The organism is Methylophaga sp. SB9B, assembly GCF_004832235.1.
GTDB lineage: Bacteria > Pseudomonadota > Gammaproteobacteria > Nitrosococcales > Methylophagaceae > Methylophaga > Methylophaga muralis.
In genome coordinates, this window is sequence record NZ_SSXS01000009.1 from 1 (window position 1) to 92,761 (window position 92,761).

95 protein-coding genes, 3 tRNA genes and 1 pseudogene are annotated in these 92,761 nt (G+C 44.0%); 20 read left to right on the forward strand and 79 right to left on the reverse strand.

The features are described 5' to 3' along the window. From E8Q33_RS10335 to E8Q33_RS10350, 4 genes are all read right to left on the reverse strand, one after another. On the reverse strand, positions 1-707 hold a 707-nt coding region (locus E8Q33_RS10335), incomplete at its 3' end, for a GTP-binding protein (protein WP_136554619.1). A 78-nt stretch (positions 708-785) separates the two neighbouring features. Then, positions 786-861 (reverse strand) — tRNA-Thr (locus E8Q33_RS10340). Between the two features lie 20 nt (positions 862-881). Next, a tRNA-Gly gene (locus E8Q33_RS10345) sits at positions 882-955 on the reverse strand. Positions 956-979: 24 nt separating this feature from the next. Further along, a tRNA-Tyr gene (locus E8Q33_RS10350) sits at positions 980-1,064 on the reverse strand. A gap of 167 nt (positions 1,065-1,231) precedes the next feature. On the opposite strand from E8Q33_RS10350, the gene hslV reads away from it, so the two are divergent. The 6 genes from hslV to ubiB are packed head-to-tail and all read left to right on the forward strand — an operon-like array spanning position 1,232 to position 6,504. After that, positions 1,232-1,777, forward strand: coding sequence for an ATP-dependent protease subunit HslV (gene hslV, locus E8Q33_RS10355; protein WP_069296979.1), 546 nt, complete (start codon positions 1,232-1,234; stop codon positions 1,775-1,777). A 2-nt stretch (positions 1,778-1,779) separates the two neighbouring features. After that, positions 1,780-3,105: an ATP-dependent protease ATPase subunit HslU gene (hslU, locus tag E8Q33_RS10360; RefSeq protein ID WP_069296980.1), complete on the forward strand. Its 1,326-nt coding sequence runs from the start codon at positions 1,780-1,782 to the stop codon at positions 3,103-3,105. A 9-nt stretch (positions 3,106-3,114) separates the two neighbouring features. Then, positions 3,115-3,480 carry a gamma-butyrobetaine hydroxylase-like domain-containing protein gene (locus tag E8Q33_RS10365; protein WP_136554621.1) on the forward strand — a complete coding sequence of 122 codons (366 nt, stop codon included), beginning with the start codon at positions 3,115-3,117 and terminating at the stop codon, positions 3,478-3,480. Between the two features lie 7 nt (positions 3,481-3,487). Continuing rightward, positions 3,488-4,234, forward strand: a complete 747-nt coding sequence (ubiE, locus tag E8Q33_RS10370; RefSeq protein WP_069296982.1) for a bifunctional demethylmenaquinone methyltransferase/2-methoxy-6-polyprenyl-1,4-benzoquinol methylase UbiE — start codon at positions 3,488-3,490, stop codon at positions 4,232-4,234. Positions 4,235-4,237: 3 nt separating this feature from the next. Beyond that, complete coding sequence (locus E8Q33_RS10375; protein WP_136554623.1) at positions 4,238-4,840, forward strand: SCP2 domain-containing protein; 603 nt, start codon at positions 4,238-4,240, stop codon at positions 4,838-4,840. Continuing rightward, positions 4,837-6,504: a ubiquinone biosynthesis regulatory protein kinase UbiB gene (gene ubiB / locus E8Q33_RS10380; RefSeq protein WP_136554625.1), complete on the forward strand. Its 1,668-nt coding sequence runs from the start codon at positions 4,837-4,839 to the stop codon at positions 6,502-6,504. Before E8Q33_RS10375 ends, ubiB begins: the two co-directional genes overlap by 4 nt. On the opposite strand, the gene E8Q33_RS10385 is transcribed toward ubiB, so the two are convergent. The 6 genes from E8Q33_RS10385 to E8Q33_RS10410 form a co-directional block, all read right to left on the reverse strand. Beyond that, positions 6,505-8,172, reverse strand: a complete 1,668-nt coding sequence (locus tag E8Q33_RS10385; RefSeq protein WP_136554627.1) for a formate--tetrahydrofolate ligase — start codon at positions 8,170-8,172, stop codon at positions 6,505-6,507. 72 nt (positions 8,173-8,244) lie between these two features. Continuing rightward, the gene (locus E8Q33_RS10390; protein WP_069296985.1) at positions 8,245-8,853 is read right to left on the reverse strand and encodes a UbiX family flavin prenyltransferase; all 609 of its coding nucleotides are present in this window, start codon (positions 8,851-8,853) and stop codon (positions 8,245-8,247) included. Then, complete coding sequence (mpl, locus tag E8Q33_RS10395) at positions 8,846-10,201, reverse strand: UDP-N-acetylmuramate:L-alanyl-gamma-D-glutamyl-meso-diaminopimelate ligase (RefSeq protein ID WP_136554629.1); 1,356 nt, start codon at positions 10,199-10,201, stop codon at positions 8,846-8,848. Before mpl ends, E8Q33_RS10390 begins: the two co-directional genes overlap by 8 nt. Beyond that, entirely contained in the window at positions 10,202-10,714 is a 513-nt protein-coding gene (locus tag E8Q33_RS10400; RefSeq protein ID WP_136554630.1) for a hypothetical protein, read from the reverse strand. 125 nt (positions 10,715-10,839) lie between these two features. After that, positions 10,840-11,796, reverse strand: a complete 957-nt coding sequence (locus E8Q33_RS10405) for a PQQ-dependent catabolism-associated beta-propeller protein (RefSeq protein ID WP_136554632.1) — start codon at positions 11,794-11,796, stop codon at positions 10,840-10,842. 27 nt (positions 11,797-11,823) lie between these two features. Next, positions 11,824-12,621, reverse strand: coding sequence for an ABC transporter substrate-binding protein (locus E8Q33_RS10410; RefSeq protein ID WP_069296989.1), 798 nt, complete (start codon positions 12,619-12,621; stop codon positions 11,824-11,826). 283 nt (positions 12,622-12,904) lie between these two features. Here E8Q33_RS10410 and E8Q33_RS10415 point away from each other — a divergent pair, with 283 nt between their 5' ends. Next, the gene (locus E8Q33_RS10415; RefSeq protein ID WP_069296632.1) at positions 12,905-13,132 is read left to right on the forward strand and encodes a hypothetical protein; all 228 of its coding nucleotides are present in this window, start codon (positions 12,905-12,907) and stop codon (positions 13,130-13,132) included. A 31-nt stretch (positions 13,133-13,163) separates the two neighbouring features. On the opposite strand, the gene secF is transcribed toward E8Q33_RS10415, so the two are convergent. The 4 genes from secF to tgt form a co-directional block, all read right to left on the reverse strand. Next, positions 13,164-14,114 (reverse strand): protein translocase subunit SecF, encoded by a 951-nt coding sequence (secF, locus tag E8Q33_RS10420; protein ID WP_069296631.1) that lies wholly within the window; start codon positions 14,112-14,114, stop codon positions 13,164-13,166. A gap of 14 nt (positions 14,115-14,128) precedes the next feature. Next, the gene (gene secD / locus E8Q33_RS10425; RefSeq protein ID WP_069296630.1) at positions 14,129-15,985 is read right to left on the reverse strand and encodes a protein translocase subunit SecD; all 1,857 of its coding nucleotides are present in this window, start codon (positions 15,983-15,985) and stop codon (positions 14,129-14,131) included. 48 nt (positions 15,986-16,033) lie between these two features. Beyond that, the gene (gene yajC / locus E8Q33_RS10430; RefSeq protein WP_069296629.1) at positions 16,034-16,366 is read right to left on the reverse strand and encodes a preprotein translocase subunit YajC; all 333 of its coding nucleotides are present in this window, start codon (positions 16,364-16,366) and stop codon (positions 16,034-16,036) included. Between the two features lie 74 nt (positions 16,367-16,440). Beyond that, complete coding sequence (gene tgt / locus E8Q33_RS10435; protein WP_069296628.1) at positions 16,441-17,547, reverse strand: tRNA guanosine(34) transglycosylase Tgt; 1,107 nt, start codon at positions 17,545-17,547, stop codon at positions 16,441-16,443. A gap of 123 nt (positions 17,548-17,670) precedes the next feature. Between tgt and pyrF the strand changes: the two genes are divergently transcribed. Beyond that, a complete protein-coding gene (gene pyrF, locus E8Q33_RS10440) occupies positions 17,671-18,363 on the forward strand; it encodes an orotidine-5'-phosphate decarboxylase (RefSeq protein ID WP_136554634.1) in 693 nt (230 codons plus the stop codon). Between the two features lie 74 nt (positions 18,364-18,437). On the opposite strand, the gene E8Q33_RS10445 is transcribed toward pyrF, so the two are convergent. From E8Q33_RS10445 to flgB, 52 genes are all read right to left on the reverse strand, one after another. Continuing rightward, positions 18,438-19,631, reverse strand: coding sequence for a methyl-accepting chemotaxis protein (locus tag E8Q33_RS10445; RefSeq protein WP_247870046.1), 1,194 nt, complete (start codon positions 19,629-19,631; stop codon positions 18,438-18,440). 39 nt (positions 19,632-19,670) lie between these two features. Then, the gene (locus E8Q33_RS10450; RefSeq protein WP_136554639.1) at positions 19,671-20,876 is read right to left on the reverse strand and encodes a flagellar hook-length control protein FliK; all 1,206 of its coding nucleotides are present in this window, start codon (positions 20,874-20,876) and stop codon (positions 19,671-19,673) included. Between the two features lie 83 nt (positions 20,877-20,959). Beyond that, positions 20,960-22,309, reverse strand: coding sequence for a globin domain-containing protein (locus E8Q33_RS10455; RefSeq protein ID WP_136554641.1), 1,350 nt, complete (start codon positions 22,307-22,309; stop codon positions 20,960-20,962). Beyond that, entirely contained in the window at positions 22,309-23,019 is a 711-nt protein-coding gene (locus E8Q33_RS10460; RefSeq protein ID WP_168800192.1) for a ParA family protein, read from the reverse strand. Before E8Q33_RS10460 ends, E8Q33_RS10455 begins: the two co-directional genes overlap by 1 nt. A gap of 9 nt (positions 23,020-23,028) precedes the next feature. Beyond that, positions 23,029-23,487, reverse strand: a complete 459-nt coding sequence (locus tag E8Q33_RS10465) for a chemotaxis protein CheW (protein ID WP_069296622.1) — start codon at positions 23,485-23,487, stop codon at positions 23,029-23,031. A 2-nt stretch (positions 23,488-23,489) separates the two neighbouring features. Then, positions 23,490-25,379: a chemotaxis protein CheA gene (locus E8Q33_RS10470; RefSeq protein ID WP_136554642.1), complete on the reverse strand. Its 1,890-nt coding sequence runs from the start codon at positions 25,377-25,379 to the stop codon at positions 23,490-23,492. An 11-nt stretch (positions 25,380-25,390) separates the two neighbouring features. Further along, complete coding sequence (locus E8Q33_RS10475; RefSeq protein WP_069296620.1) at positions 25,391-25,753, reverse strand: response regulator; 363 nt, start codon at positions 25,751-25,753, stop codon at positions 25,391-25,393. A gap of 1 nt (position 25,754) precedes the next feature. Beyond that, entirely contained in the window at positions 25,755-26,060 is a 306-nt protein-coding gene (locus E8Q33_RS10480) for a lipid asymmetry maintenance protein MlaB (protein WP_168800193.1), read from the reverse strand. A gap of 151 nt (positions 26,061-26,211) precedes the next feature. Further along, positions 26,212-26,655, reverse strand: coding sequence for a flagellar export protein FliJ (fliJ, locus tag E8Q33_RS10485; protein WP_136554646.1), 444 nt, complete (start codon positions 26,653-26,655; stop codon positions 26,212-26,214). 38 nt (positions 26,656-26,693) lie between these two features. Further along, positions 26,694-28,112, reverse strand: coding sequence for a flagellar protein export ATPase FliI (gene fliI, locus E8Q33_RS10490; RefSeq protein WP_136554648.1), 1,419 nt, complete (start codon positions 28,110-28,112; stop codon positions 26,694-26,696). Continuing rightward, complete coding sequence (locus E8Q33_RS10495; protein ID WP_136554650.1) at positions 28,099-28,785, reverse strand: flagellar assembly protein FliH; 687 nt, start codon at positions 28,783-28,785, stop codon at positions 28,099-28,101. The genes fliI and E8Q33_RS10495 overlap by 14 nt, the downstream gene beginning before the upstream one ends. After that, the gene (fliG, locus tag E8Q33_RS10500; RefSeq protein ID WP_069296615.1) at positions 28,772-29,785 is read right to left on the reverse strand and encodes a flagellar motor switch protein FliG; all 1,014 of its coding nucleotides are present in this window, start codon (positions 29,783-29,785) and stop codon (positions 28,772-28,774) included. The genes E8Q33_RS10495 and fliG overlap by 14 nt, the downstream gene beginning before the upstream one ends. Further along, complete coding sequence (gene fliF / locus E8Q33_RS10505) at positions 29,785-31,473, reverse strand: flagellar basal-body MS-ring/collar protein FliF (protein WP_136554652.1); 1,689 nt, start codon at positions 31,471-31,473, stop codon at positions 29,785-29,787. The genes fliG and fliF overlap by 1 nt, the downstream gene beginning before the upstream one ends. A gap of 29 nt (positions 31,474-31,502) precedes the next feature. Next, entirely contained in the window at positions 31,503-31,835 is a 333-nt protein-coding gene (gene fliE / locus E8Q33_RS10510) for a flagellar hook-basal body complex protein FliE (RefSeq protein ID WP_069296613.1), read from the reverse strand. A gap of 44 nt (positions 31,836-31,879) precedes the next feature. After that, on the reverse strand, positions 31,880-33,265 hold the full coding sequence (locus tag E8Q33_RS10515) for a sigma-54 dependent transcriptional regulator (protein WP_136554654.1): 1,386 nt from the start codon (positions 33,263-33,265) through the stop codon (positions 31,880-31,882). Beyond that, a complete protein-coding gene (locus tag E8Q33_RS10520) occupies positions 33,262-34,440 on the reverse strand; it encodes a PAS domain-containing sensor histidine kinase (RefSeq protein WP_136554656.1) in 1,179 nt (392 codons plus the stop codon). The genes E8Q33_RS10515 and E8Q33_RS10520 overlap by 4 nt, the downstream gene beginning before the upstream one ends. A gap of 129 nt (positions 34,441-34,569) precedes the next feature. After that, positions 34,570-36,057, reverse strand: coding sequence for a sigma-54 dependent transcriptional regulator (locus E8Q33_RS10525; RefSeq protein WP_069296610.1), 1,488 nt, complete (start codon positions 36,055-36,057; stop codon positions 34,570-34,572). A 139-nt stretch (positions 36,058-36,196) separates the two neighbouring features. After that, positions 36,197-36,514 carry a flagellar protein FliT gene (locus E8Q33_RS10530; RefSeq protein ID WP_069296609.1) on the reverse strand — a complete coding sequence of 106 codons (318 nt, stop codon included), beginning with the start codon at positions 36,512-36,514 and terminating at the stop codon, positions 36,197-36,199. Between the two features lie 6 nt (positions 36,515-36,520). After that, complete coding sequence (gene fliS, locus E8Q33_RS10535; RefSeq protein WP_084003048.1) at positions 36,521-36,910, reverse strand: flagellar export chaperone FliS; 390 nt, start codon at positions 36,908-36,910, stop codon at positions 36,521-36,523. Positions 36,911-36,940: 30 nt separating this feature from the next. Then, positions 36,941-38,305 (reverse strand): flagellar filament capping protein FliD, encoded by a 1,365-nt coding sequence (gene fliD / locus E8Q33_RS10540; RefSeq protein ID WP_136554658.1) that lies wholly within the window; start codon positions 38,303-38,305, stop codon positions 36,941-36,943. Positions 38,306-38,352: 47 nt separating this feature from the next. Further along, positions 38,353-38,754 carry a flagellar protein FlaG gene (locus E8Q33_RS10545; RefSeq protein WP_136554660.1) on the reverse strand — a complete coding sequence of 134 codons (402 nt, stop codon included), beginning with the start codon at positions 38,752-38,754 and terminating at the stop codon, positions 38,353-38,355. Positions 38,755-38,821: 67 nt separating this feature from the next. Next, the gene (locus tag E8Q33_RS10550) at positions 38,822-39,655 is read right to left on the reverse strand and encodes a flagellin (protein WP_014707545.1); all 834 of its coding nucleotides are present in this window, start codon (positions 39,653-39,655) and stop codon (positions 38,822-38,824) included. A 185-nt stretch (positions 39,656-39,840) separates the two neighbouring features. Continuing rightward, on the reverse strand, positions 39,841-40,677 hold the full coding sequence (locus tag E8Q33_RS10555) for a flagellin (protein WP_136554661.1): 837 nt from the start codon (positions 40,675-40,677) through the stop codon (positions 39,841-39,843). Between the two features lie 161 nt (positions 40,678-40,838). After that, the gene (locus E8Q33_RS10560) at positions 40,839-43,472 is read right to left on the reverse strand and encodes a glycosyltransferase (protein WP_136554663.1); all 2,634 of its coding nucleotides are present in this window, start codon (positions 43,470-43,472) and stop codon (positions 40,839-40,841) included. 71 nt (positions 43,473-43,543) lie between these two features. Continuing rightward, entirely contained in the window at positions 43,544-44,197 is a 654-nt protein-coding gene (locus E8Q33_RS10565; RefSeq protein ID WP_168800194.1) for a hypothetical protein, read from the reverse strand. Continuing rightward, a complete protein-coding gene (locus E8Q33_RS10570; protein WP_136554667.1) occupies positions 44,194-45,012 on the reverse strand; it encodes a glycosyltransferase family A protein in 819 nt (272 codons plus the stop codon). The genes E8Q33_RS10565 and E8Q33_RS10570 overlap by 4 nt, the downstream gene beginning before the upstream one ends. Positions 45,013-45,051: 39 nt before the next feature. After that, complete coding sequence (locus E8Q33_RS10575; protein WP_136554669.1) at positions 45,052-45,846, reverse strand: cephalosporin hydroxylase family protein; 795 nt, start codon at positions 45,844-45,846, stop codon at positions 45,052-45,054. Positions 45,847-45,880: 34 nt separating this feature from the next. Beyond that, positions 45,881-46,984 carry an FkbM family methyltransferase gene (locus E8Q33_RS10580; RefSeq protein WP_168800195.1) on the reverse strand — a complete coding sequence of 368 codons (1,104 nt, stop codon included), beginning with the start codon at positions 46,982-46,984 and terminating at the stop codon, positions 45,881-45,883. A gap of 18 nt (positions 46,985-47,002) precedes the next feature. Next, the gene (locus E8Q33_RS10585; RefSeq protein ID WP_136554673.1) at positions 47,003-47,956 is read right to left on the reverse strand and encodes a class I SAM-dependent methyltransferase; all 954 of its coding nucleotides are present in this window, start codon (positions 47,954-47,956) and stop codon (positions 47,003-47,005) included. Then, positions 47,935-48,171 carry a hypothetical protein gene (locus E8Q33_RS10590; RefSeq protein ID WP_136554676.1) on the reverse strand — a complete coding sequence of 79 codons (237 nt, stop codon included), beginning with the start codon at positions 48,169-48,171 and terminating at the stop codon, positions 47,935-47,937. The genes E8Q33_RS10585 and E8Q33_RS10590 overlap by 22 nt, the downstream gene beginning before the upstream one ends. A 4-nt stretch (positions 48,172-48,175) precedes the next feature. Further along, on the reverse strand, positions 48,176-49,195 hold the full coding sequence (locus E8Q33_RS10595) for a radical SAM/SPASM domain-containing protein (RefSeq protein ID WP_069296679.1): 1,020 nt from the start codon (positions 49,193-49,195) through the stop codon (positions 48,176-48,178). Beyond that, entirely contained in the window at positions 49,185-50,390 is a 1,206-nt protein-coding gene (locus tag E8Q33_RS10600; RefSeq protein ID WP_168800197.1) for an FkbM family methyltransferase, read from the reverse strand. The genes E8Q33_RS10595 and E8Q33_RS10600 overlap by 11 nt, the downstream gene beginning before the upstream one ends. Then, positions 50,384-51,664 carry a glycosyltransferase family 4 protein gene (locus tag E8Q33_RS10605; protein ID WP_136554679.1) on the reverse strand — a complete coding sequence of 427 codons (1,281 nt, stop codon included), beginning with the start codon at positions 51,662-51,664 and terminating at the stop codon, positions 50,384-50,386. Before E8Q33_RS10605 ends, E8Q33_RS10600 begins: the two co-directional genes overlap by 7 nt. Further along, on the reverse strand, positions 51,664-52,686 hold the full coding sequence (locus tag E8Q33_RS10610) for a radical SAM protein (protein ID WP_069296676.1): 1,023 nt from the start codon (positions 52,684-52,686) through the stop codon (positions 51,664-51,666). Before E8Q33_RS10610 ends, E8Q33_RS10605 begins: the two co-directional genes overlap by 1 nt. Positions 52,687-52,710: 24 nt before the next feature. Further along, positions 52,711-53,556, reverse strand: coding sequence for an NAD(P)-dependent oxidoreductase (locus tag E8Q33_RS10615; protein ID WP_136554681.1), 846 nt, complete (start codon positions 53,554-53,556; stop codon positions 52,711-52,713). Continuing rightward, on the reverse strand, positions 53,553-54,779 hold the full coding sequence (locus E8Q33_RS10620) for a class I SAM-dependent methyltransferase (protein ID WP_136554683.1): 1,227 nt from the start codon (positions 54,777-54,779) through the stop codon (positions 53,553-53,555). The genes E8Q33_RS10615 and E8Q33_RS10620 overlap by 4 nt, the downstream gene beginning before the upstream one ends. Positions 54,780-54,784: 5 nt before the next feature. Then, positions 54,785-55,333, reverse strand: a complete 549-nt coding sequence (locus E8Q33_RS10625; protein ID WP_136554685.1) for a dTDP-4-dehydrorhamnose 3,5-epimerase family protein — start codon at positions 55,331-55,333, stop codon at positions 54,785-54,787. Beyond that, positions 55,330-56,430 (reverse strand): CDP-glucose 4,6-dehydratase, encoded by a 1,101-nt coding sequence (rfbG, locus tag E8Q33_RS10630; protein WP_136554687.1) that lies wholly within the window; start codon positions 56,428-56,430, stop codon positions 55,330-55,332. Before rfbG ends, E8Q33_RS10625 begins: the two co-directional genes overlap by 4 nt. Positions 56,431-56,437: 7 nt before the next feature. After that, positions 56,438-57,160, reverse strand: a complete 723-nt coding sequence (gene rfbF, locus E8Q33_RS10635) for a glucose-1-phosphate cytidylyltransferase (RefSeq protein WP_371413288.1) — start codon at positions 57,158-57,160, stop codon at positions 56,438-56,440. 37 nt (positions 57,161-57,197) lie between these two features. Further along, positions 57,198-58,103, reverse strand: coding sequence for a flagellar hook-associated protein FlgL (flgL, locus tag E8Q33_RS10640; protein ID WP_069296672.1), 906 nt, complete (start codon positions 58,101-58,103; stop codon positions 57,198-57,200). 11 nt (positions 58,104-58,114) lie between these two features. After that, positions 58,115-59,506 carry a flagellar hook-associated protein FlgK gene (gene flgK, locus E8Q33_RS10645; protein ID WP_136554689.1) on the reverse strand — a complete coding sequence of 464 codons (1,392 nt, stop codon included), beginning with the start codon at positions 59,504-59,506 and terminating at the stop codon, positions 58,115-58,117. Positions 59,507-59,536: 30 nt separating this feature from the next. Further along, a complete protein-coding gene (locus E8Q33_RS16095) occupies positions 59,537-59,971 on the reverse strand; it encodes a glucosaminidase domain-containing protein (RefSeq protein ID WP_247870047.1) in 435 nt (144 codons plus the stop codon). A gap of 20 nt (positions 59,972-59,991) precedes the next feature. Then, complete coding sequence (locus E8Q33_RS16100; RefSeq protein WP_247870048.1) at positions 59,992-60,510, reverse strand: rod-binding protein; 519 nt, start codon at positions 60,508-60,510, stop codon at positions 59,992-59,994. A 16-nt stretch (positions 60,511-60,526) separates the two neighbouring features. Then, complete coding sequence (locus E8Q33_RS10655) at positions 60,527-61,627, reverse strand: flagellar basal body P-ring protein FlgI (protein WP_069296669.1); 1,101 nt, start codon at positions 61,625-61,627, stop codon at positions 60,527-60,529. A 12-nt stretch (positions 61,628-61,639) separates the two neighbouring features. Beyond that, positions 61,640-62,347: a flagellar basal body L-ring protein FlgH gene (flgH, locus tag E8Q33_RS10660; RefSeq protein WP_069296668.1), complete on the reverse strand. Its 708-nt coding sequence runs from the start codon at positions 62,345-62,347 to the stop codon at positions 61,640-61,642. 149 nt (positions 62,348-62,496) lie between these two features. Beyond that, the gene (gene flgG, locus E8Q33_RS10665) at positions 62,497-63,282 is read right to left on the reverse strand and encodes a flagellar basal-body rod protein FlgG (RefSeq protein WP_069296667.1); all 786 of its coding nucleotides are present in this window, start codon (positions 63,280-63,282) and stop codon (positions 62,497-62,499) included. 33 nt (positions 63,283-63,315) lie between these two features. Next, positions 63,316-64,059, reverse strand: a complete 744-nt coding sequence (gene flgF / locus E8Q33_RS10670; protein ID WP_069296666.1) for a flagellar basal-body rod protein FlgF — start codon at positions 64,057-64,059, stop codon at positions 63,316-63,318. A 45-nt stretch (positions 64,060-64,104) separates the two neighbouring features. Then, a complete protein-coding gene (gene flgE / locus E8Q33_RS10675; protein ID WP_069296665.1) occupies positions 64,105-65,388 on the reverse strand; it encodes a flagellar hook protein FlgE in 1,284 nt (427 codons plus the stop codon). An 11-nt stretch (positions 65,389-65,399) separates the two neighbouring features. Beyond that, positions 65,400-65,810: a FlgD immunoglobulin-like domain containing protein gene (locus E8Q33_RS16105; RefSeq protein WP_247870049.1), complete on the reverse strand. Its 411-nt coding sequence runs from the start codon at positions 65,808-65,810 to the stop codon at positions 65,400-65,402. Further along, positions 65,777-66,082 carry a flagellar hook assembly protein FlgD gene (locus E8Q33_RS16110; protein ID WP_247870050.1) on the reverse strand — a complete coding sequence of 102 codons (306 nt, stop codon included), beginning with the start codon at positions 66,080-66,082 and terminating at the stop codon, positions 65,777-65,779. Before E8Q33_RS16110 ends, E8Q33_RS16105 begins: the two co-directional genes overlap by 34 nt. Positions 66,083-66,100: 18 nt before the next feature. Further along, positions 66,101-66,514 (reverse strand): flagellar basal body rod protein FlgC, encoded by a 414-nt coding sequence (gene flgC, locus E8Q33_RS10685; RefSeq protein ID WP_136554691.1) that lies wholly within the window; start codon positions 66,512-66,514, stop codon positions 66,101-66,103. A gap of 6 nt (positions 66,515-66,520) precedes the next feature. Continuing rightward, positions 66,521-66,922 (reverse strand): flagellar basal body rod protein FlgB, encoded by a 402-nt coding sequence (gene flgB / locus E8Q33_RS10690; protein ID WP_136554693.1) that lies wholly within the window; start codon positions 66,920-66,922, stop codon positions 66,521-66,523. 331 nt (positions 66,923-67,253) lie between these two features. Here flgB and E8Q33_RS10695 point away from each other — a divergent pair, with 331 nt between their 5' ends. From E8Q33_RS10695 to E8Q33_RS10725, 7 genes are all read left to right on the forward strand, one after another. Continuing rightward, on the forward strand, positions 67,254-67,808 hold the full coding sequence (locus E8Q33_RS10695) for a GspH/FimT family pseudopilin (RefSeq protein ID WP_136554695.1): 555 nt from the start codon (positions 67,254-67,256) through the stop codon (positions 67,806-67,808). Beyond that, positions 67,799-68,254 carry a type IV pilus modification protein PilV gene (gene pilV / locus E8Q33_RS10700; protein WP_136554697.1) on the forward strand — a complete coding sequence of 152 codons (456 nt, stop codon included), beginning with the start codon at positions 67,799-67,801 and terminating at the stop codon, positions 68,252-68,254. The genes E8Q33_RS10695 and pilV overlap by 10 nt, the downstream gene beginning before the upstream one ends. After that, positions 68,254-69,276, forward strand: a complete 1,023-nt coding sequence (locus E8Q33_RS10705; protein WP_136554775.1) for a PilW family protein — start codon at positions 68,254-68,256, stop codon at positions 69,274-69,276. The genes pilV and E8Q33_RS10705 overlap by 1 nt, the downstream gene beginning before the upstream one ends. A 13-nt stretch (positions 69,277-69,289) precedes the next feature. Next, complete coding sequence (locus E8Q33_RS10710) at positions 69,290-69,838, forward strand: PilX N-terminal domain-containing pilus assembly protein (RefSeq protein ID WP_136554700.1); 549 nt, start codon at positions 69,290-69,292, stop codon at positions 69,836-69,838. Between the two features lie 184 nt (positions 69,839-70,022). Then, positions 70,023-73,595 carry a pilus assembly protein gene (locus E8Q33_RS16115; RefSeq protein ID WP_371413289.1) on the forward strand — a complete coding sequence of 1,191 codons (3,573 nt, stop codon included), beginning with the start codon at positions 70,023-70,025 and terminating at the stop codon, positions 73,593-73,595. Beyond that, positions 73,565-73,894 (forward strand): hypothetical protein, encoded by a 330-nt coding sequence (locus tag E8Q33_RS10720; protein ID WP_136554702.1) that lies wholly within the window; start codon positions 73,565-73,567, stop codon positions 73,892-73,894. Before E8Q33_RS16115 ends, E8Q33_RS10720 begins: the two co-directional genes overlap by 31 nt. Positions 73,895-73,909: 15 nt before the next feature. Beyond that, complete coding sequence (locus E8Q33_RS10725) at positions 73,910-74,302, forward strand: type IV pilin protein (RefSeq protein ID WP_136554704.1); 393 nt, start codon at positions 73,910-73,912, stop codon at positions 74,300-74,302. A 69-nt stretch (positions 74,303-74,371) separates the two neighbouring features. Here E8Q33_RS10725 and E8Q33_RS10730 read toward each other — a convergent pair whose 3' ends face one another. From E8Q33_RS10730 to E8Q33_RS10775, 10 genes are all read right to left on the reverse strand, one after another. After that, positions 74,372-75,616, reverse strand: a complete 1,245-nt coding sequence (locus E8Q33_RS10730) for a type I secretion C-terminal target domain-containing protein (protein WP_168800198.1) — start codon at positions 75,614-75,616, stop codon at positions 74,372-74,374. Continuing rightward, complete coding sequence (locus E8Q33_RS10735; protein WP_136554708.1) at positions 75,604-76,251, reverse strand: retention module-containing protein; 648 nt, start codon at positions 76,249-76,251, stop codon at positions 75,604-75,606. The genes E8Q33_RS10730 and E8Q33_RS10735 overlap by 13 nt, the downstream gene beginning before the upstream one ends. Positions 76,252-76,444: 193 nt before the next feature. Next, positions 76,445-76,864, reverse strand: a complete 420-nt coding sequence (locus E8Q33_RS10740) for a response regulator transcription factor (protein WP_168800199.1) — start codon at positions 76,862-76,864, stop codon at positions 76,445-76,447. Next, complete coding sequence (gene slmA / locus E8Q33_RS10745) at positions 76,861-77,475, reverse strand: nucleoid occlusion factor SlmA (protein WP_069296445.1); 615 nt, start codon at positions 77,473-77,475, stop codon at positions 76,861-76,863. The genes E8Q33_RS10740 and slmA overlap by 4 nt, the downstream gene beginning before the upstream one ends. Next, a complete protein-coding gene (argB, locus tag E8Q33_RS10750) occupies positions 77,472-78,377 on the reverse strand; it encodes an acetylglutamate kinase (RefSeq protein WP_069296446.1) in 906 nt (301 codons plus the stop codon). The genes slmA and argB overlap by 4 nt, the downstream gene beginning before the upstream one ends. A 110-nt stretch (positions 78,378-78,487) precedes the next feature. Next, entirely contained in the window at positions 78,488-80,797 is a 2,310-nt protein-coding gene (locus E8Q33_RS10755; RefSeq protein ID WP_136554712.1) for a phosphomannomutase/phosphoglucomutase, read from the reverse strand. A gap of 8 nt (positions 80,798-80,805) precedes the next feature. Then, complete coding sequence (dut, locus tag E8Q33_RS10760; RefSeq protein WP_069296447.1) at positions 80,806-81,261, reverse strand: dUTP diphosphatase; 456 nt, start codon at positions 81,259-81,261, stop codon at positions 80,806-80,808. After that, entirely contained in the window at positions 81,242-82,462 is a 1,221-nt protein-coding gene (gene coaBC / locus E8Q33_RS10765; protein ID WP_136554714.1) for a bifunctional phosphopantothenoylcysteine decarboxylase/phosphopantothenate--cysteine ligase CoaBC, read from the reverse strand. Before coaBC ends, dut begins: the two co-directional genes overlap by 20 nt. Continuing rightward, positions 82,459-83,805, reverse strand: a complete 1,347-nt coding sequence (locus tag E8Q33_RS10770; RefSeq protein ID WP_069296449.1) for a YhjD/YihY/BrkB family envelope integrity protein — start codon at positions 83,803-83,805, stop codon at positions 82,459-82,461. Before E8Q33_RS10770 ends, coaBC begins: the two co-directional genes overlap by 4 nt. 23 nt (positions 83,806-83,828) lie before the next feature. After that, the gene (locus E8Q33_RS10775) at positions 83,829-84,587 is read right to left on the reverse strand and encodes a Nif3-like dinuclear metal center hexameric protein (RefSeq protein ID WP_069296450.1); all 759 of its coding nucleotides are present in this window, start codon (positions 84,585-84,587) and stop codon (positions 83,829-83,831) included. A gap of 71 nt (positions 84,588-84,658) precedes the next feature. Here E8Q33_RS10775 and E8Q33_RS10780 point away from each other — a divergent pair, with 71 nt between their 5' ends. Then, on the forward strand, positions 84,659-85,342 hold the full coding sequence (locus E8Q33_RS10780) for a DUF4126 domain-containing protein (protein WP_136554716.1): 684 nt from the start codon (positions 84,659-84,661) through the stop codon (positions 85,340-85,342). On the opposite strand, the gene E8Q33_RS10785 is transcribed toward E8Q33_RS10780, so the two are convergent. Beyond that, complete coding sequence (locus E8Q33_RS10785; RefSeq protein WP_069296452.1) at positions 85,339-86,172, reverse strand: protein-glutamate O-methyltransferase CheR; 834 nt, start codon at positions 86,170-86,172, stop codon at positions 85,339-85,341. The two genes, E8Q33_RS10780 and E8Q33_RS10785, sit on opposite strands and share 4 nt — an antisense overlap. Positions 86,173-86,275: 103 nt before the next feature. Between E8Q33_RS10785 and E8Q33_RS10790 the strand changes: the two genes are divergently transcribed. The 4 genes from E8Q33_RS10790 (at position 86,276) to cynS (ending at position 90,876) form a co-directional block, all read left to right on the forward strand. Further along, the gene (locus E8Q33_RS10790) at positions 86,276-87,142 is read left to right on the forward strand and encodes an SDR family NAD(P)-dependent oxidoreductase (RefSeq protein ID WP_136554718.1); all 867 of its coding nucleotides are present in this window, start codon (positions 86,276-86,278) and stop codon (positions 87,140-87,142) included. A 237-nt stretch (positions 87,143-87,379) separates the two neighbouring features. After that, complete coding sequence (locus E8Q33_RS10795) at positions 87,380-89,344, forward strand: bifunctional diguanylate cyclase/phosphodiesterase (RefSeq protein ID WP_247870051.1); 1,965 nt, start codon at positions 87,380-87,382, stop codon at positions 89,342-89,344. A gap of 188 nt (positions 89,345-89,532) precedes the next feature. Further along, positions 89,533-90,360, forward strand: a complete 828-nt coding sequence (locus E8Q33_RS10800; RefSeq protein WP_069296455.1) for a formate/nitrite transporter family protein — start codon at positions 89,533-89,535, stop codon at positions 90,358-90,360. A gap of 75 nt (positions 90,361-90,435) precedes the next feature. Continuing rightward, a complete protein-coding gene (cynS, locus tag E8Q33_RS10805; protein ID WP_136554720.1) occupies positions 90,436-90,876 on the forward strand; it encodes a cyanase in 441 nt (146 codons plus the stop codon). Between the two features lie 45 nt (positions 90,877-90,921). On the opposite strand, the gene E8Q33_RS10810 is transcribed toward cynS, so the two are convergent. Next, positions 90,922-91,770 (reverse strand): formate/nitrite transporter family protein, encoded by an 849-nt coding sequence (locus E8Q33_RS10810; RefSeq protein WP_069296457.1) that lies wholly within the window; start codon positions 91,768-91,770, stop codon positions 90,922-90,924. Between the two features lie 222 nt (positions 91,771-91,992). Then, positions 91,993-92,761: pseudogene (locus E8Q33_RS10815) on the reverse strand (AAA family ATPase); the annotation flags it as partial.

Below are 92,761 nucleotides of genomic sequence, written 5' to 3' on the forward strand. Positions count from 1 at the left end.
CGCTCTACACGACCGGTTACAACGGTACCACGACCAGAGATAGAGAAGACGTCTTCGATAGGCATTAAGAATGCACCATCAATGGCACGTTTCGGCTCTGGGAAGTAGGTATCCATTGCTTCTGCTAAGCGGTGAATTGAAGGTGCACCAATTTCGCTGGTGTCGCCTTCTAATGCTTTCAACGCTGAGCCAACAATGATCGGGGTGTCATCACCTGGGAAATCATATTTGTCCAATAACTCACGGACTTCCATTTCAACCAGTTCAATCAATTCAGCATCATCAACCATGTCTGCTTTGTTCAAGTAAACAATGATGTATGGTACGCCAACCTGACGTGATAACAGAATGTGTTCACGGGTTTGGGGCATCGGACCGTCAGCAGCGTTAACCACCAAAATCGCGCCGTCCATTTGTGCTGCACCTGTGATCATGTTTTTAACATAGTCAGCATGGCCTGGGCAGTCTACGTGAGCGTAGTGACGATTAGGTGTTTCGTACTCAACGTGCGCTGTCGCAATGGTGATGCCGCGCTCTCTTTCTTCCGGTGCGTTATCAATATCCGCGTAATCTTTGAATTCACCACCTGATGCTTCAGCCATTACTTTCGTAATTGCTGCCGTCAGGGTAGTTTTACCGTGGTCTACGTGACCAATGGTGCCCACGTTTACGTGGGGTTTTGTACGTTCAAATTTTGCCTTAGACATGCCAGTCTCCCCGCCAAACTTTTTAATTGTTAAAATCAAAAACAGGCAAGGTAGTCCCTGCCCAATCAAAATAAAAAATGGAGCCCGCAATCAGAATCGAACTGATGACCTCATCCTTACCATGGATGCGCTCTACCGACTGAGCTATGCGGGCCAAATCTTCCAAAACTAAAATGGAGCGGGTGATGGGAATCGAACCCACATAGTCAGCTTGGAAGGCTGGAGTTCTACCATTGAACTACACCCGCAAAATAGTAAACTCTCAAATAAAATGGTGGAGGGGGGAGGATTCGAACCTCCGAAGGTAGAACCGTCAGATTTACAGTCTGATCCCTTTGGCCGCTCGGGAACCCCTCCACTAAAGAGGTCGCATTTTCCGGAAATACCCGCTCGCTGTCAACCACTATCTCACTTTTAAATGGCAAAAGTCTCTTAAGTCCCAGTAAAACGGATTACCAACTGCATCAGAACCGACGGCATAGTATACTGCTGGGCTATTTTTATCTTTCGCATTGGAGTTTTTTATGGAGCAATACCGTGGCACCACGATCCTTTCATATCGTCGTGACGGCCAGGTAGTCATTGGTGGTGACGGTCAGGTCAGTCTTGGCAATACCATCATGAAAGGCAATGCCCGCAAGGTCAGACGTTTATACCATAATCAAGTCATTGCTGGATTTGCCGGTGGTACTGCCGATGCATTTACCTTGTTTGAACGTTTTGAAGCTAAACTGGAAAAACACCAAGGTAACTTGACCAGAAGCGCACTCGAGCTGGCAAAAGATTGGCGTACTGACAGAATGATGCGCCGGCTTGAAGCCTTACTTGCTGTTGCAGACGCCGAAGCATCATTAATTATTTCTGGTAACGGCGATGTTATCGAACCTGAAAATGGCCTGATTGCAATTGGTTCTGGCGGACCATTCGCCCAGGCAGCTGCTACTGCATTACTACAGAACACCGATTTATCGGCCCGTGAGATTGTTGAAAAAGGCTTGAATATCGCTGCTGATATCTGCATTTACACCAATCATAACCTCACCATTGAAACATTGGATTACAACAAATAATCATGAATCAATCATTAACGCCCAAACAAATTGTTCACGAATTAGATAAACACATCATCGGACAACACGAAGCTAAAAAAGCTGTTGCTATAGCATTACGTAATCGTTGGCGTCGTCAGCAATTGGATGCCACCTTACAACATGAAGTGACTCCTAAAAACATTCTGATGATCGGTCCAACAGGTGTAGGTAAAACAGAAATTGCCCGACGACTTGCTTCTCTAGTTAATGCTCCTTTTATTAAAGTAGAAGCCACTAAATTCACTGAAGTGGGTTATGTGGGCCGTGATGTCGAATCCATTATTCGTGACCTCGCAGAAAGCGCGATGAAAATGCTGCGAGAGAATGCTATCAGCGAAGCTAAGCCTCGCGCTTTGGATGCTGCAGAAGAGCGTGTTCTTGACGTATTGCTTACTCCGGCTCGTGGCACCTTAACCGAAGAAGAATCTAATACCCGGCAGAAATTCCGCAAGATGTTGCGCGAAGGCAAACTGGATGACAGAGAAATCGAATTGGAGTTAGCTCAGCATCAAATGGGGGTCGAGATCATGACACCGCCAGGTATGGAAGAGCTTACTAGCCAGTTACAAGACATGTTTCAAAGCATGGGTAATCAGCGCAAATCTACTCGCAAACTTACGGTAGCTAAAGCCATGCGGCTATTGAGCGAGGAAGAAGCGGCTAAACTGATTAATGAGGAAGATTTAAAAGCCGAAGTTATCAATCGAGTTGAACAAACCGGTATTGTGTTTTTAGACGAAATCGACAAAATAACCCACCGTGGAGAAGGCGGCGGAAGTGGTGCAGATGTCTCGCGTGCCGGTGTGCAACGTGATTTACTACCGTTGGTCGAAGGCAGTACGGTTTCCACCAAATACGGCATGCTGAAAACCGACCATATTCTGTTTATTGCTTCTGGAGCTTTTCATCTGAGTAAACCCTCTGATTTGATTCCGGAACTACAGGGCCGATTACCCATAAGAGTAGAACTTAATGCTTTGACAACTGATGATTTTGTCAGAATTCTAACCGAACCGGATGCATCGCTGACAGAACAATATTCAGCATTACTGGGTACTGAATCGGTTGATTTAAGCTTTACCCCAGATGGCATCAAACGAATTGCTGAGCTTGCCTGGCAAGTCAATGAAAAGACCGAAAACATCGGTGCACGTCGTTTACATACATTGCTTGAAAGGCTACTTGAAGATATTTCCTATGAGGCTGGTGAAGAATCAGGACAAAAATTTGTCATTGATGAAAATTATGTCAGTCAGCAGCTGTCAGAGCTGGTGCAGGATGAAGACCTGTCACGCTATATTCTTTAAAGGACTTTTATGAGCCAGGCTCCACTGCCAAGTGAAATTCAACTGCATAAACAATCCCGTAAACTGGAGTTAGTTTACGGTGATCAGCACTATTTGCTATCTGCCGAGTTTCTGCGGGTCCACTCGCCTTCCGCCGAGGTTCAGGGACATGGACCGGGGCAGGAAGTATTGCAGGTGCAAAAGGAAAAGGTTGGCATCAGCAATATTGAGCCAGTTGGCCATTACGCCATTAAAATTTATTTCGATGATGGTCATGACAGTGGGTTGTTCAGCTGGGATTATCTTTATGAGCTTTCCATGCATCAGGATGAGTACTGGCAAACCTACCTGGAAAAGTTGATGGCTGAAGGTTATGAACGTCAGCAAGACGCCTGAGGGACTTATGGAAGACAATAACACTACACATTTTGGCTTTAAGCAGGTTCCGACCAATGAAAAAGCCAAACATGTCGCCGAAGTATTTCATTCTGTCGCTGGTCGCTATGACTTAATGAATGATTTGATGTCAATGGGCATTCACAGGCTTTGGAAACGATTTACCTTGCATAACAGCAATGTGCGGCGAGGCGCTAAAGTGCTGGATATTGCCGGTGGTACCGGTGATTTGACTGCCAAGTTCGCCGAAATGGTTGGACCAACCGGTAAAGTAGTGTTGGCTGATATTAATGCTTCCATGCTCAATGTTGGTCGTGATCGTCTGACTGACCTTGGTAAAGCCGGCAATATTGAATATGTTCAGGCCAATGCTGAAGCATTGCCGTTTCCTGATAACACCTTTGATTGCATCACCATCGCCTTTGGCCTGCGTAATGTCACCGATAAAGATAAAGCACTCGCCTCAATGTTAAGAGTACTCAAACCAGGTGGAAAATTAATGGTACTGGAATTCTCCCAACCTGCCAGCTGGTTAACCCCACTTTACGATACCTACTCATTCAAAGTGCTACCGGCACTTGGCAAACTGTTTACCAATGATGCCGAAAGTTATCGCTATCTGGCCGAATCAATTCGCATGCACCCTGATCAACCTAGTCTGAAAAAAATGATGGAAGATGCCGGCTTTGAGCGTGTGGACTTTATCAATATGTCTGCGGGCATTGTGGCGTTACACAGTGGTTATAAATTCTAAGTCATGAGCCTGTTGTTAAAGCCGCTTGAAATGGCATTGAATCATGCATTGCGCTTTGATATGGAAAGCCATAAACAACTTCAGCGCTTTGCCAAACGCAGTATTCGCATTGATATCACTAATCTTAATATTGCTGTTATCGCAAGATTTACCGATGACCAAATTCTATTAGAAATGGCCGAAGAACATGTCGCTGATTTAATGATCAAAGCAGATAGTTTTGCCTTGCTGAAACTTTTACAGCAACCAGACAGCCTATTTTCCAACGAGATTCAGATCCTCGGTGATGTCCAGTTCGCTAAACAATTACAGGACTGGCAACAACACTTTGATTTCGACTGGGAACAGCAACTCGCTCGATTAACCGGTGATACATTGGCTTATCCATTAGCCCAAAGTCTACGTCGAGGCTTTGACTGGTTGAAATACAATCGCTCGGAATTCGAACAAAGTGTGGCGGAATATCTCAGAGAAGAAAGTCACTATTTACCCGACAAATCGCAAACAGCGCGATTTATGCAACATGTGGATGTGCTTCGTGCCGATGCCGATAGACTGGAAGCCCGAATCAAACGACTGCAAAACATTATCGAGAAAAAAACATGAAACTCAGTCAATTCGGACGTTTATTGCAGATAAATCATGTTTTGGGCCGACATCGTCTCGACGAACTAATTCTGGCAATACACTTTTTCCGCCCCTATCGTTTCCTGAGCTGGTTTTCACCTTATCGCTGGCGTCATAAAGCCGACTTGCCTAGAGGCGAGCGAATTCGTCTGGCGTTGCAGGATTTAGGACCAATTTTTGTCAAGTTTGGTCAAATCCTTTCTACCCGCCGTGATTTATTACCGGAAGATATCGCTGATTCACTGGCCAAACTGCAGGATCAAGTTGCGCCCTTCCCTAACGATATTGCATTAGCACTTATTCACGCTGCCTATGAAGAAGGCGAACCAGAACGTATTTTCAGTCATATTGATGCTGATCCCCTGGCCTCTGCGTCAATCGCTCAAGTACATGCCGCTACGTTGGCTGATGGAAAGCAGGTCATTCTAAAATTAGTCCGTCCTGGTATTGAGAAAGTTATTCGCCGTGATGTCGACCTGCTTTATACACTGGCTGGTTTAGCGGAAAAATACTGGTCTGAAGGCAAACGTCTACGTCCTCGTGAGGTGGTTGCCGAGCTGGAAAAAAATCTGTTTGATGAACTGGATATGTTACGTGAAGCGGCATCCGCGTCACAGCTTAAACGACATTTTGCTGATGAACGCTTATTGTATGTTCCCGAAGTTTACTGGTCATTAACCAAACCTAACCTGCTGGTGCAGGAACGGGTATTCGGCGCGCCGATAAGTAATATCGCGTTATTGAAACAACATAATATCGATTTGGAATTGCTTGCCACTATCGGGGTGGAGATTTTCTTTACCCAGGTATTCAGACACAGTTTCTTTCATGCTGATATGCACCCAGGCAATATTCTTGTCGATGTCAGCAATCCCCAGTTACCGCGTTATATCGCCATTGATTTTGGCATTATGGGCACTCTGTCACCTGATGATCAGCGTTATCTGGCGGAAAACTTTCTGGCGTTTTTCAACCATGATTATCGCCGGGTGGCCGAACTGCATATCCAGTCAGGCTGGGTTCCGGCAGAAACACGGATGGATGAATTTGAATCGGCCATTCGCAGTGTCTGCGAGCCCATTTTTGCCCGTCCATTGAAAGAGATTTCATTCGGACAGCTTTTGTTGAGACTGTTTCAGACTGCCCGACGCTTTAATATGCAGATCCAACCACAACTGGTGTTACTGCAAAAAACACTGTTGAATATTGAAGGACTGGGACGTGACCTCTATCCCGATCTGGATTTATGGCAAACCGCCAAACCCATTCTGGAACAATGGATGAAAGAAAAGCTTGGCTGGCAAGCAGCAGTCAAATCGCTGCAGAAAGAAGTACCGACCTGGGCTGAGACTTTACCGACATTGCCCAGAATGCTGCATGATTTAACCAAACAAGCTCAGGCTGGACAATTGCATATGCAATTATCATCACAGGATTTGGAAAAGATCCGCCGTGAAGTTCGTCATTCCAGTTATCGAACTGCCACCGCAGTCAGTGGTGCAGCCTTTATAGTGGGTGCAGCGATAATTAAAGGGCTGGATGGTTATTCATCCAATATGTTGGCCGGCATGCCGGTGCTCAGCTGGGTTCTGGGGCTTTGGGGTGGATTGATGCTTTATTTCAGCCTGCGCAGTTCCGATTAATCAGAACAAACCACTGATCACACCTTTATCATCAATATCGATTCGCTCTGCCGCAGGAATTTTAGGCAGACCGGGCATAGTCATCACATCGCCGCAAAGCACGACAATAAAGCCTGCGCCTCGTGATAAACGCACATCCCGAATGGTCAATGTATGTTGGTCAGGGGCCCCGCGTAAGCTGGGATCGCTACTAAACGAATAAGGTGTTTTTGCCATACATACCGGCATATCACCATGCAGCGATTGAAATTCGCCCAGTTTTTTCAGTACTTTTTTGTCGGCAATCACTTCATTAGCGCCATACAATCTCATGGCAACAGCATTAATTTTGTCCCACAACGTTGCACTATCGCTATACAGCAGTTCGCATTTACCCGGTTTCTCTAATTTTTCAACAACTGTCCGAGCCAGTAACTCAGCTCCCGCACCACCTTCAGCCCAGTGTCGGGCCAGAACAGCCGTCGCCCCCATGGCTTCAACAGCCTCTTTAATCAATGCAATTTCTGCATCCGTGTCCTGAATAAAATGGTTTATCGCCACCACACATTCCAGACCAAACTCGTTTTGTAAATTATGTAAATGCTTACGCAGGTTGGTCAGTCCCTTCTCAAGTGCCGTGAGATTTTCCGCTGCCAGATCTGGGACATTAACACCACCGTGATATTTCAATGCTTTTACCGTGGCGACAACTACCGCCAGATCAGGACGGATACCGGCTTTACGGCATTTGATATCAATGAACTTTTCAGCCCCCAAGTCGGCACCAAAGCCTGCCTCGGTCACCACATAATCACTGAGCTTTAACGCCATTTTGGTGGCAATGACCGAATTGCAGCCGTGTGCAATATTGGCGAAAGGTCCACCGTGGACAAACGCTGGATTATTTTCCAACGTCTGTACCAGATTCGGTTTAATCGCATCTTTTAGCAGCGCAGTCATGGCTCCATGAGCATTTAAATCACTGGCATATCTTGGCGTGCCATCAATTGAATAACCAATCAATATATTGCCGAGCCGCTGTTTTAATTCGGATAAAGAGGATGCCAGACAGAAAATCGCCATAACTTCGGAGGCAACCACAATATCAAAGCTGTCTTCACGCACAAAACCATTGGCAGGCCCCCCCATACCTATCGTGATCTGACGCAATGCCCTATCGTTCATATCGACCACCCGTTGCCAGGTGATCTTGCGGGTATCCAATTGCAGTGCATTGCCATGATGAATATGGTTATCAATCATTGCTGCCAACAAGTTATGTGCCGCAGCGATAGCGTGAAAATCACCGGTAAAGTGCAGATTGATATCTTCCATCGGCACCACCTGCGAATAACCACCGCCCGCAGCGCCACCTTTCAATCCAAAGCAAGGGCCCATAGAGGGTTCACGAACACAAACCGTAGCTTGTTTGCCAATTCGGTTGAGCGCGTCACTTAATCCAATAGTTGTGGTGGTTTTGCCCTCACCTGCTGGTGTTGGGCTGATGGCAGTAACCAGAATCAATTTACCATCGGGCTTTGTTGCCAAATCGTCCATCACCTGCAGAGATACTTTGGCTTTATAACGGCCGTAGCTATCCAGATCATCGACCTGCAAACCTAATTTTTGCGTGGCGATCTCGGTAATATTCTGCATTGTGGCTTGTTGGGCGATTTCAATATCTGACATGCTATTTTCCGAATTTTGGCTCTGCGGGCATTATACGCGACTTAGTTTATGGCCCTGTATTCCGGCCGCTAATTATTCGCCCCAGCGTGGCATCAACTGGTGTTTTATTGAGGCTTGATCAAGAATTCTGGCCACCACAAAATCAACAATATCTTCGAGAGTCTGCGGCCGAAAATAAAAACCGGGATTGGGGGGCATGATACATACACCCAGTCGAGAAAGTTTCAGCATATTTTCCAGATGAATTGGTGAGAATGGTGCTTCTCTTGGAACAACGATTAATTTGCGTTGCTCTTTAATCATGACATCCGCGGCACGATTAATCAGATTATCGCTGCCGCCACAAGCGATTGCCGACAGTGTTCCCATGGTGCAGGGACAGACAATCATCGTCGGAACTGAATGCGAGCCGCTGGCAAGTGGCGATGACCATTGCTGCTCTCCATAAAGCTTTAATTGTTCAGGTTGACAGCCAAATTGTGTGACTAAGACTTTTGTCGCATCGGCAGCGCGTGCTGGTAATTTCCAGTCCAGTTCATCCGCTAATACAATCCGCCCAGCAGCGGAAATCATCAGATGTACTGTTATTCCCTGTAGCAACAATTGCTCCAATAAACGTTTGGCATAAGGCGCGCCTGACGCGCCAGTAATAGCTAACGCAATTTGCTGAGGATCAGTCATTGTCCAATGCATCCAGAATTTTTTGATGTATACCGCCGAAACCACCATTGCTCATTACAACAATATGATCGCCAGATTTGCTTTGACTGACCAATTGAGCAACGACATCATCAATGCTTCGATGCAAGACTGAGGTGTCACCCAGTTGTTGTTGAATACTGTCTAACGACCAGGTTAACTGTGGATCCTGATACAAGATAACCTTATCAGCCGCTTCTAGTGAGGCGGCTAAAGTCTGTTCATGAACGCCCATTTTCATCGTATTGGAACGTGGCTCTAATACGGCAATCAATCGTTGATTACCAATATTGGCACGCAAGCCTTGTAATGTTGTGGCAATCGCCGTTGGATGATGAGCAAAATCATCATAGACTTTGATGCCGTGCCGTTCACCACGCAGTTCAAGACGACGCTTAACCCCTTTAAACTGATTTAATGCTTCACAGGCATGTTCAACAGTTACACCGACATGATGTGCGGCAGCTATTGCCGCCAAGGCATTATTAACATTATGTTTGCCAAGTAATGACCAGTTCACCTGTGCACTGTGCTGCTGATACTGCACGGTGAAACAATGGCCATCTTCAGCCATTTCAGTTAATTGCCAGTCTGCCTCTATACCATCCAAAGTCTGTCTGGGTGTCCAACAGCCACGTTCCAGAGCCTGTTCAATGGCAGGAACACCACATGGTGTGATCACCAGTCCTTCAGCAGGCACAGTGCGAATCAAGTGATGAAACTGAGTTTGTATGGCAGCTAAATCAGCAAAGATATCCGCATGATCAAATTCCAGATTATTAATTACCAAAGTGCGTGGACGATAATGGACAAACTTACTGCGTTTATCAAAAAAAGCCGTGTCATATTCATCGGCTTCAATCACAAAAAAAGGCGTATTACCGATAGCGGCAGATTGACCAAAATTACCCGGCACCCCACCGATCAAAAAACCGGGCTGCATGCCAGCATATTCAAGAATCCAGGCCAACATACTGCTGGTTGTTGTTTTACCGTGGGTACCTGATACCGCTAAAACCCAGCGATTAACCAGAATATTTTCCGCCAGCCATTGTGGTCCAGAAATATAGGGTAATCCTTGGTTGAGAACATACTCTACTGCAGGATTTCCACGAGACATCGCATTGCCCATCACTACCATATCGGGTGCTGGTTGCAGATGTTCAGCAAAATAGCCTTGCATAACGTCGATACCGGCAGCTGCTAACTGATCACTCATTGGTGGATAAACATTGGCATCCGAACCGGAAACTGTAAAACCACGTTCTCGGGCTAATAAAGCCAGTCCGCCCATAAATGTGCCGCAGATGCCTAATATATGAATATGCATTTAAGCCACCCCAGACATGACTAGGCCATTGAAAATGATGGCGACAAATACATATAAAACAGTTAAAGCAACCGCTTTTGGAGCAGATGTTTCGAGGGTACGACGAATAATATGCGCGGTAATCATCAAGCTCCAAAACATCACCAGCATCAGTGCAAACAAAATAAAATTTGCCGTATCGGATTGCTCTGCATACTGATGAAATGCCCATAACAATGGCATAGCCAGCAATCCTAACAGACTGCCAGTACCCGCCATAGCCATCAAAGTCTGTTGATAGCGCGGCAAGAAATGATTGAACCGAAGTAATAAATAGAGGAAGGTCATTAAAACAAGCAGATCACTAATCCCTGACCATAAGCTGATCCGCAGAGACATATCAATCTGATTAATTAATACGCTGACACAAAAATAGGCCAACAATACCAATTGCATTAGTTGATTATTCGCTGGAAGACTATCTGGTCCAGATCTGAACAGGCAAATATCCGTAAATCGCAGTATCAATTTCATGTGCGGCATCATAGCGCGTCAGCAATCGTTCACAAAATTTTTCTTGTCATTGTTTGATTTTCATCCATAAAAAAAACCCGACAACGCATTACGTCGCCGGGTTTTAATTTTCTATGTTTCAGAAACTAGTCGTCCAGAACTACTCCCCAAGGGAATGCTCCGACTTTAATAGTCTCAATTCGCTCCATTTTCGCGGTATCGACAACAGAAACTGTTCCACTTACCCCATCCGCGGTATAAAGCGTCGAACCATCTTTAGAGATATCCAAACCCCAAACCCGGTTACCCACTGGAACATTACCTTTTAATTCCAGCGTTTTCGCATCCAAGAAGGCAACTGAGTTACCACGACCTGTGGTGACATATAACATTGTGTCATCAGGGCTTACTTTGATATCCATCGGCTTAGATTCTTCTACATCAATCGGTGCTTTCTTGGTGATTTTCAAAGTTTCCATATCAATGATGGCCACTTCGTTACCAATTTCACTAGTCGCATAGGCCAGACTACCGTCACTGTTAAATGCTAGACCACGAGGACGGGCAGCAACCACTAAATTTGCAACCAATTCATAACTGCTGGTATCGATGATATGCACCATATTGCTTGATTCGCTGGTAACCAAGGCATATTTACCATTTGGAGAAACAGCAACACCTTCAGGTTCAATCCCAACTTTAACAACAGCTAATTTTTCGTTACTTTTCGGATCAAGGAAGGTCGCTTCACCATCATCTTCATTGGAGATAACAATGTGTCCATTAACTGGATTGACACCAAATGTTTCAGGATCATCACCAGAATCGAGTGTTCTTAGCACTTCTAACGTATTTACGTCGACAACTGCGATGGCGTTATCATCACTGATAGCGACATACAGATGTTTTTGATCTGGTGATAAACCGATACCACGGGGACGCTGACCTACATCAATAGTGGCTTCAACTTTATTGGTACGAGAATCAATAACGCTGACGGTATTATCTCTTTCGTTTGTTGCAAACAAACGGTGGGTCGGTTCTGCTGCTGCAGCAGTACTTGCCAAAATCATTGAGCTTAGTAAAAGGGTTTTAAATTTCATTCATCGTTCTCCTTAATATTTCTCGCATTACTTGCATGTTACTTTGCCGAGGCTATCTAAACCACCTTCAAAACCACGAAGCGGTGCTTCAGCAACAATTTTATTATCGTTATCAACCATTAAAAGGATTTGACGTAACTGTCCGTTTTCACGAAAGTTTGTGTTATCTCCTTTTTGACCATCAAACACCAGATCGTTTTTAAGATGATTCAACATAAATGCGGCATCATATTGCATGGTTTGTACTACTGAATCGGCGACCATTTTGGTTCCAGCCCACCCCGCCCATGCGTCATCGGTCATCTCTTCGCCTTGGTTTTTCTCAAAACGATTATTCAATTGACTTGCCGCAAATTTCACAAAATCTTCGTGCCAACTTTGAACCTTAGCAGGCTTATCTGAATTCTTTTCTTGCCATTGGGCCAGCGCATCTGCACGCATGCTTTCACTCGGCGTCACATGCAATAAATTTGGTAAACAGACATCACGCAACGCATCAGAACTCGAAATGAGATTGATAACTGGTATGGCAGCAAACTTATCTGATTGAGCAACTTTCATGATGTAATCATCATCCGTTGCCAGTAAGACGACCGTTTCAACATTGGTCGACTCTAGCTCATTTGGCTCAACAACTTTTACTTGATACTTCTGACCTAAAAAGCCACCTTGCAAATTAGCTTCTTCAATTCCCTGTTGAACTCCCAGCCATACTTGGCCATCGGTTGGTCCGACATAGTGCATCGTGACATCAATTTCGCTGGCCACTGTCCACTGTGGCCAAGCAAAGGCCAGGAATAAGCCATATTTTTTTATGTGTTTCATTCATCTCTCCTTACATTACAAAACCATCTCCAAGATACTTACTTAGATGTCTTTGATAATCAGAAAAATCCTTAACAACTAAGGAATTTATCCCACCAAACCCCATCGGAAAACAATTAACACCATATATATCAATAACTTAACGTCACATGTAAAGTATTAGCATTTCTTCTTGTCTAAAAAATGGTTGATATGAACCACTTTGAAATTCATACATGGTAATTTGACTCAAGATTCCCGAAGGAGGGCCGCTAATACTTTTACTAAATACTGAGTGAATCTAATGAAAAATAAAGCATTGGAATTAGACCTAAGGCAAATCAGACAAGGCTTGGAGGAATTTGCCACATTTATGAGCTATCAAAGTAACTACGAAGGTTTGCGTATACTCAAAGTTGAAACGCAACATAACGAAGAACATCCAGTCTCAGATAATGTTGTATCGATAGAAAATGCTCGCAGTCAACGGGATGATTACATCCAATCTATACCAGCCAAAAATTACCGATAAAAAAGGCCCGCATAGCGGGCCTCCTCAATCATCACACCTGACTTCCATCAGGATTAACTTCTTCGCCATCATCTTTCTCTGGCGGCATCAGGTCGGTTTTTGTAACGCCCATTAACAGCACGGCCGTACCTGCAACATAAATAGATGAATAGGTACCCACTAAAATCCCAATCATCAACGCCGTTGCAAAAGCATGGATTACTTCACCACCAAAAATAAATAATGACAAGACAACCAATAAGGTAGTCATAGATGTCATGATTGTTCTACCTAACGTGGCGTTAATAGAAGTATTAATGACTTCCAATGGTTCGGCTTTACGCATTTTCAAAAAGCTTTCCCGAATCCTGTCAAAGACAACGATGGTGTCATTAAGAGAGTAACCGATAACTGCCAAGATGGCTGCCAACACCGTCAGATCAAAATCCAGACGGAATAAAGAGAAAAAACCCACTGTAATGACAACGTCATGAACCAAGGCCAGTACTGACGCTATAGCAAAACGATATTCAAAACGTAATGCCACGTAGATAAGGATACCAATTAAGGCATATACCATTGCCAAACCACCATCTTCAGCAAGCTCTTCACCTACTTGTGGCCCGACAAACTCGACCCTTCTTACTTCAATAGCTTCAGTTTGTTCTGACTGTAATAGCGCAACGACTTGGTTACTAATTTCAGCCATATTTTCGGTTTCAATCACTGGAAGGCGAATCAAAACTTCAGTTAGCGAACCGAAATTTTGTACCATCGCATCTTCATAACCACCTTGCTCCAGGGTAGTTCGAATCTCGCCCAAATCGACGGGTTGAGGATAGCCGACTTCAATCATGGTGCCGCCGGTAAAGTCGATACCAAAATTCAGACTATTTGTGACGATTGAATAAACCGAAATAATTAACAAGATAGCTGAAAATGCTAATGCAAACTTGCGTATTCCAACGAAATTAATGTTTGTTTCTTTGCTCAATAAATGCATGACACAAGCCTTAATTAAATAGACAATTTAGGTCGTTGTTGGCGACCATAAATAAGGTTAATAACCATGCGAGTACCAACAATAGCGGTAAACATCGACGTCAAAATACCTAGCGTAAGAGTAACAGCAAAGCCTTTGATAGTACCGGTACCAAAACCAAACAATACGATTGCAGCGATCAATGTCGTAATATTCGCATCGGCGATAGTAGAAAATGCTTTAGCGTAACCGGCATCAATACTGGCACGTGGGCTGTTACCCATTCTCAACTCTTCACGAATACGCTCAAAAATAAGCACATTGGCATCAACCGCCATACCTACCGTCAAAACAATACCAGCAATACCAGGCATGGTCAGTGTGGCTTGTAACATCGACAACAACGCAACAATTAACACCAGATTGGCTGCAAGAGCCAAGTTGGCCACCGCGCCAAACACCCGATACCAGATGATCATAAAGACCAGCACCAGAGCAAAACCAATCATTACCGAAGCAAAACCCTGATCAATGTTTTCCTGTCCGAGGCTCGGGCCGACAGTGCGTTCTTCAACAATATCAATAGGCGCAGCTAATGCACCCGCACGGAGCAACAAGGCTAAATCACGCGCTTCGGTCGTACCATCTAAACCAGTGATCTGGAACTTCTTACCCAACTGATCACGGATAGTCGCAACGCTGATAATTTCCGGTAGCTGACGCCGTACACTGACTTCTTCACCATTGATTATCTGAGTTTCAATTTTTGACTCAATAAATACCACTGACATTGGGTTACCGATATTGTCACGGGTAATATTGCTGAAGATTCGGGCACCTTTACCATCCAAGGTCACCGATACAGCTGGCGAGCCAGTTTGACCATCAATTGTTGAAGCAGCATTAATAACGTGTTCGCCGGTCAACATGACGCGTTTGTGTAACAGATAAGGTCTGCCATCACGATGATAGAACAGTTCTGAATTAGCAGGGACACGGCCGTTTATCGCGTCTTGAACATCATTTTCAAAATCAACTAAGCGAAATTCCAATGTTGCAGTCGCGCCAAGGATCTTTTTCGCTTGAGCCGTATCCTGAACTCCTGGTAATTGAACAACAATTCTCTCTTGTCCTTGCTGTTGAACCGTTGGCTCAGCCACACCCAGTTCATTAATGCGATTACGTAAAGTCGTAATATTTTGCTGTAATGCCAAACTTTGCGTTTCACGAACGGTAGCTTCATTTAGCCGAATCGCTACCGTTGGACGATCCGCATTTTCGTCTATTACTGCATTGATTTCGTTATGTTCACGATTGATTTCCCGAATAGCCGCATCACGGTCAGCTTCTTCACGAAACCCGAAGGTTAAGACATCCCCATTCACATTCACCTGCGTGTAACGAATTGTCTTATCGCGAAGCAAAATTCGAATATCGCTGCCATAACTTTCAAGTGTTTGTTTTAATACTGTGTCCATGTCCACTTCCATCAGGAAATGCACGCCGCCACGTAAATCCAAACCAAGATTCATTGGCTTTGCACCCAAAGACCGCAAGAGGGGTGGTGTATTGGGCGCAAGATTTAACGCCACAATGTAATCATCGGCACTGAGGCTTTGTTGAATCAGTTCACGCGCTTTAAGCTGATCATTTGCTTCACTGAAACGAATCAATAAACGATTTTCTTCAAGCACTACGCCTTTGTAGGGAATTTCTGCTTGTTTCAGCGTTGATTCAATTTCATTGGCTAGTTGCAAATCAACAGTATTTTGTCTGCTAGCAGAAACCTGTACCGCAGGATCATCACCAAAGAGATTTGGCATAGCATAGATAATGGCGATGACAATGACGGCCACAACCAATAGGTTTTTCCAGAGGGGGTATCGGTTCATCTTAAGATCCAGATATCAAAAAGGCTGCTCGCAGGCAGCCTCTTTTCATTACAGTTTTTTCAATGTGCCTTTAGGAAGCACAGAATTGATTGATTCACGACGCACTTTTACTTCAACCGTATCGGAGATTTGCAGGTTGATCGCGTTGTCGTTAATGTCATTAATTTTTCCCATCAAACCACCGTCAGTGACAACTTCATCACCTTTAGCCAAGGCTTGCTGCATGGTGCGGTGGGCTTTAGCACGTTTTTGTTGAGGACGAATCAACATCACATAAAACAATACTAATAAAATGATTGGAAAGGCGAAATCCAACAAGCCTGGTGAGCCAGATTGTGACGCCGCAGCTTCAGCAAAAGCCGGTGAAATCAGAAAATCCATCGTGTTTCCTCTAAACTGACAAATAAAAGACTGTGATTATGCCACAGCCAACTTCTGGCTGATAGCCGTTTGCGTTATTGGGGCTGTTGTTGGCGCATTGCATAGAAAGACTGTCGAAACTGTTGCAAAGTGCCCGACTCAATTGCCGTTCTAAGTTGTTGCATTAAACGTTGATAATAATGCAGATTATGAATGGTATTCAGGCGCGGACCGAGCATTTCACCTGTACGATCTAAGTGATGCAGATAGGCGCGGCTGTAATTCTTGCAAGTGTAACAATCACAGTAAGGATCCAGCGGACCTGTGTCAGTTTTATGACGACTGTTACGGATCTTGATCACGCCTTCATGTACAAACAAATGTCCATTTCGGGCGTTGCGAGTTGGCATCACGCAATCAAACATATCTACGCCAAGACAAACCGCCTCAACCAAATCTTCCGGTCTGCCAACACCCATTAAATAGCGTGGTTTATCAGTCGGCATTTTGTCGCTCAGATGATGCAGAATTCGCAGCATGTCTTCTTTTGGTTCGCCAACGGATAAACCGCCTATGGCATAGCCATCAAAACCAATTTCCGTCAGACCGGCTAGCGATTCATCACGTAAAGCTTCATGCATACCGCCCTGAACAATTCCAAATAATGCGGATGGGTTATCACCATGTGCGATTTTACTTCGCGCCGCCCAGCGTAAAGATAAACGCATGGAAATGGCAGCTGTCTTTTCATCAGCAGGATAAGGTGTGCATTCATCGAAGATCATCACGATATCACTGCCTAAAGCTCGTTGTACCGCCATAGACTCTTCCGGTCCCATAAATACTTTGTCGCCACTGACCGGAGAACGAAAATGCACACCTTGTTCAGTTATTTTGCGCAGATCGCCCAGACTAAATACCTGAAAGCCACCCGAATCAGTCAGGATAGGTTTATCCCAGCGCATAAAGTCGTGTAAGTCACCATGCCGCTGAATAACATCAGTGCCAGGACGCAACATCAGATGAAAGGTATTACCAAGAATAATCTCAGCACCTGTTGCCTTAACTTCTTCCGGTGTCATGGCTTTAACTGAACCATAGGTACCAACAGGCATAAAAGCCGGCGTTTCAATGGTGCCTCGATCAAAACTAAGTTGCCCGCGTCGAGCGAGTCCGTCCTGGGCTGATGTAGCAAATTTCATGGTGTAAACTCATCAAAAATTGGCGCACAGGATAGCATTATCACCGGCGTTCCAGTGAATTCAGACGCAAATCATTAACAGTTAAGGTAGGATCAACGTTCAATTTTGTTAGTGGAACCCCGTATGTCTCAATCGAATATTATCGTTGCACTGGATTATTCCGATGCAAATGCCGCTCTTGCAATGGCGGAACAATTAGACCCGACACGTTGTAGGCTTAAAGTCGGCAAAGAGCTATTCACTATAAGCGGGCCGGAAATTGTAAGAAATCTCCAGCAAAAAGGCTTTGATATTTTTCTGGATTTGAAATATCACGATATTCCAAATACGGTTGCCAAAGCCTGTGCTGCAGCAGCCGACCTGGGAGTATGGATGATGAATGTCCATACGCTTGGTGGCCCGGCAATGATGTCTGCGGCACGTGAAGCAATTGGTAGCAATCACGATGCACCATTGTTGATTGGTGTCACTTTACTTACCAGCATGGATCAGGAAACTTTTGAGACTATTGGCCTGCAGGGTACCATTCCTGAAACCGTGTTACGCCTTGCCGTAATGGCTGCAGATAACGGCTTGGATGGTGTAGTTTGTTCAGCACATGAAACTGCCATGTTAAAAGCAGAATTGGGCAGCCAGTTTCAATTAGTCACGCCAGGTATTCGTCCAGCTGGAAGTGCCAAAGGTGATCAACACCGCATTATGACGCCCGTTCAAGCCATTCAAGCAGGAAGTCATTATCTTGTTATTGGCCGTCCGATTACTGGCGCCGCAGACCCGATGCAAAAGCTGATTGAGATTGAAAACGAGTTACGCTAAGACTTATTGCTGTTTAAGAAGGTCATATAAAAAACCCGCTACAAGAGCGGGTTTAATAATTATTCTTCTACCCGTTAAACTTTAAATTTAGAAGAAGCATCCTGTAACTGAGCTGACAGGCTGCTTAATGTATCCACCGCTTCGGAAGTTGCTCTGGCGCCATCTGCGGTATGATCAGCGATCTGACTGATATTCACGATACCGCGGTTGATATCCTCCGCAACGGAACTTTGCTCGTTTGCAGCATTTGATATCTGAGTGCTCATTTCATCCATTGTAGAGATCATCGCAGTGATCGAATCAAGAGCAGAACCTGCACTGGCTGCTTTCTGCACACTGGTTTTGGCACTTTCACGACTTTCATTCATGACTTTTACTGCAGCACGAGCGCCTTGCTGTAAGCGTTCCACCATCTCTTCAATCTCGTGGGTTGAAGATTGTGTTCTGGCAGCCAAGGTACGGACTTCATCTGCAACAACAGCAAAGCCACGACCATGTTCACCTGCACGAGCAGCTTCAATCGCCGCATTTAATGCCAATAGATTGGTTTGTTCAGTAATGCCACGAATAACATCAACAATCGCGCCGATATTACCGATATCCGCTTCCAGTTCACTTAAAGTAACGGCAGCTTTTTCAACTTCACTTGCTAAGGTATCGATTGAGCGCATAGTTTCCAATACTACTTGCTTACCAGCTTTAGCTTCATTATCAGCATTCCGAGCCGCCTCGGCAGCATTAGTCGCTGTTCGTGCAACTTCCTGAACAGAAGCGGTCATTTCATTCATGGCTGTGGCAACTTGATCAGTTTCTTCTTGTTGCTTTAATACGCCACTAACCGTTTCTTTACTGATAGCAGCCATGTTCTGTGTAGCGGTGTTCAATTGGCTGACGCCGCCAATTAAGGTGTGCACCAGATTTGCGACATTTTTACGGGCGCTGTCCAATTCAAACGCCATCCAGCTGAAATCACTTTTACCGGAAATGGCAACCTTCTGCGTCAGATCACCTTTTTTAATATTCTGGATGCCATTCACCAGAGTAGTGGCCCGTTTATCACCAAAACGCCCGATGACGTGGGCCATAAACATGATAAAAATACTGCCGATAACAACAAATCCTGCGACAACTTTAAGCTGTTGCGTTGAGCTAAACTCATTAAGTTCCATGTAGAACATCAAGCCTGCCAGCAGTAATAAACCGATAATGCCTAAGCCGGCAACGATATACATACGTTTTCTTAGCGAATAGTTCTCTAACTTAAACACGTCGCACTCTCCAATCTAAGTCCATCGTTATTATAATTATTAAGCAAATACACTGACACCAACACTATTATCTGTTGAATCGTCCGATAAATGTGTACTTTCATCACCATTATCGTCCATTTCAACAATAACTTGAGCCGTATTACTTCCTTCTCCTAATTGTTCATCTTGCTTAGAGCCTTGCGAAGATTGCTCCTGGTGACTGACTTCGGCATTATTGAGTGCTAAACCGTTTTCGATAAAGCTTTCACGTAATCTTGGCAGAGCCTGCTCTAACGCATCTCTTGCTGCAGCATTCGAAGCAATAAAAGTGACGCTTGTTTGGTCATTCTGCATGCTCAGCCTAACCTCTACCGGCCCAAGATGAGCAGGATTGAGTCTTAATTCAGCTTGCTGGACTCCTTCTCGCGCCATCCATACAACCCGACTGCTCATTACCCTAGCCCAGGCCGCATTATTCAATTGCGGTTGAATATCCAATGCTAAAGCTGCACTAGCAACACTGGCAGCCCCCACAACTGATGTTGCAGCCCCCGTCGTTGTTGAGAAAACCAAAGGAGTAGTCAATGTTGTGGCTGAACTTCGTTCCGTTTGCGGCTCTAGTTGACGCATGGACGCAATCACTTCTGCACTGATAACATTGGTTTGTTGTGGCATTTTACCCGCGTTTTGCATCATCGATTTAAATTTTTCAGTGGCAACGGATTCACCTTCTGAGCCTTGCTTTTGCAAAGCTTGAAGAATGTCAGCACGGATTGAAGTAGCTGTAGATTCTGTAGTATTTGATTGTCCCTGACCAACCTGAATGGATTTGGTGACATCATTTGAAATTGTTGGATAAATTGTTTTGTTTACAGTCGGAGCAAGTTCAGCCGCGTTTTTATCAATTTTGACATCAGTTGTCGCTGTGCTTGATACAACCGACAGAGGGTTGGTTTCTTCAATAATTTTTGGCGTTGCCTCACCATTCAATTTATCAGCGTCAGTATCGGACTTTTCCGGCGGCAACTTTTTGCCGTCTTTTGCTTCCGGCTTTTCCGCTTTAGCCGTTTTATCTTCTGCTTTAGATACATGGGTAGAATCCGCTTTGACGGTTTTCTCATCTCCACGTGATTGTGTGTCATTGACCCGACGGTCTAGTTCAGATGCAAAAGCCTCATTATCCCTACCCACAGACGTAACCGATTTATCGGCATTATTGCTACTGGCAACATTAATAGAGGGAAGGGTCAGCAACTGTGTCATATTTTTTCCTTAAACACTGGTGAACCGTGCTAAAAACGGCTTTCTAAGGATTGAATAGCAATGGCTGTGCCAAACTTCTATTTTCATGAGGAGGGTTTTGCACTAATTACATTAATAAGCTGCGTCAGAGCGTCTGTTTGTCTCGCCAGTTGTTGGCTTATCTGTTCGATTGAATAGTGACTTTGGGTTTGATGTAAATGCTGATTCTGCAATAAATCCCGTTGCAATTGTTGAACAAGGTCAAGGCTGTTTTTTAACTGTTGCTGCTGTTGCCCGGAATGAATTTTTAACGGTTGCAGCAACTGACTAAGCTGTTGGTTCAGAATGCGAATCTCCATCGAAAAATCACGCAACTGTCGTGCTTCTTCACCCAATTTTGCCGCTTCCACAGAACAGTTTAATGCCAGTAAACTGGCTTCAAATACAGCATCATCAATTTCCTGCAACATGCTCGTCAAATGAATATTGTGCTGCTGAACCTCAAGCAAGGCTTTTTCAAGAACAGGTAAAGCTGTTGAGGAATGATCGGTAGCTGTAGTACTCACTGTTGCCGCTGACAGCTTGTTATTTGTCGAAGCAGCTTGCGGGTAACATTCCAACAAAAAACCCACCGCATCGTCTTTTTGATACAAAACCGAAATAGTTAATCTCAAATCAATAATGGCGTTATGCAAATCAATACTGCATGGTAATTGGTTAAAATTACTGAACACATCGCTGGGAAAAGGTAACTTGTCAATGACATGTTGTATTTGATACCCAATCAAACTGTCAATTTTTACCTTAGGAAACATCTTTTCAATGTTGTCTTGATGAGCAGTGAAAAGACTTTCGGCTGCAGCATTAAGATAGCGAATCACTAATTGTGAATCGATTATCAACATTGGAGTTGCCGTTTGTGCAACAGCTAATGAAGTAAGTACATGCTCTGGTGTAGCGTTTTTGTTTGGCGGGTAATCAATGTCGGGCTCAACCGGATGAAGGGTCGGGCTTTGCATCAACTCAGCGACATATTCAAGAACATTTCGCCAAGCTTGTTGTAATTTCGCATCCCACTTTTGATCTGCAAATTCGGCAACTACTGACAACCAGTTTTCAATAAACATCTCAAAATGGGATGTCTCAACACCATATTGTTGATGACGGGCACCCAAGCCTTGCAGGTAATCCTCGATCATTTCCGTGTCACGTAAATGTTGAATTAACAACACCATGGAGGCCAAAAGCTTTTTATGCTGTCCTTCAATTGTTACCGATTTAAATAACGGCATGATCTCAGGGTATTCGGTAAACAAGCGTTGATAAAAACGTTCGGCTAACGCATCACTGAACTCCATTAATACAGCAAAATTCTGTTCTACCAGCGCTATATCTTGTTCTTGTAATTTAGCCGTCTCGTTAAGCTGATAGTGTCGTAACGCATTTTCAGTCATCAGTCGGCTCTTCCCATCAGCAAATCATTTGCCAAGGATTGGTAATCAGCAGGGTTAGCGGACTCATTGTCGTAGATCACGGTTTTTAATACTCGCTTGGGGAAATACTGGATCAGTAAACTACTAAACTGATAAGCAAAGTCAGTGCCGTCCGGCAATTTGTTCAAACACAACCATAACCGTAATGATTCTGCTCTCAACAATGAAACGCGTTGTAATACCGGCAACATTTTTATCATACCGCGTAAAGCTCCATGTTCTGCAGAAACCGGAATTAACATATCGGTTGCCGCCAATACTGCATTGGTTCCTAATAAACCTGATATAGCCGCACAATCTATCAGAATAATATCTATATCTGATTGTATTGTCGAAGTAAGTAATTGCTTCAGCTTAATGCCCATTTTTGCTGAAGGTTTTTGTTGCTCAAATAAATCGAGCTCAGGACCCGCTGCAATGAGTGAAAGACGTTCATTTAAAGGGAGTAATAACTCACTTTCCCGACTCGTATCGTTGAGCAAGTTATCCATTCCGGATTGTGATTCCGGTACCCCAAACTGTCGACTTAAATCTGCTTGAGGATCTAAATCCAACATGAGCACCCGATAGCCCATTTCTGCGAGAATGACACCTAAATTTGCTGTAATAGTCGTTTTACCAACATCATGCGTTTGGTTCATCACTGCAATGATGCGCGTGGGTCCATCCATCGCCATTGTTTAACCTTGATCCTTCATTAATTGCTCAAATAGCTTACTGATATCCAGCAAATACAGTGGTTGTGAATCAATATCGACAACATGTTTCACACATGGATGTGGTGATGATCTTAAACCCGTTTCGGCTAACTGCTCTGTGTCAATCAATTGAGTGATATCGGTTACACAAAGCGCGAGCCAACGCTGTGAGTCATGCGGATGGCGTAATAGAACGAGTAAAGGATGACGAGACTCATCAGCTAATGAATCAACTTCGAATATGAAACTTAAGTTAACAACTGGAACAATCGCATTACGGACATGCACAACGCCAGTTAACCAATTTGGTGTGTCGGGCAAACTAAGTATTTTTTCCAGCGCCAACACACTGATAATGCTCTGCACCGGCACGGCATAATGCTGATGATTGAGATACAGCACCTGGTAAATTTCTTTGCCTGAATGGGAGTTTGAGGACATCTTTAGTTGCCACCATCCATTTCATAAGCCATTAATAATTTGCTTGGCTCCAGCAACAGCGCCAAATCACCCTCAGGCAAAATAGCAATGCCTTTAATACCGTTTATATGATGATAATGGGGGCGCAAAGATTTAATTAACAACTGCATCTGATCCGCCAAACTATCCACACTAAAAGCAAAAAAGCGTTTATCAACATTGACCAGAACTATATGGGCTGACTGTTCATTACGTTCAATGTACGGCAATTGTAGAAATCTACTGATATCAATCAACGGAACTTGCTGATTTTCATCGGTAATAAACCACTGCTTACCATTCAACCAAATAACCCGGGCGTTATCCCATAAATAACTATCTATTAAATGAATTAACGGCAATGCGAGAGTTTGATCATTTATACGGATCAACTGCACATCCATTAATGAACGAAGTACGGGGATTTTGATGATGAAACAACAACCTCTGCCTTGGTTTGAAACTAATTCAATGTCTCCTCCCATATCGGTTACATGTTGCTTTACCACATCCAGCCCAACCCCTCTTCCGGAAATAGCATCCGCCGATTGTGAGGTTGAAAAGCCTGCTCGAAAAATCCATTCACTAATGTTGGGTTTATCCGATAAATCCTTAATATTGATACCCATCTGTTTCGCTTTCGCCAGAACTTTATCTTCGGCCAATCCTGCTCCATCATCACTGAAACGGATAATTAACTGGTCTTCAGCTTGCTCGGCCGAAATATGAATTTGCCCAGTTAGAGGCTTGCCTTGTTGTTGACGATGTTCAGCAGCTTCAATTCCGTGAGCCATTGCGTTGCGTAGCAAATGCGTCAAAGGATCTATCAGTGAATTGACAATAAAACTATCCAACTCAATTGGTGCAAGATCCATGTTCAGCTGAACCGGTTTAGCGGTTTTGCTGGCCAAATCAAAAGCCATTCGGGGCAGTCTGGCAAAGGCATCTGCCAAAGGACACATGGCAATGTGCAGCAATTGTTGCTGTAAAAACTGTTGCTGGCGTTTCATCGCTTGGTTGCGTCGCGATAAACGAATTTTATCCGTCTGATTTAACTGGTTGGTGAGTGCAACAGCCTGTTGTAATTGAGACTGTATGATTTGCGATACCGTCAGCAACGCTTCAAGATTGGCTTCATTCAATTTATAACGGTTAGGCTCAATAACCCGCTTTTTTTGCGGTAAAGCCAGAATATCTATGGTGACATCACTTATATGTTTAACCCATTCGAATTGAGCTGCTAACTGGTAATAGTCAAGCTCTGCTTTAAGCGTGATTTGCCAGCGCAGATAACATTTGAAAGGATCAAAATCAGCAAATTCAGGTAATTTTTCGGTAAATACCGACACTTTTATCGGGCCAAAATTACGTAGTGATCTGATAATCCGCAACGGATCATGACCATTTTCAAAAAATTGCGCATGAGGTGCAAAATCAATTTGCCATACCGAGCCATACAGTTCCCGGAGTTGAGTTTGATTAGCTGAATTAAGGTCCTGTTTGACCAACATATTTAGCCTGGCGATACACTCATCCCGCTGATCATCATGTTGTTCGGGAGATAACGGAGAGTTGCTTAATATATGACGGCAATAATCAATTGCCATTAACAAAGCTTTACTGCCTTGCGTATTGAGTTGAGTTTTATCAGCTAAAACGTTTTCTATAGCATGACAAATCTGGGCGATCGATTCATTTCCAAAGCTGGCTGCAGTGCCTTTTAATGAATGCAGAAGTCGGAAGGTTTCCGCTTGTTGATCCATACTTGCTGACGGATTTTGAATGGATGATAACGTCCATTCTTCTATCTGCTGTAATGTTTGCAGCGCTTCTTGATGGAAAGCAGCCGTTGCAGAAGATAATGAAGGATTCATCAGTAGCGAGATTAATTCAGCAATGAATTAACCGTGACCACCAATTGTTCAGGATCAAACGGTTTTTTCAGCCAACCACTGGCTCCGGCATCTCGTCCAAGCTGTTTTTTATCTTCATCCGTTTCAGTTGTTAACAATATCACTGGTGTAAACCGATATTGCGGCAATTGTCTAAGCCTCGAAATAAATTCAGGCCCAGTTAGCTGGGGCATATTAAAGTCACTTAAGATCAAATCAAACTGTACTTCGGAGACTATTTCAATAGCCTGTTTTCCATCTTCTGCGCACACCACATCGTGGCCAGAGTTTTGCAAAATGATTTGCAGCATTTGTCTCAACGAAGGCGAATCATCCACCACTAAAATCTTAGTCATTTTAGTTTTTCTCCATGGCATTTAAGCCTGTTGATGTCTGTTGGCTTTCCATCGTAAACGATAATCCGGATAAAATGATGGCATCCTGAAAACTTTCACTCATGTCTGACCATATCACCTTGATCCCCACTTGTTGGGCTTGTATATGAAACTGATAAAGTAATTGCAAAGCCGCTGTATCAATCTTTTGTAAACGGCTGACATCAATAAACACATCGTCACCGGCAAGCACTATTTTTAAACAACGCAAATACCAGTCTTCAAGCTGGGCAATGCTTAATTGCTGTCCACAATCTAATGTCGTCATGTTTTTCGTCATAATTTTGGCTTTCAACTAACGATTTTTTGCCGTTAAACGACCCGCACGGACAAATATATCCGCTTGCTAACGATATACAATCGCTGCGGCAAAGATATTGTCCACTTTTGAGGGGTTGATGCAGAGACTATGCCAGTGTTTATTTATGTTTGCGTGCCCAAAGCATGGCGGTGTGCTCATCGGCCAGTCGCTGTTCCTGTTTCTGCTGGCGTTGATCGGCTTCTGCTTGATAGCGCTGTTTGAGAGATTCAATAGAACGTTGTTTGTTGCGAGCTTTGAGCCATAACTGCTGTTGCTCTTGAGTTTGTTTAAAACAGTGTTCAACATGACTTTGTTGCAAACGTATTGCGTGATCTAATTGAGCAAGAAACGATCTTAAATCAATGGCTTTACGGGCGCTCATCTGCAACGCATCGCCTTGTCGAAATTGTTGCAAATACTCTTCTCGATAACGTAATAAATCATTGAGCTGATTGCGTTCGCGCTCTAACACGTTGTTGGCCTGAACAAGGATCTGCATGGCTTTATCCGTTTCGCGACCGGCCATTTCAATTACTGGAATCAGTTTAGTTGCCCGTGTCATATCACTTTTTAATCCACGTAAGATGCGTTAAATCAGTATTAGAAATTACGCTGCTCCGCCGCCATCAGCTGACCGGTTAATTGTGAGGGCTGACTCATCTGGCCAAATGACAGTTTTTGTAGAGCTTGAACACTGCTGTTCCAATCATGCGCCACATCCATGCCTTGTTTCAACATCGTTGATAATGCCGGAAAACGATTTATCGCCTCATCAATATGCCGATCGCTGCCAGTCTGATATGCACCAATGGTAATCAGATCCTGGTTCTGTCGATAAGTGGCATACATTTGTTTGAATTGTTGTGCAAGTTGCAAGTGTTTAGCATCCACTACTTGTGGCATAACACGACTAATCGAAGCTTCAACATCAATCGCCGGATAATGGCCGGCTTCCGCTAACTGTCGGGATAGCACTATATGCCCATCAAGTATCGCACGAGCCGCATCGGCTATCGGATCCTGTTGATCATCACCTTCGGTAAGCACCGTATAAATTGCCGTTATTGCCCCGCCACCAACTTCACCATTGCCTGCACGTTCCACTAATTGCGGTAATAAGGAAAACACGGAGGGAGGATAGCCTTTGGTCGCAGGTGGTTCGCCAACGGCTAATGCAATTTCACGTTGCGCTTGAGCAAACCGTGTAAGTGAGTCCATTAACAATAAAACCTGTTTACCTTGATCGCGAAAATATTCAGCAATGCTGGTAGCCAACATGGCGCCATGCAGTCGCATCAAAGGCGAATGATCGGCTGGAGAAGCCACCACCACGGCCCGTTTCAACCCCTCTTCGCCAAGGATCTCTTCTATAAATTCTTTAACTTCTCGTCCGCGTTCACCAATTAATCCCACCACGATCACATCTGCTTCAGTAAAGCGGGTCATCATGCCCAGTAACACACTTTTGCCCACACCACTGCCGGCAAACAAGCCCATCCGCTGGCCGCGTCCGACAGTCATCAACGCATTAATTGCACGGACTCCAACATCAAGATGCTGTCTTACCGGCGCTCGCGACAGAGGGTTGACGATTTTTCCATGTAACGGGACTTTATCTTTTACTTTAAGCGGACCACGACCATCCAGTGGTTTTCCGGCACCATCTACAATTCGTCCCAGCAAAGCCTCACCCACCGGGACTTGAGAGTCACTGCGAATAGGTCTTACGCGAGCATTTGGCACTAACCCACGCATATTACCGGTAGGCATCAGATAAAGTGTTTCATCATGAAAGCCTACAACTTCGGCTTCTACCGGTTCGCGACCAGGGGAATAAATTTCACAGCGACTACCAATCGATGCCTGAAAACCCACCGCTTCCAAGGTCAGACCAACCATCCGTGTTAAACGACCTTCCACTGTGATCGGGGTTTCATGATCTGCCGACAAGCGTTCAAGATGCTGCTGCATACGTTGTTGCAAAGTCATAGAGCGGTCATCGGTATCAGCTGGATTCATGCTGATTATCTTGACTCAATAAACGCGAAATCAAATTATTGAGCCGTGTTTCAACCGTGGCATCAATAGTGGTATCTGCGGTAACTAATTTAGCTCCGCCGCGACTAAGTAATGGATCTTCGTACCATTGCCAGCCGGTATCTTCGTCAAGCTTCAGACCGTTTTTGACCAGTTGCATATCTTCTGGATTCAGATAGACCTTGAGTTGGCGATCACTGACCGGTAATACCGCCAATGCTTCCCTAACGGCAGTTAACACCAGCTCGGGTCGTTGGCGAATTTCTTGATAAATCATTTGCCTTGCCAGCACACTGAGCATGGAGAGCAAATCCTGCTCGACCATTGTATCAACTGCTTTAAGGGGGGCTTGCAAGTGGTCTATTAATGCTTTCCACTGCTGGGCTTGTTGCAGAATGTCGGCTTCACCGGCTTTCAAGCCAGCCTCGTGACCTTGTTGAAAGCCTTCATCATAGCCAAGTTTAAAGCCTTCTTCCTGAGCGGCTTGTTGCACAGCCTCTAAGGCTTCAACTGTTAACGGATTAGTATTCTCAGCGTCAATATCCGAGACCGATACCACACGAGGCATTTCCCAACGTTCATAGGCATTCGCTAATTCTTCAGCTGATAAAACGTTGGAATGCTGAGTGGTAAATAGATCATCAGATGAAGTCATCACCGCCACCAGCGCTTCCTAAAGCAATATCACCTTTATCGGATAGCATCCGTGCGGTAGCCAAAATGGATTTTTGTGCGGCTTCAACATCGCTGACACGCACTGGTCCCATGGCCTCGAGATCATCTCGCAGCATTTCTGCTGCACGTTGAGACATATTTTTAAGAAATTTCTCTTTAAGATTTTCGTCGGCACCTTTAAGCGCCAGCTGCAACTGATCAGTTTGAATTTCACGCATTAATGTCTGCATACCGCGATCATCAACATCAATTAAATTATCAAAGACAAACATCAGATCTTCGATATTCTGACCCAAATCAGGCTCTGCTTCTTTAATTTTTTCCATGATAGCGGCTTCACGACTGCCCTCAACAAAGTTGAGAATATCCGCTGCCGTTTTAGGGCCACCAACGGTAGCCGTTTGACCACCTGCGTTACCGCTAAATTGCTTTTCGAGAATCTCGTTGAGTTCATTGAGAGCCGCAGGTTGTACACCATCTAAAGTTGCAACTCGAAGCAGAATGGCCGCCTGATCCCGTTCTGGAAACATACTCAGAACCTGAGCGGCTTGGTCGGGGTCTAGAAAAGAACAGACTATCGCAATGATTTGTGGGTGTTCTAAACGAATGACCTCATAGATAGCGCGGGCATCCATCCATTTTAATTGTTCAAGACCATTGGTATTGCCACCAGAAAGAATTCTATCAAGTAAGCCTCCGGCACGTTCTTCACCCAAAGCCCCTATCAGCATTTTTCGAACGTAATCATGGGAGCCTATGCCCAAACCGGTCTCTTGCTCAACGGTGGTGACAAAATTATCCAAAACGGTCTCAACTTCAAACCGCGTCACATTAGTGAGCGTTGCCATGGCCTGACCGATTTTCTGAACTTCTTTAGGGCCCATATGTTTGAGCACTTGGGCGGCCTCTTCCTCACCGATAGAGCGGAGAAAGACAGCGGCTTTTTCAGTGCCTGTTAATTTACGGGGTTGTTCGGCCATTATGCATCACTCGCTGCCCAGTTTTTAACCACTTGCGCGACTAGCGCAGGGTCCTGTTGTACTAAGCTACGGATATTAGTCAAATGTTGTTCAACGCGCTCAGAACCAGTCGTCAGTTTAGCAATATCCTCACCGTTTTTACTACTTGCCGCCAAAACTTGTTCTGCAGTCATTCCATCGCCATCACCAGATTGGTTTGCTATCTGTTTGTCAGGTGATTTATTCAAATCTCTGAAGGCCGGTCGGATTAAACCAAATATCAGGAATAACACCACCAGCGCACCTAAGACTTGCTTGCCGATTTCCCAAACCCAAGGCTGTTCCCATAAAGGAATAGCAGGCAGTGGTTCAGCTTCAATCGGTGTCACGAAAGGCGCACTGACCACATTTAAACTATCGCCACGAGCTATATTGAAACCGATGGCATCCATAACCAAGGTATTGATACGTGCCATTTGTGCATCGCTTAATGGTGTCGTGACAACATTACCCTCAGCATCTGCCGTGGTCGGTTCATCAACAAGTACCGCAACACTCAACTTACGAATACTGCCCGGGGCCAGTCGACTATGACTGATAGTGCGATCTAATTCGAAGTTACGCGTACTACGGCGCGTACTAGATCCTGGAGTGACCGTTTCAGCTACTACCTCTCCATCAGCACCGACATTTTCTTGCACAGCTTGTTCTGGAGCGACACCACCACCAGGAGGTTGATTGGTTAATGCACCTGGCACTCCCATTGGACCAAGCCCGCCAACACGTTCTTCTTCGGCTAATTGTTCACTGCGTAAAGCGGCCAGATCCGGGTTATAACTTTCCTGTGTTTGTTCGGTGACAGTAAAGTCAACATCGGCAACTACTTGTGCCCGCACCCCGTTCATACCAACGATTGGCGTTAAGATATCTTCAATACGACTGATGTATAGCTGTTCAAGCTTTTGAGTAAACTCAAGCTGCGTATCACTTAGCGCCATACTGCTGCTGCGTTCAGGCTGGCTGAGCAAGTTACCACGTTGATCGACAACAGTGACATCCGAGCTTTTCATATTAGGTATGCTTGCAGCCACCATATGGGTGATTGCCGCAATATGACCACGCTCCAATGTTCTACCCGCATATAGATTGACGACAACTGAAGCGGTAGGCGGTTTACGTTCACGCACAAATACAGATTGTTTGGGAATCGCCAAGTGGACACGGGCACTACGGACATTTTGCAATTCAGATACTGAGCGAGCCAGTTCCTGTTCCATGGCGCGTTGATAACGTGCCTGTTCGATAAACTGGCTGGTGCCAAATCCTTGTTCTTGGCTGAGGATTTCCATGCCCTGAGCACTACTGCGTGGTAAACCCTCGGCTGCCAGACGCAGACGTAGACCTTGTACATCCGAGGCTGGAACTAACAGTGCGCCAGTAGTCGGGTCCAACTTATAATTAATATTCATCTGCTGTAATACAGTGGCAACTTCTGAGGATTCCTGCGCCTCCATCCCTGAAAACAGCACCTGATAGGAAGGTGTTTGTGACCACATAAAGACATAGCCACCCACGGCAATACTGGCAGCAATAGCCACTAAGAACATGATCTGTTTAGTGATAGGCTGACGGGAAATATTATTCTGCATCACTGCTAATGGTGTGTTGGCAGCAAAAGTATTCATTTTTGTAGCAGGTACATTTTCCATATTTCAGCTCTTCAGTTAAACCAACGCCACTAAATCGACATTCTCATGACTTCTTGATAAGCCTCGATTAGCTTATTCCGAACTTGAATCGTCGCATCAAACGCCACACTGGATTTTTGGGAGGCAATCATTACATCGGCTAAACTCACATTCGGATCACCTAATTCAAAAGCCGTTCTTAATTGACCTGTCGTTTGTTGTGTTTCATTTACTTTATCAACGGCATTTTTCATCAAGTCCCCAAAATCAACCCGTCCGCTAGCCAGATTTTGCTGTGCTGGCATCGGCATCGCTTGATTAGCCTGCGTTTGCATTGCCCGCATTTGGGTTAACAGCTGGTTCGGATCAATGGCTTTTATCATGGGTATGTTCTCGCTTTGTATTTTTTATGTCGGACTGAAATAGCTTATGCAGACTTCTTGCCAAACTTTCCGGGAATAGCAACGCCTTGCTCCCTAAAACGTGAGATTTTGTAGCGTAACGTACGTTCACTGATGCCTAATTCTTTTGCTGTTTCACGCCGACTGCCTCGATGTTTCGCCAATATGTCGAGAATATGACGCTGTTCATGACTGCGTAAGTCATCGTTGCTGTCTTTCAGCGCCTCAGGTTCAATGGTTTCAATTACCGGTGTCGGTTTTACGGCATCATCGATTTGTTGCGTGCCACCCATCGCTTCATAAGCAAGATCAGTGGCTTTGATAAGCGATCCACTCTGCAAAATCAGCGCACGTTGAATCACATTGTCTAATTCACGGACATTGCCTCGCCAGCTGTGCTGAGCTAGTTTAATTTGTGCTTCATTATCAAAATGCGGCGCAACTCTGCCACTATGCTGACAATGACGTTCCAGTAGTTGTTGAGCTAAAGGAACAATATCTTCGGCACGATCTCTTAACGGCAACAACTGCAAAGGAAAAACATTTAAACGATAGAATAAATCTTCACGGAATCGACCAGCTTTGACTTCCTCTCGCAATGTGCGGTTAGTAGTGGCCAATACACGGACATCCAGCGATAACGTTTTCCGTCCGCCCAGACGCTCAACTTCACGCTCTTGCAATACCCTAAGCAATTTAGCCTGCAATGAAATATCCATTTCGGTAATTTCATCCAGCAAAATGGTGCCTTGATTGGCCTGTTCAAATTTACCAGCATAGGCTTGAGCCGCCCCGGTAAATGCTCCTTTCTCATAACCAAATAAGGTTGCTTCGAGCATTGACTCCGGAATGGCAGCACAGTTAATTGCTACAAACGGACCGTCTTTGCGAGTGGAATGACGATGGATGAAACGCGCTAATACCTCTTTACCAGTACCACTTTCTCCATTGATTAAAACAGTTGCATCAGTTTCTGCGACACGCTTTGCCAATGACTGTAAATCGACAGAAGACTTCGCGACAGCCACCATATCATCACTGGCGGGCAAGGTACGTACATAACGCTGCACACGCTGTAGCAAATCATCAGCTTCAAATGGCTTCATCAAATAATCACAGGCACCCTCGTGCATTGCTTCTACAGCACTTTGCACGGAGCCATAAGCCGTCATCATGACCACTGGTAAGGAAGGCAGCATGGCACGGGCTTTTTTCAATAAGGTATGCCCATCCATTGGCTGCATTTGCAAATCACTGAGTAATAAACTTATCGGTTCATTTGCCAGCTTATCCAGGGCCTTCTGTCCATGATCGGTTGCCGTAACCCGATAACCAGCAAGTTCAAGTGTGTCACATAAGGCAATGCGCAAATTAGCATCATCTTCCACTACCATAATCATTGACTGTGTCATGACATCACTCCTGATTGCATTGATTCCTGAGACATATTCATCGGACGATAAACGGGTAGACGCAGACAAAATGTGCTGCCAACACCTTGCTCACTATCCAGCCATAGCAGGCCTTTATGTGCCCGGGCAACGGATTGCACAACCGCCAAACCAAGACCGGTTCCAGCTGAGCGTGTGGTATAGAATGGCTGCAAGATTTTCTCGTAATCCGCTTCAGCAATACCATCGCCATTATCTTCAATACTGATTTCAATAAATTGCTGTTGATCTTCTTCAGCATAGTCAGCATGTATCGTGATTTTTCCGGCTTCCCCACAAGCTTGGCGGGCATTATTCAGTAAATTATTTAATGCACTGACTAATGCCGGCTGACAGCCATAGACATAGCCGTCATTAACCTGATTAATTACTTGGACATTCAGCGATTCACTTTCTGGCTGTGCAATAAATTGTTGTACCAACTCATCGATTAACCCGCTCACACTGACCGGAGCAGTACTGTTCATATCACCCCGGGAAAATGCCAACATATTTCTAACCAGCTGTTCCATATGACTCAGACTGTCGTGTAAACGACGGGCAAATTTTAACTGTGTAGCCTGTTCGGTTTCTGGCTTGAGTAGGGGAGCTAAATATAATGTGGCTGAAGATAACGGCGTGCGAATTTGATGAGCCAGTCGTGCTGCCATTTCGCCCATTGCCGATAACCGTTGCAAATGAGCAACTTTACGTTGCAGCTGACGAGTTTCAGTGACTTCCTGGAGCAGGATAATCTGGCCAGGTTCTTTATCTAAAGGGCTGGTAGAGATATGAACCAATCGTCCATCAGCAAGTGATACATCATGTCCATCATCTTCGCGTGGCTTAAAAGCACGTTTGATGACATCAATCCAGCGTTGCCCAGTTAATGGTTCACCTAACAGATTAATTGCCACCTGATTGCAGTCCTGAACCAACCCCGACCCATCAATGACCACTACCCCGCCCGGAATAACCGCCAGCAAACTACTAAGACGATCAGCAATACGACTTTCCGAAGCAGAAGTTTTTGGCTGACTAACAGGAGGTGTCCACACTGGACGGCTATCAGCCAGTGCCGCAACAGGTCTGCGAATCGGTTTTAACGTTAAGGGACTTTCACTCGAAGAAGAGGATTCAGGCCATTTCAGGTTCATCTAGTTTTGCTCCACTAAAGGGTTTTTCAATAGTGGAATTGCAAAATGTATGCCCTGTTTTTTATTTATTTAAAATCAATTGGTTAGTTTGTGTGTTTTTATTTTCGAGTCAAATTTCAGGCGCTTATGTTAACTGATTTCAATATCGCGTTGAATACCGTATTTTCGCATTTTCTCAACCAAAGTGGTTCGACGCATTTTTAATCGACTGGCAGCATGAGCCACTACGCCAGATGCTTCATCCAATGCTTGTTTAATAAGTAAATATTCAAGATTGGCAAGATGTTCTCGCAAATCCAGTCCATTTTCTGGAATGCTGTTCAGTTTCGTCAAACTCTCATCTATATGGTTGAAACCATTTACAGGAGAAGGAACATCGGCAAAGCTGGTTTTAGAGTTTACCTTTTGCACTGGAACTGCTTCAGGCCGAGCAGAAATAGCTGCGGTGATAACCTCTGCCAATGGCTCACCTTCAATTTGGTATTTTTCTGGCAAATCATCAAAATCCACTGTGCCATATGGGAATAAGATCACCAGACGTTCGACCACGTTCGCCAGTTCGCGTACATTGCCGGGCCAGCTATATCGGCATAACGAGGCGATAGCTGCCGGAGTAAATCGCACGGCCCCGCGATTTTCGTGCTCGATACGCTGTATCAGCTCATGAATCAGTAATGGAATATCTTCAGGGCGTTCACGTAAGGCTGGCATATCAATAGGAAAAACATTTAGGCGATAGAACAAATCTTCTCGAAAGCGGCCATCTTCTATATGTGTTTCAAGATTTCTATGCGTTGCCGCAATAACTCTAACATTGGCTTTTTGTGTTTTATTACTTCCCACCCGCTCAAAGGTTCTTTCCTGCAAGACCCTGAGCAATTTAACCTGCATTGGCAACGGCATATCACCAATTTCATCCAAAAACAGTGTTCCCCCTTCAGCCATTTCAAAACGACCTTTACGTGCGGTTATCGCGCCGGTGAAAGCGCCTTTTTCATGTCCGAATAATTCACTTTCAAGTAGTTCGCCGGGGATTGCGCCACAGTTAACTGGCACGAAAGGTTTTTCACGTCGAGAAGAAAAATAATGCAGATTACGGGCAACGACCTCTTTGCCGGTTCCTGACTCCCCCAAAATCAATACATTCGCTTCAGAATCTGACACCTGCTGAATCATTTTCTGAACCCGTTTCATCTTTAAGCTGTTGCCCACCAGCGAACGAAACAGCGGTTCCGTTTCCATTGTGTTTTCAGCCTGATTCTTATAAACCGAAGCTTGTTGTAACGCATTGTTTAACTGAGGGTATTTGACTGGATAGCTTAAAGCACCGATCGTTCCGGGAAAATCGCTAATGGGGTTTTGAGGGTAATTGAGCGTAAAAACTGGAACTCTGGCCTCATGATTGACCAGTTCTCGAAGTAATTGTTTGGTCTGACTGGCGCCACCGCAATCTCCGACTAAAGCCATCGCGATATCATTTAAATCATCAATGCTTTCAAACCAACTTTCCATGTTTTCCACCACCACGACGTGGCAATTCACAAACGAGATAAGCGTGGAAAGTGTTTCTCGGCGTTGTGGGTCACTATCTATCACCAAGATATTACACACGTTCATAACTGCTCCTGAAGGCAAGGCTGCTCCGAGCCCACCGGTATTACTGTAAGGATTTGTTAAATCAAGTTAAGCACTTTGAAGTTGGTTGTCAAAAAAATGACACCCTGTTTGGGAACTTTTAAAGAATCAAGCGCGCTAACTAATTGGATTGATAAGCAGTTACGGCTTTTTGGGTAAACTTGGCATCACGCATTTGTAGTTGTAGGGAATCTTTCCCTTGTTGGCAATGCGCAATAAGTTGATTATTAATATCGATAAGTGTCTGCAGCTCAGTTGTAAATCCTTCAATCTCTGAAGAATCATCGGCCACGGGAAAGACGGTTTGCAACAAGAACTGTCTCTTTTTTTCAATAGCTTGAAGGTCTTCCCATTTTTGCTGTTTAGCCAGGTCCAGCATACTTTGGGTGAGCTCTGATGCTTGTTGCAGGGTTTGTAGTTTTTCTTGTGGAGTTATCATTGTTGCTCAGTGATACTCAGCTGGAATGTTGTCCCAACCGGCTTTCACTTCCATTAGTAAGCTACTGACTTCATCCAGAATGGCAACATCATTAGTCACATTGGCTTCTAGTAAACGACGCCCCATATATTCATACAAAGAATCCAGATTCGCTGCAACCTCACCACCCTTTTGAGCATCAAGACTGGTCCGCAGTCCCTGAATAATGTTCATGCCCCAGGTGATCTGACGACTTTTTTCTGCAATATCGTTACGAGCAATGCAGCCTTTAGCAGTTGCAATTTTTGATAATGCACCTTCCATCAACATCTGGATAATACGATGTGGTGAGGCAAAATTCACCTCTGACGCGACCGCGCCACGGCCGTAACCTTCCAGCGCTTTTTTATTGATCATGTTTTGCATCATCCTAAGTTTAGCTCTGTTTTATTTGTTACTGTTATTCAATGAAGCCAATTGCTGAGTTAAAAAGCTCGATGTATTGTTAAGACTGCTAACCAGCGTATCCAATGCACTGAATTGTGCACGAATTCTGGCCTCTACGGAAATCATCCGATCTTCCATCCGTAAAATCTGCTCATCTATCCCCTTAACCTGAGTCTTCAAACCATCTTCTCGGGAATCAATCAATCCGTCAGTAGCCAACCACCCATTGGCAAGTGTAGAAAGCTTTGCGGCAAAACCACCATTTTCTGAGGCAAATAAATTTACAAAGGAATCAAAATCATTGTTCATGATTTCTGTAACTCTGGAAGAGTCAACCTCCATGACACCTTGTTTATTAATTGATACGCCAGCCTCAATCAGATAACTAAAAGAAGATCCATCAATAGACGAACCGGCGTTCAACACATCAAATATTTGCCGCTCAAGCGTTAATAGAGTGCTGTCTGCTTCAAGTTGGCCACTGCGCTGGGTATTAATTTCAGAGCGTAAAGCATTAAATGCTGTGGCAAATGCTTGGACCGATTCAAGAATTTTTTCATCGTTGCGGGAAACACTTAAGGTAGTTGTTCCAACAGATGAAGCATTAATTGGTACTCCATCAAGTGCTCCGGAAAATGTATTTGAGTTACTGCTAACATCAAAGCCATCCACCCTAATCAGAGCATTTTGTGCAGAGGTTATTGCCGGGCGAAACTCCACCCCACCTTCTGGGTTATACGCTAAAGCAGATAAGCCATTCTCGTCAGTATTGCTGCCGTCACTATCAGTCACACTAATGCGAACTGCGTTATCAGTGCCTGTTTCTTTTGAAGACAGCACCAATCGAGCACCTTCATCACCGGTAACTATCGTGGCAGAAACGCCTGTATTATCTGTAGCGTTGTTGATCGCATCACGGATGCCAGCAAGTGTGTTATTACTACTATCGATTGTTAATGCGAAACTATTAGATCCGACACTAATATTTAATGTGCCCTCACCAACCACCGAACTGGCATTAGTAAAGGCTTTAGTTGCAATTTTATCCCGCTCAGCCAGGCTAACCACTTCAATGTTGTAATTACCGGCAACGGCACTACTGGATACAGAAGTAGTTAAAACCGAGTCATTACCACTTGTTGCTTTGAAAACCTGGAATTTTTGCGGTGAATTGAGATTGTTCATCGCTGTCTGGAAATCAGCAACTTTGCTTTTCAGCGAGCCATAAGCGCTTATCTGGGCGTTAACAAATGATTTTTTCGTCGTTAAGCTAGTAATTGGCTGACGCTCAAGTGCCATCAACTGTTTAACAATGTCATTTACATCTAAACCAGAACCAATGCCCGGTGCTTGTATTGTAGCCATGATAACGCTCCCGATTAGTGAGTAATTTTAAGCAAATTACACGCCAATCAAACTCTCATTTCCAGTAACATTCCGCGATACTCTTCTAAAGAGCTGCGAACTACTAATAATTCTTCCGCGGGAATCTGTCTGATAAGTTTATCGGTTTCAGAATCAATTACTTTAATAACAGTCTCACCGCTTTGGTCATCAACTGAAAATTGTAATGAACGATTCATATTTTGCATGTAGCTATTAAGCTCAACAACGCGATCTTGAATAGCCGCTAATTGCTCATCGGTTGCTTCCAATTGCTTGGCAAGCGCGTTGGGTTGAGCAATGTCATTGATTCGTTGTGCAGTGGCAACCCCTGAAACAACTTCAGCAGGAACATTACTGCCCTGCTGAATACTGCTAGAAGTTGATAATGACACCGAATCAGTTTTAACTGTGAAATCGTTTGTGGTCATTCCTTCATCCTCCAAGAATATCGGGTAAGCGCTTCCCGGCTATCTGCCGGGAAGGCCTCCCGGTAACTTATCCGAGTAATGAAAGTGCTGTCTGAGGCAAGGTATTAGCCTGCGCCAGGATTGAAACACCAGCCTGTTGCAAAATTTGCGAACGAGTCAGGTTAGCTGTTTCAGCAGCAAAGTCAGCATCTTGGATACGGCTACGTGCAGCAGTCAAGTTTTCTGCATAGTTTTGCAGATTTGAGATAACCGCTTCAAAACGATTTTGTAGAGCACCATATGTCGCACGTGATTGGTTAACCGTATCTAACGCTGTACTCAATGCAGACAACGCACCAGAAGCAGCACCTGCAGTACTTACGTCAATTGTGCCTGTAGCCGCCAAATCAGCAGAGTAGCCAGCAATAGCAGTCATGCTTACAGTTGACACAGATAATTGATTTGTTGCCGCACCACTCGCACCGACCTGAAATGTCAATGAAGTTGCCGCACTCAACAGACCATTACCAGCAAACTCAGTTGTCTGAATGATACGTGAAATTTCTTGAGTTAACTGGTTAACCTCAGCCTGAATACCAGTACGGTTACCAGTCGTGGCGTTAGCTGATTGTACCGCTAGTTCACGGATACGTTGTAAGTTGTTACCAATTTCGCCTAATGCACCCTCAGCGGTTTGTCCAAGAGAGATACCATCCGATGCATTACGAACGGCTTGATTTGTACCACGGATATCACGAGTCAGCTGTTCAGCGATGAATAGACCTGCCGCATCATCTTTTGCGCTATTAATACGCAGACCAGATGATAAACGTTGCAGTGATTGATTCAGACTGCTTTGTGATGATTCAAGATTACGCTGTGCATTTAAAGATGCCAGATTCGAGTTAACAATAACCGCCATGAGAATTCTCCTAGGCTTTTAAGGGCATTTTGCCCCACTAAACATGGCGGACAGACTGTGGAAAACCAGTATTTACCGCCTCCGAAATGTTTAGCGACCTGCGATTATTTTTCTTTAATCTTTTTTTCAAATAAATCAGAAAGCGGCAATTATTCGTCTTTCCAAATAATTTGAAATTGGCATTACTAGCCCTGCAATAGCGTTAAAGCACTCTGTGGCAAACTGTTTGCCTGAGCCAATATTGATGTTCCGGCCTGTTGCAAGATCTGCGCACGAGTTAATCTTGCCGTTTCAGCGGCAAAGTCTGCATCTTCAATCCGGCTGCGTGCCGCTGTCAAATTCTCTGCATAATTTTGCAAATTCGATATAACGGCTTCAAATCGATTCTGCAAAGCACCGTATGTTGCTCTCGTTTGGTTAATCGTATCGATGTCCGTCGACAATCCTGATAGCGCAGCAGAAGCGTTTGAAGGATCACTGACATTAATGGTGCCTGTTGCCGTTAAATCCAGAGCATAGCCGCCAATACCTGTAATATTGACGGTATCCAATACTACCTGATTATTTGACGAACCGCTTGCCCCCACTTGGAAAACTAGCGAAGTCGAACCACTTAGCAACTTAGTACCACTGAACTCTGTAGTTTGAACAATACGCGAGATTTCCTGGGTAAGCTGATCAACTTCTTTTTGTAAACCACTGCGATCGCCAACAGTTGCGTTTGCTGCCTGTATAGCAATTTCACGAATTCGCTGCAGGTTATTGGCTACCTGGCCTAACGCACCCTCAGCCGTTTGCCCAAGTGAGATCCCATCAGCTGCATTTCGAACAGCCTGATTGGTTCCTCGAATATCCCGAGTAAGTTGTTGGGCCACAAACAAACCGGCAGCATCATCTTTAGCGCTATTGACACGCAAGCCGGATGATAACCGTTGTAAAGACGTATTCAGATCATTCTGTGAGTTACTCAGATTACGCTGAGCATTCAAAGATGCCAGATTACTATTGACGATTAGTGCCATAACACTCTCCCTAATTGAGCGATTCTATTCAGAACCTGCCGGCGTTCCGAACAGGTATGAATTCAACTAAGCAGTGTTCGTGCCAATAATCTTTATTTTTTCAATGTGGTAAGCGTAAACCTCGAAAAATAAAGGGCCAAACAGGCCCCATAGAAATGTTATTAATTTCTTGTCAAAGCCTCAAGCCATTCATCCAAGTGATCTTCAAGCATGTAATGCTGGAGAACCCAAGCCTTTAACGCTGAACCGGCATCGGTTAATGCCGCTTTATCGGCCAATATTTGCCGGATTGCCGCCACCCATTCATCTACTTGATTTTGCACATAAATAACGGGCGGATTATTGGTTCGATACGGATAAATATCGGTACAGATGACTGGCCAACCTAAAACTCCATACTCCAGCAAGCGAAGATTACTTTTCGATTCATTAAATGGATGTATTTCCAGTGGCGCCACCGCCAGATCCAGATTCAAGCTAGCAAGCTTTGCAGGGTAATCGGCAATTGGTACAAAATGATGATACTCATGGACATAAGGCTTAATATTTTCTGGACACATACCCATAAATATCCAGTCCACTTCATCTGCAGTCGCCTTTACCACCTCAAACATAATCGCAAGATCACCTTGATGCTGCTGCGCGCCAGCCCAACCCACACGTGGCTTGATGCTTTGGTTAGATAGTGATCTAAGTGATAGCCATGGTTCTTTTGGTAACCGATTGGGAATGACCTTTATATCATCAATCATTCCAACGCAAAGGTCTGCTAGCGGTTGTGTGGAGACAATTAAACGATCAGAAGATTGTAATGCTCGACGCATTCTAGATTTGGCGTCAGCAAAATGACGCTTTATTTCTTTGTAGGCCGAACTCTGCTCCGGCACATTGGTAAGTAGATCATCAATACTATAAATCCGGAAGACATCGGGTAAAAACTCTTTAAGCTGATCTAATTGCTTTAATTGGAGATCATTTAACGCTGCATGAAACAGCACTGTCTCTGGTGCAATGCGAGCATATTCCGAGATCATAATTGGTTTGGTAAAATTATGGTTAAATCGATAATATTCACATTGTGCCAATGCTGCATGACTAAGAGCACTAAACGGTTGAATCACTCGGTAATCTCCACTTCCACCAGCTAATGGCAAACCAAGCACCCTATTTCTGTCATGAAAATTGGTATCCCAGTTGGTCGGCATTAGGGCTTCAATTTGGATTTCTCTGGATGTCAGAGTCAAATTACGGTTATAGGCAGGATCATTTGCTATCTGAGGAAGCCACTTTTTCAGCATAAATGCCTTTTCACCCATAAATCTTCGGGAATTTTCGTCGGCTCTTGAAGAAAACTCACTGATTTGGCTGATGCTTCCGTGATGCACTAGGACGGTATATGGAGTCCAGGTCACCAAATATCCTTTTTCCCGAACCTCTAAACATAAATCAATATCATTATAGGAAATGGCCAGATTTTTCTCGTCCATCCCGCCGACATCATCATAAATAGATTTTCGAATCATCAAACATGCTGCTGTTACTGCAGAAAAGTTTTGGTCTAAATGTGCACGATCCATATAACCTGATTCGTGAATATCCCGTACACCCAAGAAAAGATGATCGGCAACACTATCCATGCCCAAGACAACACCTGCATGCTGCACTAATCCCGACTCGGGATAGACTAAGCGTGCTCCGACAATGCCAACCTCCGGCCGTTGTGCGTGCCTGACCATTCTATCTAACCATTCGGCATGCAAAACTTCCGTATCATTATTTAAGAATAGTAAATAATCGCCCTTTGCCTCTTTTGCAGCTAAGTTGCTAATGGCCGCATAGTTAAATGGGTAGGGATATTGCAACCGTCTAACCCGCTCACCGTGGAGAGCTTGCAGTGCGTTAATGTATTCCAAAATATCTGGATCTTCACTTTGATTATCGACAATAATCAGCTCAAAGTTTAGATAGTTCGTTTTCAGAAAAAGAGAATCAACGCATGGACGCAGATACTCAATCTTATCTTTTGTTGGAATAATGATAGTTACTAGAGGAGATAAAGGCCATTTGTACTCCACTCTAACGCTGTTTTGCGCCAGCCCCGGTTCGAGGTAAGCATTTATACCCAAACGCTGTAAATGTTGTTCTACAGCCATCTGCATTGTGGGTTGGTTCATTTGTCTTTGAATTGTTTCAGGAAGGTGAATCAATACATCACTAATATGACCTATTGCAGATGAACCCAACAATTCAAAAGCTTTAAATATCAGGCCATAATTTTCATGCGCAGGAAGCATGTCAAATCCGCCTAAACTTCTGAAAAGGTTAGTTTCACACAGCGCTAAACCTGCATAATCTGTGCTTCTTAACATATCGAGATTAAAGTCTGGCTTAAACCGTGGAGAGTGTCTTGTTCCATTAGCGGAAATTAAATCATCATCGCTGTAAAATAATTTTTGCTGTGGATATTGATCAATATAGTCTCCCATACTCAAAAATGTATGAGCTTCAAACTGCACACCAGCAGGAACAAACATAGCCCAACCATCAGGCTGCTTCATTATCAAATGATTCAGAAAAATGTATGGGTCTTGCTCGGCAGGTAAGCTCATCCACTCCAATACATCCAACTCATCAAACATAACATCTGGTGCTGGTCCATCAGCAATAACCGTCAGTTTCCAATTGTGATAGAACTGTCTTGCAAGCGAATCAATGGTATTTGCTAAAAGACTTTCCTCACCTTCAAACATAAACATATACAAGTGGAATATTGGCTGAACTGACCAACTCATCATTCTTTCTGCATGAAGCTGAGCATCAATTTCTAATAAGGCGTGATTTTTTATCCAACGTTGATAATCAATATTTAGCTGCCACTCATAAATTTCTGATCGCAGTTGAAGTGCAAGTGGTTTTTGCTCAATAATTCGTTTGTGATCAAGCAGGCTTTCATCAAATCATGGAGCTCAACTGCATCATCAGGACTGATTGGATGTTTATAACGCTGAACTATTGCATCGAAGGCAGCTTTACAAACAGTGATTAAAAACAGTTCTCTATCTTCAGCAGAAGAGAGAATATTTCTCTTCTTGTCTAACATTGACCGTGCAATAGAAAGTAATGGTAGTCCCGTTTGATTCTGTACTGGAAAAAGTTGACTGTATATCAGGTCACGGATTTTTTCCGCTTGAGGATTGATATGCTGCGGCTTAATATTTTTAAAACAAAACTGACAAATTTGCTCAACTTCAGCAGGGTTGAGCAGTACCTCACCTTCCATGGATATAATGTCAAACAATAACTCTTTCAACGCGTCTTCAGTGAACTCATAGCCTAACGACTTTATCCAGTTGATCAAATCGTCTTCCTGATAAAGAGTCAACTGAGCATATGTGGCGACTTTGAGAACAACAACGAGCACCACTCGTTTTATGTTGTCTCTTTTTTCTTCAATGGGTACACCAAAACTCTCAGCATAACGCTGACCTTCTGTATGGGTCAGCCAGTCCGCTGTGGTCAATAAACTTCCTGGAGAAAGTTTGAACATGGAGGTTGCAAGTGCCATAAACACTTTAATATGATTCGGGTTCGGTGTTTTTTGATATACCAGTGACGTTCAGCAGGCTCTTCCAAAAAAGCGACATTGTTTTGCACGTGCAAGGCCGTCATTTGAGCGTCATGACGGCGCCATACTCCCCCCATTGTTCCGGTATAACAGCCAATACCGTATTTATCTTCTAGTATCTTCAAGACAAATTGCTCACCTACTTGCTTTAATGGTGAAGCCACTAAAGCCTCATATCCATATTGCAAGCATTCAGTTCTAAATGCCGCCATATGCAAGGGAACAAAGTTGAATATGGTCAGAAAAGGACCAATAAAAAGAGGGCCGGAACGATCCGGGGAAAACGGAAAACGATTGTGATCGTATCGCGTTTTCGTTTGCTCTATGTATTGCTGCCAGTTGAAAAAAACAAAAGGACTCTCAGGATGATGCTTAAATTGATCAAGCGCATCCTCAACAAAGGTATGTTCAATAAAATCATCGGCCTGTAGAAATGAAAAATATTGGCTATCAGCTTGCCGAATCGCATAAATGCTATTTGCTGTGCCACCAATATTTTTCTCGTGGACAAACAATGACACTCGAGGATCTTCAAGATAAGGTTCGATTACCTCAAACGTATTGTCGGTTGAACCATTATCGTAAATCATTAACTTCCAATGAGGAGAAGTTTGATTGATAACCGACTCAAGCGCCTCACCGATAAAATGACCGTAGTTATAACTGGTGATGCCGATGGTTAAGATTCCGTCCTGCTTTATTGTTGTCATTGTTTTTCCTGAGCTGGTCTGATATTGGACTAAAAAAATTTACTTTCTCAACAAATAGCCATCGGGTGATCCGGTCAATACCAGCTTATGTTCCAATTCTTTATCCATTTCAAAAAGCAGTCTGGATCCATCAGCTGCATTCACAGATTCGTTTTCGAGTTTTGCCAAATATGCCCAAACAGCAGTTTTAGGATTGTTTCCCTTACCCCAAGGACGTTTAGAGGTCATATCGTCAGGGGCATCTTCAATTACTGTATCGCCAACCATGCAATAGCTGCCTTGACTCACCAAGGGTGCGTAAGCTTCAAGCTCTGCTAAGACGTGCTCATGTGTGTGATTACTATCCAGACAAACCATGATTCTTTTGTAACCTTTAGCAAATTCTTTTACCTGTGAAATAATGCTGTCATCAATACTGGAGCCTTCCAGCATGGTAATTTTTTTACTTAATGGATGATTGGCCAAAGCGGCTTTATTGTGTGGCCTGATTTCAACATCTATTCCCAGCACATGCCCTTTATCAATTTCATCACACGCTTCCAAAATCGCGAGCATTGAAGCACTGTGAATTAAGGTTCCGCCCCAAGCGATACCAGCCTCAATAATCAAATCGGGCTTGGCTTTCCATATCATTTCCTGCAAAGCATACAAATCCTGTGGTATCTGGATTATCGGCACGCCTAGCCAGGTAAAGTTATAAACGTAATCTGCCTTTCCAATACCAATCTGATTAAAGAATTCTTGAGAAGCAGACTGTAATGGCTGGTTTTGAGGATATTGACTGACACGATCAGTGATATCTTGTTTGAATTGTTCTAAGGGTGTCTTTTCCATACTTTTTTAACCTTTAATTACGATCGCTATCGGTCTAAACGTGACAGTACAAAACAAAATCCCCAAAGAGAGGAGCATGCTGACGTAAACGGAATTTATACTCGGGAACTAGCTGCCTGACATACTCGGCAATCTCATAAAGATCGCTCGGATAGTGATACACGCACAATGCCATTTTGGGCTTATATTTCTTGATCGTTTCTTCAGCGCCCTTAAGGAGAGGCATTTCCATGCCTTCAACATCCGCTTTTAAAAATGTAATGGGTTTGCCTGCAAGATAAGTATCTAAGGTCCATACTGCTGAGCTAATACGCTCATCAATTTCTGTAGCCTCAGCTGTAGCTTCAGCTAACCCATGGCGAAGCGGATCATCATTTACAAAAGTACAATTCATACGTCCTTGTTCAGAGGAGAGACCGGCTTTTACTAATGAAACCTTGCTTTCATCAATGGCCCATTCCTGGGTTAACCTTTCCATTCTTTTTGTCATTGCTACAAACTGTTTATAGCCTGGTTCAAACGCATAAAGATGACGGAAGGTACCTAAATTTTCCCAAATAAACCTTTCAACACTATCGCCAACAAAAGCACCCGCATCGACAAATATTTCATCGAAGTTGCCAGAAAACTCCGGCAAACCAAAATACATGTCTTTTTCCATCACGTTCAGGCAACTATCAACCGAGCCAGTCAACATGGCAATAAGTAATGCATTAAATGTTTCTAGCGACTTTTCATCCTGGAAAAAATTATCTCTAACACTCACTAATCTTGCGTAATTTTTTACCACAAAATAACCGTCAAAAGACATGATAGGAAAATCATAACCGCTCATTTCATCAGTGACCTGTTTCACTACATGTCTTGCTGCGATAAGCATAGCGGAGACTTTTTCTATTTCCACTTGTTCAGGGTGATTAACCAAAACGCTATGTATTTTTGAACCTGTTTTTCTAGTATCCCTATCTAAAAAACAGTCCACTTTAACGCCAAGGTTATGCAGATACTCACACGCCCACGTTCCTACAAATCCAGCACCATAGATCACTCCACCGTTGATAAAACTTTGATCTATTTCATCCACTAAAGGACCCAAGTTTTTAACTAGTTCAAGAACATCTTCCGATTTATATTTCATTTCATATTCCATTCTTAGTTAATGCAACAGATGAATAGACTGAGGGCGCCAGCCTAGAGACAATGCTGCATTTTCGATTTTTTCAGCGTGTAAATAAGGTGCAATAACCAGCACGGCTTCCGGCTCAATTTCCCGCGGATCTAATATCAACTGTTGCTGATAGTGACTTTGTTGTTTTTGTTTGCTGGCATCACATAATCGATAGTCAATTCCTGTTAGTTTCGGCAATAGACTAAATAAGTGTGTTGAGATCCCCCATATAGTCAGTTGAGAATTTTGCTTAGCTAAAGTGATAAGTGTCTCCGCCTGTTCTTGTAACGCCAGCTTTGAAGAAGTCACGTAGTTTGCGATATTGCCAATCGGCTCAAAAACAGTAGGTGAAGGATTCTCCGTTTTTTTAGCCAAAATCATCAACGAGGGATACTCAAACTCAGGAGTCGGTAAAGTCGCTCTTTGACAGGAAACGATTTCAAAACCATGTCTGTTTAGAGCATTACTTAACGATTGAGCTGAATAATGGTAGATATGTTCACGAATGCCCATCCAAAAAGCAGTTCCGACAGGCTGTTGTGTATAGTTTTCTGCATCCGGAACTTCAATCAATATATGTCCCTGATTCATTAAAACTGTATGTGCATTGCTTAGAACAGAATCTAAATCATGGATATGTTCCAAGACATGAAAGTAAGTCAACAAACTCTGACTGTTAACCGCAAATGGCAATGATAATGCGCCACCCGTTTGAAAACTGATTTGTGAATCATCACTATTTTGCTTTGGACTGTTATCAGGCATGCTTTTTATATCAACATCCACACCAATAACGTTGGCTTGCCAGCCTTTTTTATTTAGCCACTGCAAAAACCCGCCCCGACCACAACCAATATCCGTAATAGGTGTGTTTTCCAAACCAGCCTTCGAGATAAAATCAAAGTAATGCTGATATTTAGCTACATTGGCAGGTGAGGTAATATCAAAATGATCATTTCAAAATAGCTACATTCGTTGGCATAAAATTGGGCCAACGTCTCATCGTCAATATTCGCGACATACACCAATCCGCAGTTATTACAGCTATGCCATTTGGCGGTGTAATTAAAGATTGATGCATCAAGACCACTATATTCCCAATCGGTCAAATGATGGGTCTCTGCCAAGCAAGCTGGACAAATATCATCTTTTCTCACTTGCTTACCTGCTCGCATTTAGTTTGGTTAAAAGCACTTCTTTGTAGCGATCGATATTATCAACCTGAGCATATTTAATATGGCCACAGTTACGACAAATCGGATTGGTCTTTCGTTGGCCTTCCAGATGAAGAACTCTTAGCTCCAGCATTTTTTCAGAGTTCCATATTTGCTTAAGCGTTTGCTGCTTTAAATCCCCAATGACAAGTTTTTGATCCCAGTCGGGACAGCATGCACTGATGGTTCCATCGGCATTCACCGCCATTGCGTAGAAAAGATAACTACACACACTTTTTTCTTCCAGACTTTGCTGATATTGACCTTGGTCCATCTTGACCTCAAAGCCGCTTCTTTCTTCAATATCAAATTCAGGCCAGATAGGGGCAATGCTTTCCACAAAAATTCGATCACAATACTCGCCAAAAGTATCGTAAAACTCCCGTTGCTGATCAGGGCTAAGATAGTTACCGGGGACTTTTATGGTCACTTCACAGTCACCTTTATTGGCATATAGCCATTTGATTTTTCTAACAAACTCTGGAAAGTCTATTTTCACTTTAGCGTGTTGCAGATATTGTTCTGCATTGATGCCTTCCAATGAAATATTCAGACGATCCAAGCCCGCTGAAATCATTTTGGTTAGCAGCTCTTCGGTGAACAGAGCACCGTTAGTAGCAAGATCGATATGCTGAACCCGTCCACTATTTTTGGCTAAGGCAATCATTTCTGAAAGTTGTTTATTTAATAAGGGTTCACCAATCTTGTTCATTCGCATCACTTTCAGTGGTTGCGAAAACTCCGCTAGCTCATCAATTAATTTTTCGAACAACCCTAAGCCCATCAAACTCCGCTTGTAATCAGAGTTTTTAATCAAATCAATATGACCAGTCGGACAGAACTGACAACGAAAGTTACAGGCACTGGAGGGGTCGACATACAGCAAGAAGGGTGTTTCTAATGGAATCACATTTTGTAATTCAACCCTGTCTTCTGGATTGAGTTTTGATTTAACTTCAGCTTTCATGATTGACTCCAGCATTGGTGGTTCGCTGATAACGTTCCGTTGGTATCGCATAAATTACAGCGCCTGTGCCACAACCACTGTGCAGCCTAAAAAAGAACTGGTAGTTGTCTAATGTTTTCATTAACCAAGCTGCCATTTTGTATAGTCCTAAGCTATTGTGATAGGCCGTGCTGGCCACGATGGGGCGACATTTCATTAATGTCTTTTCGGCCCCTTGCAAAGCGTTCAACTCTTCCCCTTCCAAATGTAACTTGATGAAAGTTACCGGGATGTCAAACGAATCAAAAGTCTTAACAGTAACGGTTTTATCGCCAATTTCGGTCAGTTGGCATGCATATCCCGCGCCATCAAAAAATTGACGTGCCCCTGAAATATCCGACAACGCTATGTCATATAGATGAATTCTATCTTGATCACGCTCTATCAATTTAGACAAACTAACCTGTATCAGTGACAGATTGTCAGGATCAGGTTCAAATATCCATAACGACATATAGTGATAATTGACAGCGTCCAATAGCAATAAGGATGTTTCCCCTTGATGCCCGCCAATATCGGCAATGACTTCTTGCTGATGCATGACTGACTTCACTTCAGGAATCAAATAGCGGTTATCTAGTTGCATATCTGCCCCAGCGAACAGCCAGTCTTCACGAAGGTGCCGCCAGGCAATGAACTGCAGGTGATAAGCTCGGGACATGGGATCATGCCACTGGCCCATCACCGCTAAAATTTGTTCACCCTCTTCAGCTGAAAGCTGAGAGCAAAACCAACCGTTACTAAGTGGATGCTTATCACGATAGGCTTCAGTTATATCGTAGAAATGAGCCACATCTTGCCAGCCCTGTTCAGTTAACGTTTTCCATAACTGTGAATACACACTATTAGCAACACAAATAGCCAATAGGGATGATTGTTTTATTTCCTCAGAAACGTGTTCCGGATGCAGTATGGTCAGATCCTGCCAGAATGGATCTTGGCGATGCTGCTCTGCTTGCTGATCAACCACTGCTTCGATAGCAATACCTAGCCGATCGCAATACTGTTTCGCCATCCGGCCCAAATTTCCGGCCCCATATAAAACAAGTGGTTTATCAACTTGACGGCTTGGATCAGCAATGGTTTGGTCGACCAGTTGGTATAGCAATTGGTCAACCATTTTCATATCGGGTACTGAATCAAATCGCCTCAGCATAATGAAGCTACTCCTCCAGCCCATTTCGCAAGCAATTCATCCTGTGGAAAATATCGATGAAAATGTACTGCCGACCCTTTAGTCTCTTCACTCATACTGTAGCGTAGATAATCGTCCTTGGGTGCCTCAACAGAGCCATCTTTTTTAAACAAGTCGGCATGTTGTTGGCAGGATAAAAACCACTCTGAAGGCGTATCACCAAAAATTTGGTCAAAGGCAATCGTCTGTTTTTGTGTTTGCATTGCCAAGTTGTATTGTTCATCAAAGGCTCGCTGCATTTTCCCTGATGCATGACGCTGCCGAACAAATGCTGCTGCATTTTCCCCAATTTCTGTTCGTTGTTGAGGATGCTGTTGCAGCCACAGAATGGCTTCAGCAAAACTCGCATGATCATTAACCACTAGACCGGTTTTACCGTTTTCTACAATCTCACATTCAGCCGGGTTATTTAACACCACCGGAACGATGCCCATTGCCATTGCTTCAAGCAAGGCATTTTCATTCGTACCATAGTGTTTCGGGTTTTGCAGGTACGCCAAAACATTGATTTTGTCTAACGGTTTGGCGACATCATGGATGTAACCAGTAAACATTAACAAATCAGTTCGACCTAGAGCCTTAGCTTGAGCTGTCAATTTGTCAGCATTCAAGGCATCACCAATCATCGTCACTTCAAATGGTTTTAATTCAACTTTATCCAGATAATAAATGTAGTCAGGATGCAGTTTAGAGAAGTTAAAACTTCCCAGATAGCCTACGGAAAGTTCTTGTTGTGAATCACAAGCTGTCGATCTGGGCCAATTTTCCAGTCCGTTATTACTATGAATAACCGTCAACTTTGCTTTGTGTAATTCCGGCAAAGACTGTATTGATTCAGCTTGGTAGGTGCAAGCTGAAGTCAGAATAAAACGTGAGGACATTTCCAATAAAGCATGGGGAATAATCTCATTATATAAGCCAGAAACATGACACCAGACCACCAGTCTCACTGGCAGATGACTGCATTTTAATAAAGCCGAAATCGTTGTTGGGTGGCGCCACCATTCCAGTTGCACGATGTCCGCATCGGTTATCAGTTGTTTCAGATGTTGTTCATCAGGGTCGACTATTACTTGGTAGCCAGCAGCGATGATCAACTTTATAAAATGATCTTTTTCGGCTTGTTCCAAACAAACAAACACATGCTCCACATTTTGTTCCGATGGTTGGAGCAAACCTGATAATGCCCGTCCAACGCCACCACCAAGGTGTGGCGTGAGGTGAAGAACTTTCATTACCGGTTCGCCAAATGTGCCTTGAATCTTTTCAGTAAAACAGGTTGATAAGGGTCAATATTATCTGGCAAGCAGTGAGTCAGCTGACCACAGTTATTGCAGACAGGATGTTCGTTGCGTCTTCCTTCCAGATGTTGAAGGCGTAGTTCATTAAATTCGGTCGAGTTCCATATTTCTCGTAAGCTGTGTTCACGCACATCACCTACAATCAAGCGTCTCTCCCAATCAAGGAAGCATGAGCTAACCAAACCATCCGCATTGACTGACATGCCATAGAAAATATATGGGCAAGTATCCGTTCGCGTAATCGGTTGGTTATAAATACCTTCGGTAATTTTTATCCCGGTTTTTTCTTCGACATCAAATTGAGGCCAACAAGGTGCAAAGTTTTCCAGGGAAATACGATCACAATAATCGCCGAACACATCAAAAAACTCCTGTTGCTGATCTTCAGTAATCAGCTCTTTAGGAATTTTCATCACAATTTCACAATTGCCTTTATTGGCATATAACCATTTGACGTTTTCAACAAACTGTTCAAAGTCAAAGTTGAAATTGGTGAATTTTTTGTACTGCTCTTTATTCATGCCATCAACAGAGATATTAATTTTATCTAAGCCGGCCTCAAGGATAGGTCCCATGCGCTCTGGTGTCATCAAAGAACCGTTAGTTGTGGTATCAATATAGTCAACAAATGGGCTTTGTTTAGCATAAGCCACCATCTTCGCCATCTCTTTATTCAATAACGGCTCACCATCTTTATACATTCTGAGCACTTTTATCGGTTTATCAAAACCTGCCAGATCATCAATCACTTTCTGAAAGACTTCGAATTTCATTCTTCCGACAAAACGGCCAGTATCTTTAATCAGATCCTTATGGCCCGTAGGACAAAAAGTACACTCAAAATTACAGGCACTGGCAGGATCGACAAATAAGATCATCGGTGTAGCTAAAGGAATGACATCCTGTAAAGGAGTGCGCTCCTCTAGATTAATTCTGGGTTTAACTTCAGCTTTCATTTGTGTCCCCTAATGTCATTTTATTCAGGATGTTACCCATTTTTTTAATTTTTTTGCATCGCCCCAAAAAGCCATTGCTTCGTAGTCTGGATATGGGTAATAGCCTAAATTAAGTTTTATTTTACTTTGACGTTCATTAATTAACCGTTTCACTAAATCTAATATGGTTATCGGCTGGCCACTGCATATATTGAGTATTCCATTGAAATCTTGGCGTTCTAAGACTTTAAGCAAGTATTGCGCCACCACCTCAACGGGCAAATAGTCTCTTAACTGTTTACCACCAGACATGTTAAAAACAGGGTCGCCATTTTCAATTGCTTTTTCTAATTGAGATAACAGACTTTTAGGATTTTGACCTGAGCCATACGTATAAAACAAACGACACCATTGAAGCTTAAAAAATTGCTGTTTCTGCATGAAAACAAGCCATTGCCTAAGCTGTTCTTTTGCCTGAGCATACGGAATATCTGGAAATACCTGCATAGATTCAGTCAGCTGACCTTCCTGTTTACCATATTCAAGGCAGGTTCCGGTAACCAGAATATGCTTTATCTCTGCCTCAATCATGCTTTGTAAAAACAGTTTATGTGCTGGTAAAACCAGATCTAGATGAACACTATCCTGATAATTCGACAGTCCACTCCAGGCCAGGTGAACAAGTGCATCATGACTCGCTATTGAGTCAGGCCACTGCATTGCAGATTGCTCTATATCTGCTTCAATAATAGCAACCTGATTTCCCCACTCTTTATTCAAAACAGCAGATTTATCGCGTGCAATAACGGTGATTTCATGCCCTTGTCGAAGCGCTTGAGCAACCAAATGATTTCCGATAAAACCGGTCGCCCCTGTTACCAGTAATTTCATGGCAAAACGTTCAACTGCGGAATAGCGGTCACAAACTGCCCGCCCCATTGGCGAATATGTGCCTGCTGCAGCATCACCTCTTCAGCAATATTCCACGGCAAAATCAATACATAATCCGGTTGTTTTATCGCTATTTGTTCTGGCGCTAAAATCGGAATATGCGAACCTGGCAAAAACTTACCCTGTTTTGAAGCGGCAGCATCAACAACCAAAGGTAGTAAGTCGGTTGAGACACCAGCATAATTAAGCAGAGTATTGCCTTTCGCTGCGGCTCCATAAGCTACTACTGATTTATTTAAATGCTTTTGCTCTGTTAAAAAGTCAAGTAAAGCCTGTTTAATATGATCGGCATAGCATTGGAATCCGGTATAGATATGCAAGCTGGTTAAACCAAACGTTTTTTCTTCCTCTAATAATTTTCTGACAGCAGATTGAGTGCTACGTTTATCACCGTCATGGCAAGCATAAATACGTAAGCTACCCCCATGAGTAGGAAGTGTTTCCACATCAAAAATTCGCAATCCAACGCTGTCAAAGATCTGACAGACCGTAGTCAAAGACAGATAAGAAAAATGCTCGTGGTAAACCGTATCAAACTGTCGTTGCTGTATTAGCTGAAGCAAATGCGGAAACTCTAACGTAATGGTTCCCCCGTTTTTAAGTAAGGTCTTTAATCCCGCTGTGAAATCGTTAATATCAGGTACATGTGCATAAACGTTATTACCGATGATGAGATCAGCCTGTTTCCCTTGTGAAGACAGCTGTTGTGCCAATTGTTGACCAAAAAACTCACGAAGTATCGGGATCCCCAATGTTTCAGCATGGGCAGCAGTACTGGCTGTAGGCTCAATACCCAAACAAGGAATCGCTGCCGCCACGAAGTTTTTCAATAAATAACCATCATTCGCCGCGACTTCTACTACCAAGCTATGCTGATCCAATTTCAGCCGTTGGGTAATCTGTTGACAATAGCGCTCAGCATGCAATAACCAGCCCTGTGAGACTGAAGAAAAATAGGCGTAATCATGGGTAAATAAGTTATCCGCAGCAGTGACATCTTCTGTCTGCACCAACCAACACTTGTCACATACAAACAATTTTAATGGAAACTTGGTTTCTGGCCGGGTAAGTTGCTCAGCACTTAAATAGGCATTGGAGGGTGGTGCCAGACCAAGGTCCAGAAACGTATGAGTTAGTGGTTTTTCACAATGTCTGCAGTTCATCAAGATTAATCCTTCAACCACTCTTCCACTGTTGGCAATAAGGAATCTCTTACCGATAAGTTATCTACCGGTAATGGCCAATTAATAGCCAACTCAGGATCCTGAACATGAACTCCACCTTCAACTTCTGCAGAATAAAACGCAGTGTGAAAGTAAATTAACTCACTTTCCGCCTCTAAAGCCTGAAAACCATGAGCACAACCTTCCGGAATAACTATCATTGTGTTGTTTTCCTGGCTCAATTTTTCTGCATGCCATTGTAGGAAGGTCGGCGACTCAGGGCGCAAATCCAACAAGACATCCCACACTGCCCCCTTAACACAGCGGATAAATTTCATTTCCGCCTCAGGAAAGCGTTGGTAATGTAAGCCTCGAACAGTACCCTTAGTAGTCGTTCGGCTGAAGTTCACTTGCTTGACTTCACGTTTTGCAAGAATAGGAGCCAGCGTTTTCTGACAAAACAATCTGGAAAACTGGCCTCTCTCATCTGCAAACGTAGTCTGTTTAATAACGAAAGCATCTGGAATGTCCAGCGATGTCAGTAGCATGGTCATAACCAGCTGACACCTGACTTGCTGGCATCATCGACATAGTGTTGCCATTGTATTGCCGTATCGACCCGGCCCTCTTCTACAAATTTTTTATACCAAAGGGCTGTATTTTCAGTGGCTTGATTCAAGTCCCACACTGATTTCCAAGCTAATTGTTTACGTGCTTTATCACTATTAATACCAAGGCAGATCGTCTCATGTAGTGAGGCATCATCTGAAATATGCCAAGAAAACGCTGGCCAATGTGCATGGATGGATTCCAACACATCATTCACGGTGGCAAATTGCTCAGAGTCAGGACCAAAATTCCAGGCTTGTGCATAAGCGACCTGCCTCTCCAATAACTTTTGCCCCAATAACAGGTAGCCGCTCAATGAATCCAAAACATGTTGCCAAGGTCTTGAGGATTGGGGAGAACGAACTTCTAGCGGCATATTTGTCATGACACTTCTGACAGCATCAGGGATCAATCGATCGACTGACCAATCTCCTCCTCCAATAACATTCCCTGCTCGGGCAGTGGCTAATAAAACATCTTGCTGCTCAAAATAAGATTTTCGGTAACTATCAACTACCAGTTCTGTAGCTGCTTTGGAAGCACTGTAGGGATCATGACCACCCAGACGATCAGCTTCCGTGTAACCTTCCTTTTTTTCATGGTTCTCATAGCACTTATCACTGGTGATAACCACAATGGACTTAACAGATGTTATGTGTCGGCAAGCTTCTAACAGGTTAACCGTTCCCATTACATTCGTTGACCAAGTTTCGCGAGGCTCAATATATGAAAGTCTGACAATGGGTTGGGCAGCTAAATGAAAAACCATCTCGGGCTGCCAGACGGAAATAACTTCCGTTAAAGTTTGATAATCACGAATATCAATGATTTTTTGCTGTATATCGAGATTTAATAAAGACCAATGATTGGGGTCTGTATCTGGCTCCAAAGCTAAGCCATAAACTTTTGCCCCCATCTGAGATAACCAAAATGCCAGCCAGCTTCCTTTAAAACCAGTATGTCCGGTAACTAATACTTTTTTATCTCGATAAATATCAGCAAACATTACTCCCAAACCTTCCAGGGAGCTGTTGTCTGCCATAGATTTTCTAAGTTGACTTTATCTCGTAGCGTATCCATTGCTTTCCAAAACCTGTATGACGATAGGCCATTAAAGCCTGCTGGTCTGCCAGTTTTTTTAGCGGGGTTTCTTCCCATGCTGTGTTAGGTCCATCAATAAAGTCTATGACTTGTGGTTCCAACACAAAAAAACCACCATTGATCCATGAGCCATCACCTGCTGGTTTTTCTTGAAACTGTTCGACACTCTCACTATTTAGGTTAAGTGCGCCGTATCGCCCTGGCGGTTGGATGGCAGTTACTGTAGCTAATTTTCCATGCGCTTGGTGAAACTCAATCAGTTTCTGAATATTAATGTCAGAAACACCATCACCATAAGTAAAGCAGAATGTCTCATTCCCAATATACTCTCTTACTTTCTGCAATCGTCCACCTGTTTGAGTGTCTTCTCCCGTTTCAATCAGAGTGACTTTCCATGGCTCAACATGCTTTTCATGAACTTGCATTTCGTTATTTGCCATATCAAAAGTGACATCTGACATATGCAGAAAGTAATTGGCGAAATATTCTTTTACTACATAGCCTTTGTAGCCAAGACAGATAATAAAGTCATTGACTCCATAGTGAGAGTACTGCTTCATGATATGCCAAATAATGGGTTTTCCACCTATCGTAATCATTGGCTTGGGCTTTAGGTGTGACTCTTCACTGATTCTGGTGCCCAAACCGCCGGCAAGAATGACTGCTTTCATAGATGGTCCAATGTGATTAAGTTGGGCCTAAAGTGTTTCACAAATAGTTAAACAACGACAATCCCTGAACTTTAACATATACCTGCTGTGCCGCTTGAAGTCCTACCGATTGCAGATTTAAACGGCTGATTGCTTCAGCCATATCCAAACCTTCAATCTGAGTAAGAGTAGTCTCTAAACTGAACTTAGAACTTTCATTGATATCCTGTTGCATGGTAATAGCATTTTGGCGTGTACCAATTCGCGTTCGTGCTTCTAAAGAGGCATCCATAGCGTAATCCATATTTGCCAGAAAATCGCCATTGTTCGGTGGCGTTCCGACCGTACCGGTAGATAATGAATTACTGAAATTCTGAATGGTTTGAAATATGGCTTGATTGGGCCCAGCGACCGTTTGGGTGACAAACAAAGTATTACCGGGTTCATTAATTTCGACCAGATAGCCATCACTGACACGCAATTGGCGCTGTCCGCCATCACCGTTGTATGCAAAAGTTGTTGTGTCAAATGGCTGTACATCGGATTGATAACCCGAGAAAAAATATTCGCCATTGGCATCAGTACTATTCACTAAGGCAACCAAAGAGCTGTTCAACTGATTAATTTCTTCGGCAATACCTTGTCGTGCGTTATCACTATTGGTATCGTTGAGCCCTTGCACAGCCAACTCACGGATCCGCTGCATAATATCACCGGCACTTTTGAGGACCCCATCAGTGGTGCTAAGACGACTCTCTGCAACATCCGCATTGTCCTGATACTGCTTGGCAAGACCGATTTGACGTTGCAAATCCAGCATTTTAACGGCACCGATTGGATCATCCGATGGGGTTAGAATTCGTTTAGTTGTTGAAACCTGTAATTGCGTTTTCGCAAGTTCATTTTGTTGCCGCAACATCGCTTCCAGGCTCTGCTGGGTAATGTAATTAGTGGAGATCCGCATTAGTCCATCTCCTATAAAGCATTAAGTAATGAATTAAATACCGTATTAGAAACGGTAATGATCTGTGAGGCAGCCTGATAGGCTTGTTGAAACTTGATCAGATTAGCAGCTTCTTCATCCAGGTTGACACCTGAAACACTCTCAGCACGTTGACGAATTTGACTGACCAATCCTGCCTGGGTTTGCTGGGTTACAGACGCTTGATTTGTTCTTGTCGCGACTTGAGAAACAATGGAACCATATTGTTCATTAAACGAGCGAGAAATAACCGGTGGGCCGGGATCCAACACCACAGTGGTTTTGTCTGTTTGCAGAGCGGCCATTGCCAAGGCATTTTCATTATTACCGACACCGGAATTGGTCGTCGATGAAGCCGCGATTAATCTGGTATCGGTGATGGCCATCCGCATCGTGCCTGCCGTAATTCCTGCAGCATCAAAGAAATCAACACCGGCATTGCCGTTCAGATCAATACCATTGTCATGCACATCATTGAATGCTGTAACAACAGCTTCAGCCAGCACATCTAGTTCGGCACGGGTTGTATCCACGATACTGGTACGAGCAAGCAAAGCTCCACCGATTTCACCACCGGTAATTTGTTGGGTGACATTTATCTGTGAAGAGCCAAAACCAATTGCGGTTCGTGGAGGATTTGTGCTGTTATCAGGAATGGCGGAAAGCACAGTCCGCGTATTGCCAACCACCAGACCTTGCCCATTACCGATAAACACATTGACTGAACCATTAGCCTGCTCAACCACATTGACTGAAACCAGTTCAGAAAGATCGTTGATTAATTTATCGCGTTTATCGAGCAAATCATTGAGTTGATAGCCTGCAGCCAGAGATTCCGATATAGACTTATTTAAATCCACAATGCCTTGAGACAACACATTAATATCATTAATGGATACTGAGATAGTGTTATCAATTTGTCGATCTAGTTCGCTTAATTGACTATCCATCGTGTTAAAACGATTCGCCAGTAATTCCCCTTGCGTTAACATTACTTGCCGGGCAGCAATGGAAGTCGGATCGTTGGCAACTTCTTGAACAGAGTTAAAAAATGCTTCCAGACCACCATTGATGCTTAATGAGGAAGTGCCCAATAAATCATCAACCTGTTTGGAAAATGTCAAAAAACCGTCTTGCTGAGATTCTGCCGAAGTGTAAGTTCGAATCTGATTGATCAAAAACTGATTGAAAATACGATCAACACCAGTGATTCCAACACCGTTGCCAATGTAATATCCGCCTTCAAAATTGGCAGGTTGGGTGCCTTGATCAGTTCGCTGTCGTGAATACCCAGCAGTATTTACATTACTGATGTTATGACTGGTTGTGGCCAGTGCCGTTTGGGCGGCTAATAAAGCGGAACTACCAATATTCAGCATGCTCATTTAGATCATCCTCTGCGAGCTTTTGCTGGGTTAATACCCCAGATTCTGAATATATTTATGCGAAATCTGTGCCAGTGTGTCGCCATTCATGATGCGTTTGATTTTATTGGCATATTGCGGATCGGTGGCATAGCCAGCTTCATGCAGTTTTTCGACAAATCTTTCCGGTCTGGCGACATGTTTTAATGCTTCCTGATAACGCGGCTGAGACTGCAAGAAGCTGACATAATCATCAAACGATTGCTGATAGTCATCATATGAACGGAATCGGGATTGTTCGGTAACCGGTTTGCCATTGCGATATTCCAACGCATTTTTCGCGACAAAATCACCATCCCAGCGGCTGTCGGCTTTGATATTGAATAAATTAAAGCTTGATTGCCCTTCATTATCTTTGAGCACATATCGGCCCCAGCCCGTTTCCAACGCCGCTTGTGACAAAATGACATCTGCTGAAGTACCCAATCTTTCTGCCGCTTTCTGAGCTAGCGGCCATAATTTTTCAACAAAATCTTCCGGTGACTTAAACGCTGCGGCATAACCTTCATTTGCGTGCTGGCGGCAACTTCATCAATACTGTCTTCATTAACCTTGTCAGCCTTTTCATGGATCTCTTTGACCATGCGCCGCAAGTCTTGACGAACGGTGACCGTATCAAAACTAAAGGTTTCACCGCCAGTTGGAATATCTGAACGGACCTCGCCTCCCAACTGCCGAAGGATCACATCCTGCAAGCCCAGCCCGCCACGTTTGGATAAATCCATTGCCAGTTGTTGGTCGGCCATATCGCGATAGGTTTTGCTGTGATTAGAATCAAATATGCCTTCAGCGAGACTGGCCTGACGCATGCTTTTCAACATCATCGTGGTGAATAAGGATTCGAATTGAGCGGCAACCTGCCGCATTGTTGCCGCATCATTGTCAGAATTTAATGCCGACTGACGTAATTGATTAAGCCCATGAAAATCCGTGGCGTTTTGCTGAATATCTGCAGGGATAGTCATGGCTTAATCAATTTACTTAAATTATGACCAGCTCAGCGCGTAAAGCACCGGCTTGTTTTAATGCTTCCAGAATAGCGACCAAATCGCCTGGAGCAGCACCTACCTGATTCACCGCACGGACAATTTCATCCAGAGAAACACCAGGATTGAATACAAACATTCGGCTATTTTCTTCGGTGATTTCGATATTGTAGTTAGGTGTAATGACGGTTTCCCCTGCTGAAAAAGCATTGGGTTGAGACACTTCCGGATTCGCAGAAATGGTTACCGACAAGCTGCCGTGTGTTACAGCCGCTGGACTGACACGAACATTTTGTCCAATAACGACCGTACCACTGCGTGAGTTTACGACCACCCTGGCTGCCGCCTCTCCTGGGTTCAACTCAAGGTTTTCAATTAACGATAAAAACGGAACGCGTTGATTCGGATCTCTCGGCGCATTGACTCTAACGGATGCAGCATCCATGGAGCTTGCTGTGCCACGACCCAAGGTTTGATTAATCGCATCAGATAAACGACTTGCCGTAGTAAAGTCGGCTTGATGTAAATTCAAAATAATATAGTCACCGACATTTAATGCATTTTCCACAGTACGTTCAACTGTCGCGCCGTTGGGGATACGGCCTGCACTGGGAATGTTTACCGTTACCCGCGATCCATCTCCCGCCTCAGCACCAAAGCCACCTACTACCAGATTACCTTGCGCCATCGCATAGACCTGACCATCAGCACCTTTAAGTGGTGTCATGATTAAACTGCCGCCTCGCAGGCTTTTGGAATCACCAAGTGATGACACTGTGATATCAATGGTTTGCCCGGGTTTGGCAAAAGGCGGCAAATCGGCATGGACAGAAACTGCCGCTATATTTTTGCTTTTAGGATCCACTCCTGCCGGTAAGGTCACTCCCATCTCACGCAACATACTGCGTAACGTCTGGCCGGTAAAAGCCGTTTTATCACCGGTTCCGCTTAGCCCTACGACCAGCCCATATCCGACAAGTTGGTTATTACGCACACCGCCGATAGAGGCTAAATCTTTGATTCGTTCAACTGCCTGAGTAGCCGTCATCATTAACATTAATAAAGCGGCAAATAAGGTATTTATTGTTGTTTTCATTACTCTAACCTCTTAGAAAGGCATTAACGCACTGATGAAGAACCGACTGAGCCAGCCCATCGTGTTTGAATCATTAGAAACTCCATCTCCAACATAGGTAATCTGGGCATCAGCAATACGAATGGATGAAATGGTATTGGTAGCATCAATATCGCGAGGACTGATCATGCCGGTTAAACGCACATATTCATTACCCTGATTAATGGTGACAACCTTCTCACCTCGGACAATCATATTGCCGTTAGATAACACCTCAACCACTGAAACACTGATATCACCGGACAGGCGGTTGTTTTGTTCACTTTCACCTTCACCATCAAAACTGTGATTTGAGCTGGTGCCAAAGGCTAAATTATTGTTATCCGTATTTGCTAGAGGTAAGCCACTTGGAAGGCTGAATTGGGGTGTTGAGCCAAAAATCGTTGGGTTGTTGATATTGTTACTGCCACTTTTAGAAACAGATGTAGTCGCTTCTTTTTCGGCGTCAGTTCGCTCCTGCAAACGCACCGTCAAAATATCACCTACCCGGCGGGCTTTGTAATCTTCGTACAACGTAATATTGTTACGCACATCAAAGATGGCGCCATCATTACGTTCCACAGGAGCGGTGGCTACCGGACGTACTGCAGCATAGGCAGGATCGCGTTTTACTTCTTTACTGACACACGCGGTAAGTAAAACAAGAGAAGTAATTGTCAGCAGTCGGTAAATGAATTTCATACGTGTCTCCAGGACAAACTTGTGTACAAAAATTATCTTGCAGAGTCCATGCCAGAATTTGTCGAAACTTAGAAAATTGATGGACGAATATTTGCCATAAAAAAACCCCGACGAACATGAGCTGTTCTATCGGGGTTAGTGTTATTTGATTACAGGTTTTGGCTAGCGTATTGCAGCATTTGATCCGCTGTCGAAATGGCTTTGGAATTCATTTCATAAGCCCGCTGGGTTTCGATCATGTTAATCAGCTCGGTGACTACATTAACGTTTGAGGTCTCTAAAGCACCACCGATTAAACGACCAAAACCATCCAGGGTAGGTGTGCCGGCAATAGGTACTCCACTGGCACCTGTTTCTTTAAACAAATTTTCCCCTACAGGTTGCAAACCGGCAGGATTAACAAAATTTGCCAGCTCAATTTCACCAATCACTGTCGGTTCATTATCGCCTGGTTGGGTTACGCTGACGGTTCCATCAACACCAATCGTAATGCTTTGTACGTCATCAGGAATATTCAGACCTGGATCCAGAAGATAACCATTCGACATGACCACATCGCCGTCAGCGTTAATCTGGAAGCTGCCGTCGCGCGTGTAGGCAATATCACCATCTGGAAGCAGGATCTGAAAGAATCCCCGACCATCAATAGCAACATCTAATGCATTATTGGTTTGGATAATATTACCTTGGGTGTGCAGTTTTTCAGTGGCAACTGTACGCACACCAGTACCAATCATCAGACCGGAAGGTAATTGATTGTCCGTAGTAGTTTGCGCGCCTGGCTGGCGGATGGTCTGGTACAACAAATCCTCAAACACGGCCCGATCCTGTTTAAAACCGGTGGTGTTTACGTTTGCCAGATTATTTGAAATAACCGACATTCTTGTTTGTTGAGCATCCAGTCCGGTTTTCGCAATCCACAATGCCTGATTCATACTGTCTCTCCTAAAAACGCTGTTGCAATGTTACTAACCATTTATCTGCAACATGCGTGCCGACGCGGCGCTATTTTCTTCTGCAGTGCTCATCATTTTGACTTGCATCTCATATTTACGTTGTAGCTCAATCATATTCACCAAAGCACCCACCGCATTAACATTGCTGCCCTCGATGGTGCCGGACGCCACTTTGACCGTAGCGTCTAATGGTGCTTCAGTGCCATCAGCCATACGCATCAGGCCATCGCTGTCTTTAAAGACATTTTGTAGATCGGGTTTAACCAATTTAATCCGGTCAATTATTGCTAATTCGTTTTCTGCTCCGCCAATCGGCCGAATAGAAATAGTACCGTCAACACCTATATCCATTTTTTCAGCCGGCGGAATAGCAATGGGTCCACCTTCACCCATCACCTGTAAACCCGTGCCGGTGACTAATTGACCAAATTCTGTGACATGCAGATCGCCAGCACGGGTGTAACCTTCACGACCATCCTTACCCATGACAGCAATAAAGCCTTCGCCCTGAACAGAAATATCAAGTTCACGTCCCGTGGATTGAACACTACCTTGCTGATAATCGGTGGCAGGCCGTTCGGTCATTGAATAGACACGTGTTGGTAAACCTTCACCAAACACCGGCATCGATCGAAATTGTTCTAAATCAGCACGAAAACCTGTGGTGTTAACGTTAGCCAGATTATTGGCATTGGTCGCTTGCGCCAGCATAGTTTGCTGAGCGGCATTCATTGAGATATACAACATGCGATCCATAATTAACCTCTTAACTTTTCAAAACCAACATTAATCATTAACAAACTAACGTAAGTTGATAATTGTTTGGGTGATGGCATTATTGGTTTCAATGGCTTTTGAGTTGGCCTGGAAATTACGTTGTGCGGTAATCAAGCCCACCAGCTCTTTGGTCAAATCGACATTTGATGATTCCAAGGCACCTGACTGAATCAGGCCAAAGCTTCCGGTTCCCGCTTCACCAATACGCACATCTCCAGAAGCAAAAGTGGCTTCCCAGGAAGTATTACCGATTTGTTTCAAACCTTGCGGGTTCGGAAAGTCAGCTAATACAATTTTGCCGATATTGACGGTTTGGCCATTTGAGTATTGCGCTTGCACCAAACCAACATCATTTATATCCAATCCGGTTAGTCGGCCAGTTGGAAATCCATTTTGGTCGGTATCTAAAATTGTAAAAGCTGCTGAGTTTTGGGTTGAACCGGCAAAGTTTATCTCAAGATTTAAATCGACAGCACCACTGCTTAAACCTGAAAAAGTGTAAGTTTCAGTTGGTGTTACTCCAGCATCCAAAGCACCACCCAAAGCAGGATCAAATGTTAATGTTTTACTCGTCTGACCAGCACCAAACTCTAAACGCGTCTGACTGCCTACAGGTTCATTGATATACACCTCGACTAGCCATTCATTATCAACATTCGTTTTTTGATAATAGTAGGTAAGCGTACTTTCATTACCCAGCGAGTCAAAAATATTGCTGGAGGTTGAATTGGTATAAGTAGTTGGATCTGTTGGATCTATTGCAGTGACTAACGGATCAAACCCCGGTGCCGTTGACGGTAAATTTGCCGCAATATCTACTTCGGTTGTCGCTTGTGGCACCCCCGCGGCTGCAGGTAAACGAATAGGGCTTGTTCCACCGAGGGCCGTAGACGACACACTGCCATTAGGATTAACAGGAAACCCAAGCAAATATTGGCCAGAGCTATTGGTCATATAGCCATCACGATTGATATTAAATGCACCGGCCCGACTATATATAACTTGCTGCGTATCCAAGGCTGGAGACAAAGCATAAAAGCCCTGACCATTACCGCTAATTGCCAGATCAAGAGAATTATTGGTGACTTCTAAATTCCCTTGATTAAATTGCTGGGCAACATTGTTCAATACAACACCAGTGCCGATCGCCGTATTACTATTACCGAAAGTTGATAAGGCATAAACATCACCGAATTCTGCTCGAGAACCTTTAAAACCAATGGTATTAATGTTGGCAATATTATTTGACTTCACATTCAAATCGGCAGTGGCGGCATTGAGGCCTGTTAATGCTGTATTAAATGACATGATGTTACCCCTTAAATAATTTCTTGAACTTCACTAAACGGTACCGAACCGATACCGGCCAGATTGATGGTCAATCCTTGACCGCCTGAGCCAACTAATACGCTATCTACCTTGGCAACAACTGCTGTAGGAAATGCGGTGTTTTGCCCATTCACTGAACCCGTTGCCATAAACTGGTAAACACCTTCAGGTAAGGCCTCACCATCGTTATTCAAACCATCCCACTCAAAGTTGGTATAGCCCGACGCTGGCCCCATTGGAATGGTTCTGACTAATTCTCCATTAGCGCTGTAAATTTTAATTTCTAGATTTGAAACCGGCTCTGCGACGTTAATTTGTCCACGCATTGGTGAATCAGGAGTCATTACACCGATTGATGATGGAACCATCACTGAACGGCCAACCAATGAAGAACCTTGCAAGCTTGATCTGATTGCATCGCCTTAGCAAAGCTGGCGAATGAATCCTGCAAATCACTGATACCACTGACTGTGCTGAAGGAAGCTATTTGCCCGAGAAAATCACCACTCTCCATTGGTTTAAGCGGATCCTGATTCATCAGCTGCGTGGTCATCAAGGACATAAAATCCTCCATTTGCAACTTACCCGGGTCTCTCTCTTCATCCTTCGCAGTTGAGTTGTTCGTACTGTTGAGAAAAGCATACGGGTTATCATTTACACCATTAATTGCCATTTGAATAACTCCCTGTCGTTATTTGCCAAGCTGCAAAGTTTGCAGCAGCAATTGTTTGGAAGTGTTGGCAATCTCAACATTGTTCTGATACGAACGAGAAGCCGACATCATATTTGCCATTTCTGCAATGGCATCCACATTTGAGTGATAGACATAACCATTTTCATCCGCCAACGGATGTGAAGGATTGTATTCCTGCCGAACTGGGGCCTGACTTTCTGTTATTCCCAAAACCTGAACCGATCCGGATTTAAAACCCTGTTGGGCATCATCTAAAACCGTCGCGAAAATTGGTTGGCGAGTGCGGTAAGTTTCATTCACACTGCTGCTGACACTGTCCGCATTGGCCAGATTACTGGCTGTAGTATTGAGACGCAGTGACTGCGCGCTCATGCCGCTGCCTGCAATATCGAAAATATTAAATAATGACATGGCAGATTATTCTCCTTTGATCGCTTTGGTCAGACCTTGAAAGCGACTGCCTAAAAACTCCAGGCTAGCCTGATACTGAATCGCATTTTGCATAAACTGTGCCTGTTCTACTTGCTCATCGACGGTATTGCCATCTAAAGAGTCCTGAAGTGTTGTGCGATACTGCGTTGCCGCTTCAAAAGGGTTTTCACCGTTACCGGCAATGTGCTTTTGATGAGTTGTGTTTAAAGCGGCAGATTTTTGCCCAGACGCCGCCATCTGCAATGCCGTTTGAAAATCCATATCCTTTGCTTTGTAATTTGGCGTATCTGCATTCACCAAGTTGGTCGCCAGCATTTCTGCACGCTGAGTCCTGATTCTTAATGCATCTGCATGAATTCCCAGGGCTGAATCAAAATTTATTGGCATGCTGTTTCTCCACCACAAACATTCACTTTCACTTACCATAAGCATCATGCGTGCCATAAATTATTTTCATTAATTATCAATTGGTTACCAGTTGTACGGCAAACTCACAAAACCAAAGCGGCAAGCTATTGCCACTCGGCATAAACCTTGGATTACAGCTGCTATAATCCCGATACTTTTGAGGCGTCAATTGAAGAAAATCCTGCTGTGGTCGATACATTTGCCAACTGGCTCACGTATTTAAAAAATAGATAGTGGCCGAAGCTTATAAGTTCTTGACCCACAATGTTTTTAGCGTTAAAACCGAAGTCATATATGGAGCGACACCAAAGTGAAAAAGTTTGCGGCAAATCGTGGTTTCACACTGATAGAGTTAATGATCACATTGGTGGTGGTTGTCATCTTAGTGTCAATCGCCGCTCCAAGCTTTGGCACCATGATCAGGGAAAACCGTGCAGCCACTCAAGCCAACAACCTCCTTTCATCTCTTCAAGTCGCTCGTTCCGAAGCCATTAATCGTAGTGTTCGGGTGAGTATGCGTCGGCTCAGTAACACCAATAGTGTCTGGGAAGATGGCTGGCGTATTTTTACCGATTGGGATGGTGATGGTGTTTTTGATGGTGATTTGGATGAAAAGGATTGCAGTATAGAAGGTCAGGATTGTTTACTAATGGAGCAGCAACCGCTAGGCAACAATATTTCACTAAGGACGGGGGGCGTGCTTACAGTAGGTTTAACATTTTTACCTTCAGGTGAAGTGAGACGTTTAGGAGGCGGCAGTCCAAGCGATACGTTTACTTTGTGTATTCCGGACACTAATCAACGAAGCATTGTTATAAACCTCACTGGTAGAGCCCGCATTGCTGAGGGGGATTTATGCCCTTAACTCAACGTGGTTTTACTCTCTTAGAAGTCATGGTTGCTGTATTTGTATTGGCCATCGGTCTGCTAGGCATGGCCCACTTACAAATCACCTCGCTAAAACATAATCAAAGTGCTGAGTTTCGTACACAATCGGCCATGATGGCAGCAGATATGCTGGACAGAATGCGGGCAAACCGAGAAGCGGCTCAGAATGGAAATTATGCCATAGCTATAGGGGACGAGCCCCCAAGCAGTACCAATACAATTGCCGATGCTGACATTGTCGAGTGGCTTGAAAACCTTTCTTCCTATCTTCCCAATGGGTCAGGACAAATCGCATGTGGGGCATTTAATGTGAATAGCGAGTTTGTTTGTGACATTACGATTAGTTGGACCGAAACCCAGAACGATGGGGATGATTACGGCGATTTAGGCACTTCTACTTTCACTCTCAGTGGGGCCATTTGATGACTCCTGTAAAAAAACAACAAGGCTTATCGTTAGTCGAGTTAATGATTGCCATCGTCCTGGGATTAATTTTGGTAGCAGGTGTTATCGAGTTATTTGTTAATAATCGTCAGGTATATCGTGTTCAAGATGCTCAGTCCCGCTTGCAGGAAAATGGCCGCTACGCGATGAAGGTGATCACCCAATCGATTGAACGCGCAGGCTATCTTGGATGTGCAACACGTTCTGCGCTAAACATAAATAATATATTGAATACTCCGAATGATTATCTATGGAATATCACTACACCAATTGAAGGCAATGAAGCGACTGGGGAGAACCAATGGACCCCGACTCGTGATGTACTTATTACCTCTCCAACAAGTGGGTCGGATATTCTGACTATTCGCACCATTGAACCGCCAGAAATGAGAGTGGTATCGCATCCTACTACTGGTGCACCAGGCAGCGCAGCTATTACGGTTAATAGTGGCAATGGACTTGCTCTTGGAGATATTGTCTTAGCTCATGATTGTGTTGCAGGAGCAATTTTTGAGATAACTTCAGCGACCCCAAACAATGGAACATTGGAGCATGCACAAGGTACCGGAACGTCCGACACTCCCGGAAATTCTACGGCAACGTTAGGTTATAACTTTGGTGCTGGTTGGGTTAATAAAATTGCTACTAACAGTTTTTATATCCGGACACGCGCTAACGCCAATGTTCCCTCTTTATATCTCAAAAATGGCACGACTGACCCGGTAGAGATTGTTGAAGGTATTGAGTCTATGCAAGTTCAATACGGCGTAGACACCTCTGGAAATGGTGCTGCTGATACATATCAAACAGCAGATCAAATTGGCAACTGGAACAACATAGTCAGTGTTCGTATTAGTTTAGTGATGGTCAGTGTGGAAAATAATCTCACGGTAGATGGTGCCCAACCCTATAACTTGGAGGGGGTCACCGTTACACCTGGTGATCGCCGTCTTAGACGCGTATTCACACGAACAGTGACATTACGTAATCGTGTTTCATAGCAGGAATCAGTCGATGAAAAAACAAACTGGTGCAGCGTTGATGGTGAGTTTAGTCATCTTGTTAATAATGACAATGATTGGACTAGCAGCCATGCGAACCAGCTCTATGGCAGAAAAAATGGCAGCCAATACACTGGATGTTGAAATAGCGTTCCAAGCTACTGAAATCGCTTTACGCAGTGCGGAATCCTGGATTGGATCTTTAACCGTCGAACCTGATCCCAATGACAGTGGCTCTAATAATATCTGGGTTGCAGAGGCAATGGACCCTGAACTTAACAATGTTGAAAGTTGGTGGCATGAACGTGGTGCTGACTGGTGGGCAGCAAATGGTATTGCCTCTCCGTCAGATATTACTTTTGAAACAAATGCAGGTGCAACTACTATTACCACGCCTCGATACATCATCGAATATCAACAATTTGTCACCGACGATCTGGTAGTTGGCACTGGCGGCGGTCCTTCTACCGGCCGCGTATATTATCGAATTACAGCTCGTGGTACGGGAGGTAGTGATCAATCAAGAATCCTGCTGCAAAGCACTATGGCTAAGAGGTTTTAATCATGAACAAGTTAGCTTATTTATTGAACCTCTTTATGCTGCTAATTTTCAGCCCAGCGATTGCATTTACGGCCCCGTTGAATTTGAGTAATGCCCCTTTATATCTTGGCGGCAGTGCAGAGCCAAACATCATGTTCATTTTGGATGATTCAGGATCAATGATGTTCGAAATTACCCAGATGAATTGGCATTTTTAATCAACTCACCTCAATCGATCACAGGGTTTGTTTATCCACGGGCAAATAGTGTTTATGGTTCTGACTATGATCAAAGCTTTGTCCAAGTAGCAACGGTTGATGACAACAATGCCTACAACGCCAGAACACGCTCCCCCCAATTTAATGCGAGTTACTATAATCCTTCAGTAACATATGTTCCCTGGACACGCTCTGACAATAGTTTATATCCAAATGCCTCAATCACTTGTGCTTGGCATAATCCATTGAATACTGGTTCATGTCCAAGTGGTACGGGCACAGCTGGAGCAATAAACTCACTAGCTAGAAATCTTACTCGCGATAATGGTCGCTACAATAATAATAGATGGCGTACCTGTAACAGTGCAGGTACCTGTAGTAGTAGTACTGTTGATAAAACATTTTGGCCAGCAACTTATTTTTGGCACAACACTGGTGATGGATGGAGCTGGAATCATTACACCAAAGTCGAAATTCGATCATCCATCACAAGTTATACAGGGCATGGTCGTATAAATAGAAGCGAGTGTTCAAACGGTACTTGCACTTACGATCAAGAAATCCAAAACTTTGCTAATTGGTATACCTATTATCGCTCAAGAGTTCTCTCTTCACGAGCAGGAATCGGTAAAGCATTTGCAACACAAAGTGAAAGCAAAAGGATTGGTTATGGTGCTATTAATAAAGCATCTAGCTCAGTTGATGGTCAAAACACAAGCACAATTGTGAGAGGCATAAGACCTTTCATAGGAGATGATCGAGAAGCTTTTTTCAATGAGTTATATGGTCGAGATATTCCGGCTTCAGGCACACCGCTACGAAAAGCACTAGATGATGCCGGGCAGTATTATTCACGTACGGGTGATGCAAGTCCGTGGAGCACGACCCCTGGTGAATCAGGTGGCGAAGATCTGCAATGCCGGCAAAGCTACAGTATTTTGATGACCGATGGATACTGGAGTGGAACCAGCACGTTTCAGGCAAGTACAGCTGACGCGAGAGCCAATGTTGATGGCTCTCAAGGGCCTGATATAACAGGTCCAAAAGGTCAAACTTATAAATATAATCCAAAAACACCTTTCTCTGACAATAGAGGTAATACGCTTGCTGATGTGGCAATGTATTACTGGAATCGGGATTTACGCCCGGACCTCGATAATAAAGTACCAACAACAGCCCGCAACGAAGCATTTTGGCAACATATGGTGACTTATGGGGTATCGTTTGGTGTTAGCGGATCTATTGAAAAAGCTGATGCTTGGGCGGCAGTAGCAGCTTCAAGCACTGATTCGCCAATTACTATTACCTGGCCTGATCCTGATGCCGGAAGCTCTAATTGTAATGGTGACGCTTGCGCAGCGCGTTTGGATGATCTTTTACATGCCTCAATCAATGGAAGAGGAGATTTGTTCAGTGCGGACGACCCTAAAACATTCGCAGAATCTATTTCTGCCATTCTTGCTAACATTTCAGATGAAACTTCATCAGCATCTTCGGTTGCATTAAATTCAGGCTCAATTTCAAGTGACAGTAAAGTCTTTCAGGCACGCTTTAACAGTGGGGATTGGACAGGACAATTACTTGCATTTCCAATAATAGATAATAGTGAAGACGCAAATTTCGGTGAACTATCATCCCCAGCAGCCTGGGATGCCAGAAACCTAATTCCAGCCGCAAATGATCGGAATATCATTACCTTTGATGGATCACATGGCCGGCCATTTCGATGGGACAATATATCTGCTGAACAGAAACTATTATTAAATAACGAACCCACGCTTGAATATTTGCGGGGTATTCGTACTGGTGAGCAAAGTAATCAAGGAGGAACTTTCCGTAATAGAAATTTCTTGTTGGGTGACATTATTAACTCTGCCCCAGCTTATGTTGGAGCACCAATCCAGCGTTATCCAGATTCATGGGGTGCTGGTGCAGCTGAAAGTACAGCTCCTTATTCAAGTTTTAAAGCAACCAATTCTAATCGTCAGCCTCTTGTTTATGTTGGCGCTAATGACGGAATGCTTCATGCATTTAATGCGGATACCGGTGCTGAATGGTTTGCTTATGTTCCTGCCAGCATTTATCCCAACCTTCCTAGTTTAGCCAATCCAAACTATACACATAAATATTTTGTTGACGGCAGTCCAACGGTGGTTGATGCATTTATAGGCGGAGAATGGCGTACTATTTTAGTTTCTGGATTAGGGGGCGGCGGACAGGGAGTCTTTGCCTTAGATGTTACGAATCCTAGTGATTTTTTAAGCGAAGATAGCGCTGCCAGTAAAGTCTTATGGGAGTTTACTGATGCCGATGATGGAGATTTAGGCTTTACCTATGGTCAGCCTAGCATCGTTAGACTTCAAAATGGTGATTGGGCGGCTATTTTTAGTGGAGGCTATAACAATACTGTTGATAATAATGCAGATGGCGATCCAAATACTGACAGCGCTACTGGAAATGCAGTTTTATTTATTGTACGCCTCGCTGATGGTGAATTAATCGAAATCATTGATACAGAAGTTGGAACAGCTCAAGATCCAACGGGGCAAAACCGTCCAAATGGCCTTGCTTCTCCAGCAGCTGTCGATGTAGATGGTGATTTTATTGTAGATTATGTATATGCCGGTGATCTTTTCGGCAATATGTGGAAATTTGACTTAACCAGTAGTACTCCTTCAAATTGGGGCGTAGCCTATGAGAATGGCGGTAACCCGCAAGCACTTTTTCAAGCTTGTTATATTGAGGATTCAGATCTACCAGTTGCCTCTGATTATGTATGTCCAGCAACTAACATCCAACCGATAACGACACGTCCTCAAGTTGTTCGGCACCCTACTTCGAATGGTTTTCTGGTTTTATTTGGTACAGGTAAATATCTTGAAGTAAATGACAACAGTGTCGAAGATCAAATTACACAAACTTTTTATGCTGTATGGGATAAGCGTCAGGAGGAGTTAACCCCATTCAACCGCTCAAGTTTATTAAAACAGCAAATAACCCAGGAAGTTAGTGTGGATGGAACAAGTTATCGTGTAACTTCAGATAACAGTATCAATTGGACAAATGAATTGGGTTGGTATATCAACTTGCTTAGTCCAAGTACCACGAATAATTTTGGTGAAAGGCAGGTCAGTAATTCCATAATTCGTAATGGCCGAATTATCTTCACCACATTGCTACCATCAGATGATCCTTGTGACTTTGGGGGATCTGGTTGGTTAATGGAACTGAATTATGCAACAGGCGGACGGTTATCCTATTCACCTTTTGATATTACGGGTGATGGAATTTTTAATGAGGCAGATTTCATCTGTATCGCTAATTGCGATTTAGATGCAGACGGAAATCCGGATCCGAATAGAGTTTTGGTACCTGCAAGTGGTAAAAAATCAGAAGTGGGCATTATTCCAACACCAAGTATTGCTAGCGAAGCAGGAGGTCAGCGTGAATTTAAATATACCAGTGGTTCTTCAGGCAATATCGAAGTAACGGTGGAAAATCCTGGTCCTGGATTTGAGGGAAGACAATCATGGCGCCAACTCGATTTCCAATTCAGGTAATATTAAAAATTATGAAAACATTACTGACACTATTTTTGCTTAGTTTTAGTGTAACAATCTATGCATTGGTTTCATTCCCTTTCACTGGCAAGGTGACCCAACATTTCAATGATTCAGTAAGCATTGAAATCGAAGGAGAAGCCTATTTAGTAAATGAGCAAACAGTTATATATAGTGATTCTGAAAATACAAAAAGGATTACGGTTGGAACCACTGTCGGATATGAGCTCGATGACAGTTCAAACAGTAATCCTTTACCAACTATCAAAACGTTATGGCTTTTAGATAGCAACAAATAATCAAGGTAACTAGCGATGAATAAGCAAAACTACGGATTTACCTTAATTGAATTGATGATTACGGTTGCTATCATCGCTATCATTGCTGCGATTGCTTATCCGTCGTATCAAGAACAGGTAAGAGAAACTCGAAGAACGAATGCTCAGGCTGATTTGTTAGAGCTTTCAAGCTATATGGAACGTTATTACACCGAACGATTTAGCTATGTTGATGCAGCATTACCTTTTAACACCTCCCCCAAGCAGGGCGGCACTGCTTTTTACAACTTAAGTTTCCCTGCGGATCCTGATGCCAATTCATATATTATTCAAGCGGTTCCGACTGGATCGCAAGACAATGACCGTTGTGGCACTATGACGATCAACGAAGTTGGACAAAGAAATGCTGATGAAGCAAATTGTTGGTAATAATTAGCTAATAAAAACAATAAACCCGCTCAACGCGGGTTTATTGTTTTACGTCTTTGTAGTTGGCATTTAGCTATCGACACTCACATGACCATCTTGCACCAGCTTATTAATCATTTCAGCTTGTTGTGTTGATGTATCAAAGCCACCCAAGCCTAAGTCGGCAAGTGATTTTCCTTGCAGCGTAACGATTTGTGTCACATCAGTTGCATCGGGTTTGAGTTCAATCACAATATCCGAACCATCTTCTGTAATTGAAATAAAATCTGTCAGGTTGCCCGACTCTTCACCAACAAGAATATCCGAGAAATCCAGTACATCACCTTCCGCAATATTAAAATCAGTTACGATGTCCATAGCAGGAGTCCCAACTATACCTTCATCACCAGCATTCCAGACAAAAACATCTTTGCCAGCACCACCGGTTAGGATGTCATTAGCAGCAGTACTTTGTAAGATATCGTCTGTATCTTGACCGGTCACTTCCCAATAAGCTGTTTCGGTAACACTGGATGATGTGTCACCAACGGTTAACGTTACAGAGCCACTGATTTTATTAATATCTAGCTCTGAAAGTTCATTTTCAGAAATCAGTGTCCAAACAGCTTTGCCAGAGCTATCAAGCTCAATTTGATAAACACCATCTGTTGGTGTGAGGCCATAAATAGAAACACCAGCAGGTAAAGAGTCTGCAGATAAGCTCACAAAACTAAGCTCACCCTCAGAACCATTTGTACCTGCTGTAATGTTGAGTACATATTCATGAAAAGCTGGTTCAAGCGATACATTATCAATGGCAATACCATGGGCATCGGCTTTACCAACTTCCTTGAATACCAAGGAATCAAAACCATTATTTGGATCTGCAATAACAGGTATTTGGATCAACTGCCATTCGGCTAAATTGGCTTTTTGAGGTCCATTTCCGTCATGTAAATCAATGCTGTTACCTTCACCACCAATGGTAGCAATTAGCTTACCACTCCAATAAACTTCCATTTCTCCAGAAGTTGAATTATTGGCCATTTTTATGGCTTTACTAATAAAAGCAAAGCTTAAATTATATTCAAGACCCGATTTCAATCCTTCAACGTTCTGCTGAATAGCAATATTCCCAGGACTTGCCCCTAGATCCATAAAGTGCTTACCGCCACCATTAGGAAAGTATTTGCTATCTAATTCTGCAGAAGGAGTCCCAACACCACCATGTCCAGCAGCATGAGGCTCCATCAAAGCACTTCCCTCAACTAGGCTCCAGCCGGGCATTGTCTCTAACTTAGCAAAACCTGCAGATCCAAGACTTAAGTTAGGCACACCCAAATTTTCAAAACACCGTTCTTAATTAAGTTCGATGGCGCAAGCAGATTACCAACACTTATTAATAGTGTTGGAGAAATTGGAGCTACAGGATCTGGACCTGGATCCGTTGGATCTATTGGATCTAAATCATCAGACTCATCCACTAAAAAATCAAATGGAGGAGGATCTAAGAATGCGATGCCGGGACCGGTAGTTTCAAAACCTGAATCAGGGGTGATTCGTGGAGCAAGGTAATCAACAACTACAGCGTCGCTTCCACCTTCACTGGTTGGCAGTGCGCCAGGACCAGCAGCAGTAGCATCAGCGATTTGTGTTGGATCTTCACCAGCCAATAATGCTTGTTGAATTGCTTCGATTTCATCTACGACATCTGCGGCGGGAGTCGGTGTTTCGGCATCTGCCACGTCTAATTCAAATGTTTCACTGTCTAATACGGCTTGAGAGTTTCTTCCCAAATCCATTACACTACCGTCAGGAAATTCTATTTCGATGGCACCTGCAAGACCAGTGGTAATGATCTCGTTAGGGTAAACCCTGTCACCAACTTGTAAATTTCTTACAGTCCCATCGACTGCTGTAGCAGTTGCGGTGCCAATTAAGGCTGAAATAATACCGGCTTCTGTTGCCATAATGCTTCTCCGATGAAATGCTGCTTCCTTGGGTCGACATAAATATGTGACCTACTTTGCAAATAGTTTCCCATGACATTTAAAACCGATCTACTGTACATTGGTACTAACTATTGAATTAATGTTGAAAATTCAATATGCATGCATGCAAAATTTCAGCCAGCTGACACTATCATGGAGCATTATTCAATTCTTAGCCTAAATCCCCGGCAGCAAAATGATTTAGCATGTCAGCTACCAAACGCCTTGGCAACCAGGCTTCACCGTCATGTACAGCACGAATCGCTTTTACTAATTTGTCATGTTGTGGGGGAGTAATGTATCCCCGCGCTCTAAAACCGGTTGCTTTTAATTGCTCAAAGTCCGGCACTTTGTCTGACAGGATAATTGTCTGGTTAAGCGGATAATTGGTTGCCAGCACCAAACATAAAATATCGGTATTAATCTGTTCGTTATGTTGTTCTAAGACCGTCACATCTGTTTCTGCGGCTTTTATTGCCAATAACGCATCATCAATTGTATGGGGCTCAATCACTTTGATATTGAGATCATTGTGCTCAGCCAAATTAATTAAATTCGTTATCGAGCGACCTAACACCACTACATTGATCATGCGTATGTCCTGAGAATCGTGTTGATGAGTAGCCATTGTTGTTCCCATCCTTGAAGTGGTGATTGGCGAAATCCACTACGAACAAATTGCTGTAAGCGCCCTTCAACAATACTGAGAAGCAAATTAGCTGTTTCATTAACAGGCCGCCCACCAGCTTGCGTCAAGGTTAATTCACGTTCACGTAAAATTTGTCGAAATTGTGTTTCCAATCGGTCAAAAAATTGACTAACACGTTGGCGAAGCCGCTCTGTTTCGCCTGTAAGCGCAGTTCCAACGAGTACGCTACTTATGCCTGGATTTTTTGCGCTGAATCCCAGCATCAATGCCATGATTTTTTCACATCGGGAAACCGCATTGTCGTCTTCATCGAGAATTCTGCGGATAAGGCCAAATACCGTGTCTTCTGAAAATTCGATAAGGCCTTCGAACATTCGTGCTTTACTTGGAAAGTGGCGATATAGGGCCGCTTCAGAAACTCCTAAACTTTCAGCCAACTGAGCCGTGGTAATTCTTTGTCCGGGATGTTGTTCAAGCTGCGATGCTAATGCTTCCAGTATGGCTTGATGACGCGACTGTTTATTTTGAGCGCGCGTAGATTGTTGCTCCATCATCGACCGCCTCCACGAATAAGTGTACCTACACCCTCATCCGTAAACATTTCCAGTAAGACCGCATGCTGTACACGACCATCGATGATGTGTGAGCTGGTCACCCCTGCTTGAACTGCATCTAACGCACAGCCAATTTTAGGTAACATTCCACCGTAAATGACACCCGACGCAATTAAATCATTGACTTGTTTTGCATTCAAGCCTGTGAGTAATTTTCCGTCAGCATCTAGTAGGCCGGGCGTGTTTGTCAATAAGATTAATTTTTCAGCCTGTAGCACTTCAGCAATTTTGCCTGCAACCAGATCGGCATTGATATTGTAGGATTGACCATCCTGCCCCACACCAATAGGTGCTATGACCGGAATAAAATCACTGTGTATCAACATATCAATGACACTGGTATCAATACTGGTCACTCGTCCAACGAATCCGAGATCAATCATTTCCGGCGAATCTTCGCTGAGATCGTCTGCTGAAGCAAATTTCATTTTTTCTGCAAAAATTAAACTGCCATCTTTACCCGTCAAGCCAACCGCGCGACCGCCATGATTATTAATCAGATTCACAATGCTTTTATTGACCTGCCCACCAAGCACCATTTCAACAATATCCATGGTCTCGGTGTCGGTCACCCGCATACCGTTGATGAACTCTGATTCTTTGCCAATCTTTGCCAAAAGCTGGCCAATTTGAGGTCCGCCACCATGCACTATAACCGGGTTAATACCTACGGCTTTCAGTAACACCACGTCACGGGCAAAACTATTTTTCAACGTTTCATCAATCATGGCATTACCACCATATTTGATGACCAATGTTTTACCGGAAAAACGTTGTATATAAGGCAACGCCTCAGTAAGTACTTGAGCAATATGTGACGCTTTTTGTGTATTCAAACTCATTAACTAATTCTTCCTTGTCCTGCGTTACCTAACACAGGCTTTTTTATTGTTTTTGCTTAAGCAAAAATATGACCAACTTGTTTTTGATAAAAACGCTCAACAAGTGCGGACTAAAAATTCAAGCTTAGGTTGGGTTTCACTTGCAACATCTGTTGAATAAACTGTTGTTTGATTTGCTCCAAATCGGCTTCTGTCTCAGCTTCGAAACGCAAGGTTAAACCAGGAACTGTATTCGACGCTCGAACCAGGCCCCATCCTTTGCCAAAATTCACCCTGACACCATCAATGGTGATGACTTCAGCTCCATCGAACTGAGCATTTTGGGTGAATTGTGTCATAAAACGCCGACATTCTGCTGTATCTAAATCAATTAAAATTTCAGGTGTGCTAACGCTTTGCGGTTGAGCAGCAAAAATTTCGGTTGCGCCTCTTCGTTGCGGGTCATCGGCAATCAGCGCCAATAACCTGCAAGCGGCAAATAACGCATCATCGAAACCATACCAATTATCGGCAAAAAAGATGTGGCCGCTTAACTCGCCAGCTAATTTTGCATCATGCTTCATCATTTCTGCACGTAATAACGAATGGCCAGATGCACACATAAGCGGTTTACCGCCTGCTCTGCTGATGACCTGTTCTAACATTCCAGTGCTTTTAACGTCATAAATAATGGTCGAACCTTTATGCCGTTTCAGAATGTCGGTGGCAAATAACATCAGTAAACGATCTGGCCAGATGATTTCGCCTTCCCCATTCACCACACCCAGACGATCTCCATCACCATCAAATGCCAGACCGATATCCAGATGCTTATCCCGAACTAGTTTGGAAATATCTCGCATATTCTGTGGCTGAGCAGGGTTTGGGTGATGATTGGGAAAATGTCCATCTACTTCGCAAAAAAGCTCATGTACATCACAGCCCATCGCTTTCAGCAATCTCGGAACCACTTTGCCTGCAATACCATTACCGCAATCCACGCCAACTTTCAGCGGACGAGATAATGTCACTGCCAGTTTTACTTTTTCAATATAACTTTCAATGATATCTGCCTGACGTAACTGACCTTCACCGTCATATAAGCGCGATTGTTGAATACGATGGTAAATACCCTGAATTGCTTCCCCTGCGAGGGTTTTGTTATTGATGACAATTTTCAGGCCATTGTAGCCTTGAGGATTGTGACTGCCGGTGACCACTACACCACAATTCGTCCGCATATGCTGGGAGGCGAAATACACCAGCGGAGTAGGTACGGCGCCAATATCCGTCACATCACAACCACTGGCCAAAATGCCTTCAATCAGGGCATCACTAAAACTTTCACTAGACAGTCGTCCATCACGTCCGACGATAATCCTTGTCTGTTCCTGATGTTGTGCCTCGGTACCTATGGCAAGCCCCAAGACTCGCATAATTGGCTCACTAAGCTGGGTGCCAACAATGCCTCGAATATCATAAGCTTTGAAAATTACCGGCTTGATATCGACTGGCCTTACTCTATCAACTGCCTCGGTTTTACTGATTTTTGGCGCCGCTACACGGATCACGGCAGGCGTCGGTGTGTTATCAATGTTGACTTCATTTTCCACATATTCGACAGGTCTTGGGCGGGCTCCGATTTGAGCTTGTTTTTTTGCTCGCAAGGTACTGAATTTAGTGGCGACTAACCAACACAAGACAAAAACAATAATAGTTAGCATGGCCAATGCTGGCCAAGCGGCCGATTTCGCCACATTCTCAGCAGGCGAAAAGGCTAAACGCCAATAGGCTCCCGGTAATGACTGGTAATAAATACGGCCTGATTGCTGGGTTTTGTTATCGCCTTGCTCTAATAAAGTGAGCCAATTCTGAGCACCTTGCTGCAACACCAGATTTCCAGATCCAATCGTGAGATAGCGCTCTCTAAGTTTATTTTCCAGTTCTGTCATTTGAAGGGATAAAACCAGGTAGCTTGAATCATTTAGCTTTTTGGTCAATAAAATATGTGCCTGAGGCGTATTAGGTTGCATAACGGCAATATCAGCCATCCCTTGCTTTTCTGCCTGCCGCAGACTGTTGATGGTGCCAAAGCTCACTGGAATACAGGCATCCGATGTCGGAGCGGATGGTATTTCAGTCAAAACACACGCCGTTGACGCTGCAGGCCAACCATAAGCAACCGGGTCTTGTGCATCTGCTGCTGTCATATCATTAAATTGCTGCTGCCAGGTCTGCAGCATATCGATTAGCCCTGATGCGGCGGTAGCGAGCTTTTCCGTTTGTTGTTGGTTGAATACTGTTACAGCAGATTGTTTTTGATAGTCGTTTATCCAAATGGCAGCGGCCAGCCCTGAAACAACAATCAAAATCATCAACAAAATGGCTAAAGAACTCAGCCTTCTGCGAAAGATTTTCAGGTTTTGCAGAGTTAACAGCACGTTTGTGCTCAGTTTCTGCCGGTATGGCCAAAACCGCCGCTGCCACGCTCACTGGCAGTAAATTCGGTCACTTGCTCAAAGCCGACCTGAACCACTGGAACAAACAACATTTGTGCAATACGTTCACCAACGACAATTTCAAAAGGTGTGTTGCCTCGGTTCCAGCAAGAGACAAAAATTTGTCCTTGATAATCGCTATCAATCAGGCCAACCAGATTCCCCAATACGATACCGTGTTTATGACCTAAACCCGAACGAGGCAATATCATCGCCGCTAAGGCAGGATCATCAATATGTATGGCAATACCGGTCGGAATCAAAATGGTTTCACCCGGATTCAACGTTAAGTTTTCATCCAGACAAGCTCTCAGATCCATTCCCGCAGAGCCGGCGGTGGCGTAATCAGGAAGTTCAATAGAAGTGCCCAATCTCGGGTCGAGAATTTTAAATTGAATTTTTTGCATGATAGCGCTCTGTTATTAATGTTATGAGTTCGCGTGCAATTTCAAGTTTCGGGGCTTCAAGCAATGACTTGTACCCGCCCTCCCAGAAAATTTCCAGCGCATTATTATCCTGACCAAAAGCCAGTCCATCCCCCACTTGATTCGCTGCAATCATATCCAGACCTTTATGCTGTAATTTTTGTTGTGCATAATGCTGTAAATCGTCTGTTTCTGCGGCAAAACCAACTACCAACTCTGGCCGTTCACCTGAGCTTGCAACCGCGGTAATAATATCGGGATTCAATCGAAGTTGCAGTGATAAATCGTCTTTGGCAGATTTTTTTAATTTTGTAGGAGCAGGATCAGCAGGACGATAATCAGCCACCGCTGCACAACCAATAAAAACGGTCGTTTGTGCTAAATGGCTCATCACAGCGTCATACATTTGCTGGGCTGTTTCCACCTTCAAACAGGTTATTCCAATAGGAGCTGTCAGTGCTACCGGCCCGGAAATCAGTGTCACATCTGCGCCAGCTTCAGCAGCGGCTTGTGCCAGCGCATAGCCCATTTTCCCTGAACTACGATTGGCGATAAAACGTACTGGATCGATAGCTTCATAGGTAGGACCCGCGGTGATAACTACTTTTTTTCCGGTCAACGGGCCCGGCTGAATTTTTGTCAACAAATGCTTCAGCATAGTATCGACAGCCATTAAACGTCCTTCACCCTGTTCACCACAAGCCTGATCGCCGCTTTCCGGACCAATAAATTCGACATCACGTTGCTTGAGTATCTGACAGTTTTGTTGGGTAGCTGAATGCGTCCACATTTTATTGTTCATTGCAGGTGCCACCATTAACGGCGCTTCAGAAGCAAGGCACACCGTTGAGATCAAATCATCGGCCAGACCGTGGGCCAATTTTGCCAGGCAATCGGCAGTGGCTGGAGCAATCAATATCCAATCCGCCCAACGCGCTAATTTGATATGTCCCATCGCAGCTTCTTCATCGGCATCAAAGAAATTTAATGACACCGGATTGCCGCTTACTGTTTGTATGGTGAGTGGTGTAATAAACTGCGTTGCTCCCCGACTCATCATCACCCGAACTTCAGCGCCATGCTCTTTTAATCTACGCACAAGATCTGCCGCTTTGTAAGCGGCAATACTGCCGGTAATGCCGAGCAAAATACGCTTGCCATGAAAAGCATTGTTTTCAATCATGTTGCATTTTCACCTATGGCTAAATCTCGCAAACTCAAATCATCCAAAACATCATTTTGTGCTTCCGTCATCTCGCTGAAAAATGCTTCGATACCCGGCTCAGTGTGCTGTTGAAGTTTAGAGACACCCACTTCTTCAGCACTGCGCAAACAAGCCAATATTTCTCCGACGCGAATTTCGCTGACATCGCCAGCTAATGTATAGGCGATTTTATCGCCAGCTACTTCTACCAGAAAACCACCATCCTCCAGCATGCCCAATAAATCTTCTAAATTTTCACTGCTTAACGCGGTAAGCTGCTCCAATTCTGAGAGGCTGTATGCAGGCTGTTTATTACAAAAACGGCGGGCAATAATCGTCATCAGCCACAAGCCCTTTTTCTCACGCAAACGTGGACTTAATACCAGCGTTTTGCCGCCCATCAACACAAACCTTGGGTGCTGCAAATAAAAAGCGACCTGAGAACCGGTCAACAGAATATACCAGCCCAGATAGAGCCAGATCATAAAGAAAAACAAAATGGCAAAACTGGAATAGATTGCCGTGTAATTGGATGATGAAGCCACAAACGTCGCAAATAATGTTCCCAGACCAATCCACAAGGCACCTGCCACCATTGCTCCACCCAATGCTGGAGCAAGTTTCACCTTGGTATTGGGGATAAAGGTATAAAGAAAGGTAAATGCCAATACAATCATGAAATACGGCAATAACTTCGTCAGTATCAATAACAAAGTCCCAAATGGCTCTATGGATTGCAGCGTTAGCACCACATCATGCTTCATGACGGTAGCGGCAATACCTAATGCTGAAAACACTAAAACGGGACCAATCATCACGACACTTAAATAGTCGGTAAAACGACGCGCCAATGTTCTGGGGCGCTTGACTCGCCAAACATAATTGAACGCACTTTCGACTTTTTGTACCAGTGCAATAATCGTATAAAAGAGCATGCCCAAACCGATGGATCCGAGCACACCAACTTTAACGTTTTCCACAAAGCCAATAATATTGGCAGTCATCTCTGCACCCCGGTCACCAAGCGGAGTCATGAAGTTCAACAACACCGGCTCAATCTGGTTATGCACACCGAAAGCTTTCAGCACTGAGAAAGCCACAGCAATTAACGGCACTAATGACAATAAGGTGGTAAACACCAGACTCATTGCCCTTAAATTCAGTTCACCAGTCGACAATTGACGGATCATCACAAAGATCACTCGCACAGCATGGTTTGTCAGACGACGTATTCTGCTGGTTCCTTGTGCCGCTTCCTGCCAGATCTGTACCTGAAAGAAATGTTTTATCTTGTCTATCCGCTCACTCATATTCGTTACCATTCTTATGGCCTTTTGTTTATCCATTAGACTGGATTATCAATATCGATGAAGGCATGGTGCAGGCCAAATTGCTCTGCAATATGTTCGCCCAATGCCTTAACCCCATAACGTTCAGTCGCGTGATGTCCTGCAGCAATATAATGAATTCCCAGCTCTCGAGCCAAATGCGTGGTTTGTTCGGAGACTTCACCGCTGATAAATGCATCCAGTCCTAACTCTGCCGCCTGCTGAATATAGCCTTGCGCTGCTCCAGTACACCAGCCCAGGGTAGTGATCGCACGATCATGTCCGGCGATAACGGTGGGCTTACGCCCAAGCTGTTGATCAATATACGAAGAAAATTCAGCTAAGCTTTGCGGCGTTTTTAAGCATCCACACAAAGCAATAGCCGGATCCCCAGTAGCTGAAATACGACCATCAATTTCAATATCCAGTATTTTTGCCAACTGCACATTGTTGCCAAACTCGGTATGAGCATCTAATGGAAGATGATATGCAATAAGGTTGATATCGTGTGTCAACAAGGTTTTTAGTCGCTGATATTTAAGACCGGTCACCGGGGATGATTCACCACGCCAAAAATAGCCATGATGCACCAGTATCGCATCAGCATTATTGGCTACAGCAGCATCCAGCAATGCCTGACTTGCCGTAACACCAGTCACCAAAGTTTTAATCTGCTGTTTACCTTCCACTTGCAAACCATTGGGACAATAGTCCTGAAATCTTGATGTTTCTAATAGGTCATCAAGATAGGCGAGCAGCTCTGTTCGGGTTATCATCCATATCACTCCAAAAACTCCAGGGTCTGTTTATCCTGACCCTAGCCACTATAACAAACAGGAGTCTTAAAATGGATGCTGTAAGTATTATTGCGCTGAGTATGGGCGCCGCATGGGCCAGTGGAATCAACTTATACGCAGCCGTATTCATGCTCGGCTATATGGGCACTTCAGGCCATATCATACTGCCGGATGAGTTGCAGGTACTCAGCGACCCTCTGGTGATGACTGCTGCGGCTGTAATGTACTGTGTAGAATTCTTTGCCGATAAGATACCTGGTGTCGATACCGGCTGGGATACCCTGCATACCTTTATCCGTATTCCGGCAGGTGCCATGTTGGCGGCCAGTGCGGTTGGTGATGTCAGTCCGGCGATTGAACTTACTGCGGGTATTCTGGGTGGCGGACTTGCTGCGGCAACTCATGCCACTAAAGCAGGCAGTCGACTACTGATAAATACCTCTTCTGAGCCCTTCAGCAACTGGGGTGCCTCAATAACCGAAGATTTACTGGTGATTGCCGGGTTATGGACAGCACTGACTCATCCACTATGGTTTCTGGCCGCGTTACTGATTTTTGTTCTATTAATGATTTGGCTGTTACCGCGTTTGTGGCGGCTGATAAAAACGGTTCTACAATATATTGGAAGCTGGTTGGGCTGGTGCAAAAAACCGGAAAGAACAAATGCTGCTTCGAGTTCACCAGCTGCTGAGCCGATATTGGTTAAGTCCGAAGCTGATAAAACAGACCTTTAACGGCGACGATACACCACGCCATGCGGCGTACGTTGTAGATCAAACGCATCGGTATAACCGCTGATAGTTTCTGAAGCGCCTAAAAACAAATAACCACCCGGATTTAATGACTGTGCAAGCCGGGTCAGAATGTCTGTTTTGCGTTGTGATGAAAAGTAAATCAGTACATTGCGGCACAAGATCACGTCAAAGCGTCCCAATCCGGTATAGCTCTGCAATAAGTTCTGTTCACGAAACTGCACCCGTTGTTTGAGTTCATCAACAATATGCCAGCTACCTTCCAGCTGTTTGAAAAACTGTTGACGTCTGGCTGCAGAAATCCCTCTAATCAGCGCATGTTCTTCATAGATACCGCGTCTTGCCATGGCCAGCATACTGTTGGAAATATCGGTAGCGATGATTTGTGTACTCTTGAGTCGGCTATCCGGTTTTTTACGGATGTATTCGCTGAGAATCATACTGATGGTATAAGGTTCTTGCCCTGAGGAGCAGGCAGCAGACCAGATTTTGCAGGGTGGTGTTATCCGAGTCTCCAAATCAGCCAGTGTCATCTTTTCAAATACTTCAAATGGTCCACCATCACGAAACCACGAAGTTTCATTAGTGGTCATCGCATCGATGACTGCGTCACGTAAATGACGGGGATGGCCCCGCTGAATGGCATTTAACAAATCGGCTACTGATGGAATCTTTTCGTCGCGTAATAATTTAGTCAACCGACTGACAATTAAATATTGTTTGCCATCGCCCAAAACGATGCCGCAGGCTTGTTCCAAAAAAAGCCGAAACCGTTCGTAATCGGCCTGACTAATGTCATTTCCTTGTAACATACCTGCGATGTACCTCAACCCTAATGATTTTGTCTGTAACCCTTAGCGGCCATTATGCTTAAATGTTTAGCCAATGTGATTTAAATATACTCTGATTGCTTATATGTCAAAAAACAAGCCCAATAGTAAACAACGTAACATTCTGATCACTGGATGCTCCAGCGGTATTGGCCTGCAAGCAGCAAAAATGTTACATGCTAGGGGCCATCACGTAATTGCTACTGTCAGGAATCCGGCCGATCACTCCCCGTTAACTGCAGCAGGCATCAGTAATTTGTTATGCGATCTCAATGATAGCGCTTCTATCCATCAGGCTGTTGAAGCCACCTCAGAGATTTTTAACGGTCATATCGACGTATTATTCAATAACGCTGCCTATGGCCAACCCGGCGCGGTGGAAGATTTATCCCGTACCGCGCTACGCGAACAATTTGAAACCAATGTATTCGGCACACAAGAGTTAACCAACCTCGTTATCAAAAAAATGCGACAACAGGGTTTCGGCAGAATTATCTATAACAGTTCTGTTTTAGGCTTAGTCGCCTTACCATATCGCGGTGCTTACAATGCCAGTAAATTTGCTATTGAAGGACTGGCTGATAGCTTGCGCCTTGAACTCAAAGGCACAGGAATCGATATTTCGCTTATCGAACCCGGTCCGATTACCAGCCATTTCCGCCAAAATGCCTTTGCAAAATATCAGCAACATATCGATAAAAACACCAGCAGCCATCATACGATTTATGAGGCAATGGAAAAGCGTTTGTTAACCCCCGGGCCGGCCGCACCTTTTACTCTTCCAGCCAAAGCTGTTGTAGATAAATTAGTGCATGCAATTGAGTCTGACCGACCCAAAATACGTTATTACGTAACCTTCCCTACCTATTTGTTTGGCTATCTCAAACGCATATTACCTGCAAGCGCCTTAGATTGGGTATTGAGCCGTGTCTCGCGTGGTGAACAACGTTAAGCAGTCTATATTTTTTCATCCAATTGATATGCCATAATCGCCAGCATTATATTTCCAAGGGATTTGATTGAAATGGCTAGGATGTCAAACCTCCAACTTCACTGGAAAACAGCCTGCAGTATTTTTTTTAGTAGTTTTATCGCCGGTTTAATCCTGTTATTTCTGGTTGGCCACTTGAACTTTCAGTATGGATCTTTTGATCCGAGCCAGCTCTTCAGTATTTATCTGCCGCCGTTTTTGCTTATCATATTATTTTCACTGCTATTAACCCTGTGGGGTTTAAAGCGTCTGTCCAAACCGTTGTCACAGATCGAGCAGATATCGCTGGCCTTGCCTTTATTGTCAGCAAAAAAATATCAGCAAGCCCGTCTTTTATTATCTGAAACAAGCATTAACAACTCTGATCAGGAAGTTATTGATCTTTCCAATATTACCAACCACCTGATCAATGTTTTGGATCAATTGGACCAGCATGGGCGACTGCGTAATCAACAGGTACAGATAAAAAACCGTGAGCTGCGAAAAGAGCGCGACTTTATTAAAAGTTTGCTCGATACCGCCCAGTTAATTGTTTTAACCATTAATAAAAAATTTGAAATTTCGTTATTTAATGATTACGGCGAAAAAATTACAGGTTTTAACAAAGACGAAATGCTCGGTACCAATGTCGCTCGAATGTTTCCCGCCAGTCATTGGACCGAAGCGAATATTCACTTCAATGAATTATTGGCTGGGCATCAACGCATTGCCCAGCAGGATTCTGAACTTATTGATAAAAACGGTCTTATCCGCCAGATTTCCTGGCTGCATTCACGTTTGGAACACGACAATCAACAGGCAGTGATTTTATCGGTTGGCCTGGATATGACGGATAAGAAAGAAGCGGAGAAACGCATCGTCTGGATGGCTGAACACGATCCGTTAACCGATTTATGCAATAGGCGAAAATTTATTGAAGAATTCGAAAAATCGTTACGTATGGCGATTCGTTATCACCATCAAAACACGCTGCTCTATCTCGATCTGGACCAATTCAAGGATATTAACGATACCAGCGGACACCGCGCTGGAGATGAATTATTAATTTTGGTTGCCCGTACTCTAAAACGTGTTACGCGATTTACCGATTTGGTTGCCAGATTAGGGGGTGACGAATTTGCCATTCTAATGCCTGAAAGTGATGTTGATGGCGCTATTACCCTGGCAAAAAAAGTGATTCATGAGTTGAGCACGATTCAGCTTGAATATGGTGCCGTACAACACAAGGTTTCGACCAGCATTGGTATCGTGCACTTTCCCCTTCAGGATGCCAGTATTCATGAGCTGATGGGCTTTGCCGATCTGGCGATGTACCAGGCAAAAGCTCTAGGCAAAGGCAATTTTCATATCTTTTCAGTGGATGATCGAACTCGTGAGCAGCTTGAAGCGCGGGTGTTGTGGAAACACCGTATCGAACAGGCACTGGAACAAGATCTGTTTGTGCTGTTTTATCAGCCCATTCTGGAATTAGATAACAACAAAATTGAACATTACGAAGTCTTGATTCGTATGCGGGATCCGCACACCGGTGAAATGCGTTTACCGGGTAAATTTATCCAGATTGCTGAACAAGTGGGTTTGATCCAGCAAATAGATCATTACGTTATCAAACATGCCCTGAAACAATTAGGACTATTACAAAAGCAAAAACCTAATATCAGTTTTGCCATTAATTTATCCGGCTTGGTGATTGATACCTCACGATTATTGCCTTTACTGGAAAGCACTATTGCTGAATTTCAGGTTGATCCCAACGGGATTATTTTTGAGATCACCGAGACAGTTGCCGTTTCCAATCTGCAGCAAGCCAAAGCGATGATGCAAGCCATTAAAGCCTTGGGTTGCCGTTTCTCGTTGGATGATTTTGGCGTTGGCTTTTCGTCGTTTAACTATATGCGGGAACTGCCGGTCGACATCATCAAAATAGATGGCATCTTCATTAAAAATCTGGATAAAAATGCGGATGATCAACTGTTTGTCAAAGCCTTGGTGGATGTTGCCAAAGGATTAAACCGTAAAACCACAGCCGAATTTGTGGAAAATGCTGACATTTTGGCTTTGTTAAAGGGTTATGGTGTTGATTTTGGTCAAGGTTATTTTATTGGCCGCCCGCAAGCAGACTTGCTAGATACCCTGGACTGGGTCCCGCCATTTTCTAACTGATCTTACACACGGCATTACGCTTCATGCTTGTGCACCAGCACCTTCACTGCGTTTCAAATTGGTGCAAATTCAGTGGCCCCAAAATCCCAATTAAAACCTAACAAATTGATTTGGTTATACAAATCAAGTTAGGCACAAAACATGCAAACTGCTTACCTGTTTAATATCAATCTTACTCTGGAGTGTTTATGTCTTATCTCTTGCCCAGCGAATTTGCCAAGAAAATGGTCGATGCCGGTGAAGCCAAACTCAAAATGGCTACCCGGGATGTGTTAATCCGATCTTACATGGCAGGAGCTATTTTAACCCTGGCCGTTGCCTTTGCAGTCACCACTGCCGTTCAAACCGGTTTGCCGATTGTTGGTGCTTTAGTTTTCCCTGTTGGTTTTGTCTTATTGAACTTACTCGGTTTTGACTTGTTGACCGGTGTATTTGCTCTGGTTCCATTAGCGTTGCTGGATAAAAGACGCGGCTGCACTTTCAAAGGCATGATGAAAAACTGGCTGCTGGTCGGCTTAGGTAACTTATTAGGCGCTTTGACCACGGCGTTACTGGTTGGCATTGCCTGGACATTTGCTTTCACCACCGAGCCGGGTGCTGCCGGTCAGGCAATTGCCAAAGCAGCCGAAGCACGTACCCTAGGATTTGCTGCACATGGCGGTGCTGGCTGGTTAACTGTTTTTGTTGCTGGCGTGCTGTGTAACTGGATGGTCTCAACCGGTGTTGTTGGTGCCATGCTATCTAATTCAGTAGGGGGCAAAGTAATTGCCATGTGGTTACCAATTGCGGTGTTTTTCGGGTTGGTCTTCGAACATGCCGTAGTGAATATGTTCTTGTTCCCAATGGGCATGCTAATGGGCGCTGATATCACTATCGCTGACTGGTTATTATGGAATGAAATCCCGGTCATCCTCGGTAATCTGGTGGGTGGCTTGGTGCTGACTGGCGGCATGTTGTATGCGACACATTACAAAACCGGTGCCCCTACCGCTGAATTTTCCGAAAAAATGAATTGATTTCCTCGTTGGCCTGGCACCTGTTTTGGGTGTCAGGTTTTTTATTTAAAAACAAACAGATATTTTGGAGTAACAATGAATAAACTTGCTATGACGCAAGCCATTATGGTGGCAAAAGAAACCAAAGAACTGACTTGGGAAAAAATAGGTGCTGCGATTGGCATGTCACCGGAATGGACGGCCTCTGCCTGCCTCGGCATGAACAGCATGCCAGTCGAAACGGCCAAAAAACTGTGTCAGCTAATGGACCTGGGTACCGAAGTTGAATTGGCCCTGCAAAAATACCCAAATAAACAATGGGAGCAAACTGTACCAACGGATCCGTTGCTTTATCGTTTGTATGAAATGATGTCGGTTTATGGCCCTACCATTAAAGAAATTGTGCATGAGAAATGTGGTGATGGCATTGTAAGTGCCATTGATTTTGCGATGAATATTGAGAAAAAACCGGATCCAAAAGGTGATCGGATTGTGATTACCTTAGATGGCAAATTCCTGCCGTACAAATCTTGGTAAATAACAACAGGTGCACTGCTCAACGCAGTGCACTTTATGTTCTTTTTAGCGATTCGGACGAGCGTACACGTAGACCAGATAGTAGGTCATCGCCACAAATCCAGCACCACCGACAATATTACCCAAGGTGACCGGAATAAGGTTACCCATCAAACCGGCAAAATCCAGCGTCGCTAATTGAGCTGCATCAAAATGCCCGGCAGCCACAATCGCCTGATCGGTTGCTGCAATCATCGCAACCGGAATCATGTACATATTTGCCACAGAATGTTCAAAGCCCATTGCCACAAAGCCAGAGATAGGAAACAGCACAGCCAATACTTTATCGGTGACACTACGTGATGCATAGACCATCCAGCTGCTCAGACACACTAAAACATTACACAGTAAACCGCGCACAAAGGCTTCGGTGATCGAATGATCGACTTTTATCAGGCCTGTTTTAATGGCTGTCACCCCTACCCCATAATTTCCGTCCGTCAGGTATCCAGAGAGATATACCAGATAGACGGTTACCAGCGCCCCCACCAGGTTGCCGAAATAGACAATACCCCAGTTACGCATTAATGCTTTGAAACTGACTTGCCCTTTCGCATAAGCCATGACCACCAGCGTATTACCGGTAAATAACTCTGCCCCAGCTATTACCACCAAGATAAAGCCCAACGCAAATACTAAACCGCCTAGCAATCTTGCCATTCCATATGCTGCACCGGCGTCTGTCATAACCACCGTGTAATACATTGCAGCAAACGAGATAAACGCCCCGGCCATCAATGACAGAATCACTAACGGGATAAGTGACATATTGGCCTTATCCACCCCAACGGTTTTGACTTTTTCCGCGACTTCCGCTGGCGTGAAGGCATCGACATACTTGCCGAAATCAGACATTTGTTAGCTACCTGTGAGTGTGAGGGAGAAAGTCGGGCATTATATCAGTGGCTTACAGCACTTTGCAGGGATTGCTTTCCCGAGAATAAGGTGATTATAAAACGGCTAAAGATAAATCTAACGGATTATTGAACATTCAAACAGGTATTAAACATCTGAGAATAAACAAAAGCCGGGCTGGATGAGATGTTCTTCCAGCCCGACAATCATTTTCATTTTAGCTTAGTGTCGCAATTCACTGGTAAACACCAGATCTTCGTCCTGCACATCAACTTTAATGACATGGCCTGCCACAAAGCGACCGGACAACAAGGCTTGAGCCAGCGGATTTTCCAGTTGATGCTGAATAACCCGTTTCAATGGGCGTGCACCATAAACCGGGTCAAAACCGGCTTCCGATAACATATCCAAAGCTGCATCAGACAACTCCAAGCCCATTTCTTTTTCTGCCAGACGCTGGCGTAAATGTTCCAGCTGGATATCGGCAATGGCTCGGATTTGCGATTTTTGTAAAGGATGGAACACCACCACATCATCCACGCGGTTGATAAATTCCGGACGGAAATGTTGACCAACAATTTCCATCACCGCCTGTTTCATCACCTCGTAATTTTCTTCTCCAGCCATTTCCTGAATGATGCTCGAGCCCAAATTAGAGGTCATCACAATAACGGTATTTCTGAAATCAACCGTGCGGCCTTGGCCATCAGTCAAACGGCCATCATCCAGCACTTGCAACAAAATATTGAAGACATCTGGATGGGCTTTTTCAACCTCATCCAACAAGATCACTGAATAAGGTTTACGGCGCACTGCTTCTGTCAGATAACCACCTTCTTCATATCCAACATAACCCGGAGGCGCCCGACCAGACGTGCCACCGAATGTTTTTCCATAAACTCGGACATATCAATGCGTACCATGGCCTCTTCAGTATCAAACAAGAAAGTCGCCAGTGATTTACATAGCTCGGTTTTACCAACACCGGTTG

Coding starts and splice junctions, on each gene's coding strand:
- hslV (WP_069296979.1), top strand. CDS start 1,232: ATGGAGCAATACCGTGGCACCACGATCCTTTCATATCGTCGTGACGGC.
- hslU (WP_069296980.1), top strand. CDS start 1,780: ATGAATCAATCATTAACGCCCAAACAAATTGTTCACGAATTAGATAAA.
- E8Q33_RS10365 (WP_136554621.1), top strand. CDS start 3,115: ATGAGCCAGGCTCCACTGCCAAGTGAAATTCAACTGCATAAACAATCC.
- ubiE (WP_069296982.1), top strand. CDS start 3,488: ATGGAAGACAATAACACTACACATTTTGGCTTTAAGCAGGTTCCGACC.
- E8Q33_RS10375 (WP_136554623.1), top strand. CDS start 4,238: ATGAGCCTGTTGTTAAAGCCGCTTGAAATGGCATTGAATCATGCATTG.
- ubiB (WP_136554625.1), top strand. CDS start 4,837: ATGAAACTCAGTCAATTCGGACGTTTATTGCAGATAAATCATGTTTTG.
- E8Q33_RS10385 (WP_136554627.1), bottom strand. CDS start 8,172: ATGTCAGATATTGAAATCGCCCAACAAGCCACAATGCAGAATATTACC.
- E8Q33_RS10390 (WP_069296985.1), bottom strand. CDS start 8,853: ATGACTGATCCTCAGCAAATTGCGTTAGCTATTACTGGCGCGTCAGGC.
- mpl (WP_136554629.1), bottom strand. CDS start 10,201: ATGCATATTCATATATTAGGCATCTGCGGCACATTTATGGGCGGACTG.
- E8Q33_RS10400 (WP_136554630.1), bottom strand. CDS start 10,714: ATGAAATTGATACTGCGATTTACGGATATTTGCCTGTTCAGATCTGGA.
- E8Q33_RS10405 (WP_136554632.1), bottom strand. CDS start 11,796: ATGAAATTTAAAACCCTTTTACTAAGCTCAATGATTTTGGCAAGTACT.
- E8Q33_RS10410 (WP_069296989.1), bottom strand. CDS start 12,621: ATGAAACACATAAAAAAATATGGCTTATTCCTGGCCTTTGCTTGGCCA.
- E8Q33_RS10415 (WP_069296632.1), top strand. CDS start 12,905: ATGAAAAATAAAGCATTGGAATTAGACCTAAGGCAAATCAGACAAGGC.
- secF (WP_069296631.1), bottom strand. CDS start 14,114: ATGCATTTATTGAGCAAAGAAACAAACATTAATTTCGTTGGAATACGC.
- secD (WP_069296630.1), bottom strand. CDS start 15,985: ATGAACCGATACCCCCTCTGGAAAAACCTATTGGTTGTGGCCGTCATT.
- yajC (WP_069296629.1), bottom strand. CDS start 16,366: ATGGATTTTCTGATTTCACCGGCTTTTGCTGAAGCTGCGGCGTCACAA.
- tgt (WP_069296628.1), bottom strand. CDS start 17,547: ATGAAATTTGCTACATCAGCCCAGGACGGACTCGCTCGACGCGGGCAA.
- pyrF (WP_136554634.1), top strand. CDS start 17,671: ATGTCTCAATCGAATATTATCGTTGCACTGGATTATTCCGATGCAAAT.
- E8Q33_RS10450 (WP_136554639.1), bottom strand. CDS start 20,876: ATGACACAGTTGCTGACCCTTCCCTCTATTAATGTTGCCAGTAGCAAT.
- E8Q33_RS10455 (WP_136554641.1), bottom strand. CDS start 22,309: ATGACTGAAAATGCGTTACGACACTATCAGCTTAACGAGACGGCTAAA.
- E8Q33_RS10460 (WP_168800192.1), bottom strand. CDS start 23,019: ATGGATGGACCCACGCGCATCATTGCAGTGATGAACCAAACGCATGAT.
- E8Q33_RS10465 (WP_069296622.1), bottom strand. CDS start 23,487: ATGTCCTCAAACTCCCATTCAGGCAAAGAAATTTACCAGGTGCTGTAT.
- E8Q33_RS10470 (WP_136554642.1), bottom strand. CDS start 25,379: ATGAATCCTTCATTATCTTCTGCAACGGCTGCTTTCCATCAAGAAGCG.
- E8Q33_RS10475 (WP_069296620.1), bottom strand. CDS start 25,753: ATGACTAAGATTTTAGTGGTGGATGATTCGCCTTCGTTGAGACAAATG.
- E8Q33_RS10480 (WP_168800193.1), bottom strand. CDS start 26,060: ATGACGACATTAGATTGTGGACAGCAATTAAGCATTGCCCAGCTTGAA.
- fliJ (WP_136554646.1), bottom strand. CDS start 26,655: ATGACACGGGCAACTAAACTGATTCCAGTAATTGAAATGGCCGGTCGC.
- fliI (WP_136554648.1), bottom strand. CDS start 28,112: ATGAATCCAGCTGATACCGATGACCGCTCTATGACTTTGCAACAACGT.
- E8Q33_RS10495 (WP_136554650.1), bottom strand. CDS start 28,785: ATGACTTCATCTGATGATCTATTTACCACTCAGCATTCCAACGTTTTA.
- fliG (WP_069296615.1), bottom strand. CDS start 29,785: ATGGCCGAACAACCCCGTAAATTAACAGGCACTGAAAAAGCCGCTGTC.
- fliF (WP_136554652.1), bottom strand. CDS start 31,473: ATGGAAAATGTACCTGCTACAAAAATGAATACTTTTGCTGCCAACACA.
- fliE (WP_069296613.1), bottom strand. CDS start 31,835: ATGATAAAAGCCATTGATCCGAACCAGCTGTTAACCCAAATGCGGGCA.
- E8Q33_RS10515 (WP_136554654.1), bottom strand. CDS start 33,265: ATGACACAGTCAATGATTATGGTAGTGGAAGATGATGCTAATTTGCGC.
- E8Q33_RS10520 (WP_136554656.1), bottom strand. CDS start 34,440: ATGAACCTGAAATGGCCTGAATCCTCTTCTTCGAGTGAAAGTCCCTTA.
- E8Q33_RS10525 (WP_069296610.1), bottom strand. CDS start 36,057: ATGAACGTGTGTAATATCTTGGTGATAGATAGTGACCCACAACGCCGA.
- E8Q33_RS10530 (WP_069296609.1), bottom strand. CDS start 36,514: ATGATAACTCCACAAGAAAAACTACAAACCCTGCAACAAGCATCAGAG.
- fliS (WP_084003048.1), bottom strand. CDS start 36,910: ATGATCAATAAAAAAGCGCTGGAAGGTTACGGCCGTGGCGCGGTCGCG.
- fliD (WP_136554658.1), bottom strand. CDS start 38,305: ATGGCTACAATACAAGCACCGGGCATTGGTTCTGGTTTAGATGTAAAT.
- E8Q33_RS10545 (WP_136554660.1), bottom strand. CDS start 38,754: ATGACCACAAACGATTTCACAGTTAAAACTGATTCGGTGTCATTATCA.
- E8Q33_RS10550 (WP_014707545.1), bottom strand. CDS start 39,655: ATGGCGGTTATTGTTAACTCGAATCTGGCATCTTTAAATGCACAGCGT.
- E8Q33_RS10555 (WP_136554661.1), bottom strand. CDS start 40,677: ATGGCACTAATCGTCAATAGTAATCTGGCATCTTTGAATGCTCAGCGT.
- E8Q33_RS10560 (WP_136554663.1), bottom strand. CDS start 43,472: ATGATGAGTTGGTCAGTTCAGCCAATATTCCACTTGTATATGTTTATG.
- E8Q33_RS10570 (WP_136554667.1), bottom strand. CDS start 45,012: ATGACAACAATAAAGCAGGACGGAATCTTAACCATCGGCATCACCAGT.
- E8Q33_RS10575 (WP_136554669.1), bottom strand. CDS start 45,846: ATGGAAAAGACACCCTTAGAACAATTCAAACAAGATATCACTGATCGT.
- E8Q33_RS10580 (WP_168800195.1), bottom strand. CDS start 46,984: ATGAAATATAAATCGGAAGATGTTCTTGAACTAGTTAAAAACTTGGGT.
- E8Q33_RS10595 (WP_069296679.1), bottom strand. CDS start 49,195: ATGAAAGCTGAAGTTAAATCAAAACTCAATCCAGAAGACAGGGTTGAA.
- E8Q33_RS10600 (WP_168800197.1), bottom strand. CDS start 50,390: ATGCTGAGGCGATTTGATTCAGTACCCGATATGAAAATGGTTGACCAA.
- E8Q33_RS10605 (WP_136554679.1), bottom strand. CDS start 51,664: ATGAAAGTTCTTCACCTCACGCCACACCTTGGTGGTGGCGTTGGACGG.
- E8Q33_RS10610 (WP_069296676.1), bottom strand. CDS start 52,686: ATGAAAGCTGAAGTTAAACCCAGAATTAATCTAGAGGAGCGCACTCCT.
- E8Q33_RS10615 (WP_136554681.1), bottom strand. CDS start 53,556: ATGAAATTACTGGTAACAGGGGCGACCGGTTTTATCGGAAATCATTTG.
- E8Q33_RS10620 (WP_136554683.1), bottom strand. CDS start 54,779: ATGAACTGCAGACATTGTGAAAAACCACTAACTCATACGTTTCTGGAC.
- E8Q33_RS10625 (WP_136554685.1), bottom strand. CDS start 55,333: ATGACCATGCTACTGACATCGCTGGACATTCCAGATGCTTTCGTTATT.
- rfbG (WP_136554687.1), bottom strand. CDS start 56,430: ATGGCAGACAACAGCTCCCTGGAAGGTTTGGGAGTAATGTTTGCTGAT.
- rfbF (WP_371413288.1), bottom strand. CDS start 57,160: ATGAAAGCAGTCATTCTTGCCGGCGGTTTGGGCACCAGAATCAGTGAA.
- flgL (WP_069296672.1), bottom strand. CDS start 58,103: ATGCGGATCTCCACTAATTACATTACCCAGCAGAGCCTGGAAGCGATG.
- flgK (WP_136554689.1), bottom strand. CDS start 59,506: ATGAGCATGCTGAATATTGGTAGTTCCGCTTTATTAGCCGCCCAAACG.
- E8Q33_RS16100 (WP_247870048.1), bottom strand. CDS start 60,510: ATGACTATCCCTGCAGATATTCAGCAAAACGCCACGGATTTTCATGGG.
- E8Q33_RS10655 (WP_069296669.1), bottom strand. CDS start 61,627: ATGAAAACAACAATAAATACCTTATTTGCCGCTTTATTAATGTTAATG.
- flgH (WP_069296668.1), bottom strand. CDS start 62,347: ATGAAATTCATTTACCGACTGCTGACAATTACTTCTCTTGTTTTACTT.
- flgG (WP_069296667.1), bottom strand. CDS start 63,282: ATGAATCAGGCATTGTGGATTGCGAAAACCGGACTGGATGCTCAACAA.
- flgF (WP_069296666.1), bottom strand. CDS start 64,059: ATGGATCGCATGTTGTATATCTCAATGAATGCCGCTCAGCAAACTATG.
- flgE (WP_069296665.1), bottom strand. CDS start 65,388: ATGTCATTTAATACAGCATTAACAGGCCTCAATGCCGCCACTGCCGAT.
- E8Q33_RS16110 (WP_247870050.1), bottom strand. CDS start 66,082: ATGGCAATTAATGGTGTAAATGATAACCCGTATGCTTTTCTCAACAGT.
- flgC (WP_136554691.1), bottom strand. CDS start 66,514: ATGTCATTATTTAATATTTTCGATATTGCAGGCAGCGGCATGAGCGCG.
- flgB (WP_136554693.1), bottom strand. CDS start 66,922: ATGCCAATAAATTTTGATTCAGCCCTGGGAATTCATGCAGATGCATTA.
- pilV (WP_136554697.1), top strand. CDS start 67,799: ATGCCCTTAACTCAACGTGGTTTTACTCTCTTAGAAGTCATGGTTGCT.
- E8Q33_RS10705 (WP_136554775.1), top strand. CDS start 68,254: ATGACTCCTGTAAAAAAACAACAAGGCTTATCGTTAGTCGAGTTAATG.
- E8Q33_RS10710 (WP_136554700.1), top strand. CDS start 69,290: ATGAAAAAACAAACTGGTGCAGCGTTGATGGTGAGTTTAGTCATCTTG.
- E8Q33_RS10720 (WP_136554702.1), top strand. CDS start 73,565: ATGGCGCCAACTCGATTTCCAATTCAGGTAATATTAAAAATTATGAAA.
- E8Q33_RS10725 (WP_136554704.1), top strand. CDS start 73,910: ATGAATAAGCAAAACTACGGATTTACCTTAATTGAATTGATGATTACG.
- E8Q33_RS10735 (WP_136554708.1), bottom strand. CDS start 76,251: ATGGCAACAGAAGCCGGTATTATTTCAGCCTTAATTGGCACCGCAACT.
- E8Q33_RS10740 (WP_168800199.1), bottom strand. CDS start 76,864: ATGATCAATGTAGTGGTGTTAGGTCGCTCGATAACGAATTTAATTAAT.
- slmA (WP_069296445.1), bottom strand. CDS start 77,475: ATGATGGAGCAACAATCTACGCGCGCTCAAAATAAACAGTCGCGTCAT.
- argB (WP_069296446.1), bottom strand. CDS start 78,377: ATGAGTTTGAATACACAAAAAGCGTCACATATTGCTCAAGTACTTACT.
- dut (WP_069296447.1), bottom strand. CDS start 81,261: ATGCAAAAAATTCAATTTAAAATTCTCGACCCGAGATTGGGCACTTCT.
- coaBC (WP_136554714.1), bottom strand. CDS start 82,462: ATGATTGAAAACAATGCTTTTCATGGCAAGCGTATTTTGCTCGGCATT.
- E8Q33_RS10770 (WP_069296449.1), bottom strand. CDS start 83,805: ATGGTAACGAATATGAGTGAGCGGATAGACAAGATAAAACATTTCTTT.
- E8Q33_RS10775 (WP_069296450.1), bottom strand. CDS start 84,587: ATGATAACCCGAACAGAGCTGCTCGCCTATCTTGATGACCTATTAGAA.
- E8Q33_RS10780 (WP_136554716.1), top strand. CDS start 84,659: ATGGATGCTGTAAGTATTATTGCGCTGAGTATGGGCGCCGCATGGGCC.
- E8Q33_RS10785 (WP_069296452.1), bottom strand. CDS start 86,172: ATGTTACAAGGAAATGACATTAGTCAGGCCGATTACGAACGGTTTCGG.
- E8Q33_RS10790 (WP_136554718.1), top strand. CDS start 86,276: ATGTCAAAAAACAAGCCCAATAGTAAACAACGTAACATTCTGATCACT.
- E8Q33_RS10800 (WP_069296455.1), top strand. CDS start 89,533: ATGTCTTATCTCTTGCCCAGCGAATTTGCCAAGAAAATGGTCGATGCC.
- cynS (WP_136554720.1), top strand. CDS start 90,436: ATGAATAAACTTGCTATGACGCAAGCCATTATGGTGGCAAAAGAAACC.
- E8Q33_RS10810 (WP_069296457.1), bottom strand. CDS start 91,770: ATGTCTGATTTCGGCAAGTATGTCGATGCCTTCACGCCAGCGGAAGTC.